General features: G+C 69.0%; 77 protein-coding genes and 1 tRNA gene. 32 read left to right on the top strand and 46 right to left on the bottom strand.

The features are described 5' to 3' along the window. Window positions 1–366: 366 nt before the first annotated feature. From ACFXIV_RS09070 to ACFXIV_RS09060, 3 genes are all read left to right on the top strand, one after another. On the top strand, window positions 367–1,392 hold the full coding sequence (locus ACFXIV_RS09070) for an adenylate/guanylate cyclase domain-containing protein (RefSeq protein WP_379392932.1): 1,026 nt from the start codon (window positions 367–369) through the stop codon (window positions 1,390–1,392). 439 nt (window positions 1,393–1,831) lie between these two features. Further along, entirely contained in the window at window positions 1,832–2,827 is a 996-nt protein-coding gene (locus ACFXIV_RS09065; protein ID WP_379392934.1) for an ATP-binding cassette domain-containing protein, read from the top strand. Further along, on the top strand, window positions 2,824–3,666 hold the full coding sequence (locus tag ACFXIV_RS09060) for an ABC transporter permease (protein ID WP_379392936.1): 843 nt from the start codon (window positions 2,824–2,826) through the stop codon (window positions 3,664–3,666). The genes ACFXIV_RS09065 and ACFXIV_RS09060 overlap by 4 nt, the downstream gene beginning before the upstream one ends. A gap of 25 nt (window positions 3,667–3,691) precedes the next feature. Here the strand turns inward: ACFXIV_RS09060 and ACFXIV_RS09055 are convergent, their stop codons facing one another. From ACFXIV_RS09055 to ACFXIV_RS09045, 3 genes are read right to left on the bottom strand one after another with little or no spacing between them, the layout of a single operon-like run. Continuing rightward, window positions 3,692–3,874 (bottom strand): hypothetical protein, encoded by a 183-nt coding sequence (locus tag ACFXIV_RS09055; protein ID WP_354847382.1) that lies wholly within the window; start codon window positions 3,872–3,874, stop codon window positions 3,692–3,694. A 55-nt stretch (window positions 3,875–3,929) separates the two neighbouring features. After that, window positions 3,930–5,768 carry a glutamine--fructose-6-phosphate transaminase (isomerizing) gene (gene glmS, locus ACFXIV_RS09050; protein ID WP_379392938.1) on the bottom strand — a complete coding sequence of 613 codons (1,839 nt, stop codon included), beginning with the start codon at window positions 5,766–5,768 and terminating at the stop codon, window positions 3,930–3,932. Window positions 5,769–5,783: 15 nt separating this feature from the next. Further along, window positions 5,784–6,053: a hypothetical protein gene (locus tag ACFXIV_RS09045; protein ID WP_354847388.1), complete on the bottom strand. Its 270-nt coding sequence runs from the start codon at window positions 6,051–6,053 to the stop codon at window positions 5,784–5,786. Window positions 6,054–6,290: 237 nt separating this feature from the next. Here ACFXIV_RS09045 and ACFXIV_RS09040 point away from each other — a divergent pair, with 237 nt between their 5' ends. Together ACFXIV_RS09040 and ACFXIV_RS09035 are read left to right on the top strand one after the other, a co-directional pair. Next, window positions 6,291–6,830: a peptidylprolyl isomerase gene (locus ACFXIV_RS09040; RefSeq protein ID WP_356996317.1), complete on the top strand. Its 540-nt coding sequence runs from the start codon at window positions 6,291–6,293 to the stop codon at window positions 6,828–6,830. A 37-nt stretch (window positions 6,831–6,867) separates the two neighbouring features. Continuing rightward, entirely contained in the window at window positions 6,868–7,734 is an 867-nt protein-coding gene (locus ACFXIV_RS09035) for a rhomboid family intramembrane serine protease (RefSeq protein ID WP_379392940.1), read from the top strand. On the opposite strand, the gene ACFXIV_RS09030 is transcribed toward ACFXIV_RS09035, so the two are convergent. Both ACFXIV_RS09030 and crgA read right to left on the bottom strand, forming a co-directional pair. Further along, window positions 7,731–8,174: a PH domain-containing protein gene (locus tag ACFXIV_RS09030; RefSeq protein WP_379392942.1), complete on the bottom strand. Its 444-nt coding sequence runs from the start codon at window positions 8,172–8,174 to the stop codon at window positions 7,731–7,733. The two genes, ACFXIV_RS09035 and ACFXIV_RS09030, sit on opposite strands and share 4 nt — an antisense overlap. A gap of 86 nt (window positions 8,175–8,260) precedes the next feature. After that, entirely contained in the window at window positions 8,261–8,527 is a 267-nt protein-coding gene (crgA, locus tag ACFXIV_RS09025) for a cell division protein CrgA (RefSeq protein WP_040862582.1), read from the bottom strand. Window positions 8,528–8,675: 148 nt separating this feature from the next. Here crgA and ACFXIV_RS09020 point away from each other — a divergent pair, with 148 nt between their 5' ends. From ACFXIV_RS09020 to ACFXIV_RS09010, 3 genes are read left to right on the top strand one after another with little or no spacing between them, the layout of a single operon-like run. After that, complete coding sequence (locus tag ACFXIV_RS09020) at window positions 8,676–9,317, top strand: aminodeoxychorismate/anthranilate synthase component II (RefSeq protein ID WP_354847397.1); 642 nt, start codon at window positions 8,676–8,678, stop codon at window positions 9,315–9,317. After that, a complete protein-coding gene (locus ACFXIV_RS09015; protein WP_379392944.1) occupies window positions 9,314–9,997 on the top strand; it encodes a RibD family protein in 684 nt (227 codons plus the stop codon). Before ACFXIV_RS09020 ends, ACFXIV_RS09015 begins: the two co-directional genes overlap by 4 nt. Continuing rightward, complete coding sequence (locus ACFXIV_RS09010; protein ID WP_379392946.1) at window positions 9,987–10,451, top strand: dCMP deaminase; 465 nt, start codon at window positions 9,987–9,989, stop codon at window positions 10,449–10,451. Before ACFXIV_RS09015 ends, ACFXIV_RS09010 begins: the two co-directional genes overlap by 11 nt. Before the next feature lie 84 nt (window positions 10,452–10,535). Here ACFXIV_RS09010 and pknB read toward each other — a convergent pair whose 3' ends face one another. The 7 genes from pknB to ACFXIV_RS08975 all read right to left on the bottom strand — a co-directional run bounded on the left by pknB (window position 10,536) and on the right by ACFXIV_RS08975 (window position 20,613). Beyond that, window positions 10,536–12,434, bottom strand: a complete 1,899-nt coding sequence (pknB, locus tag ACFXIV_RS09005) for a Stk1 family PASTA domain-containing Ser/Thr kinase (RefSeq protein ID WP_354847406.1) — start codon at window positions 12,432–12,434, stop codon at window positions 10,536–10,538. Next, the gene (locus ACFXIV_RS09000) at window positions 12,431–14,026 is read right to left on the bottom strand and encodes a protein kinase (protein WP_379392948.1); all 1,596 of its coding nucleotides are present in this window, start codon (window positions 14,024–14,026) and stop codon (window positions 12,431–12,433) included. Before ACFXIV_RS09000 ends, pknB begins: the two co-directional genes overlap by 4 nt. Before the next feature lie 34 nt (window positions 14,027–14,060). Further along, on the bottom strand, window positions 14,061–15,536 hold the full coding sequence (locus tag ACFXIV_RS08995) for a peptidoglycan D,D-transpeptidase FtsI family protein (protein WP_379392950.1): 1,476 nt from the start codon (window positions 15,534–15,536) through the stop codon (window positions 14,061–14,063). Beyond that, the gene (locus ACFXIV_RS08990; RefSeq protein ID WP_379392952.1) at window positions 15,533–16,999 is read right to left on the bottom strand and encodes an FtsW/RodA/SpoVE family cell cycle protein; all 1,467 of its coding nucleotides are present in this window, start codon (window positions 16,997–16,999) and stop codon (window positions 15,533–15,535) included. The genes ACFXIV_RS08995 and ACFXIV_RS08990 overlap by 4 nt, the downstream gene beginning before the upstream one ends. Next, a complete protein-coding gene (locus tag ACFXIV_RS08985) occupies window positions 16,999–18,507 on the bottom strand; it encodes a PP2C family protein-serine/threonine phosphatase (RefSeq protein ID WP_379392954.1) in 1,509 nt (502 codons plus the stop codon). The genes ACFXIV_RS08990 and ACFXIV_RS08985 overlap by 1 nt, the downstream gene beginning before the upstream one ends. After that, a complete protein-coding gene (locus ACFXIV_RS08980; protein WP_040862589.1) occupies window positions 18,504–18,971 on the bottom strand; it encodes an FHA domain-containing protein in 468 nt (155 codons plus the stop codon). Before ACFXIV_RS08980 ends, ACFXIV_RS08985 begins: the two co-directional genes overlap by 4 nt. A gap of 208 nt (window positions 18,972–19,179) precedes the next feature. Continuing rightward, window positions 19,180–20,613, bottom strand: coding sequence for a DUF3662 and FHA domain-containing protein (locus ACFXIV_RS08975; protein ID WP_379392955.1), 1,434 nt, complete (start codon window positions 20,611–20,613; stop codon window positions 19,180–19,182). A 293-nt stretch (window positions 20,614–20,906) separates the two neighbouring features. Between ACFXIV_RS08975 and ACFXIV_RS08970 the strand changes: the two genes are divergently transcribed. Further along, window positions 20,907–20,992, top strand: a tRNA-Leu gene (locus ACFXIV_RS08970). 820 nt (window positions 20,993–21,812) lie between these two features. Here ACFXIV_RS08970 and ACFXIV_RS08965 read toward each other — a convergent pair. Then, a complete protein-coding gene (locus ACFXIV_RS08965) occupies window positions 21,813–22,865 on the bottom strand; it encodes a stage II sporulation protein M (protein WP_379392957.1) in 1,053 nt (350 codons plus the stop codon). Window positions 22,866–22,938: 73 nt separating this feature from the next. On the opposite strand from ACFXIV_RS08965, the gene ACFXIV_RS08960 reads away from it, so the two are divergent. After that, a complete protein-coding gene (locus tag ACFXIV_RS08960; RefSeq protein ID WP_379392959.1) occupies window positions 22,939–23,739 on the top strand; it encodes an RDD family protein in 801 nt (266 codons plus the stop codon). Here ACFXIV_RS08960 and ACFXIV_RS08955 read toward each other — a convergent pair. The 5 genes from ACFXIV_RS08955 to ACFXIV_RS08935 form a co-directional block, all read right to left on the bottom strand. Further along, window positions 23,717–25,012, bottom strand: a complete 1,296-nt coding sequence (locus tag ACFXIV_RS08955; RefSeq protein ID WP_379392961.1) for a DUF58 domain-containing protein — start codon at window positions 25,010–25,012, stop codon at window positions 23,717–23,719. The two genes, ACFXIV_RS08960 and ACFXIV_RS08955, sit on opposite strands and share 23 nt — an antisense overlap. A 3-nt stretch (window positions 25,013–25,015) precedes the next feature. Next, complete coding sequence (locus ACFXIV_RS08950) at window positions 25,016–26,035, bottom strand: AAA family ATPase (protein ID WP_379392963.1); 1,020 nt, start codon at window positions 26,033–26,035, stop codon at window positions 25,016–25,018. Further along, on the bottom strand, window positions 26,011–27,102 hold the full coding sequence (locus ACFXIV_RS08945) for a DUF4129 domain-containing protein (protein WP_379392965.1): 1,092 nt from the start codon (window positions 27,100–27,102) through the stop codon (window positions 26,011–26,013). Before ACFXIV_RS08945 ends, ACFXIV_RS08950 begins: the two co-directional genes overlap by 25 nt. Next, window positions 27,099–27,974 carry a hypothetical protein gene (locus ACFXIV_RS08940; protein WP_379392966.1) on the bottom strand — a complete coding sequence of 292 codons (876 nt, stop codon included), beginning with the start codon at window positions 27,972–27,974 and terminating at the stop codon, window positions 27,099–27,101. Before ACFXIV_RS08940 ends, ACFXIV_RS08945 begins: the two co-directional genes overlap by 4 nt. A 75-nt stretch (window positions 27,975–28,049) precedes the next feature. Next, on the bottom strand, window positions 28,050–28,622 hold the full coding sequence (locus tag ACFXIV_RS08935) for a TetR/AcrR family transcriptional regulator (protein WP_379392967.1): 573 nt from the start codon (window positions 28,620–28,622) through the stop codon (window positions 28,050–28,052). Window positions 28,623–28,700: 78 nt separating this feature from the next. Between ACFXIV_RS08935 and ACFXIV_RS08930 the strand changes: the two genes are divergently transcribed. Then, the gene (locus ACFXIV_RS08930; RefSeq protein ID WP_379392969.1) at window positions 28,701–30,269 is read left to right on the top strand and encodes an MFS transporter; all 1,569 of its coding nucleotides are present in this window, start codon (window positions 28,701–28,703) and stop codon (window positions 30,267–30,269) included. A gap of 71 nt (window positions 30,270–30,340) precedes the next feature. Here the strand turns inward: ACFXIV_RS08930 and ACFXIV_RS08925 are convergent, their stop codons facing one another. Then, entirely contained in the window at window positions 30,341–32,191 is a 1,851-nt protein-coding gene (locus tag ACFXIV_RS08925) for a DUF4407 domain-containing protein (RefSeq protein WP_379392971.1), read from the bottom strand. Window positions 32,192–33,072: 881 nt separating this feature from the next. Between ACFXIV_RS08925 and gltB the strand changes: the two genes are divergently transcribed. The 5 genes from gltB (at window position 33,073) to ACFXIV_RS08900 (ending at window position 42,437) form a co-directional block, all read left to right on the top strand. Next, window positions 33,073–37,722, top strand: coding sequence for a glutamate synthase large subunit (gltB, locus tag ACFXIV_RS08920; RefSeq protein ID WP_379392973.1), 4,650 nt, complete (start codon window positions 33,073–33,075; stop codon window positions 37,720–37,722). Window positions 37,723–37,796: 74 nt separating this feature from the next. Next, window positions 37,797–39,266 carry a glutamate synthase subunit beta gene (locus ACFXIV_RS08915; protein WP_379392975.1) on the top strand — a complete coding sequence of 490 codons (1,470 nt, stop codon included), beginning with the start codon at window positions 37,797–37,799 and terminating at the stop codon, window positions 39,264–39,266. Between the two features lie 248 nt (window positions 39,267–39,514). Next, window positions 39,515–40,219, top strand: a complete 705-nt coding sequence (locus ACFXIV_RS08910; RefSeq protein WP_379392977.1) for a hypothetical protein — start codon at window positions 39,515–39,517, stop codon at window positions 40,217–40,219. Between the two features lie 42 nt (window positions 40,220–40,261). Continuing rightward, the gene (locus ACFXIV_RS08905; RefSeq protein WP_379392979.1) at window positions 40,262–41,275 is read left to right on the top strand and encodes an alpha/beta hydrolase; all 1,014 of its coding nucleotides are present in this window, start codon (window positions 40,262–40,264) and stop codon (window positions 41,273–41,275) included. Window positions 41,276–41,534: 259 nt separating this feature from the next. Next, complete coding sequence (locus tag ACFXIV_RS08900; protein ID WP_379392980.1) at window positions 41,535–42,437, top strand: cutinase family protein; 903 nt, start codon at window positions 41,535–41,537, stop codon at window positions 42,435–42,437. A gap of 105 nt (window positions 42,438–42,542) precedes the next feature. Here the strand turns inward: ACFXIV_RS08900 and ACFXIV_RS08895 are convergent, their stop codons facing one another. The 4 genes from ACFXIV_RS08895 to lysX form a co-directional block, all read right to left on the bottom strand. Then, entirely contained in the window at window positions 42,543–42,899 is a 357-nt protein-coding gene (locus tag ACFXIV_RS08895; protein WP_379392982.1) for a hypothetical protein, read from the bottom strand. 113 nt (window positions 42,900–43,012) lie between these two features. Further along, window positions 43,013–43,630, bottom strand: coding sequence for a histidine phosphatase family protein (locus tag ACFXIV_RS08890; protein ID WP_379392984.1), 618 nt, complete (start codon window positions 43,628–43,630; stop codon window positions 43,013–43,015). A gap of 43 nt (window positions 43,631–43,673) precedes the next feature. Then, window positions 43,674–43,874 (bottom strand): hypothetical protein, encoded by a 201-nt coding sequence (locus tag ACFXIV_RS08885; protein WP_379392986.1) that lies wholly within the window; start codon window positions 43,872–43,874, stop codon window positions 43,674–43,676. Between the two features lie 113 nt (window positions 43,875–43,987). Further along, window positions 43,988–47,362: a bifunctional lysylphosphatidylglycerol synthetase/lysine--tRNA ligase LysX gene (gene lysX / locus ACFXIV_RS08880; RefSeq protein WP_379392988.1), complete on the bottom strand. Its 3,375-nt coding sequence runs from the start codon at window positions 47,360–47,362 to the stop codon at window positions 43,988–43,990. A 100-nt stretch (window positions 47,363–47,462) separates the two neighbouring features. Between lysX and ACFXIV_RS08875 the strand changes: the two genes are divergently transcribed. Further along, entirely contained in the window at window positions 47,463–47,684 is a 222-nt protein-coding gene (locus ACFXIV_RS08875; protein WP_033085219.1) for an RNA-binding S4 domain-containing protein, read from the top strand. A 189-nt stretch (window positions 47,685–47,873) separates the two neighbouring features. Here the strand turns inward: ACFXIV_RS08875 and rraA are convergent, their stop codons facing one another. Both rraA and ACFXIV_RS08865 read right to left on the bottom strand, forming a co-directional pair. Then, window positions 47,874–48,365, bottom strand: a complete 492-nt coding sequence (gene rraA, locus ACFXIV_RS08870) for a ribonuclease E activity regulator RraA (protein ID WP_379392990.1) — start codon at window positions 48,363–48,365, stop codon at window positions 47,874–47,876. Window positions 48,366–48,370: 5 nt separating this feature from the next. Continuing rightward, window positions 48,371–48,877 carry a nitroreductase/quinone reductase family protein gene (locus ACFXIV_RS08865; RefSeq protein WP_379392992.1) on the bottom strand — a complete coding sequence of 169 codons (507 nt, stop codon included), beginning with the start codon at window positions 48,875–48,877 and terminating at the stop codon, window positions 48,371–48,373. Window positions 48,878–49,030: 153 nt separating this feature from the next. Here ACFXIV_RS08865 and ACFXIV_RS08860 point away from each other — a divergent pair, with 153 nt between their 5' ends. Next, on the top strand, window positions 49,031–51,271 hold the full coding sequence (locus tag ACFXIV_RS08860) for a serine/threonine-protein kinase (RefSeq protein WP_379392994.1): 2,241 nt from the start codon (window positions 49,031–49,033) through the stop codon (window positions 51,269–51,271). Here ACFXIV_RS08860 and ACFXIV_RS08855 read toward each other — a convergent pair whose 3' ends face one another. The 6 genes from ACFXIV_RS08855 to ACFXIV_RS08830 form a co-directional block, all read right to left on the bottom strand. Further along, the gene (locus tag ACFXIV_RS08855; RefSeq protein WP_379392996.1) at window positions 51,272–51,733 is read right to left on the bottom strand and encodes an SRPBCC family protein; all 462 of its coding nucleotides are present in this window, start codon (window positions 51,731–51,733) and stop codon (window positions 51,272–51,274) included. Window positions 51,734–51,829: 96 nt separating this feature from the next. After that, entirely contained in the window at window positions 51,830–52,798 is a 969-nt protein-coding gene (locus tag ACFXIV_RS08850; RefSeq protein WP_379392998.1) for a copper resistance D family protein, read from the bottom strand. Further along, window positions 52,795–53,331 (bottom strand): copper resistance protein CopC, encoded by a 537-nt coding sequence (locus ACFXIV_RS08845; RefSeq protein WP_379393000.1) that lies wholly within the window; start codon window positions 53,329–53,331, stop codon window positions 52,795–52,797. The genes ACFXIV_RS08850 and ACFXIV_RS08845 overlap by 4 nt, the downstream gene beginning before the upstream one ends. Then, window positions 53,328–53,984, bottom strand: a complete 657-nt coding sequence (locus ACFXIV_RS08840; RefSeq protein ID WP_379393002.1) for a YcnI family protein — start codon at window positions 53,982–53,984, stop codon at window positions 53,328–53,330. Before ACFXIV_RS08840 ends, ACFXIV_RS08845 begins: the two co-directional genes overlap by 4 nt. A gap of 49 nt (window positions 53,985–54,033) precedes the next feature. Beyond that, a complete protein-coding gene (locus ACFXIV_RS08835; protein ID WP_379393004.1) occupies window positions 54,034–54,534 on the bottom strand; it encodes a hypothetical protein in 501 nt (166 codons plus the stop codon). A 7-nt stretch (window positions 54,535–54,541) separates the two neighbouring features. Then, window positions 54,542–55,180, bottom strand: coding sequence for a DUF6474 family protein (locus ACFXIV_RS08830; RefSeq protein WP_379393006.1), 639 nt, complete (start codon window positions 55,178–55,180; stop codon window positions 54,542–54,544). A 177-nt stretch (window positions 55,181–55,357) separates the two neighbouring features. On the opposite strand from ACFXIV_RS08830, the gene ACFXIV_RS08825 reads away from it, so the two are divergent. The 3 genes from ACFXIV_RS08825 to ACFXIV_RS08815 all read left to right on the top strand — a co-directional run bounded on the left by ACFXIV_RS08825 (window position 55,358) and on the right by ACFXIV_RS08815 (window position 59,474). Then, complete coding sequence (locus ACFXIV_RS08825) at window positions 55,358–57,007, top strand: TM0106 family RecB-like putative nuclease (protein ID WP_379393008.1); 1,650 nt, start codon at window positions 55,358–55,360, stop codon at window positions 57,005–57,007. Continuing rightward, window positions 57,004–58,959 (top strand): molecular chaperone HtpG, encoded by a 1,956-nt coding sequence (gene htpG, locus ACFXIV_RS08820; RefSeq protein ID WP_379393010.1) that lies wholly within the window; start codon window positions 57,004–57,006, stop codon window positions 58,957–58,959. The genes ACFXIV_RS08825 and htpG overlap by 4 nt, the downstream gene beginning before the upstream one ends. 314 nt (window positions 58,960–59,273) lie before the next feature. Beyond that, the gene (locus ACFXIV_RS08815; protein WP_033085228.1) at window positions 59,274–59,474 is read left to right on the top strand and encodes a cold-shock protein; all 201 of its coding nucleotides are present in this window, start codon (window positions 59,274–59,276) and stop codon (window positions 59,472–59,474) included. A gap of 197 nt (window positions 59,475–59,671) precedes the next feature. On the opposite strand, the gene ACFXIV_RS08810 is transcribed toward ACFXIV_RS08815, so the two are convergent. Continuing rightward, window positions 59,672–60,439 (bottom strand): SDR family NAD(P)-dependent oxidoreductase, encoded by a 768-nt coding sequence (locus ACFXIV_RS08810; protein ID WP_354847511.1) that lies wholly within the window; start codon window positions 60,437–60,439, stop codon window positions 59,672–59,674. 143 nt (window positions 60,440–60,582) lie between these two features. Between ACFXIV_RS08810 and ACFXIV_RS08805 the strand changes: the two genes are divergently transcribed. Together ACFXIV_RS08805 and ACFXIV_RS08800 are read left to right on the top strand one after the other, a co-directional pair. Further along, window positions 60,583–61,491, top strand: coding sequence for an SDR family NAD(P)-dependent oxidoreductase (locus ACFXIV_RS08805; RefSeq protein ID WP_379393012.1), 909 nt, complete (start codon window positions 60,583–60,585; stop codon window positions 61,489–61,491). Between the two features lie 28 nt (window positions 61,492–61,519). Then, entirely contained in the window at window positions 61,520–62,164 is a 645-nt protein-coding gene (locus tag ACFXIV_RS08800) for a TetR/AcrR family transcriptional regulator (RefSeq protein ID WP_379393014.1), read from the top strand. Here ACFXIV_RS08800 and ACFXIV_RS08795 read toward each other — a convergent pair. The 3 genes from ACFXIV_RS08795 to ACFXIV_RS08785 all read right to left on the bottom strand — a co-directional run bounded on the left by ACFXIV_RS08795 (window position 62,105) and on the right by ACFXIV_RS08785 (window position 64,487). Beyond that, window positions 62,105–62,854: a TMEM165/GDT1 family protein gene (locus ACFXIV_RS08795; protein ID WP_379393016.1), complete on the bottom strand. Its 750-nt coding sequence runs from the start codon at window positions 62,852–62,854 to the stop codon at window positions 62,105–62,107. The two genes, ACFXIV_RS08800 and ACFXIV_RS08795, sit on opposite strands and share 60 nt — an antisense overlap. 295 nt (window positions 62,855–63,149) lie before the next feature. Next, window positions 63,150–63,671 (bottom strand): peptidase, encoded by a 522-nt coding sequence (locus tag ACFXIV_RS08790; RefSeq protein WP_379393018.1) that lies wholly within the window; start codon window positions 63,669–63,671, stop codon window positions 63,150–63,152. Window positions 63,672–63,863: 192 nt separating this feature from the next. Further along, the gene (locus tag ACFXIV_RS08785; protein ID WP_364608842.1) at window positions 63,864–64,487 is read right to left on the bottom strand and encodes a superoxide dismutase; all 624 of its coding nucleotides are present in this window, start codon (window positions 64,485–64,487) and stop codon (window positions 63,864–63,866) included. A 195-nt stretch (window positions 64,488–64,682) separates the two neighbouring features. Here ACFXIV_RS08785 and msrA point away from each other — a divergent pair, with 195 nt between their 5' ends. After that, the gene (msrA, locus tag ACFXIV_RS08780) at window positions 64,683–65,363 is read left to right on the top strand and encodes a peptide-methionine (S)-S-oxide reductase MsrA (RefSeq protein ID WP_379393020.1); all 681 of its coding nucleotides are present in this window, start codon (window positions 64,683–64,685) and stop codon (window positions 65,361–65,363) included. Between the two features lie 94 nt (window positions 65,364–65,457). On the opposite strand, the gene ACFXIV_RS08775 is transcribed toward msrA, so the two are convergent. Further along, the gene (locus ACFXIV_RS08775) at window positions 65,458–66,069 is read right to left on the bottom strand and encodes a hypothetical protein (protein ID WP_379393022.1); all 612 of its coding nucleotides are present in this window, start codon (window positions 66,067–66,069) and stop codon (window positions 65,458–65,460) included. Window positions 66,070–66,380: 311 nt separating this feature from the next. Here ACFXIV_RS08775 and ACFXIV_RS08770 point away from each other — a divergent pair, with 311 nt between their 5' ends. The 4 genes from ACFXIV_RS08770 to ACFXIV_RS08755 all read left to right on the top strand — a co-directional run bounded on the left by ACFXIV_RS08770 (window position 66,381) and on the right by ACFXIV_RS08755 (window position 69,775). Next, window positions 66,381–66,752 (top strand): rhodanese-like domain-containing protein, encoded by a 372-nt coding sequence (locus ACFXIV_RS08770; protein WP_379393024.1) that lies wholly within the window; start codon window positions 66,381–66,383, stop codon window positions 66,750–66,752. An 18-nt stretch (window positions 66,753–66,770) separates the two neighbouring features. Further along, entirely contained in the window at window positions 66,771–67,868 is a 1,098-nt protein-coding gene (locus tag ACFXIV_RS08765) for a DUF4328 domain-containing protein (RefSeq protein WP_379393026.1), read from the top strand. Further along, entirely contained in the window at window positions 67,865–68,632 is a 768-nt protein-coding gene (locus ACFXIV_RS08760) for a glycerophosphodiester phosphodiesterase (RefSeq protein ID WP_379384682.1), read from the top strand. Before ACFXIV_RS08765 ends, ACFXIV_RS08760 begins: the two co-directional genes overlap by 4 nt. A 225-nt stretch (window positions 68,633–68,857) precedes the next feature. Continuing rightward, a complete protein-coding gene (locus ACFXIV_RS08755) occupies window positions 68,858–69,775 on the top strand; it encodes a DUF5926 family protein (protein ID WP_379393027.1) in 918 nt (305 codons plus the stop codon). Window positions 69,776–70,194: 419 nt separating this feature from the next. On the opposite strand, the gene ACFXIV_RS08750 is transcribed toward ACFXIV_RS08755, so the two are convergent. The 4 genes from ACFXIV_RS08750 to ACFXIV_RS08735 all read right to left on the bottom strand — a co-directional run bounded on the left by ACFXIV_RS08750 (window position 70,195) and on the right by ACFXIV_RS08735 (window position 73,944). After that, window positions 70,195–70,743, bottom strand: a complete 549-nt coding sequence (locus ACFXIV_RS08750) for a ferritin (protein WP_379393029.1) — start codon at window positions 70,741–70,743, stop codon at window positions 70,195–70,197. A 93-nt stretch (window positions 70,744–70,836) separates the two neighbouring features. Then, the gene (locus tag ACFXIV_RS08745; protein WP_379393031.1) at window positions 70,837–72,108 is read right to left on the bottom strand and encodes an LCP family protein; all 1,272 of its coding nucleotides are present in this window, start codon (window positions 72,106–72,108) and stop codon (window positions 70,837–70,839) included. A 242-nt stretch (window positions 72,109–72,350) separates the two neighbouring features. Beyond that, window positions 72,351–73,139, bottom strand: a complete 789-nt coding sequence (locus ACFXIV_RS08740; RefSeq protein ID WP_379393033.1) for a CPBP family intramembrane glutamic endopeptidase — start codon at window positions 73,137–73,139, stop codon at window positions 72,351–72,353. Between the two features lie 34 nt (window positions 73,140–73,173). Beyond that, window positions 73,174–73,944, bottom strand: coding sequence for a DUF2470 domain-containing protein (locus tag ACFXIV_RS08735; RefSeq protein ID WP_379393035.1), 771 nt, complete (start codon window positions 73,942–73,944; stop codon window positions 73,174–73,176). 115 nt (window positions 73,945–74,059) lie between these two features. On the opposite strand from ACFXIV_RS08735, the gene ACFXIV_RS08730 reads away from it, so the two are divergent. From ACFXIV_RS08730 to ACFXIV_RS08720, 3 genes are all read left to right on the top strand, one after another. Then, entirely contained in the window at window positions 74,060–74,479 is a 420-nt protein-coding gene (locus tag ACFXIV_RS08730) for a hypothetical protein (protein ID WP_379393037.1), read from the top strand. Between the two features lie 84 nt (window positions 74,480–74,563). Continuing rightward, window positions 74,564–75,481 carry a prephenate dehydratase gene (gene pheA, locus ACFXIV_RS08725; protein ID WP_379393039.1) on the top strand — a complete coding sequence of 306 codons (918 nt, stop codon included), beginning with the start codon at window positions 74,564–74,566 and terminating at the stop codon, window positions 75,479–75,481. Further along, a complete protein-coding gene (locus ACFXIV_RS08720) occupies window positions 75,478–76,140 on the top strand; it encodes a histidine phosphatase family protein (RefSeq protein WP_379393041.1) in 663 nt (220 codons plus the stop codon). The genes pheA and ACFXIV_RS08720 overlap by 4 nt, the downstream gene beginning before the upstream one ends. On the opposite strand, the gene ACFXIV_RS08715 is transcribed toward ACFXIV_RS08720, so the two are convergent. From ACFXIV_RS08715 to ACFXIV_RS08690, 6 genes are all read right to left on the bottom strand, one after another. After that, window positions 76,137–76,952: an ESX secretion-associated protein EspG gene (locus ACFXIV_RS08715; RefSeq protein WP_379393043.1), complete on the bottom strand. Its 816-nt coding sequence runs from the start codon at window positions 76,950–76,952 to the stop codon at window positions 76,137–76,139. The two genes, ACFXIV_RS08720 and ACFXIV_RS08715, sit on opposite strands and share 4 nt — an antisense overlap. Then, entirely contained in the window at window positions 76,949–78,133 is a 1,185-nt protein-coding gene (locus tag ACFXIV_RS08710) for a PPE domain-containing protein (protein ID WP_379393045.1), read from the bottom strand. The genes ACFXIV_RS08715 and ACFXIV_RS08710 overlap by 4 nt, the downstream gene beginning before the upstream one ends. A 14-nt stretch (window positions 78,134–78,147) precedes the next feature. Continuing rightward, window positions 78,148–78,459: a PE domain-containing protein gene (locus ACFXIV_RS08705; protein ID WP_379393047.1), complete on the bottom strand. Its 312-nt coding sequence runs from the start codon at window positions 78,457–78,459 to the stop codon at window positions 78,148–78,150. Window positions 78,460–78,539: 80 nt separating this feature from the next. Further along, entirely contained in the window at window positions 78,540–78,893 is a 354-nt protein-coding gene (locus ACFXIV_RS08700) for a metallopeptidase family protein (RefSeq protein WP_354847565.1), read from the bottom strand. 19 nt (window positions 78,894–78,912) lie between these two features. Further along, entirely contained in the window at window positions 78,913–79,959 is a 1,047-nt protein-coding gene (locus ACFXIV_RS08695) for a septum formation family protein (protein WP_379393594.1), read from the bottom strand. A gap of 199 nt (window positions 79,960–80,158) precedes the next feature. Then, entirely contained in the window at window positions 80,159–81,748 is a 1,590-nt protein-coding gene (locus ACFXIV_RS08690) for a GMC family oxidoreductase (protein WP_379393049.1), read from the bottom strand. A 270-nt stretch (window positions 81,749–82,018) separates the two neighbouring features. On the opposite strand from ACFXIV_RS08690, the gene serS reads away from it, so the two are divergent. Continuing rightward, window positions 82,019–83,278 carry a serine--tRNA ligase gene (serS, locus tag ACFXIV_RS08685; protein WP_379393051.1) on the top strand — a complete coding sequence of 420 codons (1,260 nt, stop codon included), beginning with the start codon at window positions 82,019–82,021 and terminating at the stop codon, window positions 83,276–83,278. Window positions 83,279–83,334 lie beyond the last annotated feature (56 nt).

Genomic DNA, 83,334 nt, shown 5'->3' with positions numbered 1-83,334 from the left:
CGCAAGCCCCTCGCCGCGTCAGCGCAAGCACGCCGCCCACTGGCCCGAGCTCACCCCCCCCGGAAACCGCCGCGCGGGGTCCCCAGATCGTCAACCTGATGACGAAATCGGCACACCGTTCGCCGGATGCCCACGCCGGCCACCGAAAGACGCACCCGCGCAGGCGATCTGGCGGCGGCTGCCCGCGCATCGCACGCCGGCCACCGTCGGACAGGATCCGCACAGTGGTGGTCTTGCCCGCGCCGTTCGGTCCGGGCAGCCGCGGTTTCACGCGGTGGCGGGGCGGTGGAACCGATCGGGAAGTTCGGGGCTGTGACACGAAACAAGCCGGGGTTTTCCGGTCGATTCACGCCGTAAGGTCGAAGTATGGCGCCCACTGAGATGTCCGAACTGGTGCAGTCCGTGGTGGAGCCCTATCTGCTGAGCGGGCCGCGCAAGTACAACCGGCACCAGGTGTCGGACCTGACCGGGCTGCCCAACAGCGTCACCCGGCGGCTGTGGGTGGCGCTCGGTTTCCCGGCCGACCCGGACGACGAGGCCGTGGAGTACGGCGACTCCGATGTCGAGGCCGCCCGGACCTTCGCCAAACTGCACGTGCTGGCCTCCGCGGACGTGCACCGGCAGACCACCGCGGCGCGCACGCTGGGCCGGTCCATGGCCCGGCTGGCCGAGTGGCAGGTCGATCTGGTGACCGAGGAGATCCTGGATCGCCTCGCCACCATCACCCGCGAGCGGCCGGACATCGATCCCACGGAGGCCGCGCGCATCGCCACCGACGAGGTGGTCACCGAATTCGAGACGTTGCAGCGCTACGCCTTCCGCCGGCACCTGGACGCCGCGCTGGCGCGGTCGCTGGACGGGGGAGCGGTGGCCGGGGACACGCTGCGCGAACTGGCCGTCGGATTCGCCGACATGGTCGGATACACCCGCCTGACCCGTCACCTGGAGGCCGATGAGCTGTCGGCGCTGCTGGAGGCCTTCGAGACGGCCACCAGCAATGCGATCGTGGCCAATGGCGGCTGGGTGATCAAGAACGTCGGTGACGAAGTCATGTTCGCGGCGAACACCGCCGCCGAGGGCGCGCGCATCGCGCTGGCCGTGCAGGAGGCCGCCATCGCCTCGCACGGCGTCACCCAGGAACTGCGGGTGGGTCTGGCCTACGGCGAGGTCCTGCAACGCTTCGGCGACCTCTACGGCTCGGTGGTGAATACCGCCGCGCGGCTCACCGGTGTGGCCCGGCCGGGCACGGTGCTGGTCGACGACGGCGCGGCGGCGTCGATCGAGACCGACCCGGAATTCATGCTGCGGCATCTGGCCACGGTGCGGGTGAAGGGCATCAACCGGTTGTTCGGGCATGTGCTGCGCCGCAATGAGATTCGGCCATTGGTCTGAGCGGTTCCGCTGCCGGGACGGTGATTCCGCCGCCGGGCGAACCTACTCCGGGAATAGGGGCGGGCCTCGGCGAAGGGGGGGAGTTAGCCGAGGCCCGCGTAAGGTCGGCCCGGGGGGGAGGGGCCGACGGGAACGATCCTACGCGACGAATTCGGATTGTGTGGCTATCGGGGGCCCGCGTTCCAAGTTTTTTTCGCGGAAAAAATGTCGTACCCGGGTGCGACCATGGCGGCGTGACCGAAATGCGTCCTTCGCCGAAATCGATTCGAGTAGTGCACTACTCGCGATCGTGGCCGGTGTCTGGGCGGATCATCGAATCGGTCGCATCCCGTACCGGCAACCCCGAGCACCGCCGGACCCCCAACGGGATGCGGCCTCTTTGGTGTAATGGCAGTCAAGAGTCGTTGCGGCAGACCAACCACGAGACACCAGGAGCATCATGCCCGACGCGATAGTCGCCGAGGGTCTGGTCAAGAGGTACGGCCATCTGGTCGCCCTCGACGGCCTGGACCTGTCCGTTCCAGAAGGCACCGTGACCGCCTTGCTCGGCCCCAACGGCGCGGGCAAGACCACCACCGTGCGCGTGCTCACCACCCTGCTGATCCCGGACGCGGGCCACGCCACCGTCGCCGGGGTGGACGTACTGAAGGACCCGCAGCTGCTGCGCTCCCGTATCGGCACCTCGGGGCAGTACGCGGCCGTCGACGAATATCTCACCGGTTTCGAGAATCTGGAGATGGTCGGGCGGCTGTACCACATGGGCGTGCAGCGCAGTAAGGAGCGCGCCCGCGAGCTGCTGGACCGCTTCCGGCTCGCCGACGCGGCCGACCGGCCGGTGAAGGGCTACTCCGGCGGCATGCGGCGGCGGCTCGACCTGGCCGGCGCGCTGGTGGCGAATCCGCCGGTGCTGTTCCTGGACGAACCCACCACGGGCCTGGATCCCCGTGCGCGCCTGGATCTCTGGGATGTCATCGAGGAGCTGGTGGCGGGCGGCACCACGCTGCTGCTGACCACCCAGCACCTGGAGGAGGCCGACCGGCTGGCCGATTCCATCGCCGTCATCGACCACGGCCGGGTCATCGCCAAGGGCACCTCCGACGAGCTCAAGGCCATGGTGGGCGGCGACCGTATCGAGCTCGTCGTCGACCATGCCGACAATCTGGCCATCGCACAGCAGGCGCTGGAAGGCTTGGCGCACGGGGAGATTCGCCTCGAACCCGGCCTGCGACGCATCATCGTGCCGGTCGAGGACGGCTCGCAGGCCCTGGTGGACGCCATCGGGCAACTCGCGAAACATGAAGTGCGCATTCATGATGTGGGTCTGCGCCGACCCTCGCTGGATGACGTTTTCCTGTCGCTGACCGGGCACGAGGCCGAGGAGCTGGTCAACGGAAATCGTTCCGCCGACGAGCACACGGGGGGTGGTGCCCGATGAGCGCCATCCTCGCCGTCGCCGAGAAGCCCTCGCTCGCACAGCGACTCGCCATGGTCGTCAGCGACAGCCTGACCGTCACCAAGCGCAATGTCATCAAGATTCGGCGCGTGCCGGACGTGCTGGTCTTCTCGACCTTGGCGCCGATCATGTTCGTGCTGTTGTTCGCCTACGTCTTCGGCTCGGCGATCACCGTGCAGGGCACGTCCTACCGGGAATTCCTGATCGCCGGCATCTTCGCCCAGACCGTGGTGTTCGGGGCCACCTATACCGGTCTGAGCCTGGCCGAGGACATGCAGAAGGGCATCATCGACCGCTTCCGCTCGCTGCCCATGGCACCGTCCGCGGTGCTGATCGGCCGCACCGCGGCGGACATGGTGATGAATGTGGTCAGCCTGATCGTCATGTCGCTGACCGGCCTGGTGGTGGGATGGCGGATCCGCGGCTCCCTCCTCGACGCCGTGCTCGCGTATGTCCTGCTGCTGCTGTTCGCCTACGCGATGTCGTGGATCCTGGCCACGATCGGCCTGATCGTGCGGGCGCCGGAGGTGTACAACAATGCCAACTTCATGGTGATCTTCCCGCTCACCTTCATTGCCAACACCTTCGTGCCCACCGCCAACCTGCCCACGGTGCTTCGTGTTGTGGCGGAGTGGAATCCGGTGTCGGCGGTGACGCAGGCGACCCGCGACCTGTTCGGCAACACCAGCCCGATGGGGCTGAGCGCGGATGTCTGGCCCATGCGGCACCCGGTCGCGACCACCCTGATGTGGATCGTGGTGATTCTCGCGATCTTCGTGCCGCTGGCGCTGAATCAGTACAAACGGTCGGTGAGCCGCTGACCCGTCGGCCGATGCCGCCGGCCCGTCAGTGGGTCGGCGTCAGGTCCGGAGTCGGCGCCGAGCCGTTGCGCGAGTAGCCCAGGCGCGGCGGCTCCGCGGCCGGCGCCTGCGGCTGCGGGCGCTTGCTCACGAAGAACGCGATGACGCCGCCCGCAATCGCGACGAGGGCGGCCACAATGACCTTGTTACGAACGCTCCCCAGCTCCATCCGACCATGCTGGCACAGCAATGGAATTCGTGCACGAACGGGGGAGCGAACGCGGTTACTCGACGGTAACGCTCTTGGCCAGATTGCGGGGCTTGTCCACGTCCCGGCCCAGCGCCATGGCCGTGTGATAGGCCAGCAGCTGCAGCGGGATGGTCAGGATGATCGCATCCAGCTCCGGGCACACCGCCGGGACCCGGATCACCGCGTCCGCCAGGCCGTCCGGCAGATCGGTATTGGTGACCGCGATGACCGGCCCGCCGCGCGCCTTGATCTGCTCGATGGTGGTGATGTTCTTGGCCAGCAGCTCGTCGCCGGGGACCAGCACGATGCTCGGCATCTCCGGGTCGATCAGCGCCAGCGGGCCGTGCTTGAGCTCGGAGCCCTGGTACGCCTCGGCGTGAATGTAGGAGATCTCCTTGAGCTTCTGCGCGCCCTCGCGCGCCACCGGCCAGGCGCGCACCCGGCCGATGAAGAACATGCTGCGCGCCTTGGCGAATCGGGACGCGATATCGGCGATCTCCTCGTCGGCGGCCAGCACCGCGTCGATCGCGCCGGGCAGGGCGCGCAGGCCGCTGACGATGCGCTCACCGCCGGCCGCGGACAGATCCCGCACCCGGCCCAGCAGGAGTGCCAGCATGGCGAACGACACCGTCATATTGGTGAGCGCCTTGGTGGAGGCCACCGATACCTCCGGGCCCGCGTGCAGGAACACGCCCGCACCGCACTCCCGGGCGATGGCGCTGCCGACCACGTTCACCGCGCCGATCACCCGGCCGCCCTTGCGCTGCAATTCCTGAACGGCCGCAAGGGTATCCAGGGTCTCGCCGGACTGGCTGATGGCCACGTACAGGGCGTCCGGGTCCACCACCGGATTGCGGTAGCGGAACTCCGAGGCGGGCTCGGCGGTGGCCGGAATCCGGGCCAGCTCCTCGACCAGCTGCGCGCCCAGCTGGCCCGCGTAGTAGGCCGAGCCGCAGCCCAGGAACACCACCTTGCTGATGCCGCGCAGCTCGCGCGCGTCCATATTGAGGCCACCCAGGTGGGCGGTGGCGAATCGTTCGTCCAGGCGGCCGCGGAGCGCCCGGCGCACGGCGTCGGGCTGTTCGGCCATTTCCTTGCGCATGAAGTCCGGGTACCTGCCCAGCGCGTAGTCCTCGGCCGCCATGTCGATGGTGGTGGGGATCTTGTCGGTGCGGCGCGCCTCGAGACCGAGTGTGCTGGTGCGGAATTCGCCCGCGCGCACGGTGGCCAGCTCGCCGTCGTCGAGGAACACCACGCGCTGGGTGTGGTGCACCAGGGCGGCCACATCGGAGGCCACGAACATCTCGCCGTCGCCGACGCCGAGCACGATGGGGGATCCGTTGCGGGCCACCACCAGCTCGTCGGGCCGGCGGGCGTCGAGCACCAGCAGGCCGTAGGTGCCCTCGACCCGGTGCAGTGCGGTGCGGACCGCGTCCTCGAGCGTCTCGGCCCCGTCCAGGGCGGCGGCCACCAGGTGCACGATGGCCTCGGTATCGGTGTCGGAGACGAATTCCACCCCGTCGGCGGTCAGCGCGGCGCGCAGTTCCTCGGCGTTCTCCACAATGCCGTTGTGCACGACCGCGATCCGGCCGGAGCCGTCGGTGTGCGGGTGCGCGTTCGCGTCGGAGGGCTCGCCGTGGGTGGCCCAGCGGGTGTGCGCGATGCCCACATTGCCGCGCAGCCGGGCGCCCTCGGCGTCGGCCCGATCACGCAGGTCCTGGACCCGGCCCTGGGTCTTGGTGACCCGCAGCCGGCCGCGGTGCGGCACGGCCAGTCCCGCGGAGTCGTAGCCCCGGTACTCGAGCCGGTGCAGGCCCTCCAGCAGGACCGGGACGGCCTCACGGTGCCCGATGTAACCGACGATTCCACACATTGCGCGACGGACTCCTCACCCGTAGACGATGCGACGCAGTTGTCGTTCGGTGAAGTCGGGGGCGGCCACCGGGCGCTGCGCGAGCTCTGCCGCCAGGCGCTGCCAGATCTCGGCATTGCGGACCTGACGTCCCTGCAGTTCGGCATGTCTGCGGCGCACGAACTGCTCGGCGGTCTCGTCGAAGTATCCGACGACGTCGGCGACCACGCGGGCCGCGACGGCGGGCGGCAGGCCGGTGGAGGCCGCTACATGGCGCACCAGATCGACCGGAACCCCGTCATTCACCCGACAGAACTTGCCATGCCGACGCCGTTTTTGCCACTTTTGTGCCCGAAAGCGGGCAGATTTGACCGTGACGACTGATTTCGCAACTTTCGGGGTAACTCGCCGGGCACCCCCGGAATTGTTTCGGCGCCCCGCCGGCACGGGTGCGCCACGCCGACGGCTCTGAGCCGCCCGCTGAAGTCCCGGGGAGGCGGGGGAGCGTGCCGATTCCGGGCGGGTTCCGGGCCTGCGCCTAGGCTGGCGGGCGTGACCTCACCGAATCAGACCGCCGTGGCGACGCTGCACACCAGCCACGGTGACATCAAAATCTCGCTCTTCGGTAACCACGCCCCCGCCACGGTCCGCAACTTCCTCGGCCTGGCCGACGGTTCCGCGCCGTACACCACGAAGAACGCCTCCGGCACCGACTCCGGACCGTTCTACGACGGCGCGATCTTCCACCGCGTGATCGACGGATTCATGATTCAGGGCGGCGACCCCACCGGCACCGGCCGCGGCGGTCCCGGCTACGAGTTCAAGGACGAATTCCACCCGGAACTGCGGTTCACCCGCGGCTACCTGCTGGCCATGGCCAATGCCGGGCCGGGCACCAACGGCTCCCAGTTCTTCATCACCCTGGGCCCGCAGCCGCACCTGAACCGCAAGCACACCATCTTCGGTGAGGTGCTCGACCCCGAATCCCGCAAGGTGGTCGACGCCATCGCCGACCTGCCCACCGATCGCAACGACCGGCCCAAGGACGGCGACGTCGTGATCAACAGCATCACCATCTCCTGACACCGGCCGAATCAGGCCAGAGCCGAAGAGAATTCACATGCAACCCCAGCCGCCCGCGCCGACCTGCTACCGCCACCCCGACCGGCCCACCGGTCTGGCCTGCACCCGGTGCGGGCGCTCGGCCTGTCCCGAATGCCTCACCCCGGCCGCGGTCGGACAGCACTGCGTGGAGTGTGTCCAGCAGGGCCGCAACGATGTCCGGCCGGTCCGCAATGCGGCCGGGACAGCGGTGTCGCGGATACCCAACCCGTACGTCACCTACTCGCTGATCGCGATCAATGTGATCGTCTACACGGTCACCGCGCTCCAGGCCCACAGCCTGATGGACAACCAGCGCTCGCGGCTGTTCTACGACTGGGTGCTGGTGCCCGCCTTCGTCGGCGACGGCGGCTGGGCGCGGGTGCTGGGTTCGGGCTTCCTGCACTACGGGCCGATTCACCTGCTGGCCAATATGTTCGCGCTCTACGTGCTCGGCCCGTACTGCGAAGTGGCGCTGGGCCGTGGGCGATTCGTGGCCGTCTACCTGGCCTCGCTGCTCGGCGGTTCGGCGGCGGTGACCGCGCTGTCGGATCCGCTCACCGCCTCGGCAGGCGCGTCGGGCGCGATCTTCGGCATCTTCGGCGCGGTGGCCGTGATCATGCTGCGCACCCGGCAGAACCTCACCCAGATCGCGGTGCTGCTGGTGATCAACCTGATCATCACCTTCTCGGTGCCCGGCATCTCGATCTGGGCGCACCTGGGCGGACTGCTGGCGGGCACGGTCGCCACCACCGGCATCCTCTACGTGCCGCGCTGGCTGGGGATTCGGGAGACCCGCACGGCGCTGAACATCGGCTGGGCGGCGGTGGCGATGGTGGCGCTGCTCGCGGTAGTGGCGACGGTGCTGGCCGTGCCGAGCCTCTAGCGCGCCAGGTGAATACGCAGCACCTCGAGGACATCCTCGGGGTGCGCGCCCAGATCCCAGCGGCCCAGGATCAGCAGCTTCTCCTCGCCGCGGTGATCCACATCCATCTCCAGCATGGGCATCCGCCGGCCGAGTCGCCGGTAGTACACCACGCGGACGCGCAGGATCTGCTGGGGCGTGTAGCGCTGCGGCCCGGTCAAGCCGCGCACCACGATATGCACAGGGTCACCGGGCTCGATCGCCAGGCGCGGCCGCTGCCGCAACCCCATGCCGGTGAGGAAGAGCAGCCCCAGCGCGGCCACTCCGATGAGCAGGCGGCCGGGCGCATCGTTCGTCACGAAGGCGGCCACGACCAGCGCGATGCCGCCGACACCGCAGGCCGCGAGCGCGGCCGGGGGTGTGGACCAGGCGAGATGGGAGGAGGGATCGGGGGCTGTCACCGTCCCCACTCCCTCCTCGAGTTGTCCACAGGCTCATCCACAGGTGTGTATGAATAACAATGGTGTAAGCCACACATGTGCTGGACTCAGCGCCAGCGCATGGTCATGATCAGGCCGACGACCATCAGGCCGAACCCGATCAGGAAGTTCCACGCGCCCAGGTCGCTCATCCAGCCGATATGCTCGTTCGCCAGGTAGTAGACGAGCAGCCAGGCGAGCCCGGCCAGCATGAAGCCCAGCATGATGGCGACGTACCAGACCGGCGACGGACCTGCCGATTTCACGCGTACGGGCGTGCGGCTGGCCGGGTTGATCGTGTAGTCGGTCTTCTTCCGGACCTTTGACTTAGGCATGACGTCCTCGTATTCGGCGTTCTGTCTGCATAGACATTATCCCGGCAACCCTGTGGAAAGTGTCGTTGGGAGTGCCCGGTCGATTGTGGCGACACGGTTCGGCGGTATTGCGTGCGACGGCACGCGCCGCGCCAACTACTCTCGAATCATGCGTGTACTGGTCGTCGACAACTACGACAGCTTCGTGTTCAACCTGGTTCAGTATCTCGGACAGCTGGGTGTGGATGCCGAGGTCTGGCGCAACGACGATGATCGGCTCGCCGATGTGGACAAGGTTGTGCAGGACTACGACGGGGTGCTGATCAGCCCCGGGCCCGGCACCCCCGATCGCGCCGGTGCCAGCATCGCCCTGGTGCACGCCGCCGCCCGGCACGCCACTCCGCTGCTCGGCGTCTGCCTGGGTCATCAGGCCATCGGAGAGGCGTTCGGCGCCACCGTGACCCGTGCCCCCGAACTGTTGCACGGCAAGACCAGCGAGGTCTTCCACATCGGCGCGGGCGTGCTGGCCGGTCTGCCGGATCCGTTCATCGCCACCCGCTACCACTCGCTGACCGTCCTCGAGGAGACCATGCCGCCGGAGCTGGAGGTGCTGGGCCGCACCGAATCCGGCATCGTCATGGCTCTGCGGCATCGCGATCTGCCCATCCACGGTGTGCAGTTCCATCCCGAATCCGTGCTCACCCAGGGCGGGCACCGCATGCTCGCCAACTGGCTGGGCGTGTGCGGCGAGCGGCCGGCGGAGGGACTGGTGCAGACCCTGGAGGCGGAGGTCGCGGCACTCGCGTCATGAGGCCGCACGTCATGCTGTCGGTGGCCGTCAGCATCGACGGTTATATCGACGACACCGGTCCCGACCGGCTGCTGCTGTCCAACGCAGCCGATTTCGATCGGGTGGACGCGTTGCGCGCGGACTCCGACGCCATCCTGATCGGCGCGGAAACCCTGCGTCGCGACAATCCCCGGCTGCTGGTCAACAGTGGGGATCGGCGCCTGCAAAGGGTCGCCGCGGGCAAGCCGGAGTATCCGGTGCGCGTGATCGTCACCGCCGGTGGCGATCTCGACCCGGAACTGCGGTTCTGGCACTGCGGCGGCGAAAGACTGGTCTACACCACCGATTCCGGGGCCACCCGCATCGGTGACCGTTTGGCCGGGCTGGCCGAGGTCGTCTCCCTCGGCGCGTTGATCGAATTCGATGCCCTACTCGATGACCTGGGCAAACGCGGCCTGGAGCGGCTCATGGTCGAGGGCGGCGGTGCCATTCACACCGGCTTCCTGTCCGCCGGTCTGGCCGACGAGATCTGGATGGCCGTGGCGCCGGTCGTGGTCGGGGATCCGGCTGCCCCGCGCTTTCTCGGGCCCGCCGCCTTCCCGGGCGGCCCCAATCACCGCATGCAGCTGGCCGATGTGGGCCGGATCGGCGATATCGCGCTGCTGCGCTATCTGCCGAAGGAGGATTCCGATGTCGGATGATGAGGCACGGCTGGATCGCGGGTGGATGCGGCACGCCATCGGCCTGGCGCGGTTGTGCTCGCACAGCGACACCGCCTTCGCGGTGGGCGCGGTGATCGTGGGTGTGGACGGGGTGGAGATCGCGCACGGGTGGTCGCGGGAGACCGACGACAAGGTGCACGCCGAGGAGTCGGCGCTGAACAAGCTGGAGCCGGACGATCCGCGGCTGCCGTCGTCCACGCTGTACAGCACGCTGGAGCCGTGCTCGCAGCGGGCGAGCCAGGATCGGCTGCCCTGTACGGATCGCATTCTCCGGGCCGGAATTCGGCGCGTGGTCATCGCCTGGCGGGAGCCCGGCACCTTCGTGGACAACTGCGTCGGGGTGGAGAAGCTGCGCGAGCACGGCGTCGAGGTGATCGAGCTGCCGGATCTGGCCGAAGAGGCCATGTCGATGAACCGTCATCTGCGACTGTAGGTTTCGCGCGCCGAAGGTTTCACATGAAACACAGGGGGTTCGCGGACCGTCCGCGAACCCCCTGTTCTCACAGTGGAATCGGCATCACGGCGGGCCGAGCGAGAGCACGCCGGTCGTGATGGTCACCGTCTGGCTCTTGCCCAGCGGCGAGCCCGCGGTCGGCTGCTGGGCCAGGATGCGCCCGACCTCACCCGCGTTCAGAGTGCTCATGTTGTTCTGGCTGACCTGCCCGTTCCAGCCCTTCTGCCGCAGCATGTCCACGGCCTGGGCCGGGGTCATGCCGCGCAGGTCGGGCATGGTCAGCTGGTCGCCGCTGGAGACCTGCACGGTAATGCTGGAACCCTTGTCGGCCTGGGTGCCCGCGGGCGGATTGGTGGCGATGACCGTGCCCTTGGGCTGGTTGTTCGGCACCTCCTGCACGGTCACCTTGAAACCGGCGGTGTCCGACAGCGTCGACTGCGCGACGTCGATGGACTGGCCGACCACATCGGGCACCCGCACCTTGTCCGGGCCGGAACCGAGGGTGATGGTGACCTGCCCGTCGGAGTCGATCTTCTGCCCCGCGTCGGGGGTCTGCCCGACGATCTTGTCCTTGTCCTCGGTGCTGGACGCTTCCCGCTTCACATCCGGATTCAGCCGCAGCCCCTGGGAATTCAGCTGCTGTTCGGCCTGCTGCTGGGTGAGCCCGGCCAGTTTCGGCACCGGCACCTGCTGCGGGCCGGCCGACACCTGCAGGGTGACGGTGCTGCCCTTGTCGACCCGCGAACCGCCCAGCGGCTGGGTGGCGATCACATTGCCCTGCGCCACCTTGGGATCGTTCTTCTGCTGAATGGCGACCGTGAAACCGGCTCGCTCCAGATCCCGTTGCGCCAGTTGGTAGTTCTGATTGGCCACATCCGGCACCGCGACCTGATCCGGATGCGAGCCGGGTCCGATCAGCATCCACAGCAGACCGCCGACCGCGGCGATCGCGGCCACCGCGAGCACGGCGATCAGCGCCGTGCGCCGGCGCGGGCTCGCCTCGACGATCTCCTGCTCGGTGGTGTCGTCGCGGCGTTCGACGGTGCGGTAGCTGCGCGGCGGCGGCAGTTCGTCGTCGAAGCTGCGGTCCTCGTCGGTCATCACCATGGGCGCGGTGGGCTTCTGCCCGCCCAGCACCCGGATCAGGTCGGCGCGCATCTCGGCGGCGGTCTGGTACCGGTTGGCCGGGTTCTTGCTCATGGCCTTGAGCACGACCGAGTCGAGTTCGCGCGGCACGCCCGGATGCACCTGCGACGGCAGCCGCGGATCCTCGCGGACGTGCTGGTAGGCCACCGCGACCGGCGAGTCGCCGGTGAAAGGCGGTTCGCCGGTGAGGATCTCGTAGAGCACACAGCCCACCGAGTACACGTCCGAGCGGGCGTCCACCTGTTCGCCGCGGGCCTGCTCGGGCGAGAGGTACTGGGCGGTGCCGATGACCGCGGCCGTCTGGGTCATGGGGTTGGAGCTGTCGGCGAGGGCCCGCGCGATGCCGAAGTCCATCACCTTCACCGCGCCGGCGCGGTTGATCATGATGTTGGCGGGCTTCATGTCCCGGTGCACGATGCCGTTGCGGTGCGAGAAGTCCAGCGCCGCACACACATCCGCGATGACCTCCATGGCGCGCCGGGGCGGCAGCGGGCCCTTGCCGCGCACCAGGTCACGCAGCGTGTCGCCGTCGACGTACTCCATGACGATGTAGGGCAGCGGGCCGCCGTCCACCTCGGCCTCGCCGGTGTCGTACACCGCCACGATGGCCGGATGGTTGAGTGCCGCCGCGTTCTGCGCCTCCCGCTTGAAGCGCAGGTAGAACGTGGGGTCGCGGGCGAGGTCGGCGCGCAGCACCTTGATGGCCACATCCCGGCCGAGCCGCAGATCCCGGGCCTTGTGGACCTCGGACATGCCACCGAACCCGATGATCTCGCCCAGCTCGTAGCGGGAGGAGAGGTTCTTCGGGGTCGTCATGGCAATCCTTGCTGCGGGACTGTGGATGAATAGGGGTCGGACTCGTAGACAGGACCGCGGTTACTGCCGGGACTTACTACGCCGGGAGTCACCCCGCCGGGATTCCCGCCGCCGGGACTCACTCCGCCCGGGTTCGCTGGCAATGATGGTATGTCGTTGTTCGGCCAGGGCCAGCGGCCGGTGGTGGTCGGCCGTGCCGAGGTGGTGGTCTTCGGCACGGTGGTGGTGGGCGGCACGGTCGTGGTGGGCGGTGGCGTGGTCGTCGGCTCGGGTGTGGTGGTCGGCGGCGGCTCGTAGGTGGTCACCGGGGGCGGCGGCACCGGCCGTTCCCGGGTGGTCGTGGTCTGCGGGGGCGTGGTGGTCGGTGTGATCACCGGGGGCGCCACCACCGCACTGGTGCGGGCGGGTGGCGTGGAGTCGTGCGAGGAGCTGCTCATCAGCACGATGGCGGCGGCCGCGCCCAGAATGAGCGCGCCCACGCCGAGCCCGGCGATGGCCTTCTGGCCGGCGGTGAATCGCCCGGTCTCCGGGTCTTCGGCGCCGGTGACGGTCATCGGGCCCACCGGGGTACGCGGTCCCGGCATCACGGTGGTCGCGGAGGCGGGCGGCTCGGCGACGCCGCGCATGGGCGGCGGCGCGTACCGGCTGGTGGCCTGGTCGGCCCGGGCGCCCGGAATGATCATGGTCGGTCCGGGCGGCAGCACCCGGGTGGCGCCGGTCATCGACGGCACGGCCGGAATGCCGCCGGGCGGCGTGGGCCGGCGACCCGAGCGCACCGCGGCCACCGCGTCGGCGAACTCGCCGCCATTGGTGTAGCGCTGGCCCGGATCCTTGGCCATGGTGATCTCGATGAGCTCCCGCACATTCGGCGGCAGATCGGCGGGCAGCGGCGGCGGGGCCTCCCGCACGTGCTTCATGGCCACGGTCAGCGCGCCGTCACCGGTGAACGGCCGGGCGCCCGAGAGCGCCTCGTAGCCGACCACGCCCAGGGAGTACACGTCGGAGGCGGCGGTGGCGTCCTCGCCGGTGGCCTGCTCCGGTGCGATGTACTGGGCGGTGCCCATCACCATGCCGGTCTTGGTGACCGGGGAGGCGTCCACCGCCTTGGCGATGCCGAAGTCGGTGATCTTCACCTGACCGGTCGGGGTCACGAGGATATTGCCCGGCTTCACATCCCGGTGCACCACGCCCGCCAGGTGCGCGACCTGGAGCGCGCGCCCGGTCTGCTCGAGCATGTCCAGACCCTGCGCCACCGAGAGCCGGTTCAACCGCGACAGCACCGCGTTGAGCGGTTCACCCTGCACGTACTCCATGACCAGGTAGGCGATTTCGCCGCCCGACCCGTCCTGCGTCTCGCCGTAGTCGTAGATGCTCGCGATGCCCGGGTGGTTCAACTGCGCGGTGGTCCGCGCCTCGGTACGGAAGCGCTGCCGGAAGGTCGGATCGGCGGAGAACTCCGCCTTGAGCACCTTCACGGCGACCCGGCGGTCCAGCCGAGTGTCCAGCGCTTCCCAGACCTGACCCATGCCGCCGGTCGCGATCAGCCGCTGCAGCCGGTACCGGTCTGCGATCATCGCACCGTTGTTCAGCATTCGTGACCCTGTCTACCTTGCACTTTCATGTCGTTCAGCCCCCCAGTCCGGCATCCAGCACCGCTCGCGCGATCGGGGCGGCCACGGAGCCGCCGGTGGCCGCCAGCGCCCGGTCGCCGCCGTTCTCGACGATCACCGCGATCGCGATCTTCGGGTTCTGCGCCGGCGCGAAGGCGATGTACCAGGCGTGCGGCGGCGTGTTGCGCGGATCGTTGCCGTGCTCGGCTGTGCCGGTCTTCGACGCGATCTGATACGAGCGCGGCTGCGTCCCTCCCTGCGTGTTCTTCTCCGACTCCAGCATCAGATTGGTGATCTGGGTGGCCACCTGCGGTGTCACCGCCTGGCCCACCGAGGTCGGCTTGGTGGTCTCCAGCGTGCTCAGATCGGGCGCCTGCAGCTGGTCCACCAGAAAAGGCTTCATCCGCACGCCGCCATTGGCGATGGTGGCCGCGATGACCGCATTGTCCAGCGGGGTGAGCGCGACGTCGCGCTGGCCGATGCTGGACTGGGCCATCGCCGCATTGTCGGGAATCGTTCCGACGGTGCTGTCCGCCCAGGGGATCGGAATATTGGGGTGCTGGGTTCCGATTCCGAACGCGCTGGCCTCGTCCTTGAGTTTCGCGGCTCCGACCTTCATACCGAGCTCGGCGAAGGCGGTGTTACAGGAGTACTTGAAAGCGTCGGTGAGAGAAGCGGTTTGGGCGTCGCCGGGACCGCAGTGGCTGCCGTTGTAGTTCTCCAGCGTGGTGGTGGTGTCGGGCAGCGTGATCCGCGGCGCCGCGGTGAACTGGTCGTCGGGCTTGGCGATGCCGTTGGACAGCGCGGCCGCGGTCACGATCACCTTGAAGGTGGAGCCCGGCGGATAGGTCTGCGAGACCGCGCGATTCAGCATCGGCTGGCGCGGATCCTGCTGCAGCTGCTCCCAGGTCTTCTGGGTGGCGGCGCCGTCGTGCCCGGCCAGCAGGTTCGGGTCGTAGGACGGCGTGGACACCATGGTCAGGATGCGGCCGGTGCTGGGCTCGACGGCCACCACCGAACCGGTCAGGTTCTTGGCGGTGAGCTGGTCGTAGGCGACCTTCTGCATGACCGGGTTGAGCGTGGTCACCACATTGCCGCCGCGCGGATCCCGGCCGGAGATCATGTCGATGAGCCGGCGCCCGAACAGGCTGTTGTCGGAGCCGTTGAGCACCGAGTCCTCGGCGTGCTCGAGTTGGTTGCTGCCGTACTGCATCGAGTAGTAGCCGGTGGCGGGCGCGTAGGCCAGCGGATCGGTCGGGTAGGTGCGCAGGTACTTGTAGCGGTCGTCGGTGGCGACCGACGAGGCCAGCACCGTGCCCGCCGCGGAGATCTGGCCGCGCTGACGCGCGTACTCGTCCAGCAGGACTCGCACATTGCGCGGATCGTTGCGCAGGCTGTCGGCCTTGAACACCTGCACATAGGTGGCATTGGCGAGCAGCGCGACGATCATCACCATGACCGCCAGCGCCACCCGGCGCAGAGGCGTGTTCACGCGCCACCCCCCTCGACCTTGCGCAGCAGTTGAGTCGACGCGTCCGCGATCGGCTCCGCCCGCTTCCGGGCGGGCGCCGGCCGGCGGGCGGCATCGGACACCTTGATCAGCAGGCCCAGCAGCACATAGTTGGCCAGCAGGGACGAACCGCCGTAGGACATGTACGGCGTGGTGAGACCGGTCAGCGGAATCAGCTTGGTGACGCCGCCGACCACCACGAACACCTGGATGGCGATCGTGAAGGACAGGCCCGCGGCCAGCAGCTTGCCGAAGCTGTCGCGAATGGCCAGCGCGGTGCGGATCCCGCGAATGGTGAACACGCAGAACAGCATCAGGATGGCGGTCAGCCCGATCAGGCCGAGCTCCTCCCCGATGGCGGAGATGATGAAGTCGGTCTTGGCGAACGGCACCTGCGAGGGCCGCCCGCTGCCCAGCCCGGTCCCGGCCAGGCCGCCGGTGGCCAGCCCGAACAACGACTGCGAGATCTGGTAGCCGGTATTGGAGTAGTCGGCGAAGGGATGCAGCCAGGTCGAGAACCGCACCCGCACATGCCCGAAGGCGAAATAGGCGAACACCACCCCGATGGTGAGCAGCACCAGCCCGACCGCCACCCAGCCCACCCGCTCGGTCGCGATGTAGAGCATGCACAGCACGGTGGCGAAGATGAGCAGCGAGGTGCCCAGATCCTTCTCCACCACCAGCACGCCCACCGACAGCACCCAGACCAGCAGGATCGGGCCCATGTCGCGCATGCGCGGCAGCTCCATGCCGAACACGTGCTTGCCCGCGCCGGTGAACAGGTCGCGCTTGGACACCAGCACACCGGCAAAGAACACGATGAGCGCGATCTTGGCGAACTCACCGGGCTGAACACTGAAGCCCGGCAGGCGAATCCAGATCTTCGCGCCGTTCACCTGCGAGTACCGGTCCGGCAGCACCGCGGGCAGGGCGAGGGCGATGACCCCGATCAGGCCGAGGGTGTAGGCGTAGCGGGCCAGGCTGCGGTAGTCACGCAGCGCGATCAACAACCCCGTGAAAACCACCATCCCCAGCCCCGTCCACAGCACCTGCTGGTTGGCGTCGGGGGAGGGGATGGGCAGGGAGGCGAACGCGGCGTCCTGTGCCTGCGCCAGGTCGATGCGGTGGATCACCACCAGGCCCAACCCGTTCAGCAGGGCCACGATCGGTAGGAGGACCGGATCCGCGAAGGCCGCGAACCGCCGCACCGCCAGATGCGCGACGCCGAACAATGCCATGTACGCGGCACCGAGTTTGGCGATCTCCCAGGTGATCGCCTGCTCCTGACTGGCCTCCACCAGCACCAGCGACACCATCGTGATGACGGCCGCCAGCCCCAGGAGCAGCAACTCGACATTGCGCCGGGTGGCGGGCGGCGGCGCAGGAGCGAATCCGCCCGGTGGACTGGGAAAAGCCCCAGTGGACGGCGGTGCCGGTGCGGACATCAGTCCGCCGTCCTGCAGTTCTGCCCCGGAGTCTGCGGTGCCGTGGTGGTGGTGACAGGAGCGGTCGGCTGGTCGGTCTTGCGGGGTTCCAGCGGGTGGTTCTCGCCGGTCCGTTCACCGCCGGTGAGGCTGCCGGGCGCGGCCGGAGCGGCCGGGGTGGTGGTGACGGGTGTGCCCGGCTGGTTGGGGTCGGCGGGCGGCGGGACCGGCGTGGTCGACGGAGTGACCGGCGCCTGCTGCTGCTTCTCGCACGGGGGCAGCAGTTCGCCCTGCACCAGGTTCCGGATCTGCTTGACGGCGTCGTCGCGGGAACCGGGCGGCAGGCCCTTGTCGACCGAATCGCGGCCGCTGGGGCGGAGATCGTTGCGGGTCAGCTGGGCACAGCCGGAGGGAAACTTGTCGCCGGGCGCGGCCAGCGTCAATTCGCCGCCGCGCGTGACGCAGCCGACCTGGTCCACATCGCGGATGGAGTAGCCCAGCACCGAACCGGGCAGGCCGCGCAGCACGACCACCTTCTCGCCGTCCACGCCGACGTAGTAGTTGCTGCGAATCATGTTGTAGCCCACGGTGAGTCCCGCGCCCACCGCCACCAGCAGGGCCAGCGACAGCGCCAGCCAGCGCAGCTTGTGACTCTTCTTGGGCGGTTCGGGTTCGGGCTGCGGCACCGCGCGGCGCGGCGTGGCGCGCGGCGGGCGCATGGCGGCGGCCCGGCCGGCGGCGGTGTTCGGCGGGGGAGTGTCCTCGTCCTCGCCGGAGGCCGCGCCCGCCACGATCGGGTGGCTCTGGCCGTAGTCCAGGTCGATGACGTCGGCGACCACCACGGTCACGTTGTCGGGACCGCCACTGCGCAACGCCAATTCGATGAGCCGGTCCGCCGACTCGTCGGTGGTGCCCTCGCGCAGCGTGTTGGCGATGGTCTCGTCGCTCACCACGTCCGAGAGGCCGTCGGAGCAGAGTAGATAGCGGTCCCCGGCACGCGCCTCCCGCACCACCAGGGTGGGGTCGATCTCGTTGCCGGTGAGCGCCCGCATGATCAGCGAGCGCTGGGGATGAGTGTGGGCCTGCTCCGGGGTGATCCGTCCCTCGTCCACCAGCGACTGCACGAAGGTGTCGTCGCGGGTGATCTGGGCCAGCTCACCGCCTCTGAGCATGTAGGCGCGGGAGTCGCCGATGTGCGCGAGGCCGAGTTTGCGCCCGGCGAACAGGATGGCGGTGAGCGTGGTGCCCATGCCGTCGAGTTCCGGCTCCTCCTCGACCTGGTCGGCGATGGCCGCATTGCCTTCGTGCACAGCACGATTCAGCTTGCCGAGCAGATCGTCGCCGGGCTCGTCGTCGTCCAGATGCGCCAGGGCGGCGATCATCAGCTGCGAGGCGACCTCACCGGCGGCGTGGCCGCCCATGCCGTCCGCCAGCGCGAGCAGTCGCGCACCTGCGTAGACGGAATCCTCGTTGTTGGCTCGGACGAGACCACGGTCGCTGCGCGCTGCGTAGCGGAGAACAAGTGTCACGATCGCAGCTCGATCACTGTCTTGCCGACACGGACAGGGGTGCCGAGTGGAACTCGGACCGGAGTGGTGACCTTCGACCGGTCGAGGTAGGTCCCGTTGGTGGAACCGAGATCCTCGACGTACCAGTCCTCACCGCGCGGAGACAGTCGCGCGTGGCGGGTGGAGGCGTAGTCGTCGGTGAGAACCAGTGTGGAGTCGTCGGCCCGCCCGATCAGCACCGGCTGTGTGCCGAGCGAGATGCGGGTGCCGGCGAGAGAACCCTGAGTCACCACGAGATATTTGGCGCCCTTCTGGCCCCGGCGAAATGATGGGAGCACCGCGGAACCGCCTGCGGCCCGAGGCGCGACCCGGAGGCCGGAAGCCGCGTAGATATCGCTGCGCAGGGTCCGGAGCACCGCCCACACGAACAGCCACAACAACAGCAGGAACCCCGCACGGGTCAATTGCAGGATCAATCCCTGCACGGTGCTCCACCTCCTGTTCGACCGTGTCGTGAGTACGGGGCAGTTACGGAGGTGTGGCTCCGTGACCCCCAACCGGTGTGTTGCTGGTCAGCGCGGCCAGAGTCCGCCGCGAGCATTGGCAGCATCATAGGGCCGTCGACCGGTTGCGATCACGATACGACCGAGGAATTCCCAGCCATATCGTGACCTGCACCGCGAGCTTACGGGATCAGACGATCCGGATCAGGATCTCGGAATGTCCGGCGCGGATGACATCCCCGTCGGCGAGCTGCCAATCCTGGACGGGAGACCCGTTGACCAGCGTGCCATTGGTCGAACCGAGGTCCGAGAGCATCGCGGTCTGGCCGTCCCAGCGAACCTCGATGTGGCGCCGCGAAACTCCCGTATCCGGCAACCGGAAGTGCGCGTCCTGCCCGCGGCCGATGATGTTGCTGCCCTCGCGCAACTGGTAGGTGCGGCCGGAGCCGTCGTCCAGCTGCAGCGTGGCCGAGTAGCCCGAGCCGCCGCGCGCCGGCGCCGCGCCGTAGCCGGCCGGCTGCTGGCCGTAGCCCTGCTGCTGTCCGTACCCCTGCTCGTCGCCGTAGCCGGCCTGCTCCTGGTACTGGTCGTAGCCCTGCTGGCCGTAGCCCTGCTGCTGGCCGTACCCCTGCTCGGCATAGCCCTGCTGACCGTAGCCGCCCTGGTCGTAGCCCTGCTGGCCGTAGCCCTGCTGCTGGCCGTAGGCCTGGTCGGCGTAGCCCGGCTGCTGGCCGTAGCCGCCGCCCTGCTCGCTGTAGGCCTGGTCGTAGCCGTGCTGCTGCTGGCCGTAGGCCTGGTCGGCATAGCCCGGCTGCTGGCCGTAGGCCTGCTCGGACTGACCGTAGGCCTGCTCGGACTGACCGTAGCCCTGCTGCTGGCCGTAGCCCTGCTCGGCGTAGCCGCCCTGCTGGCCGTAAGCGCCGCCCTGCTGCTGGTTGTAGTCGTAGCCGTTCTGGTAGTCGCCGTAGGCCTGCTCGGACTGGCCGTAGCCGCCCTGCTCGTAGCCCTGCTGACCACCGCGGCCGTACTCGCCGTAACCCTGCTGACCTTGACGGCCCGCAGGCGGGGGCGCGTACCCGCGGTTCCGCGGATCGGACTCCGCGGGCTCACGGCTTGGGTCGTAGCCTGAGTTCTGCGTCATGGGGCCAGCTCCTGGTTGCGGGTTGGGTCGTTGTGGGCGTCCAGGTCCCGGTGACGGGCCTGCCCGCCCACCCGCGTCCGGATCGACCCGGCCGCGTGTCCTGAACTGTCCGGTGTGCAGCGTAGGGGATGCCTCGAACTCCACGTGTACTTCACCGTAGGTCTGCCACCCTTGCTCGCGGATGTAGTCCTGCAGATGCTTGGCGAAAGCACGCTTGGTGAGCTCGTAATCCTGCGTGGCGAGATCGCGATCCGGCTGTCCCTCGCCCTGGACGAGCTGCCGTAGATCCGACTCGTTGACGGTAATGGCATAGCTGTTCGGAGCCAGCAGATGCCCACCACCGAGATCCTGGATGTGGTCGGCGGCCTCGCGCTGCAGTGCGGCCTCGACCTCCTGGGGCACGACACTCCCGCCGAAGGCGCGGGCGAAGACATCGCCGACAGCCCCCTGGAGACGGCGCTCGAATCGGGAAACAATTCCCATGCCCCCTCCCTTCTCGGGTCCTGCCCGCTCCGGTGCGGGAGCGTGCGTCGTGTCATCTGTCCGATCGGCCGTGACGTGCGCGATGCGTCCTTGAATAGCAACACGCGGACATGGCGTGTCGCCGCAAGGACACGGTGATTGCATGATATCCACGATCGTCCACACCTGTAACTCTTGGCGGCGAGCCGAGGTTCCCGGGTCGAACGCGGATCGTGATCGCCCCTCCGCACCCCCGATAACCAGGCGATTTCGTTTTGGTGCAAACCCCGTGATACGTTTCTTCCCGTCGCTCAGGGCGAGTGGCGGAATGGCAGACGCGCTGGCTTCAGGTGCCAGTGTCCGTAAGGACGTGGGGGTTCAAGTCCCCCCTCGCCCACCACGAGGAAGGCCCTCGATCCGAATCGGATCGGGGGCCTTCTTCTATGTCCGGGTTCGACCGTGCCCGGGTTCGGCGTCCTGCTGCCCGGGTTCGGCGTCCGGGCCGGGCGTGCGATGTCGGATCGGCATCAGTGTGGCGCCCGGTGGCGGCCCGCGCGGGCGGGGTCGCGGCGCGAATCCGCACGGTGTCGGTTCCACTCAGCGAGACTCGAAAAGCCGCTGCTCACAACGGATGTGACGAAGATCGCACACCCTGTTCGGGGTTACCCGCCGAAGGCGTTGCCAGGGGGCGTTTCGGGGCCTTCGCGGGGGCGAAAATCGTTTGCCAGAAGATGCCGAATTGGGTATGCGCCCGATTACAGTCCAGTTATGCCTGATGATCATTTGGCGAAAGCCATTCGAAACAAACTTGAGGTTTGTTTAACCTTGGGTGATCGGTGGGCAATCGGCCTGAGCTGGGGCAAAACGCCAGCTTAACGGTGGTTGAACCGATGGTGAGCGGAAAATTTGCGAGTTTTTGGCAAACCAACTGACGGGGTTCGAAACGCATCGCGCGTCAAGGTTCGAAAGGGGTCTCGAAACGCGACCGCGTGGATAGTTTCGGACCCCTCCGCAGACCGCCCGCAAAGCGTATGCCGGGAATTAGCGATCTTGTCGGGTTCCTCACTGGGAAAGGGTGTTTCGCCTGGTCGTCTTATACGTCCGGTGGGCAAGTCGGAGGTTGCGTAGCCATAACGATTGTGTAGAGTCGTCGGCAACGCTGGCCGCAGCTGAGCCGGACTCGCTGCGGCCAGTGGAAATCAATCCGAACGGTGCCGCGACTATGAAGTCGCCACTCCCACAACCCGTTCCGGACCCTTCTCGATCGAATAGCCCGTGATGTGCTCCGGGTGATCGTTCGCTTCCCGCTCCGACCGCAGGCGCTCCTGCTCCCGCACCGCACCGCGGCCGCGCCCGAATACATAAGCCAGGAAACCGAGTTCGGCCAGCGCGCCGATGCCGACCCGGACCGCCGTGGGCAGTCCGCTGGGTGTGACGAAGCCCTCGAGGAAACCCGACACCAGCAGCACGCCCACCAGCCCGAGCGCGATCACCGCGGTCGCCCGGCCCTGTCGCGCCAGCGCCTGCGGGCGGCTCTCCCGGCCCGGATCGATCAGCGTCCAGCCCAGCTTCAGACCCGCCCCGCCGGCCACGAAAATGGCTGTGAGCTCCAGCATTCCGTGCGGCAGGAGCCAGCCGAAGAACGGGCCCAGCCGCCCCGCCCCCGCCATCAGCCCGGCACTGATACCGAGGTTCAAGGCGTTCATGGACAACAGGTAGACGGCGGGCAGGATGAGCACCCCGAGGAAGAGCGCCATGGCCGACACCCACGCGTTGTTGGTCCACACCTTGGCGGCGAAGGCGTCGTGCGAGTGCTCGTAGTAGTAGGTCTCGAATTCGCCACCCGGGCGCGTCAAGGCATCTGTATCCGTATCCAGGCCGAGATGCCGGCGCGCGGCCTCCGACCTGGCCACCCACGCGGCCAGCCCCGCCGACCCGAGCAGGAACACCGTCGCCACCGACAGCCACCAGGGCCAAGCCCGGTACACGGCGGCCGGGAACCGGTGCGTGAAGAAGTAGGCGATCTCCCGCGGCGTGTCGAAGCGGGCGCTCAGTATCCGGCCCCGCGCCCGGGTCAGCACCGCCGACAGCCCGGCAACGAGGTCCGGATCCGCCTCCCGGGTCTGCAGGCGGGCCAGCTGCTGCGACGCCAGCCGATACAGCCGCACCAACTCGTCGGCCTCCGCACCGGTGAGCCGCCTGCTCCGGGAGGCCAGCTGATCCAGCCGATCCCAGGAGGGCCTGTGCACAAAGGTGTAAGCGTCCAGATCCATGAGTACCCCTCCTGCGCCGACGCTGACAGAATGCTATCCATCGCGATCCCACGGGGCGGAGGAAGACGACCTCATGGCACTGTTCACCACCGGCGAAGCCGTGGCCGTCGAGCTGCCGATCGCGCGGATCCCCACCCGGGCCGCGGCCTTCCTGCTCGACCTGCTGCTGCAGGCCGTGATCGGAACGGTGCTGGCGCTGCTGTTCGAGGCGCTGCTGGTGTGGATCGGCGCCGATTCCGCGTGGCGCGACGCCGCCGTGCTGGTGGCCATGGTGAGCGCGCTGATCGGGTATCCGGTGCTGTTCGAGACGTTTTCGCGCGGGCGCTCGGTGGGGAAGATGGCGGTCGGGCTGCGCGTGGTGCGCGCCGACGGCGGGCCCATCGACTTCCGGCACGCGGTCACCCGCGGACTGGCGGGGATCGTCGACTTCTGGATCATGGGCACCGGGCTGATCGCCGTCGTGGTGTCGCTGTGCTCGCCGCAGGCCCGGCGGGTCGGGGACGTGCTGGCGGGCACCGTGGTGGTGCACGACCGCAGCCGACTGCCCTTCGCCGCGCTGGCCGCGCCGCCGCCCTGGCTGGCGGGCTGGGCGCGGCAGCTCGATTTGTCCGGTCTCTCCGATGAATTGGCGCTGTCGATGCGTCAGTACCTGTTGCGATTCCGCACCCTGACCCCGGAGGTCCAGGACCGGTTGGGCCGCACCCTGGTCATCGCGGTGTGCATGAGCCTGCGCACGCCGCCGCCGAACGGCTATCCGCCGCTGCAGATCCTGGGCGCGGTGCTGGCCGAGCGGCAGCGGCGGGCCATCCCGCCGCCGCCCCTCGTGCGGCAGTACCCGACGGCCGTGCCGGTTACAGCGCTCCGGTCCGCTTGAGTTCCAGGTATTCGTCGGCCAGCGCCTCCGGCAGCCGGTCGGGTGCCTCGGCGATGACCCGGACGCCCATGCGGCGCAGCGTCTCCCGAGCCACCGCGTGCTCGGCGATGACATTCTCGGCGGCGGCCGCGGCATAGAGGTCGTCCAGGCCGGAGCGGCGGGCGGCGGCGGCCGCCACCTCCGGATCGGTCACCGCGACCACCAGCACCCGATGCCGCTCGGTCAGCACCGGCAGCACCGGCAGCAGGCCCTCCTGCACGGTGGCGGCGTCGAGATGGGTGAACCACACCACCAGGCTGCGGCGGCGGGCGCGCTGCAGCGTCGCGCGCAGCACGCCCTGATAGTCGGTGTCGACCAGTTCGGGCGTGAGCCCGGCGAGCGCGTGCATCAGCTTGATCTGCAAGCGCTTTCCGCCGATGCCGCGCACCTCGGTGCGCAGCCGGCGGTCGTAGGCCAGCAGATCCACCGAGTCGCCGCCCGAGGCGGCCAGCCCGCCCAGCAGCAGGGCCGCCTCGATGGTGGCGTCCAGGCGGGTGCCGTCGCCGACCCGGCCGGCGCTCACCCGCCCGGTGTCCAGCAGCATGACCACGTGCCGGTTGCGTTCCGGACGCCAGGTGCGCACCAGCACGTCATTGGCGCGGGCGGTCGCGCGCCAGTCGATGGTGCGCACGTCGTCGCCCGCGACATACTCACGGAACGAATCGAATTCGGTGCCCTGCCCACGAATCGTGGTGGTGTTGCGGCCCTCCAGATGCTGCAGCTGCCGGACCTTGGAGGCCAGCAGCCGCTCACTGCGGAACGGCGGCAGCGCGCGCAGCCGGGCCGGGACCTCGCGCCGCACCTGGCGGCCGGCCATGCCGAGCGGGCCCAGCAGACGCAGCGTCACCGGGCCGGCCACCCGGTCGCCGTGATAGTCCGGCGTCAGCTCGGTGTGCAGCCGAATCCTGGTGTTGGGCGGCAGGTTCAGGGCGTGGGTGCGATGGCGGGCGTGCGCGCTGGGCGGCCAGTCGTCCCACAGGGTGCCGCGCACCGGCCGGGCGCCGTCGTTGAGCACCGCCAGTTCCACGTCGATGCTGCGACCGGTGCGCACCGTCGTGACGGGGGCCCGCGAAAGCTCCAGCGCACCCGGCGATCCCAGCAGCAGCAGATCGGCCGCGATCAGCGCGACCAGCGCCAGGGTGGCGAGCAGCACACCGAGCCACGAGGGCAGCGCCAGCGTGACGAACAGGGCCGCGAGCACCGCCGCGGCGGCCAGCCGGCCGGTGACGACCACGGTCTACACCGGAACGGGGACGGACATCAGCAGCGAGGCCAGCACGCCCTCGGCGGTGACGCCCTCCACCTCGTGCTCGGGCCGCAGGTGCAGCCGGTGCCGGAGCACCGTCGTCGCAACGGCTTTCACATCGTCGGGCGTCACATAGGCGCGCCCGTTCAGCCAGGCGAAGGCCCGCGCGGCCGCCATCAGCGCGGTCGCGCCGCGGGTGGACGCGCCGTGCGCCACGGCCGGGGAGGTGCGGGTGGCCCGGCACAGGTCCACGGTGTACGCCAGCACCTCGGGGCTGATGGCCACCTGCGCGACGGCGGCCCGGGCGGCCGCGATGTGCGCGGGACCGGCCACCGGGCGCAGACCGGCGGCGTTCAGATCGCGCGGGTCGAAGCCCGCCGCGTGCCGCTGCAGGATGCGGAATTCGTCATCGCGCCCGGGCAATTGGACGTCCACCTTGAACAGGAACCGGTCCAGCTGCGCCTCCGGCAGCGGATAGGTGCCCTCCTGCTCGATCGGATTCTGGGTGGCGACCACCACGAACGGATCCGGCAGCGGCTGCGGCACGCCGTCCACCGAAACCTGGCGCTCCTCCATGGATTCCAGCAGCGCCGACTGCGTCTTCGGCGGGGTGCGGTTGATCTCGTCGGCCAGCAGCAGGTTGGTGAACACCGGGCCGCGGCGGAAGGTGAACTCGGCCGAGTGCGGATCGTAGATCTGCGAGCCGGTCACATCGCCCGGCATCAGGTCGGGGGTGAACTGGATGCGGGCGTGCTCCAGATCCAGCGCCGTGGCCAGGGCGCGCACCAGCAGCGTCTTGGCCACGCCCGGAACGCCTTCCAGCAGTACATGGCCGCGGCACAGCAGCGCCAGCACCAGGAACATGACGGCGTGGTCGTTGCCGACCACCGCCTTGCCGATCTCGGCGCGCAGCGCCAGCAGCGCCTGCTGGGCGTCCTGGGCGGTGGGCGCGTGGTTGGTGTCCACGACGTCCTGGGAGAGTTCGGTCACAAGACCTCCGCTTCGATCCATTCGAGTTGTGCGGCCACGAGTTCCAGGGCGACCCGATCGGCGACCGGGTCGTACAGGGTGGCGCGGATGACGGCCGGGTCCGCGCCGGTGCGGGCCGTGATGGACCCGACCACCAGTTCCGCCGGGGTGTCGGCGGTGACGCCGAGCGCGGGCCGCAGCCGGCGCAGCGACGCCGCCCGCAGTTTGGCGGCCACGTGCTCGTGATCGCGAGATTTCCGGTACAGCCCGGCCTGTCCGGCGAGCAGCTCGTGGGCCGGGGCCTCCACCGGCAGCGGTTCGCGCACGATGGCGCCGCGGCGGCGGCCGCGCCACCACAGCACGGCGACCCAGGCGATGAGGAACTGCAGACCGCCGAAGGCCAGCCATCCCGGCAGCTGCTGGAAGATGGAGTCGCTGCCCGCGCCGAAGTTCGGCGGCGGCACGTCCGGCCGGTTGGGCGGCGGATTCGACGGTGGCGGCGGCGCGTGGGTCGGCGGCGGGGTCGACGGTCCGGACCCGGCATGGGTGAGCACGTACACCAGCACCACGACCGCCAGCACGGCCACGACCGCGGCCCAGAAGCGCCAATCCTTCAGCAGCTGCGGCAGTTCCGCGCGCTCGCGGTCCTCCTTCTGCTCGGCGACCTTGGTCTTACGGGTCCGGCGCCGCTCGGTGATCTCGGCCGGGCCGGCCTTGGGCGGCGGCGCGATCGAGAACCGGTCGGCCTGTTCCAGCTGCCGGTACTCCGCCTCGGTGGCGTAGCGGCCGCCGTAGACGACCTCGTCGAAACTGTGTGCCGCCGAGGGCAGTTCGACCGCGTCGGGGATCGCCGCGGTGGCGGCCCGCGCGGTTTCCCGGGCCGTGCGCGCCCGCTCCTCGTCGAGGATGCCGCGCTGCTCCAGCCCGCGGGTGACGGCGCGGTACCGCTCGCGCAGCGCGGCACCGAAATCGCCCCGCCGGGCGGCTTCTTCGGCCGCGGCCAGGTGCGCGGCGGCCGGACCCAGAGCGGGCTCGGGCGGAGCCGCGCCGACGAGATTCGGCGCGGCACCGGCGATCTCCGGCCCGGGCGCCCGGTTGGTCCCGGTCATCGGCCGCTCCCGCCGGGCACCCGGATGTCCCAGGCCTCGCGGCGGCAACGCCGGTCGACATAGGTGACGACCTGCGTCGAGGACTCGACCAGCTCCGCGACCGCCACGATGAGCAGCGTGGCGGTGATGATCAGCACTGTCACCGTCCAGCGCCGGGTGCCGGAGAATTCGGCGGTGAACTGCGGCAGCGCCAGCAGCGGCACCACCAGCACGAGCAGCAGCCCGCGCAGGTACAGCCACAGCCCGACCAGCTGCCATTCCGTCCCGCCCGCAAGCAGTTTCGCGCGTCGCGCCGCCACGCCGTAGGTGGCCGACTGATCGAAGATGGTGGGCACCAGCGTGAATCGCCGCCCGCGCAGCCAGGCCAGCCAGATCACCGCGGGCGGCACGGTGAACAGCAGGGGAGTGCCGACCGCCAGCACGCCGATACCGATGAGCGTGTACATCACCTGATAGCCGAGCAGCGGACCGGCTTCCGCGGCCAGCCGCCGCAGCGTCCCGCGCCAGGTCGCCGGCCTGCGGTACACGACCGCCAACCCGATCGGCACGGTCACCCCGCGGACGAACAAGCGGACCGACCAGGCGCACAGCAGGGTGACCAGCACCGCGCCCCAGAGGGTGCCGCGGTCGGAATTCCCGCTGGCGACGGCCGCGAGCACCGTGCCCGCCACGGCCACCACCGAGGCGACCAGCACGGCGACGCCGAGCAGGCCCGCCAGGGTCTTGATCCGCGCCTGGATCAGCGCGAACGGGAGGTCGAGGAGTTCGCGGAACTGCATCGGGCGAATCGGCACAACCACCGGTTCGGTAGAAGTCGGTTCCCCCACCGAGCCGGTCGGCGAACCGACGGAGTCGGCGACGGTCGGCAACACGCGGCCGAGTCTATCCGGACCAGCGTCTTCGGTCGCCCGATGCGCGTCCGGGCGGTGAACTTCGCATCCCGGGTGTCAGGCGGTGGGTGTGCCGGTCTCCAGCAGCCGGGCCACGACCCGGCGGTAGAGCCCGGGTTCGATCGGCGGCAGGCCCAGCAGGGCGCGCAGATAGACGCCGTCGCCGACCAGGCGCACGATCTCGGCCCGCACCGGATCCTCGATCTCGTTGTCCAGGGCCGTCTTCCAGGACCCCATCACCTCGGCGAGGGCCCGGTCGGTCTCCGCCCGCGCGGCGTCCTGCGGCGCGTCGACGCTCCGCATGGCGGCCAGCATCGATCGGTACAGGGCGAGCTCGACGGCGTCGGCGTCGTCCTCGGGATGCGGAGCCTGCAGATACCACTCGGCCACCGAGCGCCCCTGTGCCACCGCGGCTCTCACCTGCTGATCGGCCCGGTCGGTGACGCGGCGAAGCAGTCCGGCGAGCAGTGCGTCCTTGCTCTTGAAGTGATAGAGCAGCCCGCCCTTGGAGACGCCCGCGGTGGCGGCCACATTGTCCAGGGTCACCTGGGACAGGCCCTTGTCGAGCAGCAGGGTTTCGAGCGCGTCGAGGATCCGGTCGCGGGTGCCGGCGGGATCGCGTGTGGTCACGACGATTGACTGTACCGTCTGGACGGTTCAGCATGCTACTGTACCGTCTGGACGGTTCACCACCGAGAGAGAAAGCTCATGAGCACCCACGCGACCGCACGTTCCGGAACTCCCGTGACCATCGACCGGCAGCCCACCGCGGTGCCGCCGAAGGCCCGGCCCAGGGATTGGGCCGGGCTCGGCGTTCTCGCGCTCGCGCTGCTGCTGATCTCCGTCGACGCCACCGTGCTCGACCTGGCGGTCCCGGCCATCAGCGCGCACCTCGCGCCCACCACGCCGCAGCTGCTGTGGATCATCGACGTCTACTCGTTCGTGCTCGCGGGCCTGCTGGTCACCATGGGCACCGTCGGCGACCGCATCGGCCGCCGCCGCCTGCTGCTCATCGGCGCGGCCGGATTCGCCCTGGCCTCGGCCGTCGCGGCCTGGGCGGTCAACCCCGAGATGCTCATTGCCGCACGCGTTCTGCAGGGTGTCGCCGGTGCGACCCTGATGCCCGCCACGCTGGGCCTGATCCGGTCCATGTTCGCCGACGCCCGCCAGCGCACCCTGGCCATCTCGGTCTGGGGCGCCATGGCCGCCTCCGGCGCGGCCTTCGGTCCGCTGCTGGGTGGCTGGATGCTCGAGCACTTCTGGTGGGGCTCGGTCTTCCTGGTGAACCTGCCGGTCATGGCGCTGCTGCTGGTCCTGGCCCCGGTCCTGGTACCGGAGTCGCGCGACCCCAACCCCGGCCGCTTCGATCTGATCAGCGCCGGCCTGTCCATGCTGGCCCTGATCCCGATCGTGTACGCGGTCAAGGAGTTCGCGGCCCACGGCCCGAGCCTGAACCTGCTGATCAGCGCCGGTGTCGGCGTGGTCGCGGGCGTGGTGTTCGTGCGCCGGCAGCGCGGCCTGTCCGCCCCGCTCATCGACCTGGACCTGTTCCGGCTGCCGGCCTTCAGGGCCGCGGTGTTCACCAACCTGCTGTCGGTGTTCGCGCTGGCCGGCGTGCTGTTCTTCGGCTCGCAGTACCTGCAGCTGGTGCTCGGCAAGTCGCCGCTGGCGGCCGGTCTGCTGCTCATTCCGGGCACCATCGGCTCCATGCTGGGTGCGCTGGCCGCGGCCTGGTTGGTCCGCTACTGGCGTGCGGCGACGGTGCTCGCGGGCTCGCTGGTGACCGTCGCGATCGGAGCGGGCCTCTATTGGCTGCTGCCCACCGATCCCTCGGGCTCGGTGACCCCGTTCATCGTCGGCTTCCTGCTGATCGGCCTGGGTGAGGGTGTGGCCCTGACGGTCTCGGCCGACATGATCGTCAGCACCGCGCCCGAGGCGCGCGCCGGTAATGCCGCCGCCATCTCGGAGACGGCCATGGAGATGGGCATCGCCCTCGGCGTCGCCGTGCTGGGCAGTGCCGTCATGGCGGCCTTCCGCCGCGGTCTGGACCTGACGCACGTCCCGTCCGGCCAGGCGGACGCGGCCCGCGAGTCGCTGGGCGGCGCGATCGAAACCGCCCGCGCCCTACCGCAACCCGCGGCCGGGGAGCTGCTGAACTCGGCGCACTCCGCCTTCGTCAGCGGCATCCACCTGGCGGCCACCTCCACGGCTGCCATCCTGGTCCTGACCGCTGTCGTCGCCTACCGCTCGGCAACGCGGAAGTCGCCGGCGGCGTGATCGAAAGGCTGTGGCCCGGATGTTTCCGTGTTCAACGTGAAACATTCCGGGCCACAGTGGGTTTCGGAAGGCTACTGCCGGCCCCTGCCCGGCGGCAGTTCGCGCGGGCTGCGGTAGTCGAGTTCGGGGTTGCGACGTGCCGCCAGCGCATCGTGCTGCGGACCCGAGGGCAACGGATAGCCGGGGTCCACCACCTGGCCCTGGGGGAGGGCCGAGTAGGAGGGGTACTGGGCGTAGGGCTGATCCACCACGCTCGCGGCCACCCGCTGGGCATGCACCTGCTGCGGGGCGCCCTGCGGGAGGTAGCCGTACTGCGGCTGGGCGTAGGCCTGCTGGTGCTGCTGTTCCGCCGAATCCTGGGAATCCACCGTCACCTTGCGCGTGCGGCGCAGCGTGAAGGTGATCTCCTCGGCCTCCTCGAACGCCTGACGCACGGTGCGCAGCGGGTGGGTGGCGGTGTCGATGGCATTGGCCACGAAGGACGGCACCAGCGGACGGATCCAGCGGGCGGCGGTGTCGGTGAACGGCACCGTCCCGATGATCGGAAGTTCCAGCCCACCGCCCTTGTTCGCGGGCTGCGCGACCGGCACGGCGGGGACGAGTGCCCCACCCTGCGGTGCGGGGGCCAGGGCCCCGGAGGTGAGCTGGGCGGGCAGGTTCGGCGACTGTGTCACGATCCCCTCCTGGGACACGGTGCTGTCCTTTCGATCCCCGGCCGGGCCGGCCGGGAGTTCATGTCTGGTGGCATTGTCGAATTCGGCGATCGCGCGCTGGGCGGGTTCGGTGACGCCGATCTCGAAATTGCCGATGGCGGCGATGATGCGGGTGCGCTGCCGTTCCCGGTCGATGGCGGTGTCGGCATGTGCGGCCAGCCGCGCGGCGGTGAGTTGTTGTTCGGCGCGCAGGCTCTCGGTCTCCACGCGCACCTCGGCCTGTTTGACGGCAATGGCGGTGGCGGCGGCCTGGTCGATGCGGTCGGTGGCGGTACGGACCGCGACGGTGCGGTCGAACGCCGTCTCACCCCGCCACCACCGCAGCAGCAGCGGCAGCAGGGCCAGCACGATCATGAGCACGGACACGGCGAGCCGCAATACGAACGGCCCGAAATGTCCGGTGGTGTAGTCGTTCATGGCCACCCAGCGCGCACCGAGCCCGCGGTCGCCGTCGGTGTAGGCGGCCTTGCGGGCCGTCGCGAGGGCCCTGTCCTTCTCGGTGACCTTGGCGTCGAGCCCGTCGACCTTGCCCTGCGCCGCGCTGAGCTGGTTGCGGGCATCGTCGAGCATCTGGTTGGCGGTGCGCTCCTCGGGACCGCGCCCGGGCACCCGGGTGATCATGTTCTGCGGGCAGTCCGCCCCCGGGTTGAATTCGCAGCGCGCGATGATCAGCGCATTGGTGACGTCGTTCTGCGCCTTGGTGATCTGCTGGTCCAGCGCGGTGCGATCGGTCCTGGCCTGCTCCAGCTCGGTGCGCGCGGTGACCACGGCGGGCGCGGATTCCACTGCGTGCTGGGCGGATTCGTCGAGCAGCCGGTTCACGGTGCCGGAGAACAGGATGGTGCAGGCCAATTCGGCGATCACCACCCCGGCGAGCACTGCCACCGCGATGCGGCCGCCGAATTCGGCTACCGCCCGGCGATTCTCCCGGCGATCGGGTGTGGCGGTGGTGGCCAGCGCCCGGGCGATGGCCCCCATCAGTACGGTCGCGATGAGCGCGACCGCCACGATGGCGATGACCGGCCAGCGCGCCGCTCCCGTCGCGGCGGCCGTGACGGCGCCCGCGGTGCCCGCGAACAGCGCCACCACGGCGCCGGTGACGGTGTAGCCGCCGCGCTCGGGCCCGTCGGTGAGCTGCGGTTGTGCGCCGCCCAGCCAGACCAGCAAGGCGCCGAGCCCGGCGGACCTGGGGACATGGTGAACGGTCATGGGAGTTCACATCCTCTGAGTCCCGGGTGATTCGGCTTCTCGAAACCGTCGCTGATTCGTTGTCTCAGCGTGACAGGCGTACACCTGTTCCATCGACCGCGGCGGCTGGGATGTGGCCAGGCTCACAATGCCACGTTTCGGGCGTGTGACGTGGTGTTGATCACGCGTGGACCGGCTCGGATGGCCCGGAAAACGCGGCTAGCAGGCGGATTTACGGTTTGCTGAATGTGTGCTGAATCCCACATTCAGGAAAAATTCCGTACGGTCCGCAGGTTACCTGCCCATGTATCCCGGACGGCCGCCGCGGCGACGGAACTTGTCCGGAAAGTTAGCCCGCCAACGCCCGGTTTGCCGGGTCCCATTGTGGGGAAATCTGATTCATTGCAGGTGAGAGGCAGTCTGGAGCTGTGCTGGACCGCCCGGCCGGAGTCCTCGCGTGCGTGCGATGCAGTGGTGAACTCAACTGAAACGCACGTGCACCCCTGCCTTACACTGGAGAACGCGCGTGTGTTGGAGGACCGATGAAGAAGCCCAGCTAGAACCTGGAATTAGTACAACCTAAGTTGGTTGGGCTCAAGTCCTGACTTATCGTTTGCTCTTACGCCGAACTACACAATTCGGCATATCTCCCCATACGGTCAGAGGCCCGATCGGTGCTCAGCCTAGCGGGCGAGACCTGCGCGGTGTGTAGCGAAGACGTAAGGGTTCCGTTACCACCGAGCACCCGACTAGGTAATCGAAGCGGGTGGACAACTGCAAAGTTGACTGCACGGAATGACCATCAGCGCCGCTGGTCTCCGAACGTCCGGACGCAGTCCAGACCGGAGGCGTTCGACGAAGGCCGCATTCTTCGAAGGCCTGTTTTTTGTGAAGGCAGAGGCATGACGCAACTTCCTGGCCACAGGTCCCCTGGACCCATCGGGCTCTATGACCCGGCGAATGAACACGACGCCTGTGGTGTCGCATTCGTCGTCGACATGCACGGCCGCCGCAGCCGCGACATCGTCGACAAGGCTATTACGGCATTGCTGAACCTGGAGCACCGTGGTGCCGCCGGTGCCGAACCCAACTCGGGTGACGGCGCGGGCATCCTGATCCAGCTCCCGGACAAGTTCTTCCGTGCTGTCGTCGACTTCGAGCTCCCCGCCGAAGGTTCGTACGCCACCGGTATCGCTTTCCTGCCGCAGGCCCGCCGCGAGGCCGCCCGCGCCGGGTACGGCGTCGAGAAGATCGTGCGCGAGGAGGGCCTCGAGGTCCTCGGCTGGCGCGAGGTCCCGATCGACGGGTCGTCGCTGGGCGCGCTGTCGCGTGACGCCATGCCGACCTTCCGGCAGATCTTCATCGCCTCGCCCAAGGGTGGCGCCGAGCAGCTGTCCGGCATGGACCTCGAGCGTCGTGCCTACGTGGTCCGCAAGCGCATCGAGCACGAGCTCGGCAGGTCGGGTGCCGGCGAGGGCGCGACCGGCAAGGAGTCGGTCTACTTCCCGAGCCTGTCCGGCGAGACCTTCGTCTACAAGGGCATGTTCACCACCCCGCAGCTGCGGGCGTTCTACCTGGACCTGCAGGACGACCGGGTCGAGTCGGCGCTGGGCATCGTGCACTCGCGCTTCTCCACCAACACCTTCCCGTCGTGGCCGCTGGCGCACCCGTTCCGGCGCGTCGCCCACAACGGTGAGATCAATACCGTCTCCGGCAACGAGAACTGGATGCGGGCGCGTGAGGCGCTGCTGAACTCCAACATGTTCGGCACCGACCACGCGGGCAACAACCGCCTGGAGAAGATCTTCCCGGTCTGCACCCCCGGCGCCTCGGACACCGCGCGCTTCGACGAGGTGCTCGAACTGCTGCACCTGGGCGGCCGCAGCCTGCCGCACGCCGTGCTCATGATGATTCCGGAGGCGTGGGAGCGCCACGAGTCCATGACCCCGGAGCAGCGCGCCTTCTACCGCTACCACTCCTTCCTCATGGAGCCCTGGGACGGCCCGGCCTCGGTGTGCTTCACCGACGGCACGGTCGTCGGCGCGGTGCTGGACCGCAACGGTCTGCGCCCCGGCCGCATCTGGGTCACCGAGGACGGTCTGTGCGTGCTGGCCTCCGAGGTCGGCGTGCTCGACATCGACCCGGCCAAGGTCGTCTACAAGAAGCGCCTGCAGCCCGGCCACATGTTCCTGGTCGACACCTCGCAGGGCCGCATCATCAGCGACGACGAGGTCAAGTCCTCGCTGGCCGCCGAGTTCCCGTACCAGCAGTGGCTGGACGAGGGCCCGACCAAGCTGAGCGACCTGCCCGACCGCCCGCACGTGCACATGTCGCACGACCGCGTGCTGATCCGTCAGCAGATCTTCGGCTACACCACCGAAGAACTGAACCTGCTGGTCTCGCCGATGGCGCAGACCGGTGGCGAGGCGCTCGGCTCGATGGGCACCGACACCCCGATCGCGGTGCTGTCGGCGCGGCCGCGCCTGCTGTTCGACTACTTCTCGCAGCTGTTCGCGCAGGTCACCAATCCGCCGTTGGACGCCATCCGCGAAGAGGTCGTGACCTCGCTGCGCAGCATGATCGGCCCGGAGGCCGACCTGCTGAACCCGGGACCGGAGTCCTGTCGTCAGATCACCCTGACCCAGCCGATCCTGGACAACGACGAGCTTTCCAAGCTGGTCCACATCAATGACGACGGCTCGCGTCCCGAACTGCGTTCGGTCGTGGTGCATGGCCTGTACCCCGTCAAGAAGGGCGGCAAGGGGCTGCGCAAGGCCCTCGAGGCCGTGCAGCGTCAGGTCTCGGCGGCCATCGACGGCGGCGCGCGCATCATCGTGCTGTCCGACCGCGAGTCCAACGAGAAGCTGGCCCCGATCCCGTCGCTGCTGCTGACCGCCGCGGTGCACCACCACCTGGTCCGGGAGCGCACCCGCACCAAGGTCGGCCTGGTCATCGAGGCCGGTGACGCCCGCGAGGTGCACCACATGGCCATGCTGGTCGGCTTCGGCGCGGCGGCCATCAACCCGTACATGGCCTTCGAGTCCATCGAGGACATGCTGGAGCGCGGCGCGCTGCAGATGCCGGGCAGCACCGGCGATCACGCGGCCGACTTCAAGAAGGCCGTCTACAACTACAACAAGGCCGCCGGCAAGGGTGTGCTGAAGGTGATGTCCAAGATGGGCATCTCCACCATCGCCTCCTACCGTGGCGCGCAGCTGTTCCAGGTCGTCGGCCTGGCGCAGGAGCTGGTGAACGAGTACTTCACCGGTCTGAAGTCGCCGCTGGACGGCATCGGCCTGGACGACATCGCGGACGAGGTCGCGCAGCGGCACCGGGTCGCGTTCCTGGAGAACCGCAACGAGCGCGCGCACCGCGAGCTCGAGATCGGCGGCGAGTACCAGTGGCGTCGTGAGGGCGAGTACCACCTGTTCAACCCGGACACGGTGTTCAAGCTGCAGCACGCCACCCGCTCGGGTCAGTACAAGGTCTTCAAGGAGTACACGAAGCTGGTCGACGACCAGTCGGAGCGTCTCGCCTCGCTGCGTGGTCTGTTCAAGTTCAAGTCCGAGCACCGGCACCCGATCTCGATCGACGAGGTCGAGCCGGCGTCGGAGATCGTGAAGCGCTTCTCGACCGGTGCGATGAGCTACGGCTCCATCTCGGCCGAGGCCCACGAGACCCTGGCCATCGCCATGAACCGCCTCGGCGGCCGCTCCAACTCCGGTGAGGGCGGCGAGCACCCGGCGCGCTTCGAGCCGGAGGAGGGCGGCGACTGGCGCCGGTCCGCGATCAAGCAGGTGGCCTCGGGCCGCTTCGGTGTGACCGCGCACTACCTGACCAACTGCACCGACATCCAGATCAAGATGGCGCAGGGCGCGAAGCCCGGTGAGGGCGGCCAGCTGCCGGCCCACAAGGTGTACCCGTGGGTCGCCGAGGTCCGGCACTCGACGCCGGGCGTCGGCCTGATCTCGCCGCCGCCGCACCACGACATCTACTCGATCGAGGATCTGGCGCAGCTGATCCACGACCTGAAGAACGCGAACCCGCAGGCGCGGATTCACGTGAAGCTGGTCGCGGAGCCGGGCGTCGGCACCGTCGCCGCGGGTGTCTCCAAGGCACACGCGGACGTGGTGCTCATCTCCGGCCACGACGGTGGCACCGGTGCGTCGCCGCTGACCTCGCTGAAGCACGCGGGTGGCCCCTGGGAGCTCGGCCTCGCCGAGACCCAGCAGACCCTGCTGCTCAACGGTCTGCGCGACCGCATCGTGGTGCAGGTGGACGGTCAGATGAAGACCGGCCGCGACGTCATGATCGCCGCGCTGCTGGGCGCCGAGGAGTACGGTTTCGCGACCGCTCCGCTGGTGGTCTCGGGCTGCATCATGATGCGCGTCTGCCACCTCGACACCTGCCCGGTCGGCGTCGCCACCCAGAACCCGGTTCTCCGTGAGCGTTTCACCGGCAAGCCGGAGTTCGTCGAGAACTTCATGCTCTACATCGCCGAAGAGGTGCGGGAGCTGCTGGCGTCGCTGGGTCTGCGGACCCTGGACGAGGCCATCGGCCGGGTCGACCTGCTCGACACCACCGCCGCCAAGGCGCACTGGAAGGCCGCCAAGCTGGACCTGTCGCCGATCCTGGACGACGTCGAGACGGCGTTCATGTTCCAGGACCGCCGCCGCACCAAGGACCAGGACCACGGTCTGGACAAGGCGCTGGACAACGAGCTCATCGCGCAGTCCGCGGACGCGCTGGAGCGCGGCAAGCCGGTCAAGTTCGAATCCAAGATCACGAACGTGAACCGGACCGTCGGCACCATGCTCGGCCATGAGGTCACCAAGCTCTACGGCGGAGTCGGCCTGCCGGACAACACCATCGACATCACGTTCATCGGTTCCGCCGGTAACTCGTTCGGTGCGTTCGTCCCGGCCGGTATCACCCTGCGGGTGGTCGGTGACGCCAACGACTATGTCGGCAAGGGCCTTTCGGGTGGCCGCATCACGGTGCGCCCGTCCGATGACGCGCCGGAGGCATTCGTCGCGGAGCAGAACATCATCGCGGGCAACGTGATCCTGTTCGGCGCCACCAGTGGCCAGGCGTTCCTGCGCGGTGTGGCCGGCGAGCGCTTCGCCGTCCGCAACTCGGGCGCCACCGCGGTCGTCGAGGGTGTGGGCGACCACGCCTGCGAGTACATGACCGGTGGCCGCGTGGTCATCCTCGGCGAGACCGGCCGCAACTTCGGCGCCGGCATGTCGGGCGGTATCGCCTACGTCTACAACCCGAACGGCACCTTCGAGGCCAACCTCAACACCGAGCTGGTCGACCTCGAGCAGCTGTCGGCCGAGGACGCGCAGATCGTGCACGACATCGTGGTCCAGCATCGCGACGAGACCGGATCCGCTGTCGCCGACAAGATCCTGGGCGACTGGTCGCAGCAGGTGAACAAGTTCGCGAAGGTCATGCCGCGCGACTACAAGAAGGTCCTGCTCGCCATCTCCGAGGCCGAGAAGGCCGGCCGGAATGTCGACGAGGCGATCATGGAGGCAGCTCGTGGCTGACCTCACCTTGGCGGTGCAACGCAGCACCACTGTTGTTGTTCCGTGCGCGCTGCGCATTAGTCAGGAGTTCGTAAATGGGTGACGCACAAGGCTTCCTGAAGCACACTTCCCGGGAACTGCCCAAGCGCCGTCCGGTTCCGCTGCGACTGCTGGACTGGCAAGAGGTCTACGAGGAGAAGTTCTCCCACGAGACCCTGCAGAAGCAGGCCAGCCGCTGCATGGACTGCGGTATCCCGTTCTGCCACAACGGCTGTCCGCTCGGGAACCTGATTCCCGAGTGGAACGACCTGGTGTACAAGGGCGCGTGGAAGGAGTCGTTCGATCGGCTGCACGCGACCAACAACTTCCCGGAGTTCACCGGCCGCCTGTGCCCGGCTCCGTGCGAGGCGTCCTGCGTCCTGGGCATCAACCAGGATCCGGTGACCATCAAGCAGGTCGAGGTCGAGATCATCGAGAACGGTTTCGACGAGGGCTGGGTGACCCCGGTCTACCCGACCCGCCTGACCGGCAAGCGCATCGCGGTCGTCGGTTCCGGCCCCGCGGGCCTGGCCGCCGCCCAGCAGCTGACCCGGGCCGGCCACACCGTGACCGTGTTCGAGCGCGACGACCGCATCGGCGGCCTGCTGCGCTACGGCATCCCGGAATTCAAGATGGAGAAGCGCTTCATCGACCGCCGCATCGCGCAGATGGAGGCCGAGGGCACCATCTTCAAGACCGGCGTGAACGTGGGCGTGGACATCACGGCCCAGCAGCTGCGTGAGCAGTTCGACGCGGTCGTGCTCGCCGGTGGCGCCACCATCGCGCGTGACCTGCCGATCCCGGGCCGCGACCTGGACGGCATCCACCAGGCCATGGAGTTCCTGCCGCTGGCCAACCGGGTGCAGCTGGGCGACCCGATCACCGACGAGGACGGCCTGCCGCGCATCAACGCGCGCGGCAAGAAGGTCGTCATCATCGGTGGCGGTGACACCGGCGCGGACTGCCTGGGCACCTCGCACCGGCAGGGTGCGGAGACGATCCACCAGTTCGAGATCATGCCGCGTCCGCCGCAGCAGCGGGCCGACTCGACCCCGTGGCCGACCTACCCGCTGATGTACCGCGTCTCCTCGGCGCACGAGGAGGGCGGCGAGCGCGTGTTCTCCGTCAACACCGAGCGTTTCATCGGCGCCGACGGCAAGGTGACCGGGCTGCAGGCGCACGAGGTGTCGATGGTCAACGGCCGCTTCGAGAAGGTCGAGGGCACCGACTTCACCCTCGAGGCCGACCTGGTGCTGCTGGCCATGGGCTTCGTCGGACCGCAGAAGAACGGTCTGCTCGAGGGCCTGGGCGTGGGCTACGACCAGCGCGGAAATGTCATGCGCGACAAGGAGTGGGCCACCACCGTGCCCGGCGTCTTCGTCGCCGGTGACATGGGCCGCGGTCAGTCGCTGATCGTGTGGGCCATCGCCGAGGGTCGTGCGTGCGCGTCCGCGGTGGACAAGTACCTGGAGGGTGAGACGGCGCTGCCGTCCCCGATCACCCCGACCATGGTCGCCCAGCGGTGATCCAGCGCTGAGCTGAAACCCTGAAGAGCGCTCCCGGACTTCGGTCCGGGAGCGCTTTTGTTATGCAGGGAAACGATCTGAAATGTGTGTACTAGTCAGTAACTGGGAGCAGTTTTGTCAAACCCTGGACAGGGGACCAGTTACACCTGTTTACTTACTCCCCGTGTGGAGTCCACCCTCCGAGTCGTCCGCAGCGCTCGGTAAGTATGGATCGGTCCCGGAGGATCTCGGGACACTTGGAGGAAAATATGTTCCGTAATCGCCGTGCGGCCGCGATCGCGACCTCTGCCGCAATGGTTTTCGCGGGCCTGAGCATGACCACGCTGGAGACGGGCGCCGCGTCAGCGGATGCGACCTGTGCCCTGAGCTCGCATGCCACCAAGAATGACATCAGCACCGTGGGTATCACCATGACCTACGACAAGAGCGCCAACCTCGACTCGATCGGCGTCGGCACCACGGTGACCTACAAGGTCGTCGTCGGCACCACGGGTATCGGTAACCCGTACGTCAACACCATCACCGACTACCCGCCGTCGGGCTTCGGCGCGCCGGTCAAGGCCAGCATCACCGCCTACCACCTGGCGGGCGGTCAGCGCACCGAAGACGTCACCCCGGAGCCGAACGCCGGCGGCTGGAAGGTGACCAGCACGGGCTGGTTCGTGAACTCCGGTAACCCGGTGACCCTCGACATCACCTACCCGGTTCCGACCAACCTCTCGGCCGGTCAGCAGGTCACCAGCGGTGGCATCGGCGTCGCCGGCACCGTCGGTGTCAGCAACGAGCTCCCCAACCTGACCGCGTGCTTCACCGCCCGCGCCAACACCGTCGGCGAGAGCGCGCTGGGCAGCCTGAACAACAACGGCCTCGGCTCGGCCGACGGCCAGCTCAGCTCGACCGGTTCGCTCAGCACCATCCTGTCGGACGCGATCCGCAAGTACATCGGCAGCTGATTCCCGTTCCGGGCCGATTCGATCGATAGGAAAACCGTACCGATGCTCACCGGTAAGCTCTCGGCGCTCGCCGCGATCTCGGCAATTGCACTCTCCCTGGCAATGTCGTCCGCACCCGGGACCATCGGTACGGCCACGGCGGATGATTCCGCCGGATCCCATCTGGTTTCGATCGATCGGCCCGGCCAGCGGCAAGAGGAGATCTCGGTCTATTCGGCCGCGATGGACCGGGTGATCACACTTCAGGTGATTACCCCGTTCGACAACAGTGTGCCGCGGCCCACGCTGTATCTGCTGAATGGCGCGGGCGGTGGTGAGGATGCCGCGACCTGGTATCGCCAAACCGATGTCGTGCAATTCTTCGCGGATAAGAACGTGAATGTTGTTTCCCCGATCGGTGGCAAATTCTCCTATTACACCGACTGGCAGAAAGACGACCCGAGTCTGGGCCGCCAGAAATGGGAGACCTTCCTGACCGCGGAACTGCCGCCGATCCTGGATTCGGTGCTGCACGCCTCCGGCGCGAACGCGGTAGCGGGCGTGTCGATGTCGGCGACCTCCGCGTTGAATCTGGCCATCGCGGCCCCCGATCGGTACCGGGCGGTCGCCTCCTACAGTGGCTGCGCCTCCACCGCCGACGAGAACAGCCGCCGGTACATCCAGCTGGTCCTCGACCGCGGTGACGCCGATTCCCGCAATATGTGGGGCGAGCCCGGCGACCCGGACTGGCAGCAGCACGACGCCGTGCTCAATGCCGCCGCCCTGCGCGGGAAGGCGCTGTTCATCTCGAGTTCGACCGGTCTGCCCGGGCCGATGGACACCCTCGATTCACCCTCGATCGGCGGGCGGCCGGCGACGCTGGCCAACCAGATCATCCTGGGTGGCGTGATCGAGGCCGCGACCAACGGGTGCACGCACCAGCTCGCAGATCGCCTCGGCCAGTTGGGGATCCCCGCGCAGGTCGAATTCAGCCCTGCCGGAACGCATTCCTGGCGCTACTGGCAGGACGCGCTGCATCGGTCGTGGCCGATGCTCGAGGCGGCATTGCAGGGCTGAGGTCCGAAATGTGGCTTCCGGCACAACTTTCGGCCGGAAATCGGACGTCTTCGCCGACTCGGCTGGCATGGTCGAATAGGCCCCTTTATGCTTGTCGGCGGTGTGTCGCCGATCTCGTCATTCGGTCTGTTCCAGTCAACTCATACGGGGCGGTTACTTGGGTTAACCCTCAGTGCACCGGACTGTCATCCGGCGACCGCACCATGATCCGGAATCGGGACACGCAACCTGTCCCGGCACAAGCGGGAACTGGAGCAGTATGCGGTTGAAGAATGTTGTCGCGGCTGCGGGGGCAGCGGCGAGCGTGCTCATGTCGGGAATCGTCCTGGGCAGCGGTCCCGCTACGGCCGCCCCCGGCGCGGGCTGCCCGAGTCTCTACACGGTCGCCGTGCCCGGCACCTGGGAGACCGGCCACGACAAGGACCCCAAACCCGGCATGCTGGCCGGGGTGACCGACGGACTGCCCGGTGAGGTCGACTATGTGACCTACGCGGCCACCGCCTTCCCCTGGGAGGGCGACGTCTACGCCGCCTCCAAGAAGGAAGCCGTCGACAATGCCCGCGGTCTGGTGCAGGACATGGGCGCGCGCTGCCCGGGCACCAGGATCGCCATCGCCGGCTACAGCCAGGGCGCCGACGCGGCCGGCGATCTCGCCGCCGAGATCGGCAGCGGCCACGGCGTGGTGCCGCCGGATCGCATTGCGGCGGTCGCGCTGATCTCCGATCCCCGCCGCTCGCCCACCGACGCCCAGATCGGCCCGATCGCCCCCGGCGCGGGTGCGGGCGGGGCGCGCGTCGGCGGCTTCGGCTGGATCAGCGACAAGGTGCGCACCGTGTGCGCCATCGGCGACCTGTACTGCTCCACCGAGGAGACCGACTTCCTCACCCGCTTCGCGGGTTTCCTGGCGCAGTCGTCCAACCCGAACAACTTCAACCTGTGGCAGACCCAGCTCGAACTCGGGTCCATCCTCAACGACCTGATGGCGCAGGGCGGTCTGCCGACGCTGCAGGCCCAGCTGGCCGACGGTCCGGACAGCGAGTACGCCCACCAGCTCGAGCAGTTCTACCGCAGCGGCAAGCACACCAGCTACGGCAGCTACGGCGTCGGCGGCGGCCAGACCGCGCTGACCTGGATGCACAACTGGATCGCGACCAACGCGTAGCGGACGGCCCGGCGGTGAGCCGGGCCCGCGAAACCTGAAAAGGCCGCTCCCACATTGGGAGCGGCCTTTTCGGTGTCCGAGCCGATGAGGTCGTCGCCGGCCGGGTTACATGCCGAAGGAGCCGGTGGGCGGCAGCCAGGCGGGGGCCGGAGCCTGGTTGTTGTTCCAGCCGTTGTCGCCGTTGTTCCAGCCGTTGTCGCCGTTGTTGTTCCAGCCGTTGTTGTTCCAGCCGTTGTCGCCGTTGTTCCAGCCGCCGTCGTTGTCGTGGTCGTGGCGGTGGTGGTCACGGTCGTGATCCCAGGGGCCGTGGTCGTCGATCTGCTGGGCGACGACCGGGGTGGCGGCGTCGTCGGGGGTCGCGGCATTCGCGGGGAGGGCGACGACGGCGAGCGGGATGGCGGCCAGGGCACCGGCCGCGGCGAGGCGCAGGGCGAGACGGCGGCGGGGCTTGATGGTGGACATCGTGGTGCCTTTCTGTCGGGATCGGGGGCCGCGAGGGGAGCGGCTCTCGAGTTCCCATCGAAGGCGCCGGCCCTTGGAACGGTGTGGGATCCGGCTGGGAGTCCGCTGAGCGTCTAGGGGCGCGGACGTTGCATGCGCGGCAACAGGTCCCAGACGTGGCCGTTCTCGTTGACGGTGGCCACGGTGCGGCCGCCGGTGCGCGAGTACAGGATCCGGGTGATCGAGCAGTAGTCGATGGGGAAGGTGAGCGGGCGGGCCAGGCCGAGCACCTCCTGCAGCAGCACGTTGATCACGCCGCCGTGCGCGAAGACGACCACGGTGTCGGTGTGCTCGGCGGCCGCCACGATGCTCGCGATGCTGTCGCGCACGCGGCCGATGAAGGCGTCGCCGTCGATCTGCTCGGGCAGGTGCCCGGCCTTGATGCGCGCGTAGGTTTCCCGGAATTCCTGCTGGGCGTCCTCGATCGGGACGTATATCGGCAGGTCGCGGTCGTACTCGGCGAGCCCGTCGAGGACGTCGATGTCGAGTCCGAGCTTCTCCGCGGTGGGCCGGGCGGATTCGCGGGCCCGCAGTTGCGGGCTGCTGACCACGCGGGCGATGCGGTGGTGGGCGAGTGCGGCCGGGACCCGGCCCGCCTGTTCGAGGCCGATCGCGGTGAGATCCGGGTCGGCGTGGCCGGATTCGGCCAGGACTCGTTGCGGCTGGGCGTGGCGGACGAGGATCAACTGCACGCCCACCACTCTGCCGCACCCCGCCTGCGGTGCGCCGCGGGGGCTAGCGGTTCTTGCGGCGGCTCATCAGGTAGACGATGCCGAGGACCAGCACCACGATGCCGATGCAGCAGACCGCGAGGAAGCCCCAGAAGCTGGTGCCGCGCCGGCTGCTGGGGCGGCGGGCGGCGGTGTTCTCGAGGGCGGCGTTCCAGGTGTCCGGGTGGGTCCACACGTGGTGGTCCAGCAGGGTCGCCTGGGTCATGAGATCTAGGTAGTGCATGGATACCCCAATCCGTGTGGCCGGTGGGCCCGCCCCGGGCCGCATCCCAGATTAACCGGGGATCCGGCCCGGGGAATCAGGGTTTTCCCTGGTCCCTACCGGGATTCGCTCTGTGCGGTACGGGGTTTCACGAGCGGGAACGGCAGCGTTTCGCGGATGCTGCGGCCGATCAGCAGCATGACCACCCGGTCCACGCCGACGCCGAGACCGCCGGTGGGGGGCATGGCGTGTTCGAGGGCCTGCAGGAAGTCCTCGTCGAGTTCCATGGCCTCCGGGTCGCCGCCGGCGGCCAGCATGGACTGTTCGGTGAGGCGGCGGCGTTGTTCCACCGGATCGGTCAATTCGCTGTAGGCGGTGCCCAATTCGACGCCCCAGGCCACCAGGTCCCAGCGCTCGGTGACGCCCGGAATATGCCGGTGCGCGCGGGTGAGCGGGGAGACGGAGGTGGGGAAGTCGATGTAGAAGGTGGGTTCCTCGGTGGCCGATTCCACCAGGTGCTCGTACATCTCGAGCACGAGTTGCCCCGCGTCCCAGCCCAATTGGAAGGGCACGCCCGCCTTCTCGCAGAGCAGCCGCAGCCGCTCCTCGTCGGTCTCCGGGGTGATGGTCTCGCCGATCGCCTCGGAGACGGCTCCGTGCACGGTCTTGACCGGCCAGTCGCCGGAGATGTCCACCTCGGTGACGGCGCCGTCGGGTCCGGGGCGCAGCGCCACCATCTTGCCGTTGGCGGCCAGCGCGGCCTCCTGGATGAGCTGGCGGCAGGCGTGCATCATGCGTTCGTAATCGCTGTGCGCCTCATAGGCTTCCAGGATGGTGAACTCGGGGTTGTGGCTGTAGTCCACGCCCTCGTTGCGGAAGACGCGGCCGAGTTCGAACACCTTCTCCATGCCGCCCACGCACAGTCGCTTGAGGTAGAGCTCGGGGGCGATGCGCAGGTACAGGCCGAGGTCGTAGGCGTTGATGTGGGTGGTGAACGGGGTGGCGTTGGCGCCGCCGTGCACCTGCTGCAAGACGGGGGTCTCGACTTCGAGGAATCCCCAGCCGTGCAGGGTGTCTCGCAGCGACCGCACCACCGCGCTGCGCTTGGCCATCACCTCGCGGATATCGGTGTTGATGGCCATGTCGACGTAGCGTTGCCGCACTCGGGCTTCCGGGTCGGACAGACCCTTCCACTTGTCCGGCAGCGGGTGCAGGCATTTGCCGATCATCCGCCAGTCCTGGGCGAGCAGCGAGAGTTCGCCGCGGCGGCTGCGGCCGATCTGCCCGCTCACCTCGACCAGGTCGCCCAGGTCGAAGAATTCGGTGAACGACTCGCTGCGGTCGGCGCCCACCCGGCTGCGGTCGATGAGCAGCTGGATGTCGCCGGACCAGTCGCGCAGCACGGCGAAGATGACGCCGCCGTAGTCGCGAATCCGCAACAGTCGCCCGCAGACTCGCACCGTGGTGCCCTGCGGGCAGCCGCGGGCGGCGGACACGGTGTGGGTGGGCGGGTAGGCGACCGGGTAGGCCTCGACGCCGGATTCCTGGAGCTTCTCCAGCTTGTCCATGCGCACCCGCACCTGTTCGGGGCGGCGCGGGCCTTGCTCCTCGAGCTCCTCCGGCGGCAGGTCGGGCGGGCTGCCGTCGGCGTGCAGGCCGGTCATGGTGGGCGGCACCGAGGGCCGCAGACCGGTGTGCGCGGAGGCGTCGTGTTCGCGGCCGATGCGGGGCAGGAAGCCTTCGGCGAGCGCGCTGGCCGTGGCGACGCGCAGCAGGTGCCGGCGTTCCTCGAACAGCGAGAACCGGGGCACCCATTCCGGCTGGTACTTCACATTGGAGCGGTAGAGGGCCTCCAGCTGGTACCAGCGGGAGAAGAACATGAGCACGCCGCGCCACAGGCGCAGCACCGGGCCGGCGCCGATGCGGCCGCCCTCCTCGAAGACCGCGCGGAAGACCGCGAAGTTCAACGAGATTCGGGTGATGCCGTACTGCTCGGAGGTGAGGGCGAGCCGCGAGATCATGAGTTCCACCAGCCCGTTGGGCCCGGTGCGGTCGCGGCGCATGAGGTCGAGGGAGACGCCGGTGCGGCCCCACGGCACGAACGACAGCATGCCGAGCACCTGGCCGTTGGGGGCGACGGACTCGACCAGCAGGCAGTCGCCGTCCAGCGGATCCCCGAGCCGGTCGAGGGCCATGGAGAAGCCGCGTTCGGTCTCGGTGTCGCGCCAGGCGTTGGCGCGCCGCACGACGTCGGCCATCTCCTCGGGCGTGACCTCCCGGTGCCGCCGCACCCGCACCGTGATGCCCTGCTTGGCAAGACGATTGGCGGCCTGGCGGACCGGCTTCATATCGGGTCCGGCGAGGGAGAAACCGCGGGTCTCGAGGATGGCCTCGTCGCCCAGCCGCAGCGCGGACAGTCCGGCCCGCCGGTAGGCGGTCGCGCCGATCTCGCTGGCGCCCATGACCGCCGGGGCCCACCCGTACTGGTCGGCCAGCCGCAGCCAGGCGTCGATGGCGTGACCCCAGGACTCCTTCTGCCCGATGGGGTCGCCCGAGGCCAGGCACACGCCGAGTTCGACGCGGTAGGTGACGGCGGCCTTGCCGCTGGGCGCGAAGACGACGGCCTTGTCGCGGCGGGTGGCGAAGTAGCCGAGCGAGTCCTCGACGTCGGAGCGTTCGATGAGCCCGCGGATGGCGGATTCGTCCAGCCCGGTCAGTGCGTTGGAGGAGCGCTGCGACCGGAACAGGGTGATGACGGCGGCCAGCAGCGCGATGGCGCCGAACAGGCCGAGCAGCAGGTTGACCAGGTGCGGCGGGTGCCCGTCGAAGTCCTCGTTGGAGACCAGGATCGCGCCGGTGACCCGGGACACCGCCCACAGCGCGCGTTCGGTGTGGTCGGGCAGGCTGCCGGGGAACAGTTCGACCAGTCCCCAGCCGACCAGGCAGCCCAGCGCGAGCCCGCCGGCCAGCACGCCGAGCGCGCGCCAGACCGCGCCGCGTTGCACGTGCGTGTAGAACTCGGACCACGCGGCGATGAGCACGCCGATGACCACGACGTGAATGATCAACGCCACCAGGGCATTGATGTCGCCCTCGGCGGCGAAGTCGAGGGCGTTGGCGAGCGCGAAGGCCGCCATGTACCCGACCAGCAGCCACCAGGCGATCCGTTTGCGGCTGGCGGTGGCGCCCGCCAGCAGACCCACCACCAGCGCCCACACCAGTGAGGTGTCGGGGGCGTCGAAGTAGTAGGTGTCGACGAAGTGGCGTAGGTGCGAGGTCAGGAACCGCAGCCCGGGCGAGATGCTCCAGGCGAAGCAGAGGACCGAGAAGACGCCGAGCGTGGTGCCCGTGATATGCGGCACCTCGCGCAGCCGGCCGTGCCCGCGGTGTGGCACCTCGGGCGATCGCGGCTCCGGTCTCTGCTCGGAGTCGTGGGGCGGCAGATCCTGCGTCGAAGTCACTGCACCAGTGTGAATGTTGCCGTTGCCCATATGCACTCAGAACCCGGTTCGTGTCTTGTGGCCGCCGCGTGGCGGCTGGTGGTGGGGGCGGCGTTTGGTGTGGAGACGGCCGCGGGTGAGGATGTACCCCATGTCGGATCCAGTCGATGTCCCGATCGAAGACGATGTCATTCGACTCGGCCAGTTCCTGAAGCTGGCGAACCTCATCGATTCCGGTTCGGAAGCCAAGACTGTTATCGCCCAGGGCCTGGTTCGTGTCAACGACGAGGTGGAGCTGCGTCGGGGTCGCCAGCTACATGCGGGCGATGTGGTGGCACTGGCCGGGCACAAGGCCCGGGTCACCGGCGGCTGAGCGCGCTTCGCGGGCAAGGTACTCCCGGATCCGTAGGGGTTCGGTCTGCGCCCCGCGCGGCCGGGCTCACCGCGTTCCCTGCGGGTTGCCGGCGGCGTGACTCCCGCGGGGGCTCGGGGGCTGGGCCCCCGGCTCCCCATTCTCGGGGGTACGGACGCCGTTACCCCTGAGAGCTTCCCGAGAGTTGGGTCAATCCTCGCTGCGAACGACGACGCCGTCATGGTCGCTGTAGAGCATGTCGCCGGGAACGAAGGTGACGCCGCCGAATTCGACGGTGACGTCCTTCTCGGCATTCGCGCCGGTCTGGGTGCTCTTGCGCGGGTTGGTGCCCAGCGCCTTGATGCCGATGGGCAGGGTGCGCAGGATGGCCGAGTCCCGGACCGCGCCGTTGACGACGACCCCGGCCCAGCCGTTGTCGACGCCGCGGCCCGCGATGATGTCGCCGACCAGCGCGGTGTGCACGCTCGCGCCGCCGTCCACGACGAGCACGCGGCCCTCGCCGGGTTCGCCGAGGGTCTGCTTGACGAGCAGGTTGTCCTGGAAGGTCCGGATGGTCACGATGCGGCCGGCGAAGACTTCGTGGCCGCCGAACTGGATGAACTGGGTGTCGCAGCTGCGGATCTCGGGGCCGATCTCGTCGGCGAGGTCGGCGGTGGCAATGGCGTTCGCTGATTCGGTCACGGGAACTATCTTGTCAGGGCGAAAATGCGCAAGTCACGAGCGGTGCGATTGCGGTAGGCGGTGTACGCCTGCGTGGTCTCCTCGAAGCGTTCGAAGACCGCCTGCTGGCGGTCCTCGTCGGTGACCAGGGTGGCGGTGACCGGAATGTGCTGCCCGGCGATGGAGACCTCGGCGGCCGGACTGGCGAGCAGGTTGGCGGTCCACGCCGGGTGGTGGGACTGGCCGAAGTTGGATCCGATCACGTAGAGCGTGTCGCCCTCGTGCACGTAGAGCAGGGGAGTGGTGCGCGGCTGCCCGGATTTGCGGCCGACGGTGGTGAGCAGGATGACGGGCGCGCCGATCGGGCCGAGCACGGTGTACTTGCCGCCGGTGCGTTCGAGCACCTTGCGATCCAGCGGCGTCAGTTTGCGGATGACCAGCGAGCCGACCTTGGTGGCGGCGAACGGACTGGCGAGGCGGGACAGCAGATTGGTGCGGGAACCCCAGATCCGCTCGGGAAACTGCTCACTCATACCGCGACTCTAGTGGCCCGTGACCGGCGGTGTTGTGTCGTCGCGATGCGCTCTGCGGCTGCCGAACGATCTATCCACAAGAGTTAATCAACCGTGCAGTCGGATTCTCGGGCGCATACTGGCGGCACCCGATGGGTCCAGGTCGGGAGAGGCATGAACGTAGAACAGGCGATCGACTCGGGTGCTGTCGACGAGACCCGCTCCCTGCTGGCGTCCGTGCTCGCCGGATTCCAGGCCGCCTGGGAGGCGGCCGCGGCGCCACCTCGCCTGGCCGAATTCCTGCCGCGCACGCCGCACCTGCGCCGCCTGGTGCTGATCGAACTGATCAAGGTGGACCTGGAATACCGCTGGATCCGCTACGACTTCCCCAAGCGCCTGGCCGACTACCGGGCCGAGTTCGACGAATTGCGTTCCGGTCCACTGCCGCCCGATCTGGCCTACGAGGAGTTCCACGCGCTGCGGCGCTCCGGGCTGCACGGGAATGGTCACGGTGCGGCGGTGGATGGCAGCTGCCATCCGACCGAGGTCGCCGCCACCGAATGGGCCGAGCACGACTACCGCAGCACCCTGATCGCCCGGCCGCAGGCGCAGCACGCCCTGGAGGGCATCGAGGTTGGCGATCGGCTGGACGATTTCGATCTGCTGGTGGAGCTGGGCAGCGGCGCCTTCGCCCGGGTCTTCCTGGCCCGGCAGCGGTCCATGCAGCGGCTGGTGGCGGTGAAGGTCTCGCAGAACCACGGCACCGAATCCGAGACCCTGGCGCGGCTGGATCACGAGCACATCGTGCGCGTCTTCGACCAGCGGCTGCTCGGCGACCGGGAGCTGAAACTGCTGTACATGCAATATCTTCCGGGCGGCACGCTGTCGAAGGTGCTGGCACTGGTGCGTTCTCGCGAGCCGGGGGATCGGGACGGCGGGCTGCTGCTGGAGGCGGTGGACGCGGCCATGCGGGACCGGGGCGGCCTGGTGCCCGGCGAATCACCGACGCGCGCAGCGATGCCGGAGCGCAGCTGGCCGGAAACCGTTGCCTGGCTGGGCAGCCGGTTGGCGCGCGCACTCGACCATGCGGCCCGGAACGGGGTGCTGCACCGCGATATCAAGCCCGCCAATGTGCTGCTCACCGCCGATGGCAGCCCGAACCTGGCGGATTTCAATATCAGTTTCAGCGCGCATGTGGCGGGGACCAGCCCGCTGGCCTACTTCGGCGGCTCGCTGGCGTACATGTCGCCCGAGCAGCTGGCGGCCTGTCACCCGCAGCTGCCCGAGACTGCCGCGGATCTGGACGGCCGCAGCGACATCTACGCGCTGGGGGTGGTGCTGTGGGAGCTGCTCACCGGCCGCCGCCCCTTCGACGACGAAGCCCGCGCGGGCGATTCGGAATCCTCGCTCGAACGCATGCTCCGGCTGCGCCGCCACGAGATCGAGCCCGCCCGCCTCGACGACCTGCCGCCGGACTGCCCGGCCACGCTGCGGCGGGTGCTGCTCAAATGCCTGGCCCCCGATCGCGAGGACCGCTGGGCCACGGGTGCGGCGCTGGCCCAGCAGCTGGACCTGTGCCTGGATCAGCGGGCCCGGGATCTGGTGGATCCGCCGGCGAGCAGCTGGCGGTCCCGGGTCGGCCCGTGGTCGCTGGTCGCACTGATCACGGCGGCGAGCATGTTCGGTGACGGGCTCGGCATCGCGTACGCCAATCTGCACAATCATCCGCTGTTCGCGCTCTGGTTCTCGGCGGGGGAGCAGGCGCGGCTGCGGTTGGTGGGCAATTTGCTGTTCCTGGTCACCACGCCGGCCGCCATCGCGCTCACCAATTACATGTGCCGCCGGGCGTTCATCGTGTGGCGCGGACTGCGGCGGGGCCGGACCTACGATCCGGAGACCCTGGCCCGGGCGCGGCGCGACACCCTGATCGACGGCGACCGGGTGGCGCTGCTGGCCTTCGGCTGGTGGGTGGTGTCGGCCGCGATCACGGCCATCGCGCTGGTCGTGTACACCGGCCTGCCGCCGGGGCGCATTGTGAATCTGGTTGCGACGATGCTGGTTTCGGGTGCGATCGCGGTCGCGTACCCGTTCTTCGTGGTGACGTTCTTCGTGGTGCGCTGTTTCTATCCGCGGCTGCTCACCCACGGTGAGACGGCGCGGGATCACGATGCCCTGTGCGCCCTGAGTCGTCGCTGCACCCGGTATCTCGCGGTGGCGGTGGCGATTCCGTTGATCGGAGTGATCGCGAGTCTGACGTTCCTGACCGCCGAAGAGGTTTCGCTGGAGCTGATCTCCATCTACGCGCTGTGCGCGGTGGGTGTCCTCGGGTTCCTGGGCGACTACTGGCTGTTCCGCCGGACCGAGGCCGATCTGCGGGCCTTCGCGGGGGTCGGCGGCTCTGGCGACCCCGGGTGACTAGGCGGACGTGCGGGTGGTGTGGAACGCGGCGACCTGGGTGACCAGATTGTGGGTGGAGCTCTTCACCGCGAGCTTCACGAACGGCTCGATGGTCTTGCCGAGGATCTTGCCCGCGATGCCGCCGGGGACCCGGTAGTCGACGATGGCGTCGATGGTGCAGGATTCCTCGCCCTTGTCGTGGAAGAGGAAGGTGGATTCGATCTCGAAGCCCTTGATGGACTTCACCGCGATGGCGGAGCCGGGTTCGTGCCGGACGATCTTGATGGTGGAGTGCAGGGTGATCGGGCCCAGCTGAATGGTGCCGTCGAAGGTGGCGTCCACGCCTTCGATCTGGTCGGTCAGCGGGGTGAAGGCACTGATCTCATTGATGAATTTCGGCAGGTGCCGGTAATCGTTGACGTAGGCGAAGGCCGATTCGGCCGAGGCGGCGCAGTCCGCGACGATCTTGACTTCGGTCATGGGCGCAACTGTAACGTGTTCTAGTTTTCCCTGCAGGTCTTGTGATGCATGCCATCTATGAACCGGCACACCCGAATTCGAGAACCGCGGACCACCTCACGCGGTGACGGCCAGCGTACCGGCCAGCCCGAACACTAGCGCCATCACCAGCACTTCGGCAATCGCGCGCCGCAGCGAGTCGTCCGCGGTCATGCGGTGATCGGCGACCTTCGGCACCCAGCTGCGCCGCCACCACCAGCCCAGCCCGAGCAGCACCGCCAGCAGCACCGTCTTCGCCAGCAGGATCCGCCCGTACCCGCTGGTGACCAGCGGGCTCACCCCGCCGATCCGCACCAGCCCGTTGATCACCCCGGTCACCATCACCGTCACCACCAGCGGCATCGCCCACGCCGAGTACCGCGGCAGCAGCACCGCCCACTCGCCCCGGGTGCGCACGGTCAGCGCCAGCGCCAGCAGCAGGCCGAACCAGGCGCCGGCCGCGAGCGCGTGCAGCGCCGCCAGCACCGAACCGAGCGGCTGCTGCGACATGTGCCCGGTGATCGGCCGCAATGCCAGCGTGACGGCGGTGAACACCAGCACCAGATCACCGGTGGCCCGGTCGGGCCGCCGGAATCCGAAGGCGCTGTAGATCGCCACCGTGCCGCTGCCGATGAGCAGCGCGATACCGATCTGCCCGCCGCTCACGTGCGCGAGGTAGTCGCCGAACTGCGCGGCGCTCAGCTGCCGCGCCGTAATGCCCTGCACCTCCGCGGCTTCCAGTGCGAGCATGGCGAATTCCATTGCCGCCCAGAGAGCGGCGAGCACGGTGATAGGCCGCCACCGTGGAGTCAGCCGGTCCGAGAGCCGCGGCAGCGCGGCCAGGCCCAGCACTGTCGCCCCCGCGCAGTCGGCGAGGACCCGGACCGGGGCCTCGGCCTGCACGGGTTCGGCGGCGGCCAGCGCCCAGGCCAGGGCCGCACCGGCCAGGGCGATCGGGATGACCAGCGCCAGCAGCCATCTCGGTGAGCTGCCACCGCCGGTCGTCCCGCGCTCCCGGCGACGATCGGTGCGGTCGGTCCGATTCACCTGCGCTGCTTGCCCCGTCCGCCGAACAGGGCGACGGCCAGGCCGCCGCCGAACAGCACCACCGCGCCCACGATGAAGATCCACAGTGGCACCCCGCCGCCGTCGGAGCCGCCGGACTTGGCGGCACTGTCGGCCCTCGGGCCCGGAGTTCCATTGCCGGGCTTGGTCAGTGTGAATGTCCGCTTGCCACTGACGGGGTGCCCGTCCGCGGAGGTGACCCGGTACGCGATCGTGTATTCGCCGGTCGGTCCCAGTTCACCGACCTCGATGCTGATGGTCGGTCCCTCCACCTTGGGCTGCCCCTTCGACCACAGGTTGTGGTCCGGCCCGGTGACCGTCATGGACGGGTAGGCCGTCTGCAGGTTCTCGTTGAAGGTGATGCTCACCGACGCCGGTGAGGTGTCGATCTGCGCACCGTTGTCCGGACTGGAGGAGACGGGGGTGGAGTGCGCGTCGGCGACACCGCCGCCCAGCAGTGCGAATCCGGTGACCAGCAGGCCGGTGATCAGCCCGGCCAGCAGCGTGCGGTTCACGACCGCCGTCCCCGGATGACGCTGCCCAGGCCGAGGGCCGCGCCCAGCGCGCCCAGCGCCAGGCCGACGCCGCCGAGCCAGCGGGCGGTGTCGTCGCTGAGGCTCTTGTCGCTCGCGGCGGCATCCGTGGCGGCCGGGGCGTCGTCATCGCCGCCGGTGCTCTTGGCCAGGGTGAGGCTGGGGGCCGGGTGATCGGGCTCGCTGCCGTCGGCGTTCATGGGCTGGTTCCAGTCGACGACCTTACCGTCGCTGTAGGTCTGGGACGTGTTGAAGCTGACCTTCTCCTGCTTGGGGAGCGGGCCCACGGAGAGCGCGAAACGCTGGAACTGGCCCGGGGCGACGCCCGGGTTGCCCGGGTCGGCGGTCCAGGTGACCGCCACGGCCTCGCCCTGGGCGTTCTTGTCGACCTTGGCGGTCCAGCCCGCGATGGGCTCGGTGCGTGCGCTCTTCAGATTCGGCAGCGTCACGGTGAGTTTGGTGGTGGAGGCGGTGTCGGACTCGGTCGGCACCCGGAAGGTGGCGACGGCGTAGCCGCCCTGGCCGGCACCGGGGGCGTCCACGACCACGTGTGCGGCGGCGATGCCCGCGCCGGACAGCAGCAGGCCGGCGGCGGCCACCGACGTGACGAGGGTGCGCGAAAGGGAGGTGTGCATGACTGTATTGCCTTCTCTGACAATGGTTACGGGTAGATAGGAACGGGGGTTACGCCGTAACCGGTGGCGCGCGCGGTCCGCTCGCGCCCAGGGCGAGAAGGGTTTTCGGGGTCGGGACCGATCGCGGGCGGCGCGACTGCGCGGCCCGCGCCGGACGTCCGCCGGGCCGGGTGAGGATCACCCGGACGGCGCTCGAGATCAGCCCGTAGAGCCGCTCGGCGGCCAGGATCAGGATCGCGCAGCCGGCCGCCGCCACCGCGTGTGCCAGCAGCATCGGCCCGTGCGCGGTGAATTCCATTGCCCCTGCGGCATGCCCGTGCTGCACGAGGCCGCCGAGGGCGAGGTGGCAGACGGGCTGGCCGGCCACCATGAGGATCGGCAGCGCGGCGGGGGGCCGCAGCGCGGCGGCGAGCGCGCCGATGACGGCCGCTGCCAGCATCAGCAGCATGAGCCCGGAGGAGCCGGGGTAGCCGCCGCCCGCGAACCCGTGCGCGCCGACCGCCAGGGCCGCCATGGCGACGCCTGCCAGTCCACCGCGCATCGGGCTCATGGGTGTCTCAGTTCACGCCGAGGCGGGCGAGCACGTCGGCCTCGATGCCGGAGAGCTCGTTGGAGATGGAGGCGTGCACGGCGCGGCGGCGCGGCACCGGCATCTGGGCGGCGGTGCGGACGGCCGCGGTCAGGCTGTCGAGCCGATCGCGGCTGGCGGTCACGAACTTCTTGGTCTCGGTGTCGGAGTTCTTGGACTCGATCTCCGACAGCGTGGACTCCACGCCCGCGATGCGCGACTGCAGCTTCGCGCCCGGGCCGGAGAACTCGCTCAGCTGATCGAGCCCGATGCCCAGCTGCTGGGCGCGACGGGTGTCGAGCTGCCCGCGCACGAAGGTCGCGCCGCGGTAGGCGAGCGGGGCCAGCACCGGCACCAGCACCCGGGCCACGCCCAGGTACTTGCGGATCGAGGCCGCGCTGAACGGATCCCGTTCGGCCCGGGCGGCGATCTTCTGCGCGGCCTTCTCCTCGGCCTGCAGCTTGGCGATTTCCGCCTTGGCGACCTGCTTCTGCGTGCGCGCTTCCGCCCGGTTCTTCTTGCGCTCGTTGCGCGCGCCGAGCTTGGCCTCCATGCCGGCCTTGTGTTTGAGGGCTTTCGCCTCGGCCCGGCGGCTGACCCGCTTCTTGCGCTTGCCGAACAACCCCATTGATGGCCTCCGTCATGCTGGTTCGCCATGGCAGCACAGGGCCGGGGGAAATGCCTGTCCGCCCATGAAACACAGTTTGCGAATCACCCTAACGGGTGGGTTCGCCGCGCAGCGAGCGCCTTGGGGTTTCGGTGCCAGTTCGTAGGGATGTCGGGGGTTGAGGCCATACTGACTGGCGTGTATTCGGGCATCGGTGACCATGGTGAGCGTGCGGCATTCCTGGATGCGCGTGCGCTGATCGGCTGTCGGCACCGGCTGCATCTGGACGCGATCAATCCGGGCGTGTTGACCGGGGTCGCCGAGGACGCGGGCGTGCAGCAGCGACGAGAAGCCGCCGCGGCGCACCGATCTCACGTGCGGGACACGCTGGTCGCCGCGGCGCCCGGCAGCTGGACGGTCATCGATCCGAAGCAGCCCGCGCCGCAGCGGGCCGCGGCCACCATGGCCGCCATGGCGGCGGGGGCGGACCGGATCTGGGGCGCGTTGCTGCCGCAGGAGCCCGACACCGGCCGCCGCGGCGGCTGCGAAATCCTGTGGCGCGATGGCGATCGCGGCGGATATATCCCGGTCATCGTGGTGAACCACAAGGTGACCGATCCGCGGCAGCCGGACCCGGCCGACTACCACCCGACGACCAGCGATCTGTACCAATGGAATCCGCAGCCGGACCGGCACGTCCGCACCCGGCCGCAACCGCGGGACCTGCAGCGCCTCGCGCACCTCTACCGCATGCTGCAGCGGCACGGGCTGGCCAGCCCGGCCCTGGTCGGCGGCGCCATCGGCTATCACTTCGACCGCGTCCTGGTCCACGACCTGGGCCCCGTCCTGGCCGATTACGACATCCGCTACGCCGACCGCATCGCGGTGGTGCGCGGCGAACTCCCCACCGTCCCTTCGAAAGTCCCCGAGTGCCGCCAGTGCCCCTGGTGGAGCCGGTCGCCCGAGGAGGGCGGGCGCGGCTGTGAGCAGTGGCTGTCCGAGCACCGCGATGTGAGCCTGGTGGCGCCGGGCTCGCGCGCGGAGGTGCTGCGCCGCCACGGCGTCGAGACCATCGACGATCTGGCGTCCTGGAGCGGCGACGATCCCGACGACTGGCAGTACGAGCCGTTCACCGAGGCGGTGGTCACCGCCCGCGCCTGGGCCACCGGCGCGCCCCTGGTCCGCCGGGTCGACCGGGTGCGGGTCACCCGCGCCGACGTCGAGGTGGATGTGGACCTGGAGAGCTTCCAGGAGCACGGCGCTTACCTGTGGGGCACCCTGCTGGACGGCGTGTACCGCCCGTTCGTCACCTGGGACCCGCTGCCCACCGAGGACGAGGGCCGCTCCTTCGCCGAGTTCTGGACCTGGCTCATGGAGGTGCGCGCCCAGGCCGCCGCGGATGGCAAATCCTTTGCCGCCTACTGCTATTCGCGCACCGCCGAGGACAAGTGGCTCTACGAGTCGGCCCGCCGCTTCGCCGGCCGCCCGGGCATCCCCACCGAGCGTGAGGTGCAGCGGTTCGTGGACGGCCCGCAGTGGGTGGACATGTTCCAGGCCGTGTCCGAGCAGTTCATCTGCCCGAACGGCAAGGGGCTCAAGAAGATCGCGCCGGTCGCGGGCTTCCACTGGCGCGACGCCGAGGCCGGGGGAGAGGCGTCGATGGCCTGGTACCGCCTGGCCGTCGGGTACGAGGGCGGCGAGCCGGACCTGTCCCAGCGCACCCGCATCCTGGAATACAACGAGGACGACGTCCAGGCCACCAAGGTGCTGCGGGACTGGATGACCGACCGGGCCGACGCCGAGGTTCCGGCCATCGCCGACTTCGCCCGACGTAATATCGCGTCGTGACCGAACACGTCGAACACCTGGAGTTTCAGGCCGAGACCCATCAGCTGCTGGAGCTGATGATCCACTCGGTGTATTCGAACAAGGACACCTTTCTGCGGGAGCTGGTCTCCAATGCCTCCGACGCACTGGACAAGCTGCGCCTGGAGACCTTCCGCGACAAGGACCTGCACGCCGACACCTCCGACCTGCACATCGAGCTCGAGGTCGATCGCGACAATCGCGTGCTGACCGTCCGCGACAACGGCATCGGCATGTCCCGCGCCGAGGTCGTGGACCTGATCGGCACCCTCGCCAAGTCCGGCACCGCGCAGCTGCGCAAGCAGCTGCTGGAGGCCAAGGCCGGTGACCAGCAGGCCGAGGAGCTGATCGGCCAGTTCGGCATCGGCTTCTACTCGACCTTCATGGTGGCCGACAAGGTCACCCTGACCACCCGCAAGGCGGGCGAGAACACCGGCACCCGTTGGGAATCCGCGGCGGGCAGCTCCACCTACTCGATCGAGGAACTGGACGATGCCCCGCAGGGCACCACGGTGTCGCTGCACCTGAAGCCGGCCGACGAGGACGATCACCTCTTCGACTACACGCAGGAGTGGAAGCTCCGCGAGATCGTCAAGAAGTACTCGGATTTCATCGCCTGGCCCATCCGCATGGATGTCGAGCGCACCGTGCTCGACGGCGAGGGCGAGGACAAGACCGAGAAGACCCTGGTCGAGACCCAGACCCTGAACTCCCAGAAGGCGCTGTGGACCCGCCCGCGCAGCGAGGTCTCCGACGAGGAGTACACGGAGTTCTACAAGCACGTCGCGCACGCCTGGGACGATCCGCTCGAGATCATCCCGATGCGGGCCGAGGGCACCTTCGAATACCAAGCGCTGCTGTTCATTCCCTCGCACGCGCCGTTCGATCTGTTCACCCGCGAGCACAAGCGCGGCGTGCAGCTCTATGTGCGCCGGGTGTTCATCATGGACAACTGCGAAGAGCTGATGCCGGAGTATCTGCGCTTCGTCAAGGGCGTGGTGGACGCGCAGGACCTGTCGCTCAATGTGTCCCGCGAGATCCTGCAGCAGGACCGGCAGATCCAGATGATCCGCAAGCGCCTGGTGAAGAAGGTGCTGTCCACGGTCAAGGACCTGAAGAACGCCGAGGACCAGGCCAAGTACCAGGACTTCTGGCGCGAGTTCGGCCGGGTGCTCAAGGAGGGCCTGCTCTCCGACCACGACAATCGCGAAACCATCCTGGGCGTCTCGTCTTTCGCGTCCACGCATTCGGACAGCGAGCTGACCTCGCTGGCGCAGTACGTCGAGCGCATGCCGGAGACCCAGTCGGCCATCTACTACATGACCGGCGAGACCCGCCGGCAGATCGAGAACTCCCCGCACATGGAGGCCTTCCGGGCCAAGGGCCTCGAGGTGCTGGTGCTGACCGATCCGGTCGACGAGATGTGGGTCGGCTCGGTCACCGAGTTCGAGGGCAAGCCCATCGTCTCCATCGCCAAGGGCGAGGTCGATCTGGAGACCGAGGACGAGAAGAAGGCCTCCGAGCAGCTGCGCGAGCAGCAGGAGAAGGACTTCGCCGACATTCTCGGATGGCTGCAGCAGACGCTGGACGCGGACGTGAAGGAGGTGCGCCTGACCAACCGGCTCACCACCTCCCCGGCCTGCATCGTGGGTGATGTGTTCGATTTCACCCCGATGCTGGAGCGCATGTACCGCGCCTCCGGGCAGGAGCTGCCGCACAGCAAGCGCATCCTCGAGCTGAATCCGGCGCATCCGCTGGTCACGGGTCTGCGTGAGGCGTACGCGGCGGTGTCCGGCGCGGACGAGAAGCCGGTGGAGCTCACCGAGACCGCCGAATTGCTCTACGGCACCGCGGTTCTCGCCGAGGGCGGCGAGCTGAAGGATCCGGCGCACTTCGCCCGCATCCTCGCCGACCGCCTGACCCGCACGCTCTGAGGGTCGTTCACGAATCGGGCTCCTGCGGTGTTTCCGCAGGAGCCCGACCTATAGCAAGCGGGAATTGGTCATGCCCGGTTTGTGGCAAGTGTGACGATCCGCATCTCCCGGTGATTTCGGGAACTAGCCGCGAACGCGTACGTTGTACGTCTTGGTCGCAAGTTTTCGTGTTCGTGTTCAACATGCTCGCGCGGAACAGTGTGCGGGCGTCGCTTCACCTTGCCAGGCAAGTTGCAAGCCGCCTTCTGATCGACCCCGGGTACCGCGGCCGCGGTACCCACGCACTAAAAGAAACACCTCGTCAGGAGAAGGTAATGGTTCAGGGCACCGTCAAGTGGTTCAACGCGGAGAAGGGCTACGGCTTCATCGCCCGCGAAGACGGCCCCGACGTTTTCGTCCACTACTCGGAGATCGAGGGCAACGGCTACCGCCAGCTCGAGGAGGGCCAGGCGGTCTCCTTCGAGATCACCGAGGGCAAGAAGGGCCCCCAGGCCGCGGCCGTCCGCCCGCACTGATCCGCCTCCCCGTGACTTCAGCGCACGGCTGAGTGCCGTCGACCGCCGAGCACGCGTGCCGGCGGTCAGGTGCCGAACCGATTTCGGGGGTACCCGGTGAGTTACCCGGACCCTTACGAGATCAGTTGTCGCGGTTGAGATAACAAACAGCAAGGCCCCGCACCGAATTCGGTGCGGGGCCTTGCTCGTTCACGCGATTAGCGCGGCGCCATGCGGAGCGCGCCATCCATGCGGATGGTCTCGCCGTTCAGGTAGTCGTGCTCGGTGATGTACTGCGCGAGCTGCGCGTACTCGTCCGGGCGGCCCAGGCGGGACGGGAACGGCACGCCCGACTCGAGGCCCTTGCGGTACTCCTCGGTGACACCGGCCAGCATCGGTGTGTCGATGATGCCGGGGGCGATGGTGTTGACGCGGATGCCGAACTGCGCCAGGTCACGCGCGGCCGGGACGGTCATGCCGGCGACGCCGCCCTTGGAGGCGGAGTAGGCGATCTGGCCGATCTGGCCCTCGAAGGCCGCGACCGAGGCGGTGTTGATGATCACACCGCGCGAGCCGTACTCGTCGACCGGGTCGGTCTTGGCGATGGCGTCGGCGGCCAGGCGCATCACGTTGAAGGAGCCGAGCAGGTTCACGGTGATCACCGTGCGGAACAGCTCCAGGTCGTGCGGGCCGTTCTTGGACAGGATGCGTCCCGCCCAGCCCACACCGGCGCAGTTGACGACAATGCGCAGCGGCACACCGGATTCCACGACCGTGGCGACCGCGGCGGCCACCTCGTCACCGCTGGTGACGTCGGTCGGGATGAGGGTGACACCGGCGGGGACGCTGTCGCCCGCGCGCTCGATGGACTGAGCCAGATCCAGGCCGAACACGGTCGCGCCCGCGTCGGCGAAGCGCTTGGCGGTGGCGGCGCCCAGCCCGGACGCACCTCCGGTGACAATGGCGGCGGAGCCCGAAATCTCCACGGTGATTGGTCCTCTCGACTGTGGACGGCCCTCTCACTGGCCCTCCGTCAATAGGCACCATAGCCGGGCTGTGTGCACGCTTACGCAAGAGGCTCGCAAGATTTGCGAACACGGGTGTTCGTATAAGTGGTAGTTTCGCAGACATGAACGTCAGCACGGCCGGTCTTCGCCGTGGATTCCGCCGTCCGGCCCCGCGAGTGGCCGGCAAACGCATCCTGATCACCGGCGCGGCCCGGGGCATCGGGGCCGCCCTGGCCCGCCAGCTGCACGTGCACGGAGCGCACGTGGCCCTGCTCGGCATCGAGGAGTCACTGCTGGCCCAGGTCGCGGCCGAATGCGGGGACGCGCCCTGGCGCTACTGCGATGTCGGTGACCCGGCGCAGGTGGAGCGGGTCGTCAACTCCCTCACCGCCGAACTGGGCGGCCTGGACGCAGTGGTGTGCAATGCCGGGATCGCCCGGCAATTGTCCCTGCTCGACGGCGACCCCGGCGTGCTCGAGGAGACCCTCACGGTCAATGTGCTCGGCGCCTACTACACGCTGCGCGCCGCCGGACCCCACCTCGCGCACCCCGGCGGCTACGTCCTGCTCATCTCTTCGCTCGCCGCGGCCATCCACCTGCCCCTGGCCGGCGCCTACAGCGCCTCCAAGGCCGCGGTCGAGGCGCTCGGCGACACCCTGCGGATCGAATTGCGCCACACCGGCGCCCGGGTCGGCATGGCCTACTTCGCCGAACTCGACACCGAGATGACCAGCCGCGGTTTCGGCACCGAGGCCGCGCGCAGCATTCTGGGCCGCTCCACCGTCTCCGGCATCGCCCCCCTGGGCCCGGCCATCGACGCCTGTGAACGCGCCCTGGCCCGCCGCTCCCGTCGCATCGTCTCGCCGTACTGGGTGAGCATGGTGCTGTGGTGTCGTCCGCTCGCCCAGCGCCTGGTGGACTATTCACTACGCGGGGGCGTGGCCGGCGGACTGGAGATCGCCCGCACCGAACCGGCGGATTTCACCACCGATCAACCGGCTCGCCCCAGCAGAATGAGAAAGCTCGCCTGAATCGCTCGAGGCCAACGGAGTCCTGCACATGCCCGAATCGGCAACCCGCCAACTGCCCCGCGGCCGCCACGGCCTGCCCCGCGAAACCGTGGTGGCCGCCCAGCGCGACCGCATCCTGCTCGCCCTGGCCGAGGCGATGGCCGAGAACGGTTATGTCGGAACGCCGGTCGCCGCGGTGATCAAGCGGGCCGGCGTCTCCCGCGAGACCTTCTACGAGCAATTCCGTTCCAAGGAGGACTGTTTCGAGGCCGCCTACGAGCGCGCCGCGGAACTCATGCTGACCGGCATCCTGACCGCCACCGGCTCGGAATTCGACGGCGAGACCCGCACCGAGCGCATCGAACGCGTGCTCGGCGCGTACCTGGATGCGCTCGCGGGCCAACCCGCTTACGCCCGTTTGTTTCTCGTCGAGGTCTACGCCGTCGGCCCCGAGGCCATCGCGCGCCGCACCCAGCTGCAGGAGACCTTCGTGGCGATGGTCGCCGATGTGCTCGGCGCGGACACCGAGGAGCAGTGCTTCGCCTGTCAGACCCTGGTCGCGGCCCTGAGCGCCATGGTCACCGCCCGGGTCGCGGTGGGCGACCTGGACGGGCTGCGGGAGTTGCGGGAACCGCTACTGGACCTCGTGCGGCGCAGCGGGGACCTGTTCGGCAATACCGTGCTCGGTGACTGAGCTCGCCGGGACGACGGTCGCGGCCCGGCGGTGCAGCAGCCACAGCGCGCCGCCGGCGAGCGCCGGCAGGGCCAGCGACAGCACCGCGATGGCCGGGGTGCCCAGGCCGTGTGCGAAGGCCTCCAGCAGGGTCAGCGCACCGAAGTAGAGGAACAGCAGGCCCGAGCAGCCGGCGATGAACCGCTCCGGAATGTGCTTGCCGACGGTCACGCCGATCAGGATGGCGAGCGCGCCCGCGGCCACCATGCCCGCGACCGACCCGATCCACACCGCGACCCAGCCGTTCTTGGTGGCCAGGGCCATGGTGGCGAACATGGTGCGGTCACCGAGCTCGGCCAGCAGGAAGGCCGACAGCACCACCAGGAACGCCGAGCGCGACTTCGGCTGCGGCGCGATCTCTCCTTCGTCCTCGCCGGAGTTCGACGGCAGCGTCTCGCGCAGGGTCCACAGGCCGACCGCGATGAGAGTTGCTGCGGCACACAGGGAAATGACTCCGGTCGGCAGCGCCGCGCCCAGGAAGTGGCCGACACCGACGGCGATCAGATTCACCAGCACGCTGGCGACGGTGATGCCCGACAGCACCACCCACCAGTGGTAGCGCAGCGCGAAGGTCAGGGCCATGAGTTGCGATTTATCGCCCAGTTCGGCGAGGAACAGCACGCCGAAACTCAGCAATATCGTGGCGATCATGAAGGTCAGCTCCCAGGTCTCCGGCCTGTCGGCTGAAATGCGGGGGCGCTTCAGCCGACACCGCACCGGTCAATCGGTTTGGTTTCTCGTCGGCCGAAGGTCTCGCCCACCGGAGAAAATCCGGTTCACGCGCCGGATCCGGGAGGATCAGTATGTCGACGGCGTGATTGGGGGCTACTCCCCTTCGCTCGGCCGCCATGCTACTCCGGCAAACCGGGCGCGGGCAAATGGCCGTTACCCAAATCGCAATGCGCACAATAAGTTTGGCGATGCTGCCGAAAGGTTTCGGTTACCCTTACGCGGCCAGCAGCATGGCCAGAATCGCGGTGTCGGGATCACTGATCGGATCCACCCCCACCCGCGAAACCATCGAGGTCACCGTGCCGTCGCTGTCGGTCTCCACCCAGGCCGCCCGATGTTCGAGTCCCAGATGCGGCAGCCCCGGCAGCAGCAGGCACCCCGAGGCCGCGCCCGTGCACTCGGGCAGCGAGGGCCGCGTCTCGCGCGGCGGGTGCAACATGATCAGCGCCGGTGGCACATGACCGGCAAACATGCCCGGCTGCAACCCTTCCGTCCCCAGCACCGTGCCCTCGGCGATCACCAGCCCCACCATCGCGGGATCCGGGTCCTCGGGGAGTTCCTCGCGCGCCCCGAACACCGTCGAGGTGGGCAACAACCCCGGCAGGCCGGCCACCCGCACCGCGAGCACCAGCAATTGCGCCCATTCCTTGGTCGAGTCCGGCCAGCGTCCGGAGATCACGAAACCCTGCAGCGAACCATGCGCATGGAACGGCATGACGCCGACCTGACCATTCATGATGTGCCTCCCGAACCTCCCGGGGGCGACTGTGCCCGGTGCTGCTGTTGGGAACACCAGGTTGTACCCGAACAGAACTGGCACACAAGTACCAGAGAGTGCTAGCACCCGGACCCTGCAAATGCGAAAGGCCCGCGAACCGATGCGGTTCGCGGGCCTCAGGCGTACGAGCGGGCCGGAGCCCGACGGGCATCAGCCGAAGATCAGACCCTTGCCCTGGTTGACCGCCTTGGAGTAGCGGTCCTGAATCTCGGCCCAGTTCACGACGTTCCAGAACGCCTTCACGTAATCGGCCTTGACGTTCTTGTACTGCAGGTAGAAGGCGTGCTCCCACATGTCCAGGCCGAGCAGCGGGATGATGCCGAGCGGCACGTTGCCCTGCTGGTCGGTCAGCTGGAAGGTGAGCAGCTTGTTGCCCAGGGTGTCGTAGCCCAGCCAGGCCCAGCCGGAGCCCTGCAGGCCGTTGGCGGCCGCCGAGAACTGCGCGACGAACTTGTCGAAGGAACCGAACTCCTCGTCGATGGCCGAGGCCAGGTCACCGACCGGCTTGTCGCCGCCTTCCTTGGACAGGCTCTTCCACCAGAGGGTGTGGTTGACGTGGCCGCCGAGGTGGAACGCGAGGTTCTTCTCGTTCAGGAAGATGGCGGCGTGGTCGTCCTTGGCACGCGCCTCCTCCAGCTTCTCGAGGGCCGCGTTGACACCCGCGACGTAGGCCGCGTGGTGCTTGGTGTGGTGGATCTCGTTGATCTGCCCGGAGATGAAGGGCTCCAGGGCGCTGTAGTCGTAATCGAGGTCTGGCAGCGTGTAAACAGCCACGATGTCCCTTTCCGTGTCGGGGCCGTGTGCCCTCGGCAGGTGCCGAGGCGCACCCAACCATCATTCGTACACCCGCTCGTCTCCAACCGGGCTGCGCGCCCCCACATTCCACCCGATGTATATCTTTCCCAACCTTTGGAATTCGCCTGAACGCAACATCGTCGCCGGTCGCGCCGGGTCCCGTAACATCGAGTCATGTCGTGGTACGACGAGTTCGTCGGGCGGGTGCGACTACCGGAGCCGATCATGGTGACAGCCGGGCAAGCCTTGCCCGGCCGCTCCGAGCCGCTGGTCGTACCGGACAAGCACTGTGTCAGCGGACATTCCCTCAAACCTCCGTTTCCGGCGGGCACGCAGCTCGCGGTGCTGGCCATGGGTTGCTTCTGGGGTGCGGAGCAGGGCTTTTGGGAGCTGGACGGCGTGTACAGCACCGCCGTCGGCTACGCGGGCGGATTCACCCCGAACCCCACCTACGAGGAGGCGTGTTCCGGCCGGACCGGGCACACCGAAGCGGTGCTGGTGGCCTTCGACCCGCAGGTGATCGACTACGCCGCGATCCTGAAGCAGTTCTGGGAGAACCACGATCCGACGCAGGGCAACCGGCAGGGCAACGACCGTGGCACCCAATACCGTTCGGCGATCTACACCCTCGGCGACGAGCAGCGCGCGGTGGCCGAGGCGACCAGGTCCGGCTATCAGGAACGGTTGACGGCGGCCGGATTCGGCGAGATCACCACCGAGATCGCCTCGCTGCCGGACCTTTCCGCCTTCTTCTACGCCGAGGGCTACCACCAGCAGTACCTGGCCAAGAATCCCGGCGGCTACTGCCCGGACCACGGCACCGGCGTGAGCTGCGCGATCGGGCTCGGCGCGTAAGCACTTCGGCGAACCATCGCGCAGGCACGCCGGCAGGCCACATCGAAAAGGGTTCCGGGACTTGGTCCCCGAACCCCTCGAGTGTGTCCGGTCCTTACAGCGGCGGGACGACATCCGGCCGCATGGTCCGCGGGTCGCCCGCGTCGTGCGCCTCCCACCAGCGGACGCCGCCGGCGATGAAGTCCGGCAACGGGATCGGGTTGCCCTGCCTGTCGGTGACCTCCGCGCCCTCGAACCACACGCGCACATCGAGTTCGCGCGGGTCGACGCCCTCCTCCTGGGAGAACTCCATCATGTGGGTGGCGGGCGTGTCGCTCAGCGTGGTGTCGAAGCTCAGCAGTTTGCGCCACTGGCTCCAGGAGCTGTCGGAGAGGTCGAGGAAGTCCCAGCCGTGCAGCGCGCCGCCGCCGAAGCTCTGGACGGCGTCGTGCAGGCCGTCGAGGGTGAGCGGGAGCACAACGGGCTCGAGGTCGTCCCAGCGCTGCCGGCGTAGCGAGGCGGCGACCCGGCTGACCCCGGTGAGGGTCAGATAGATATCGCAGTCCGCCGGCGGGGGACCGTCCTCGGGCAGGGTCAGCACGTCGAGTTCCAGCCGTAGTGTGGCGCGCGCCGTGTCGACGTCGATGCCGAGGCATGTCGCCTCGGACAGCGCGCGGTTGAGTCCGTTGATGTCCAGGCCGTCGAGTAGCCCCCTGCTCACAGTCATAGCGCCAGGCTACCGATCTTGCCTGGCCGGACCCAGGATTTCCGTTATTCGGTAGTGTTGTCGTTTTTTTCGAGTGCGAAAGGAACCGCGCGCTCACCTGCGGCGTCAGACTGGACGGGGCCTTCCGGGACAGGGGCCCGAGGTCGGTCGCTCCGGAACGGGGAGGGGACTTCCGGATCGGCCGACCAGGACGAATCGGTCGTCTATCAACCTGTGGATCAGGTTGTGGATTATGTGGATAACTCCCGAAACCAACCCTGCGCAGGTACGGAACTCCACAGCCCTCGCGCGCGCGTGGCAGGATCGGAACCGTGACGAACCCCCACGTGCCCACGGTGCCGATCGACGCGGTTCCCGCGGAGTTCGACGCCGCGGACGGCTGGGGTTCGGCCGCGCCCGCGCCCGCCCAGCTCCTCGACGTCCGCGAGGACGACGAATGGCAGCTCGGCCGCGCGCCCGGCGCCATCCACATCCCTATGACCGACGTGCCCGCCCGGCTCGACGAACTCGACATCGACGCCGAGATCTACGTGATCTGCCGACAGGGCGGCCGGTCCGTACCGGTGGTGGAGTACCTGAACCAGATCGGCTACGAGGCCGTCATGGTCTCGGGTGGCATGGTGGCCTGGCAGCAGATCGGCAGGCCGCTCGCCGGTGACGGTCCCGAGGCGAAGATCTACTAGGCGCGGAGAGGTGGAGCGATGAACGGGGGACAGGTGGGCCGATCGCGATCCGCCGTCGTACAGCCGTGCGCCCGCTGTGGCGCGCGCTGGGCGGTACAGGGCAAGCCGCTGCACTGGTGCCCGCGCTGCCACGGTGTCCTGCTCTCGCCCGCACCGGTGGACGCGCCCGCCGACCGGCGCAACTACCGCTGGGTGGCCCGCCCGCCCGGCCGCAGAACCCATGGCGCGCAGCCGGTCCGGCGTCCGGGTCCGCTGCAGACGCCGCGGTACCACCGGATTCCGCAGTGGGGCCTGCAGGATGGGCCCCCGGTGGCGGCCGCCGCGCCGCATCGCCCGCTGGCCGCGCTGAGTGACCGCATCACCGTGCTGCTGCCGGCCACCGCCGGTGTGTTCGTGTTCTCCGCCCTGGCCGAACTGGGCCGGTACGGCGTGTTGCTGCGCAACCGCACCCGCCTCATCCCGCCCTGGCTGCTGTGGATTTCCGATGCGGCCGTGACGGTTTCCGCGGTGGTGGCCCTGGTGCTGGCGCTGGTGTCGGCGGTGGCGCTGGTCGGCTGGCTCACCGAAACCCGCCGCGCCGCGTACGCGAGTGTGGGCGAGTCGGATCCGCGGTCGCTGCGCGCCCTGGTGCTGGGCTGTGTGGTGCCGATCGTGAATCTGGTGTGGCCGGGCATCTTCCTGACCGAGGCGGCCCGGCTGCGGTCGGCGGGCGGTGCGGATCCGCGGCTGCTGCGGGCGGTCCGGATCTGGTGGGCGGCTTGGCTTCTCGATGCGGTGCTGGTGCTGGTGGCGATCCTGTACCGGTTCGCGTCCTCGCTGCAGGTGCAGGCCGACGGCGTGCTGGCGAGCATGTGGACCGATCTGGTCGCGGCCGGTGTCGCGGTGGCCTCGCTCGGGCTGGTGCACGCCTTCGCGGGCCTGGATCTGTGGGGCCGCCCGAAGGCGCTGCGGCGCTGGGTGATCGCCACCGGGCCCGCGCGGCCGGTGATCGAACCCGTGCGACGCGCGCCCGCCGCCGTGGTCGGGAATGATGCAGTGGTCGGGGATGATGCAGCTTCCGGGGATGACGCAGAGGCGTCCCCGGCCGCGGAGCAACAGGAGGTAGTGGCGAAGTGAGCCGGGCCAGTCGTGCGCCGTTCGTGGTCGCGCACCGGGGGGCGTCGGCGGCGCGACCCGAACACACCCTCGCCGCCTACGATCTCGCCCTGCAGGAAGGCGCCGACGGCGTCGAATGCGATATCCGCCTGACCCGCGACGGGCACCTGGTCTGCGTGCATGACCGCACCGTGGATCGCACCTCGAACGGATCGGGCGCGGTCAGCGAGATGACTCTCGAAGAGCTGAAGGCGCTCAACTTCGGTACCGCGGAGGAACCGGAGGGCGTGCTCACGCTGTCCGAGCTGATCGAGCTGGTGCTGGACTGGAAGAGCCGTCCCACCAAGCTTTTCATCGAGACCAAGCACCCGGTCCGCTACGGGGCGCTGGTGGAGACCACGCTGCTGACCGAGCTCACCCGCTACGGCATCGGCGCACCCGCCTCGGCGGATCACTCACGCGCGGTGGTCATGTCGTTCGCCGCGACCGCGGTCTGGCGGATCCGCCGCGCGGCCCCGCTGCTCCCGACCGTCCTACTGGGCGAATCCTCCCTGTACCTCTCCGGCGGCGCCGCCCACACCGTCGGCGCGACCGCCATCGGCCCGTCCGTCCGCACCCTGCGCGAGCACCCGGACCTGGTCGACAAGGCCGCCGCCGCCGGCCGCGCCACCTACGTCTGGACCTGCGACGATCCCGAGGACGTCCAGCTCTGCGCCGACCTGGGCGTCGATTGGATCGCTACCAACTACCCCGCCCGGACGAAAGCCGTCCTGGCCAACGCCTGAATCCGCCCGGACGCAGGCACTCGAGCACGCCACCCGACAAGTCAGGCCCCCGCCCCCACAACCGTTTCAAAGGGTTTTCCCAATGGTTCGCGGCCGTCTCGATTCTGGACTGACGGAGCGGGGGAGCGAAGCGGAGGAGCGGAGGAGGGAAGAATCGAGACTTCAGGGCCGCGAACCCCGCCCGGAGCGAAGCGGAGGGCCAAAGACACAGTAGGTTTGCCAGTCATGGGTAAGAGCAAGCGCAACAGTCCCAAGCCGGACTCCAATCGGGCGCAGAAGCTGGCCGCCCGCCGCGCCGAACAGGAGGCGGCGGCGCAGGCCGTGACGCGGCCCTTCGAGGGCTTGGCCGCAGAATGCGATCTGGTGGCGCTACGGGAGTTCGTGCCGTCGGCGACCGCGACCTTGAAGCTGTCGCCGAATGTCGCCGCGGAGCGGGCCGTCACCCTCGCCACCGTGCTGCCGGGCGCGGTTGCCGCGCTGGTGCGGGCCGGTGACGAGCCGATCGGTTTCGTCGGCACGCAGGTGCAGTTCCAGTCCGCCGATCCGGCCGCGGATCTGGCCGCCGCCGTGCTGTGGACCCAGTCCGCCACCCCCGGCGAGTCGCTGAACGCCGCGACCGTGGATGGCGCGCCGCGGCTCACCGAGGTGCTGGATCCGGGTGCGGCCCTGGATCTGACCGTGCACCAGGACTTCAACTGGTGGGTGCCGGCGGGTGTCACCCCGGATCCGCAGGTGGCCGCCACCATCGAGCAGGCCAACCAGGCCATCATGCCGTCGGCCCGCCTGGAGCTGGGCGCGGACGCCGTCGGTGCGGCCTGGTGGGTGGACGCCGGCGAGAAGGCGCACATCCGCTGGGTGCGGCCGGAGGACGAGGACCAGCTGATGCTGGCGCTGGCGCGGCTGCACGCGGCCGGTGATCTGCACCTGGGTGAGGGTTCGCGCTTCGCGGGCTCGTTCCGCACCCACGGTCTGCTGGTGCCGGTCTTCGACCTGGATCCGGAGCGGCACGCGAGCGAGTGGGAGGGCCCGGCCCGCGAGTTCGGTGCGAAGCTGGCGACCGCGCTGCAGTCGGACGCCCCGCTGACCTCCGAGGAGCGCCGCTCCCGCGACGGCCTGCGGTCGCGCCAGGTCACGCTGCGCTGACACCGTCGGGCTGAGCACCCGCGGTACCGGCACGGTTCGGGCCGTTCTCCGGTGAACTGGATTCACTCGGTGAACGGCCCGGATTTTTGCGGGTATTTTTCTGAAAAGTGCCTGTTTCGCTCCGGGTGCTCGGTTAAGTTCTCTTCACCCCGGAAGTTCAGGGGATCCGGTGATCATCACACTGGATATCAGATGAGGAGAAAAACCATGGATGCCATTCTGGCCGTGGTCAAGTCGCTGTTCGGTACGTTGTCCGCCAACGCCACCGGCACCGTCACAGTGCCGCAGAAGTAAGGAAAAGGCGGGTACGTATCGCACGAGCACCGAGCACATGCAACAGGCCCGGTCCAGCGCAAGGGACCGGGCCTGCTGTGTGAATCCACCGCCGGGAACCGAATTACCTTCGGCCCACGGAGTAATTACAGTGAGCCGCCCGCGGCGTGCGGCGCGCCGGACGCATCCTTCGGACCGCTCATTTCCCGCTGCACGAAATTCTCCAGGTCGAAAAGATTCGCGCTGGCCCGCTCGGCGACGGTGAGCAGGGTATTCATGGTCGCGACTTCTTCGACCTGTTCCTTGAGGAACCACTGCATGAACTGCTCGCCCTGGTAGTCGCCCTCGTCCCGGGCGGTCCTGGCGAGCTGGATGATCTGCTCGGTGACGGCCTGCTCCTGTGCGAGCGCCAGCGCGATGGGCTCCTTGGCATTCGCGAATTGCGTAGTAGCGGCCTCGGTTCCGGGCATCTCCACGGCAATGTCGTGATCGATCAGGTACTGCGCGATCATCATCGCGTGGTTACGCTCTTCGACGGCCTGCTTGTAGAAATACTTGGCCAGGACCGGCAGATCGGCATTGTCGAACCACATCGCCACCGCGATGTACTGGTGTTCGGCATTGAATTCATTCCGGATCTGATCCTGGAGCAGGGCCTGGAACTTGCTGCGCTTCATCTGGGTTCGGGTGGACATGCGGATGACATTAATGCCTGGTCAAACCGCGTGTCATCCAAGTACAGCCTTATTGAGTACAGCCTTATTGAGGCAAGTATTGCCTAATTCGGCCTAGCTGCCGACGGTGGTGATCAAGTCCTGCGGGATCTGCTGATCCTTGGCCAGAGCGTCGAAGAAAGCACTCGCCTTCGTCTTGTCCCAGAGCAGTACATTGCCGCTGCCGGCCACGTCCTCGAATCCGCCGACCGGGACCGTCGTGGTGATGGGATCGCTGTTCAGCGCATTGCTCAGGCTCGCCAGATCCCAGATGTGCGCGCCCTTGTCGACCTTCAGCGCCGAGGTCAGATCCCGCACCAGCGGCCAGGACCGGAACGGATTGGCCAGCGTGCCCGGGCTCGCCGCCTTCTTCAGCAGGGCGCTGAGGAACTTCCGCTGGTTGAGCATGCGATCCAGGTCCGCGCGCGGGGTGGCGCGGGACCGCACGAAGCCCAGCGCCTCGGGTCCGTTGAGCGTCTGGCAGCCCGCCGGCAGGTCGATACCGGCCAGCGGATCCTTCATGGGCGCGTCCAGACACATCTGGATGCCGCCGACCGCGTCCACGATATTGGCGAAGCCGCCGAAGCCGATCTGCACATAGTGGTCGATGTGCACGCCGGTCGCGCCCTCCACCGTCTTGACCAGCAGCGATGCGCCGCCGGCCGCGAAGGAGGCATTGAGCTTGTCCTTGCCGACGCCCGGGATGCTCACATACGAGTCGCGCGGCAGGCTCACCAGCGTCGGCCGCCCCGACTTCGGGATGTGCACCAGGATGACGGTGTCGGTGCGCTCGCCCTCGACATCGGAGGAGTCACCGGTGGACAGCTGCTGCTCCTGCTCCTTGGACAGTCCCGAGCGACTGTCGGAACCCACCAGCAGCCAATTCGTCCCGGGCGTGTCGCCGATCCGGCCCGAATAGTTCGCGAGGGCGTCGATCCGGGTCAGGTGGGTGTCGACATAGATGGCCGCCGCGATCGGCAGCAGCAGGAGCACCAGCAGCAGCGACAGGCTCCAGCGGAACCAGTGCCGCTTCCGGCGGGGCCGGGAGCCGCGCGGCGGGCGGCCGTCGCCGCCGCGGCGCCGGCCGGGCGGTGGTGGCGGGGGAGTGCGCGGCGGTTCCTCCCGGAAGGGGACCGGCTGCTGGGTCGGCGCGTGACCCATGGCGGCGGCGGCGCGCTCCCGCGGGGGCGGCACCCGATTGCCCGGTGGCGGCATCCGATTGTCCCCGGGCCCGCGATTGTGCTGCGGCGGAACGCGATTCCCCGGCGGCCGCTGCCGCGGGGCCGGATTCCCGGGCGGGACCTGCGAATAGGCCAGGTCCGGACCGGATTCATGGCGTCGGATCACCTGAGTTGGTTCTATCCGCGGCCTGCCGTCGTTAACGGGCCGGCCGTCGGCGGGCGGCCGCTGAGACGAAGGTCTCTGCGATTGCCCGGGATTCGCCGCGGGTCGAGGCGGGTACGCCGGGGGCTCGCCCGGGCGTCCCGGCGGCGGCTCCCGGCGTATCCGTGCAAAGTGCTGGGGGTCGTCGCCGTTCATCACTGAAAACAGTACCGACCCCGGCGCCCGGGTGGCTCGTTCCGATCGGATTACGGCAGCCAGGAGACGTGTCCGTGCAGGAAGGTGTACCCGATGTAGGCGATCGTGTCGATGAGCGCGTGCGCCAGCAGCAGCGGCCAGAGCCGGTTGGTGCGCTGCCAGTAGCGTCCGAAGATCAAACCCATCACCAGGTTCCCGAGCCCGCCGCCCAGGCCCTGGTAGAGGTGGTAGCTGCCGCGCAATATCGCCGACGCCAGCAGCGATCGATTCTCCGTCCACCCCAGCGCCCGCAATCGCGAGATCAGGTAGGCGACGACCAGCACCTCCTCGGCTGCCGAGTTCGCCCACGCGGACAGCACCAGCACCGGCAGCCGCCACCAGTGCGCGAGCGAACTGGGCACGATGGTGACGCTCACACCCAGTGCGTGTGCCGCGAGATACAGTCCCAGCCCGGGGATTCCGATCACGGCCGTGAGCGTGAGTCCCGGGAGCACGTCCGCCCGCCAGCGCAGCCGCCGCGCCAGTCCGATCGCCCGCGGCGCGATCCCGCTGCGCCACAACAGATAGAGCCCCAGCGCCGCCCAGCCGAGCAGGCGGGCCACGCTCAGCAGCTGGAAGAGCAGGTCGATGGTCGACCGGGTGGCCCGTGGCGCATTCAGCGCGACGGTCTGCCCGCCCACCCCGCCGGGCGCGAGGGCGCTCTCGAGCAGTGACAGTGCCGCATTGGCCCCGCTCAGCCCGAAGGTGACGACCAGCACCACCGCGATCTCGAGTTTGATCGCCCGCCGGCCCGATTCGTCGGGCGCGGGCCACACGGGTGCGGGATCAGCCGAAACCATGCCCGCCAATCTAGGCGGGCGCCCGGCGAACTCGTCAGATGCGGTGCAGGCCGCCGTGGAAGGGGTTGCCCGCCAAGGCGTGTACCGCACGGCTGAGGGATTCGATGTCGTGCGCCGGGGCCTCGAACGGGATGCGGATGTCGTGGTCGGCCTCGATGGTCTCGACGCGCAGGGTGACGCCGTAGCGGTCGATGGCCAGCGGATGGATGAGGGCGCCGCGGCGCAGGGTGTGCGGCACCCGGCGGGCCAGGCGATCCACCACATCGGGGTGATCGGCCTGAAGGTGTTGCAGCCAACCGGCTTCCAGCGCGCAGAACGGATCGGGCCGGGCGTCGCGCAGCTGCTCGCGGTCGACCGAGTCGGCGCCGGCGGTGTCGGCCACCACCGCGGAGTCGATGACCAGCCGCAACAGAACGGCGGTGTGGCCGACGTCGAGCAGGTCCGGATGCGGATGGTCGGCGGCGACCGCGCCGGCCAGCGCGCGCTGGGCGTGCGCGGGCACGGCGTGCGCCCAGCCGCGCAGCCAGACCAGGGCACGGACGCGTTCGCGCAGTGGCAGCGGGGCCTGGTCGGTGAGTTCGAGCACCGCGGGGGACCCGTTCGCGCCGCAGCCGAGGACGAGACCGGCGGCGGTGGAGTTCATCGGGACCGCCAGCACCATGTCCCCGCACTGCCGCAGCAGGTGTACGGAGGTGGGCACCGGGTCGAGGCCGGGCAGGGCCAGGACCGCGTTCTCGGCGTGCGCGCAGGCGGTGTGCACGCGTTCGGCGGTAGTGGGTGCGACGACCTGGGCCGCTGGTGGCATACACACCTCCGGGAGTTGAATTAGGTAAACCTAAGCTAAGTGACGTGGGTCGCGTGCGCAAGGGCTTCCCGGGTGGCCGCGCCGGCGGTGTCGCGCCGATCGCTACCGTGAAGACGTGCCGCACGATTCATCCCCCGCGCCCGAACCGGTCGCCCTCACCCTGTCCGTCCCGCCCCGCCCGGCCCGCGGACTGACCGAGGAGCTGGTCCGCCCGGTCTCCGCCGATCCGGGCGTCGAGGTGCTGGATCTGGCGCTCGACGACGAAGCGGTGTCGGAGTTCCTGGTGCGAATCGTGCACGGCGACAGCGGTTTCGTGGCCCGCACGGACTCGGGCGAGCGCGCGCTGGCGGGTGTGGCGGCGACCGTGGCCGCGCTCTGCGGCGAGGACATTCGCGGCGCGCTCGCCGCACCGGACATCGCGTTCCTCACCGGGCTGAAACCGCCCGCGGTCGAGGCGCTCCGTGAGGTGCTGCTGGCCATCGAAACCGGCGAGGTCGCGGCCGTGACCACCGCCCTCGCCGTATTGGGCGCCTGAACCCACCGCGCCCGGGGGTGCGAAGTTACCCAGGAGTTGACCAAAGCCGGGGGTGACCGGGCGCACGCAAGTAATGTCGTAACCGTGCCGCGTATCGCCTACTTCGGGCCGTCGGGAACCTTCACGGAGATGGCCCTCGCCAAACTGGAGTCCACCGGAGTCTTCGATGGACCGGTCGAGCGTGTCCCGGCCCCGAGCCAGGGCGCGGCCGTCGAGCTGGTGCGGGCCGGTAAGGCCGCGGGCGCGGTGGTGCCGATCGAGAGCTCGGTCGAGGGCTCCATCGCGCCGACGCTGGACGCGCTGGCCGTGGGCCCGCGGCTGCAGATCATCGCGGAAACCGACCTGGACGTGGCCTTCACCATCGTGGGCCGCCCCGGCATCGAGCTCGACGAGGTGCGCCGGATCGCGGCCTATCCGGTCGCGGCCGCGCAGGTCCGCATGTGGCTGGCCGTCACCATGCCGCTGGCGCAGCTGTACACCTCCGCCTCCAATGCCGCGGCCGCCGAGGATGTCGTCGCCGGGCACGCCGATGCCGCCGTCTCCACCGCGCTGGCCGGCGCCCGCCTCGGGCTCACCACCCTGGCCGACGGCGTCGCCGATGTCGACCGGGCCGTCACCCGCTTCGTGCTGGTCACCGCCCCGCGGCCGGCGCCGCCGCGCACCGGGACCGACCGCACCTCCATCGTGCTGGAGCTGGCCAACGAGCCCGGCTCGCTCATGCGCGCGTTCGCCGAATTCGCCACCCGCGGTATCGATCTCACCCGCATCGAATCCCGGCCCACCCGCACCGGCATGGGCACCTACCGTTTCTACCTGGACTGCGTCGGGCACATCGACGACGCCGCGGTCGCCGAGGCGCTGAAGGCACTGCACCGCACGGCCGCCCGGATCCGATTCCTCGGCTCCTGGCCCGCCACCGCGGCCACCGGCACCCCGCCGCCGCCGGACGCACCCGGCGCGGCCTGGCTGGCCGATCTGAAGAAGGGGGTGGCCGACCTGTGACCGGCAAACTCATCCTGGTCCGGCACGGCGAGACCGAGGGCAATGTCGGCAAGATCCTCGACACCCGGCTGCCGGGCCTGCCGCTCACCGAACGCGGTGTGGCGCAGGCGAAGAGCTACGGCGCGAACCTGGCCGTCCCGCCGCAGCGGCTGTTCTCGTCGGCCGCGCTGCGCGCCCGGCAGACCGGCGGCTACATCGAGGCCGCCACCGGGGTCACCTTGGATGTGCTGGAGGATCTGCAGGAGGTACAGCTCGGCGACCTCGAGGGTTTGAACACCCCGGCCGCGCACGAGGAATTCCAGAAGGTGTATCACGCTTGGCATTTCGGTGATCTGAGCGTGCGGGTGGCGGGTGGCGAATCCGGGGAGGACGTGCTCGCCCGCTACGTCCCGGCGCTGCGGCGACTACGCGACGATTATCTGATCCGCCCGGGCGCGCACGATGTCATCGTGGTCAGCCACGGCGCGGCCATGCGGCTGGTCTCGCGCGAATTGACCGGGGTGCCCAGGCCTTTCGCCGCCAACAATCACCTGGACAATACCGAGACCATCGAGCTGCAGCCGTTCGAGGACGGCACCTGGGGGTGCACCCGCTGGGGCCGCTATTCCGCACCGTTCGCCGACGCCATCGCGGCCGGCGGCGACGACCCCATGGGTTAGCCCGGGAATTCCGTTCGCAGCGGCAGGGATTCGATGAGATCCCGCAGCGCCGTGCGCAGCCGGGCCGGGGTGCCGCCCGCCAGCGACGTCCACTTCGTCCCGTCCGCGGCGGTGCCGGTGCTGGCGATAAAACGGCCGTGCCGGGTGTTGTACACCGCGAGGTGGGTGCTCACCACGTCGCGCGAGCCGTCGCCGTAGCGCACGCCGACGATCTCCGCATGCGAATTCACCTGCACCAGAGCCGAAGCGAGGATCGGTGCGTCGCGGGTCGGTGTGCCCACCGTGGCCAGTCGCGCGGCCGTAGTGGCGGCATCGCCCGCGTCGTCGAACACGGGCGCCAGATCCGCGGTGGGCGCGTTCATTCCGGACAGTTCCAGCGCATCGGCGGGGCCGAGCGCGGCCTGCACGGTGCCCGGCAGATCGTGACCGGCCGCGTCGATGACACAGGAGCCGGGGCCGCGCAGCGCCACCACCTCGATGTCGTCGCCCTTGGCCACACAGCACCGGTTGACCTGCCCCGCCACATACCAGCGCACGGCCAGCACCCAGTGCGGCCGGTAGAGCACGCGCAGCCGTTCGGCCAGTTCCGGATGCACCTCGTCGCCGTCGAGCAGTTCACGCTCGGTCAGGGCGGCGGCCGCCGCGGCCATGGCGGTGTCGTGGTCGGCGGCATTGTCGTAGCGGCCCATGGCATCCAGCACCACGGGCAGCTCGTCGATCCCCAATGTCTCCAGGAGATACTGCATTTCGTCGAGCGACAGCGTGACCGACCGCAGCGTCGACGGCCCGCGGCCCGCCCCGAGGACGGTCACCGGTCGGCCAGTGGGTCGCCGCCGATGACCGCGGGCGCGATGACCCGGCCGTCGGCGAACACCTGCACCGAGCGGCCGTAGTCGTGGCCGCGGTGCGACTCTTCCTCGTCGCTGCCCCTGGTGCCGAGCAGCGGGCTGGTTCCGGCCGAACGGACCGGTGCGGTCGCGGCCGGGGTGGTGGTCACGGTCACCGGTTCGGCGATCGGTGCCGCGGGAGCCGGTGCGCCACCGGTGTTTCCGAGACCTGTGCCCCAGCCCTCGGGCAACTTCAGTGTGCCCGCACCGTTTCCGATGTTCACCGACGCGCCGCCGCCGGTGACGGATACGGCCTGCGTGGCCGGCGCCGCGCCACCCGCGCCGGCGGCCGCGTTACCCGCGCCCGCCGTGACCGGCAGGCCTGAGGTACCGAGACCGGGCGTTTGCGTCACCGCATTGGCGACCGCCGTAATCGCTGTACTCGCAACGTTTCCCGCGCTGGTCACACCGCTGGTGACCACCGTCCCCGCCACCTGTGCAACCTGCGACAGGGCACTGGTGACGGCCGGATTCTGCGCCGAGACGGCGGCCGCGCCGAGCGCCGCCTGCAGCGGATCGCTGCCAGTGGTGAGCGCGTCGCCACCCGCATTGGCCGAGCCCGCGCCCACGGCGATGGGCGGCGGCATCAGGAACTGGCCGGGCGTGGCCACCATCGAACTCGTTGCGGCCTCATAGGTTTCCATCACCAGCGCGGCCCGGATGTCCAGCGCCAGCTTGGCCGCCTCGGCTGCCTCCGCGGTGCCGTTGAGCGCGCCGCCGCTGGAATACGCGGCCACCCGCGCGGTCTCCACGGCCGCGATCTCCGGCAGGCTCGGCATGGCGAGGGAGGCCACGGTGTAGGCGGTGGCATTGGCGGCGGCCTTGCCCGCCATCACGCCGGCCATGACGGCCTGCTGTTCGGCCCACACGGTGAAGCCGCCCAGCCGGGCCAGCACAGTGAGCCCGTTCAGTCCTTCGAGACCGACCCCGATCTCGGCCATCACCCGCGTGACCGTGGTGGTGGCGTCCACCCAGGAGGCGGTGAGCGCGCCCCAGGCGCTGCCCGCGGCCGCGATGGGAATGGCGTGCGCCCCGGTATCGAGGCAGAGGGAATTGAATTCGGCCATCCGGGGCAGCCAGAACACCCCCGTGATTCCCAGCGTCATGGTGCGTCTCCCCTTTACACCTGGATCGCGGCGATACCGGCCGCGCGCACGGCGTCCTGGGCCAGGTACTGGGCCAGCTGGCTGCGCAGGGTGGCGGCGGCGTGATGCAGTTCGAGAATGCCCTGGGCGACCGAGCGGTCGTGGGTCAGCGCGGCATTGTTGAAATGCGCTGCGGCGAGGAAGGACACCTCTTCGGTGCCGGAGGGAAGCACATGGGTGGCCGGAGCCGTCGCGCTCGCGGCTGCGGCGAGGCGTTCGGCGAGCAGATCGAGTTCCAGAGCGGCCGCGAGGATCACCTCGGGCTGCACCAGGACGTGGCCGACCATGATCGGGCTCCCTTCTCCGTTCCACCCCGGTTGTGAGGATTGGACGCGGAGGTTCGCCGACCGGTTCCCGATGCCGCTGGTCAGCCCCAGCCCAGCTGATGCAGGCGCTCGTCGTCGATCCCGAAATAGTGCGCTATCTCGTGAATCACGGTGATCGCCACCTCCTCGACCACCTCTTCTTCGCTGTGACACATCCCGAGGATGGCCTCGCGATAGATGGTGATGGTGTCCGGCAGCGCGCCCCCGTAGTGGCTGTAGTCCCGGTCGGTGAGGGCGATGCCGTGGTAGAGACCGAGCAGGTGGGGATCCTCGTCGCTGCGCGGCTCGATGAGCACCACCACATTGTCGATCGCCTGTGACAACTCTCGCGGAATCAGATCGAGGGCGTCGCCGACCAATTCCTCGAAGCGGTCGTCGGACATGGAGACGGGCATGCCTACAGCTTCCGCCGCATCACCGTGGCTGGGGGATGACCGGCGGGGCCGCGCCGGGCAGCGGCGGCGGGGTGTAGCGGCCGTTGTTGGGTGGTGGCACGGGCGCCTGGCCGTCGATCTGGATGTCGCCCTTGGCCGATCCGGTGATGGTGGCGAAGCCCTCCTGATCGGCGCCCTTGCCGACCATGCAGTTGAGGCTGCGGGAACCGGCCAGCCAGCTGCGGGTGTCGAGCGCGTCCCAGAACAGGGTGAGGGTCTTGTTGCGCAGTGCGTCGGGGGCGCCGAGGTAGTCGCCGGCGTCCTTGGCGCACTCGTCCTCCATGAACTTGTCCTGGTCGTCCTTCGAGGGCGGGCCGCCGTTGAAGTGGGTGGCCAGGTCCACGGTGGAGACGATCTCGAAGGCGTGCGGCTGGGTGCAGTCGACCGGATCGGTGGGCAGGTTGGACTTGATGCCGATGCAGGTGCCGATGTCGTAGACCTTGGACTGGTTGATGTCGCGCACACTGCCGGTGATGGGCTTGGTGGCGAGGCCCTGGCTGCCGGAGACCTGCAGGCCGCAGCGCAGCGTCCGCTCGCCCGCCCTCCAGCCCGCCTCACCCGGATTGATCAGGCCGACAACGAATTTGCCGCGCGGGTCCAGGCGGCCGCCGAGGTATTCCTGGGCGGCGCTGACGCAGTGCTCGTCGCGCAGCTCGGAGAAGCGCAGCGAGTCAGGGAAGCGGGAGCCGGGCCCGAACTCCTTGCCGGGGTACTTGCTCAGGTCGATGTCCGCGGTGACCTCGAAAAGGTGCTTGCCGGCGCAGTCGACCTTGGTGAGGTCGCCTGCATTGGCCTTGGACCAGGTCAGGCAGTCGCCCTCCCGGGCGGTGCCGAAGGCCGCGCCCGCGACCGCGCCGGTGGGCTGGGCGGCCCCCGGCGCATGCGCCTTCACGCGATTGGAGTCGAAACCGTTGGAGACGAACATGGTGATGAGCACGGCCAGGGTGACGCCGACCGCCATGGCCAGCAGCCCCCACCGGACCGTCGACGCCGAGAGCGGACCGTTCTGGTCCAGCTTGGATTCCATGGCGCGGAACGGCGTCAGCAAACGATCCAGCGCCGTCGGTTTCCGACGGTTCGGCGGCCCGGGGCGCTGCGAGGACGGAGGCGCGGGCCACTGCGGAGGCATCTTTTGCTCAGGCATCGCGACTGAGCTTAATTGCCTCCGCTTCGCTCCGGCGGGTTCGCGGGCTGTTATTGCGGCGTTCAGCGTGCGGTACGGATCCTCACGACAGGATCAGGTCCGCCGCCTTCTCGCCGATCATGACCGCCGGGGCGTGGGTGTGGCCGCGGGTGATCACCGGCATGACCGAGGTGTCGGCCACACGCAGGCCCTCGATACCGCGCACCCGCAGTTCCGGATCCACCACGCTGGATTCGTCGCGGCTCATGGCACAGGTGCCGACCGGGTGGTACAGCGTGTGCGAGTGGTCCTCGAGGCAGCGCCGCAGCACCTCCTCCATCGGGGTGTCGGAGGGCACGGCCGGCTGCATGAGCTCGTCGATGTGCTCCTTCAGCGCCGGCTGGTTCGCCAGTTCGGTACAGATGCGCAGACCGGCGAGCAGGGCAGCGCGGTCGGCGGGCTCGGCGCAGTAGCGCGGGTTGATGCGCGGCGGGGTGAACGGGTCCGGGGAGGTGAGGGTGACGCTGCCGATGGATTCCGGCTTGAGCAGCACGGCGGCGAAGGTGAGCGCGTGCCCGTCCGGATCGCCCAGTCCCTCGGCGATATACGGCGCGGGCGCGAAGATGAGTTCCAGGTCGGGCAGGTCGAGATCCTCGCGGCTGCGCACGAACCCGTAGGCCTCACCGATGTTCGAGGTCAGCTGCCCGCGCCGCAGCACCAGGTAGTTGGCGAGCTCGAGCAGGTTCTTGTCGGCGCCGTAGAGGCTGCCTCCGCCGGTGCGGTAGATGATGGGCGCGGCCAAATGGTCGCGCAGGCCACGCCCGACCTCGGGCAGGTGCTGCACGACGGGGATTTCCAGCTCCTGCAACCGGTCGCCGTCGCCGATGCCGGAGAGCATGAGCAGCTGCGGGCTGTTGATGGCGCCGCCGGACAGGATGACCTCGCGCTTGGCGGTGATCTGCTTGGTCTCGCCGCCGATCCGGAATTCCACCCCGGTGGCGCGCTTGCCCTCGAACAGCACCCGGGTGGCATGCGCGTCGGTGACGACGGTGATGTTGCGTCCCTGCTGGCGCGCCGGCCGCAGGTAGGCGTCGGCGGTACTCCAGCGCGCGCCGCGCTTCTGGGTCACCATGGTCTGCGAGAAGCCCTGTGGCCGATCCTGATTCGCGCGTTCCACCGGGTATCCGGCTTCGGCGGCGGCCTGCAGGTAGGTGTGGGTGAGCGGGCGCGGGCTGCGCTGGCGGGAGATGTGCAGTGGTCCCTTGCGGCCTTCACCGGGCTCGCCGGCCTCCTCGACGGCTTCCATGCGCTGGAAGATGGGGAGCACCTGCTCGAAGGACCAGCTCGGTCCGGCGTAGCGGGCCCATTCGTCGTAGTCGGCGGCGAAGCCGCGCACCCACATCATGGCGTTCATGGAGGAGGAGCCGCCGAGCATCTTGCCGCGCGGCCAGTAGACGCGCCGGTTGCTGAGCTCGGGCTGGGGTTCGGTGCGGTAGTTCCAGTCGTTGGGGCCCTGGAACAGCTGGTTGAACGCTGCGGGAATGTGGGCGAATTTGTCGCTGTCCTCGCCGCCGGCCTCCAGGACCACGACGCTGACGCCGGGTCGCTCGCTCAGTTTCGCGGCCACTGCGGCCCCCGCGGATCCGGCTCCGACGACCACGAAATCGGCGGTGTGCGGGGTGTATTGGGGCATGCTGACTCCTCGGAAAGACCACGGCGGAGCCGCTGCCGGGCTCCCTGCCGTCCCATGCCGCTAACCCTAGGGTGCAAATCCCCCGGTGGTGGGCCGGATGGGTCGGATCAACTCGAGGTTCGCGGCCCGGCTCGATTCTGGACTGCGCTCCGCCTCCCCGCGCTTGGAGCGGGGGAGCGAAGCGGAGGAGCGGAGGAGGGAAGAATCGAGCTTGCAGGGCCGCGAACCCGCCGGAGCGAAGCGGAGGCAATCAAACTAGGCTCAATGGCCATGATCGACCTTCGATTCCTGCGGGAGAACCCGGATGTGGTCCGTGCGTCGCAGCGCGCTCGCGGTGAGGACCCCTCCCTGGTGGATGCCCTGCTCGAGGCGGATGCCGCCCGTCGCGCCGCGGTCGCGACGGCCGACAATCTGCGCGCCGAGCAGAAGGCCCTGGGCAAGAAGGTCGGCAAGGCTTCCCCGGACGAGCGTCCGGCGCTGCTGCAGCTGGGTCAGGAACTGTCGGCGAAGGTGAAGGAGGCCGAGGCCGCCGAGACCGCCGCGGACGCCGACCTCGACGCCGCCCAGCGCGCGCTGTCGAATGTGGTGCAGGAGGGCGCGCCCGCCGGCGGCGAGGACGACTACATCGTGCTCGACACCATCGGCACGCCGCGCGAGTTCGATTTCGAGCCCAAGGATCACCTGGACCTGGGTGAGTCGCTGGGCCTGATCGACATGGAGCGCGGCGCGAAGGTGTCGGGCTCACGCTTCTACTTCCTCACCGGCAACGGCGCGCTGCTGCAGCTGGGCCTGCTGCAGCTGGCCGCGCAGAAGGCGGTGGCCAACGGGTTCACCATGATGATCCCGCCGGTGCTGGTGCGCCCGGAGATCATGCAGGGCACCGGGTTCCTGGGCCAGCACTCCGCCGAGGTCTACCACCTGGAGGACGACGACCTGTACCTGGTCGGCACCTCGGAGGTGCCGCTGGCGGGCTACCACTCGGGCGAGATCCTGGATCTGAGCGCGGGCGCCAAGCGCTATGCCGGCTGGTCGTCGTGTTTCCGCCGGGAGGCGGGCAGCTACGGCAAGGACACCCGCGGCATCATCCGCGTGCACCAGTTCGACAAGGTGGAGATGTTCGTCTACACCACCCCGGACCAGGCCGACGCCGAGCACCGGCGGCTGCTGGCCTGGGAGCAGGAGATGCTCGCCGCCATCGAGGTGCCCTACCGGGTCATCGATGTGGCCGCCGGCGACCTGGGCAGCTCGGCCGCCCGCAAATTCGATTGCGAGGCTTGGGTTCCCACGCAGCAGACCTACCGCGAGCTCACCTCGACCTCGAATTGCACGACATTCCAGGCGCGTCGCCTGAGTGTCCGGTACCGGGACGAGAACGGCAAGCCGCAGATCGCCGCCACCCTGAACGGCACCTTGGCCACGACCCGGTGGATTGTCGCTTTGCTGGAGAACCATCAGCAAGCCGATGGGTCGGTGCGGGTGCCCGCTGCGCTGGTGCCTTTCGTCGGCACCGAAGTGCTGGTACCTCGCTGAATATTCGCTACTCGGCGTGCCTTATTCCGCCGGTTGTGTCTACTGGTGGTAGGGCT

It is taken from the genome of Nocardia sp. NPDC059236 (assembly GCF_042754085.1).
Lineage (GTDB): Bacteria > Actinomycetota > Actinomycetes > Mycobacteriales > Mycobacteriaceae > Nocardia.
This window is presented reverse-complemented; position numbering and strand designations above follow the sequence as displayed.

Coding starts and splice junctions, on each gene's coding strand:
- ACFXIV_RS09070 (WP_379392932.1), top strand. CDS start 367: ATGGCGCCCACTGAGATGTCCGAACTGGTGCAGTCCGTGGTGGAGCCC.
- ACFXIV_RS09065 (WP_379392934.1), top strand. CDS start 1,832: ATGCCCGACGCGATAGTCGCCGAGGGTCTGGTCAAGAGGTACGGCCAT.
- ACFXIV_RS09060 (WP_379392936.1), top strand. CDS start 2,824: ATGAGCGCCATCCTCGCCGTCGCCGAGAAGCCCTCGCTCGCACAGCGA.
- ACFXIV_RS09055 (WP_354847382.1), bottom strand. CDS start 3,874: ATGGAGCTGGGGAGCGTTCGTAACAAGGTCATTGTGGCCGCCCTCGTC.
- glmS (WP_379392938.1), bottom strand. CDS start 5,768: ATGTGTGGAATCGTCGGTTACATCGGGCACCGTGAGGCCGTCCCGGTC.
- ACFXIV_RS09035 (WP_379392940.1), top strand. CDS start 6,868: ATGCAACCCCAGCCGCCCGCGCCGACCTGCTACCGCCACCCCGACCGG.
- crgA (WP_040862582.1), bottom strand. CDS start 8,527: ATGCCTAAGTCAAAGGTCCGGAAGAAGACCGACTACACGATCAACCCG.
- ACFXIV_RS09020 (WP_354847397.1), top strand. CDS start 8,676: ATGCGTGTACTGGTCGTCGACAACTACGACAGCTTCGTGTTCAACCTG.
- ACFXIV_RS09015 (WP_379392944.1), top strand. CDS start 9,314: ATGAGGCCGCACGTCATGCTGTCGGTGGCCGTCAGCATCGACGGTTAT.
- ACFXIV_RS09010 (WP_379392946.1), top strand. CDS start 9,987: ATGTCGGATGATGAGGCACGGCTGGATCGCGGGTGGATGCGGCACGCC.
- pknB (WP_354847406.1), bottom strand. CDS start 12,434: ATGACGACCCCGAAGAACCTCTCCTCCCGCTACGAGCTGGGCGAGATC.
- ACFXIV_RS09000 (WP_379392948.1), bottom strand. CDS start 14,026: ATGCTGAACAACGGTGCGATGATCGCAGACCGGTACCGGCTGCAGCGG.
- ACFXIV_RS08990 (WP_379392952.1), bottom strand. CDS start 16,999: ATGTCCGCACCGGCACCGCCGTCCACTGGGGCTTTTCCCAGTCCACCG.
- ACFXIV_RS08975 (WP_379392955.1), bottom strand. CDS start 20,613: ATGGGAATTGTTTCCCGATTCGAGCGCCGTCTCCAGGGGGCTGTCGGC.
- ACFXIV_RS08965 (WP_379392957.1), bottom strand. CDS start 22,865: ATGGATCTGGACGCTTACACCTTTGTGCACAGGCCCTCCTGGGATCGG.
- ACFXIV_RS08960 (WP_379392959.1), top strand. CDS start 22,939: ATGGCACTGTTCACCACCGGCGAAGCCGTGGCCGTCGAGCTGCCGATC.
- ACFXIV_RS08950 (WP_379392963.1), bottom strand. CDS start 26,035: ATGGATCGAAGCGGAGGTCTTGTGACCGAACTCTCCCAGGACGTCGTG.
- ACFXIV_RS08945 (WP_379392965.1), bottom strand. CDS start 27,102: ATGACCGGGACCAACCGGGCGCCCGGGCCGGAGATCGCCGGTGCCGCG.
- ACFXIV_RS08930 (WP_379392969.1), top strand. CDS start 28,701: ATGAGCACCCACGCGACCGCACGTTCCGGAACTCCCGTGACCATCGAC.
- ACFXIV_RS08925 (WP_379392971.1), bottom strand. CDS start 32,191: ATGACCGTTCACCATGTCCCCAGGTCCGCCGGGCTCGGCGCCTTGCTG.
- gltB (WP_379392973.1), top strand. CDS start 33,073: ATGACGCAACTTCCTGGCCACAGGTCCCCTGGACCCATCGGGCTCTAT.
- ACFXIV_RS08915 (WP_379392975.1), top strand. CDS start 37,797: ATGGGTGACGCACAAGGCTTCCTGAAGCACACTTCCCGGGAACTGCCC.
- ACFXIV_RS08910 (WP_379392977.1), top strand. CDS start 39,515: ATGTTCCGTAATCGCCGTGCGGCCGCGATCGCGACCTCTGCCGCAATG.
- ACFXIV_RS08905 (WP_379392979.1), top strand. CDS start 40,262: ATGCTCACCGGTAAGCTCTCGGCGCTCGCCGCGATCTCGGCAATTGCA.
- ACFXIV_RS08900 (WP_379392980.1), top strand. CDS start 41,535: ATGCGGTTGAAGAATGTTGTCGCGGCTGCGGGGGCAGCGGCGAGCGTG.
- ACFXIV_RS08895 (WP_379392982.1), bottom strand. CDS start 42,899: ATGTCCACCATCAAGCCCCGCCGCCGTCTCGCCCTGCGCCTCGCCGCG.
- ACFXIV_RS08885 (WP_379392986.1), bottom strand. CDS start 43,874: ATGACCCAGGCGACCCTGCTGGACCACCACGTGTGGACCCACCCGGAC.
- lysX (WP_379392988.1), bottom strand. CDS start 47,362: ATGGGCAACGGCAACATTCACACTGGTGCAGTGACTTCGACGCAGGAT.
- ACFXIV_RS08875 (WP_033085219.1), top strand. CDS start 47,463: ATGTCGGATCCAGTCGATGTCCCGATCGAAGACGATGTCATTCGACTC.
- ACFXIV_RS08865 (WP_379392992.1), bottom strand. CDS start 48,877: ATGAGTGAGCAGTTTCCCGAGCGGATCTGGGGTTCCCGCACCAATCTG.
- ACFXIV_RS08860 (WP_379392994.1), top strand. CDS start 49,031: ATGAACGTAGAACAGGCGATCGACTCGGGTGCTGTCGACGAGACCCGC.
- ACFXIV_RS08855 (WP_379392996.1), bottom strand. CDS start 51,733: ATGACCGAAGTCAAGATCGTCGCGGACTGCGCCGCCTCGGCCGAATCG.
- ACFXIV_RS08840 (WP_379393002.1), bottom strand. CDS start 53,984: ATGCACACCTCCCTTTCGCGCACCCTCGTCACGTCGGTGGCCGCCGCC.
- ACFXIV_RS08835 (WP_379393004.1), bottom strand. CDS start 54,534: ATGAGCCCGATGCGCGGTGGACTGGCAGGCGTCGCCATGGCGGCCCTG.
- ACFXIV_RS08830 (WP_379393006.1), bottom strand. CDS start 55,180: ATGGGGTTGTTCGGCAAGCGCAAGAAGCGGGTCAGCCGCCGGGCCGAG.
- ACFXIV_RS08815 (WP_033085228.1), top strand. CDS start 59,274: ATGGTTCAGGGCACCGTCAAGTGGTTCAACGCGGAGAAGGGCTACGGC.
- ACFXIV_RS08805 (WP_379393012.1), top strand. CDS start 60,583: ATGAACGTCAGCACGGCCGGTCTTCGCCGTGGATTCCGCCGTCCGGCC.
- ACFXIV_RS08800 (WP_379393014.1), top strand. CDS start 61,520: ATGCCCGAATCGGCAACCCGCCAACTGCCCCGCGGCCGCCACGGCCTG.
- ACFXIV_RS08795 (WP_379393016.1), bottom strand. CDS start 62,854: ATGATCGCCACGATATTGCTGAGTTTCGGCGTGCTGTTCCTCGCCGAA.
- ACFXIV_RS08790 (WP_379393018.1), bottom strand. CDS start 63,671: ATGAATGGTCAGGTCGGCGTCATGCCGTTCCATGCGCATGGTTCGCTG.
- msrA (WP_379393020.1), top strand. CDS start 64,683: ATGTCGTGGTACGACGAGTTCGTCGGGCGGGTGCGACTACCGGAGCCG.
- ACFXIV_RS08775 (WP_379393022.1), bottom strand. CDS start 66,069: ATGACTGTGAGCAGGGGGCTACTCGACGGCCTGGACATCAACGGACTC.
- ACFXIV_RS08765 (WP_379393026.1), top strand. CDS start 66,771: ATGAACGGGGGACAGGTGGGCCGATCGCGATCCGCCGTCGTACAGCCG.
- ACFXIV_RS08755 (WP_379393027.1), top strand. CDS start 68,858: ATGGGTAAGAGCAAGCGCAACAGTCCCAAGCCGGACTCCAATCGGGCG.
- ACFXIV_RS08750 (WP_379393029.1), bottom strand. CDS start 70,743: ATGTCCACCCGAACCCAGATGAAGCGCAGCAAGTTCCAGGCCCTGCTC.
- ACFXIV_RS08740 (WP_379393033.1), bottom strand. CDS start 73,139: ATGGTTTCGGCTGATCCCGCACCCGTGTGGCCCGCGCCCGACGAATCG.
- ACFXIV_RS08735 (WP_379393035.1), bottom strand. CDS start 73,944: ATGCCACCAGCGGCCCAGGTCGTCGCACCCACTACCGCCGAACGCGTG.
- ACFXIV_RS08710 (WP_379393045.1), bottom strand. CDS start 78,133: ATGACGCTGGGAATCACGGGGGTGTTCTGGCTGCCCCGGATGGCCGAA.
- ACFXIV_RS08705 (WP_379393047.1), bottom strand. CDS start 78,459: ATGGTCGGCCACGTCCTGGTGCAGCCCGAGGTGATCCTCGCGGCCGCT.
- ACFXIV_RS08700 (WP_354847565.1), bottom strand. CDS start 78,893: ATGCCCGTCTCCATGTCCGACGACCGCTTCGAGGAATTGGTCGGCGAC.
- ACFXIV_RS08695 (WP_379393594.1), bottom strand. CDS start 79,959: ATGGAATCCAAGCTGGACCAGAACGGTCCGCTCTCGGCGTCGACGGTC.
- ACFXIV_RS08690 (WP_379393049.1), bottom strand. CDS start 81,748: ATGCCCCAATACACCCCGCACACCGCCGATTTCGTGGTCGTCGGAGCC.
- serS (WP_379393051.1), top strand. CDS start 82,019: ATGATCGACCTTCGATTCCTGCGGGAGAACCCGGATGTGGTCCGTGCG.